Origin of the sequence: Ensifer adhaerens (assembly GCF_002007205.1) — a bacterium.
Lineage (GTDB): Bacteria > Pseudomonadota > Alphaproteobacteria > Rhizobiales > Rhizobiaceae > Ensifer > Ensifer adhaerens_D.
This window is the reverse complement of the sequence record NZ_LAZS01000005.1, coordinates 778,356-892,046: the sequence shown is the minus strand read 5'-3', so window position 1 is coordinate 892,046 and position 113,691 is coordinate 778,356. Positions and strand designations below refer to the sequence as shown.

The following is a 113,691-nucleotide window of genomic DNA, read 5'->3' as shown; positions in this document are numbered from 1 at the left end:
AGCCGCTGATTCGTCAATTCCGGACCGGCGACTGGATATCAGTCACTTCAATGGCAAGTAGATCTCGCTCAGGAGCTCCGTCGGCGGGACTTCGCGGGGATTGTTGAGATATTTCTCGAACATCAGGCTGTCGCGGATCTCGCGACCCGACTGCGGCAGCCAGGTGCCGTAGAGCCATTGATACGCCTTCGGCATATCCGCGTAGGGGCCCTTGTGGCGCAGCACCGCGTAACGGCCGCCGTGGAGGTGCTGCGACGTCAAAGGAGTGTCCGCTGGCACCGGTTCGCGCGCGCTGACGCAGGCAAAGGAGCGCAGCTTGTCGGCCGGCACCAGTTCCGGGTCGTCGAGGTAGATGCCGATCATCTCCATCTCCGGCCGGAACAATTGCCGTGAAAACAACGTGCCGTAGAGCGTCTCGAACGCCCGTCCGATTTCCATATAGGAGCCGGTGTGGGCGACGCCGACGAGATCGAAGGCTTCGACGTCCTTGAGGGTAACTTCATACATGTCTGGAATTCCTTCCGTTGAAGCGGTTGCAAAGGCGACATGGCTCCCCTCCTTGCGATAGCGCGCCGGCGGCAGCCCGTATGCGGCCTTGAAGGTGCGGTTGAAGGATTGCAGATTGGGATAGCCAGAGCGCTGCGCGATCGCTTCGACAGGAAGATCGGTCTGGGCGAGATCGGCCGCGGCCCGCTGCAGACGCAGCCGCTTCACCGTCCCGGCCAAAGTCTCGCCATGGACCGCACGGTAGATCCGGTGCCAGTGGTGCGGCGACAGACAGGCAATCTCAGAGAGGCGATCGAGATCGAGATCGCCGTCGAGATGACCGTAGATGTAGTCGCTGACCCGGTGCAGGCGCCGTTCATAGGTCGCCCAGGCTACCCGCTCTTCCATGTCCAACCTTTCGTGCTTTGCTCACGGATCGGTAAACCATAGCTCAATTTGACAAATCCTGCGGAGTTGCGAGCGCGTGCTCCGACGGAGAATTGCGACTGCGGCGCGGAGGCTCTGTTCCTGGGGGCCGGTGATCCGGGCGGGCCATGACGTGCGCGGCCCGGCTCGGTTTGCGGGACCGCGACCGTGAAGCTGCGCCTCCGCATCCGATGCAAAAAAAAGGGCGCCACCACGGACGCCCTCTTCCTATTCTGCTGTCAATGGCAATCAGCCGGCGAGTGCCACGGCTACGGCCTCGATCGCTTCGGCTGCCTTGTCGCCATCCGGGCCGCCGGCCTGGGCCATGTCGGGACGGCCGCCGCCGCCCTTGCCGCCGAGAGCGGCGGAGGCAACGCGCACCAGATCGACGGCGCTGAGCTTCGAGGTCAGGTCGTCGGTGACGGCCACGACGGCGCTGGCCTTGCCGTCGCCGGAAACGCCGACGAAGGCGACGACGCCGGAGCCGAGGCTCTTCTTGCCGTCGTCGGCAAGGCTCTTCAGATCCTTCGGCTCGACGCCCGAGACGACCTTGCCGAGGAAACGCACGCCGGCGATATCGCGGGCGGCATCGGCCGAACCCGCTTCGCCGCCACCACCGAGTGCCAGCTTCTTCTTGGCCTCAGTCAGCTCGCGTTCCAGCTTGCGGCGCTCGTCGAGCAGCGCCTCGACGCGGCCGAGCACGTCGCCCGGCTGAACCTTCAGCGTGTTGGCAAGCGTCTTCACGCGCTCGTCCTGCTCGTTGAGGTAGGCGCGCGCGGCCTCGCCGGTCAGCGCCTCGAGGCGACGAACGCCGGCGCCGACGGCGCTTTCGGAAACGACACGGACGAGGCCGATGTCACCGGTGGCAGACACATGGGTGCCACCGCAGAGTTCGACGGAGTAGGCACGGTTGGCTTTGGAGCCGTGGATGCCGCGGCCCATCGAGACAACGCGAACCTCGTCGCCGTATTTCTCACCGAAGAGCGCCATCGCACCTTCGGCGATCGCGTCGTCGACGCTCATCAGGCGCGTGGTCACCGGCGTGTTCTGCACGATGATCTCGTTGGCCATTTCCTCGACGACCTTCAGTTCCTCCGCCGTCATCGGCTTGGGATGCGAAACGTCGAAGCGCAGGCGTTCCGGCGCCACCAGCGAACCCTTCTGGGCCACATGGGTGCCGAGCACTTCGCGCAGCGCCTCATGCAGGAGGTGGGTTGCCGAGTGGTTGGCGCGAAGGCGCGAACGGCGAGCGTGGTCGACATCGAGCTGGGCGGCGTCACCGGTCTTGACCGAACCTTCGGCGACGGTCGCGAAGTGGACGAACAGTCCCTCGCCGCGCTTCTGCGTGTCGGTCACGGTGAGCTTGCCACCTTCGGTCGTGATCGTGCCGGTGTCGCCCATCTGGCCGCCCGACTCGCCGTAGAACGGCGTCTGGTTGAGCACCACCTGCACCGTGTCGCCCTTGGCGGCGGTTGCTACGACAGCGCCATCGCGCACGATCGCCTGGATCACGCCTTCGGCGGTCTCGGTGTCATAGCCGAGGAAGTCGGTGGCGCCGTGCTTTTCCTTGAGCTCGAACCAGATGGTCTCGGTCGCGGCTTCGCCGGAACCGGCCCAGTTGGCGCGGGCTTCGGCCTTCTGGCGCTCCATGGCAACCGAGAAGGCGTCGGTGTCGACGGTGATGCCCTTGGCGCGCAGCGCGTCCTGGGTCAGGTCGAGCGGAAAACCGTAGGTGTCGTAGAGCTTGAAGGCGGTCTCGCCGTTGAACTGGTCGCCTTCCGACAGACCGGCCGAGGCGTCGGACAAGAGGTTCAGGCCGCGCTCCAGCGTCTTGCGGAAACGCGTTTCTTCAAGCTTCAGCGTCTCGGAGATCAGCGCTTCGGCGCGCACCAGTTCCGGATAGGCGCGGCCCATCTGGCCGACAAGCGCCGGCAAGAGCTTCCACATCAACGGATCCTGGGCGCCGAGCAGCTGGGCGTGACGCATGGCGCGGCGCATGATGCGGCGCAGAACGTAACCGCGGCCTTCGTTCGACGGCAGCACGCCGTCGGCAATCAGGAAGGCGGACGAACGCAGGTGGTCGGCAATGACGCGATGGCTGGCGCGACGGTCACCATCGGCCTTGACGCCGGTTGCCTCTTCCGAAGCGGCGATCAGCGCGCGGAACAGGTCGATGTCGTAGTTGTCGTGTTCGCCCTGAAGCACGGCTGCCAGGCGCTCGAGGCCCATGCCGGTGTCGATCGACGGACGCGGCAGGTTGACCCGCTCTTCCTTGGTGATCTGCTCGTACTGCATGAAGACGAGGTTCCAGATCTCGATGAAGCGGTCGCCGTCTTCGTCGGCCGAGCCCGGAGGTCCGCCCCAGATGTGGTCGCCGTGGTCGTAGAAGATTTCCGAGCACGGGCCGCAGGGGCCGGTATCGCCCATGGCCCAGAAATTGTCGCTGGTCGGGATGCGGATGATACGGTCGTCGGAGAAGCCGGCGATCTTCTTCCAGAGATCGAAGGCCTCATCGTCGGTGTGGTAGACCGTCACCAGCAGGCGTTTGGCGTCGAGGCCATATTCCTTGGTGATCAGGTTCCAGGCGAGCTCGATGGCGTTCTCCTTGAAGTAATCGCCGAAGGAGAAGTTGCCGAGCATCTCGAAGAAGGTGTGGTGGCGCGCGGTGTAGCCGACATTGTCGAGGTCGTTGTGCTTGCCGCCGGCGCGAACGCATTTCTGCGCCGTCACGGCCGTCGAATAGGGACGCTGCTCCAGACCGGTGAAGACGTTCTTGAACTGCACCATGCCGGCATTGGTGAACATCAATGTCGGGTCGTTGCGCGGCACCAACGGGCTCGACGACACGACCTCGTGACCGTTCCTGCGGAAATAGTCGAGAAAGGTCGACCGGATTTCATTCACGCCGCTCATCTTGCGTCCTATTCTTAAGCACCGATTCCGGCCTGGGTCCGGCCCACGCCGCGCCACTAAGCCATTGTCCCTAAACCCTGCGGCCACCCATGGCGACCGCACCCTCCAACGCGCTGGGTCGCCGGAACCAAAGGCTTTTATCGCTCACATATCCGACTGTCCAGACGCCAGCAAAAAACCGGCCGCCCATCGGACGACCGGTTTTTGGGTAACCTTAGTGGACCGAGCGGCTTATGCTTCCGGCGGCTCGTCACCGTCGTCCGCTTCCGGGCCGCCATTCTCAAGGAACCGGTCGGCGATCAGGCCGGCGTTCTGGCGCAGCGCCGTCTCGATCTCGCGCGCCAGATCCGGATTGTCGCGCAGGAACGTCTTGGCGTTCTCGCGGCCCTGGCCGAGACGCTGGCTGTTATAGGAGAACCAGGCGCCCGACTTTTCGACGATGCCGGCCTTGACGCCAAGGTCGACCAGCTCGCCGGTCTTCGACACGCCTTCGCCATACATGATGTCGAATTCGACCTGCTTGAAGGGAGGCGCCATCTTGTTCTTGACGACCTTGACGCGGGTCTGGTTGCCCACGACCTCTTCGCGCTCCTTGACCGAACCGATGCGGCGGATGTCGAGGCGGACCGAAGCGTAGAACTTCAGCGCGTTGCCGCCGGTGGTGGTTTCCGGCGAACCGAACATGACGCCGATCTTCATGCGGATCTGGTTGATGAAGATGACCATGCAGTTCGACTTGGAGATCGAAGCGGTCAGCTTGCGCAGCGCCTGGCTCATCAGGCGGGCCTGCATGCCCGGCAGGCTGTCGCCCATTTCGCCTTCGATTTCGGCGCGCGGCACGAGCGCTGCAACGGAGTCGACGACGAGAACGTCGATCGCGCCGGAGCGCACCAGCGTGTCGGTGATTTCGAGTGCCTGCTCGCCGGTGTCGGGCTGCGAGATCAGCAGGTTTTCGAGATCAACGCCGAGCTTGCGGGCATAGACCGGATCGAGTGCGTGTTCGGCGTCGACGAAGGCGCAGATGCCGCCCTTCTTCTGTGCTTCCGCGACGGTCTGCAGCGCCAGCGTCGTCTTGCCCGAGCTTTCCGGGCCGTAAATTTCAACGATGCGGCCCTTCGGCAGGCCGCCGATGCCGAGCGCGATGTCGAGGCTGAGAGAGCCGGTCGAAACCGTCTCGATCTCGATAATGCTGTCCTTCCCACCGAGCTTCATGATCGATCCCTTGCCGAACGACCGTTCGATCTGGGAAAGTGCCGCTTCAAGTGCCTTGCTTTTATCCACCGATTTGTCCTCTACGAGCCGCAAAGAGTTTTGTGCCATTTCGTCCACCTTTAGGTTATTGAAGCTACTGAGGCAATGAAGCCGCCGCAGGAGTTTTTGTACATGTTTTGTTCCGTATTTGCAAGGGCAGGACAATGCATTGAAAAACAACAACTATCTGACTTTCGTTCGATTCTTGTTCACGGATTGAAACCATAGGTTCTCAGGCGCGGGCCTTGCCCCTTCGGACCTGCCCGGCAAGGCTCGATCGATTCGCCCGCATCGAGGACACCCGCGGCATCGGGCAGTTGGGATTCGCGCCCCGAAATGGCAGGGAGCCAACAGAAATTCGGCCGACGGGCCAAGCAGAGGAACATTCATGACGCAAGCTGAGATCGCCGTTTTCGGTGGCGCGCATATCGACAGGCGCGGCCGCATAGCGGGAACGACAGCGCCCGGGTCCAGCAATCCGGGAACCTGGTTCGAAGAGGCAGGCGGCGGAGGCTTCAACGCCGCGCGCAACCTCGCGCGCCTCGGCCACAGCGTGCGCATGATCAGCACCCGCGGGGGTGATGCGGCCGGCGAGATGGTGACGGCAGCGGCAGCGGCTGCCGGGGTCATCGACAGTCCCCTCACCTTCCTCGACCGCCAGACGCCGAGCTACACGGCCATCCTCGAAAACGACGGCAATCTGGTGATCGCGCTTGCCGACATGGAACTCTACCGGCTGTTTTCGCCGCGGCAGTTGCAACGGCGCTCGTTGCGCGAGGTCGTCGCCACGAGCAGGCTCGTGCTGACCGATGCCAATCTGCCGGAAGAAACCATCGCGGCCCTCGCGCAGTCGGCGGCAAGCCAGGGCCACCTCGTCGCCGGCATTGCCGTTTCGCCCGCCAAGGTGGTTCGCTACCGGCCGTGCCTCTCGCACCTCTCGTTCCTGTTCATGAACGAATCCGAGGCCCGGGCGCTGACCGGCAAGGAGGCAGCCGAGGCGGAAGAGTGGCCATCGCTGCTGAGAGGCCTCGGCATCAACGGCGGCGTCGTGACCCGTGGCGGCCGGGCGGTTGTCGCCTTCGAGGGCGAAAGGACCTGCATCGTCGTGCCGCCGGCCCTGCCCGCACTTGCCGACGTCACAGGCGCCGGCGACGCGCTCGCCTCCGGCTTCCTCTCGGCCCGTCTCAGTGGCCATGGCATCGACGATTGCCTGCGGCACGGCATCGCAGCCGCGGGATTAACGTTGCGCTCTCCGCTGGCGGCATCCGAAGAGATGTCCGCGGCCAATCTCGAACAGGCGCTCGCTCTTGTGCCGGCGCCGCAAATGCTGTCATGACAGTTGCCAGCAGAACTCCCAAGGAAAGACCATGACCAAACCCGCTTCCCCCTTCCTGCCGATGGAATATTCCGACGAGGTCGCAGCCGCCAAGGCGCGTGGCGCGCCGATCGTGGCGCTGGAATCGACCATCATCACCCATGGCATGCCCTATCCGGGCAACCTGAACATGGCCCGCAGCGTCGAAGCGATCATCCGCGAACAGGGTGCCGTGCCGGCGACGATCGCCGTCATCCATGGCGTGCTGCATATCGGTCTTGACGACGCCAAGCTCGAAGAGCTGGCAAAGACGCAGGGCGCAATGAAGGTCTCGCGCGCCGATCTCGCCTTCGCGATCGCCGAGCGCCGCACCGGTGCGACCACCGTTGCCGCGACGATGATTGCGGCTGCCCGCGCCGGCATTCGCGTCTTTGCGACCGGCGGTATCGGTGGCGTGCATCGCGGCGCTGAACTCAGCTTCGACATCTCGGCCGACCTCGACGAACTCGCCCGCACCGGCGTCATCGTCGTCTGCGCCGGCGCCAAGGCGATCCTCGACATTCCGAAGACGCTCGAAGTGCTCGAAACCCGCGGCGTTCCGGTCGTCACCTATGACAGCGAAATCTTCCCGGCCTTCTGGTCGCGCGACAGCGGCCTGAAGAGCCCGCTGATGCTGAACAGCCCGGCGGCCATCGCCAACTTCCAGAAGATGCGCGAACTGCTCGGCGTCGAAGGCGGCATGCTGGTCGCCAATCCGGTTCCGGAGGCTGCCGAGATCCCGCGCGAGGAAATGGAGATCTACATCGCCCGCGCGCTCGACAACGCAGAGAACGACGAGATCACAGGCAAGGCCGTGACGCCCTACCTGCTCAGCAATCTCTTCGAAATGACCGAGGGCCGCAGCCTCGAAACCAACATCGCGCTGGTCGAGAACAATGCCCACCTTGCCGGCGAGATTGCCGTCGCGCTCAACGCGAAATAACATTCGGCTCTCGCAAGAGACGCAAAAGAAAAGCCCGGAGCGCAAGCCCCGGGCTTTTTTCATTGCTGATTCCTCTGGACCGTCGCAGTGCTCGAGGTCGCCGGAATCGTCTTCGACACGTCGACCGGAACGCACGACGGGTTTAGGAATCGAGCATCTCGCGCACGGAAACCGCTAGCTGCTTCAGCGAGAACGGCTTGGGCAGGAAGCCGAACTTGGCGTCCGCCGGCAGGTTGCGCGCAAACGCGTCCTCCGCATAACCGGATACGAAGATGAACTTCAGGTCCGGGTACTTCTTCCTGAGTTCGGTCAGAAGCGTCGGCCCGTCCATCTCCGGCATCACCACGTCGGAAACGACGATATCGACCGCTCCGTTGAGCTCGTCCATGATGTCGAGCGCCTCGACGCCGGAGCCGGCCTCGTAGACGGTGTAGCCGCGCGTTTCGAGCATGCGCTTGCCGCCCCGCCGCACGGCCTCCTCGTCCTCGACGAGCAGCACGACTGCCGAATCTCCGGTGAGATCGGTCGGCTCCTCGGTCTTGACCACGGGAGCCGCTATCGTCTGCACCACCGGCGCAGCGACGGTCCCGGTGCCTGCCTGCGCGGGCTCCTCGGGCGCAACCGGCACCTCGATATGGCGCGGCAAGAGGATGCGGAAGGTCGTGCCCTTGCCCACTTCCGATTCCGGATAGATGTAGCCGCCCGACTGCTTGACGATGCCATAGACCATCGACAGGCCGAGACCGGTGCCCTTGCCGACTTCCTTGGTCGTGAAGAAAGGCTCGAAGATTTTATCGAGGATTTCGGGCGCAATACCTGTTCCCTGGTCGGAAACTTCGACCATCACGAAGTCTTCGTCCGGCAGTTCACGGCGTCCGAAGGCCGAGACCTCCGCCGCCGGCAGGTTGCGCGTGCGAAGCGTGATCGTGCCGCCGCCGGGCATTGCGTCGCGCGCGTTGACCGCAAGGTTCAGGAGAACCTGTTCGAACTGGCCGAGATCGGTCCGGACCGGCCAGAGATCGCGGCCATAATCCACTTCGACCTTGACGTTGGTTCCGGTCATGCGGTCGACCAGCATGCGCAGGTCGCCGATGACGTCGGTCATGTTGAGAACCGTCGGTCGCATCGTCTGCTTGCGCGAAAACGCGAGCAGCTGCCGCACGAGCACGGCGGCGCGGTTGGCGTTGCGCTTGATCTCCATCAGGTCGGCAAAGCTCGGATCGGCCGGCCGGGCGGACAAAAGCAGGTGATCGGAGGACAGCAGGATCGCCGTCAGTACGTTGTTGAAGTCATGCGCGATGCCGCCGGCGAGCGTGCCCACGGCGTTCATCTTCTGCGTCTGCGCCATCTGGTTTTCGAGCGCCTTCTGCTCGGTGATCTCCAGCGCGTAGATGATTGCCGCTTCCTCCGGTGCCTGATCGGTCTGGTCGATCACGGCATTGACGTAGAAGCGGAAATGGCGCTCGCCATCGGTCGGGTGCAGGGCGTCGATCGGCGCGATGTCGCCCTGCCGGTCCTTGGCGGCCGCCAGCGCCTCGTGCAGGCGGCCCTTCTCGGTCGGATTCACGACGGTCTCGATCAGCGCGCCGCGCTCGACGTCGTCCTGCGAGACGAGACCCGAGAACAGCTTGAGGAACGGCGCGTTGGTCCGCAGGATCCGGCCGTTGCCGTCGACGGAGGCGATCGCCATCGGGGTATTGTTGAAGAAGCGGGTGAAGCGCATTGTGGCGCTCGATGCCGATTGCTCGTTATCCTCGCCGCCCTCGCGCGACATGACGATCGTGCGGCTTTCGCCGGGTGCCCCGTCCCGGGCCGAGGAAACACGGTGGATCATGCGCACCGGCAGGCTCTGGCCGTTCATCTTGCGCAGATCGAGGTCGAGCATCTTGGTCTTCTTGAGACCGGGTTCGGCCTGCACCGCCTGGACGAGCGTCAGCCCCTCGCCGGCCACCAGGTCGCCGATGCTGATCGAGCCGGGCTGGAACTTGGTGAGATCGATGCCGAGCCAATCGGCGAGCGTGGCATTGATATAGAAGATCTCGCCCTTGCGGCCGGCGGAGAAGAAGCCGGCCGGCGCGTGGTCGAGATAGTCGATCGCGTTCTGCAGCTCCTTGAAGAACCGTTCCTGGTCGTCGCGTTCGGCGGTGATGTCGGCGATCTGCCAGAGATAGAGCGGGTTGCGGTCGCTGTCTTCGAGCGGCAGCACGCGCGCCTTCAGCCGGAACCAATGGGCGCCGGAGCCACTGGAGGCGCCGGTCGCCAGCGGCTTCAGCAGGCGGAATTCCTCATGCCCCTCTTTGCCCTCGTGCAGGCCGTTGGTCAGCCGGTAGATCGCCTCCGTCGCCTCGCGGTTGCGCGACAGGATGGTTTCGAGCGACTGGATCCCGGCGGCATTTCTGGCGCCCGTCAGCGCGCCATAGGCAGCATTGGCATAGATGATCCGGCCCTTGCGGTCGGTGACGATCGTTCCGTCCTCATGCGCATCGAGAAAGGCGCGCGCCAGTTCGTCCGGGCGCGACTGCGGCATCACCTCGATGAAGCCGATGACGGAGGATACCAGGAAGAAGATGCCGACCATGGCGAGAACGCCGAGGATGCCGAGCACGATCTCGTTTTCCATCTGGTTCCGGAAGATCACGAAGGCGATGGCCGATACGGTAAGCACGATCGCGAGCAGCACGATCCGCAGCACGGTCCCCGGCCTGACGCCCCGGTCAACAACCGGCATCTGGTAGTCGCCTGACTGCCGCAATTTCGTCATCGGGTCCTCTTATGCGGCCGGCGCCGCGCGCGGGCGCGGCCCAGCCCTTCCGGCCGGCATCCGCTCAATCCGCCGGGCAAATCGGTCAATGCCGACGCGCCCTCGATCATTCGGACAAGAATCATCTTTAACAATCAGAGATAACAGCAAAAAGCACCTCTGCGGAAGCATTGCAGCCAATTCACAGGGAATGTCGGCGAAGTCCTTGTCCGAGCCCGAAAAAAGCCGTCAAATACTGCCACTCGAAGTGCAGAAGGAGTTCAGCCTATGATGGAAACGATCATCGCAGACAATGGCAGCCGGTTCGTCATCGCCGCTGCGGCCGTCGCGATTGGGCTTGTCTGCCTCGTGGCTGTGCTGTGGATCATGCGCAACCGTCCGTCCTCGCCGTTCATCCGCGGCGGCAAGAACCGCCAGCCGCGCCTTGCCGTGCTCGATGCTGCCGCCGTGGACACGCGGCGCCGTCTCGTGCTCGTGCGCCGCGACGATGTCGAGCATCTGATCATGATCGGCGGACCGACGGATATTGTCATCGAGAGCCGGATCGTCGCTCCCGGTGACGAGCGCCCTGCCGTCAGCGAACGCCCTGCCGTTATCGAACGCAAAGTCGCCGAACCGGCGACCGACAGCGCGCCGGCAGTCCGCGAACCCGCCCTGCAGCCCGCTCCGTCGATCCAATCCGAGCCTGTCGCCGTCACGGCGGTCCGCCCCATCGCGCGGAGCGAGGAACAGCCGATCGCCCGCGTCGAGCCGGCAGCGCCCATGCGCGTTGCCGCGGAACAACGCCCGGCAGCCGCACCTGCCCTTTCCGCGGAGCAGCGCCCCATGGCCCGGCCGGTTGCACAGCCGGCGCCCGAGGTCATCCCGTCCGCAACCGCGGTTGCGGCCCCCCAGGTGAACCTCGATGCGGCCGTAAGCCGTCCGACGGCCATGGCCCAGCCCGTGCAGCCGCAGCCCATTCAGATGCAGCCGACCCAGCTCCAGCGCCCAGCAGCCGTCATCCAGTCTCAGCCGGTGCCGACCGCCGGCCTCTCCGATTTTGAACGCCTGCTCGACGCCGAGATCAGCGGCGACCTGCAGCGCCTGGGTCCGGCGACGCCGGTCACTCCGGAGAACCGGGCGCCGACCCTTTCCGGCCGTCAGGAGCCGACACTGGGCGCGCCCGTCGCCGAAGGCGCTCACAAGGAGCCGACGATCGAAGAGGAGATGAACCGCATGCTCGCCGACATCTCCGCAGGGCGGAAGCCCTGATCGGCCTGACGTCGATCGTCAGGCATCGCAACAGCAGCGAGGCACGTTTTCTGAGCCCGGGCGTTGAAGCGAAGAGCCGTTTCACTGAGCCGTTTCACTTCTTTCCTCGGAAGAAATTCGGGACAATGAAAAAGGCGCGGTTTAACCCGCGCCTTTTTTCAGACTGTTACGATAGCCCGAAAGCTTACTCGTCCCGGTAGACCTTTTCCCGCCGCTCGTGGCGCTCCTGCGCCTCGATTGAGAGGGTTGCGATCGGACGGGCGTCCAGTCGCTTCAGGCCGATCGGCTCGCCTGTTTCTTCACAGTAGCCGTAGGTGCCTTCGTCGAGCCGCTGCAACGCCGCGTCGATCTTGGAGATCAACTTGCGCTGCCGGTCCCGGGCTCTGAGCTCGATTGCCCGATCAGTCTCGGAAGAAGCCCTGTCTGCGAGATCCGGATGATTGGCGCTCTCCTCTGCCAAGTGATCCAGTGTCTCGCGTGCCTCACGAAGGATGTCGTTTTTCCAAGCGTTCAACTTGGCCCGGAAGTACGCCCGGTGGTTGGCATTCATGAATTCATCGTCCTCGGACAGGACGAAGGTACTAAGATCGATCTTCTCACTCAACGCGATTCTCCTGAAGAACATCTCATTGCGGCGGTGTATAGACCTATGGAAGCCTTGATTCAAGCCTCGCAACAGACACTCAACCGTATTTTAATATTGCTGGCGTTTCAGGCTAACTGACGAATATTTCATCAAAATTACACATCGGATCTTGATTTCCGACTTCCTTCCACCGAAGCCGCCGCCTCTGCTCGCTGAAAAGTGACAATGATGTGTTTGCGCCATTTTATCGTCCATTTACGACCGCGGCAAAGCGCAGCACCGGCAGTCCCCGAAAAATTACGGCGGCCAGCTTGATCTTTATGGTGCGTACGGGGAAAGGTGACGGTCTGCCGGTCGACGTGAAAACCGGCAAAATTCTACCCTGTCGCTGCAACCGGCAGGCAACGCCGGAACCATTCGATGCAAGACAGCGCACCCAAGGCCCTCCGCCTCTACCTCCTGCGGCACGCGCGTTCCGGCTGGGCGCTGCCGGGGCAGCGCGATTTCGATCGGTCGCTGGACGACGTCGGCTATGTCGATGCGGAACGGCTTGCCCAGATCGCGGCAGACCGGGGCATCCGCCCCGATCGCATCCTTTGTTCGACAGCCGTGCGCTGCCGGGAGACGGCCGAGCCATTCTTCCGCACCGTCAGCGAAGAGCTGGATATCCGCTACATCGATGCGCTCTATTCCGGCCCGACGAGCGTCTATCTCGATCTCATCGACGCGCATAGGCACGTGAACGCGCTGATGCTCGTCGGCCACAACCCGATGATCGAACAATTGCTCTGCCGCCTGGTTGGAGACGATGCCGCCCGCGAGGCGCTTCCCGACGGCTATCCGCCGGCCGGTCTCGCGATTGTGGATCTGCCTGCGGCTGGCGACGTTGCCTCCGCCCGCCTGGTATCGCTGCTGTTGCCAACCTCATAGAGGCGCGCCGAAAGAAGAAATGCCGTGTGCGCGTTGCGGCGCCGGAATTAGTGCCTATATCGCGGAGGCAGCCCGCAATCGATCCTCATTCGGCGGGCTCGATGATGCGAACGACCCCGGGAAACACGCCGCAAGAAAGACCAAGACTTGGCGCCTAACCTGACCAGCTTCAAAGACGATGCGCTGATTGCGCTCGACAACCTCACCGATCGCGCCTCCGGCCTCGTCAATCCCTCGATCCGGCTTGGCGTCACCGGCCTTTCACGCTCGGGAAAGACCGTCTTCATCTCGTCGCTTGTGCACAATCTGCTGAACGGCGGGCGCTTGCCGGTGTTCGAACCGGTGCGCTCGGGCCGGGTCTCGAAGGTCAGGCTCGAGCCGCAGCCCGACGATGCCGTGCCGCGCTTCCAGTATGAGGATCATATCGCCGCCCTGGTGCGCGATCGCATCTGGCCGGACTCGACGCGCGCCATCTCGCAGCTGCGCATCACCCTTGAATATGAAAGCGCCAGCGGCTGGAACCGGCTGTTCTCACCGGGCCGCCTCTCGCTCGACATCGTCGATTATCCCGGCGAATGGCTGCTCGACCTGCCGCTGCTCGCGCAGGATTTCCGTCAGTTCAGCAACAATTCCGTGGCGCGCGCCCGTGCGCCTGGCCGTGCGAAGTTGTCAGCCGAATGGCTGACGCTCGCCTCCTCCGCCGGATCCACGGCGACCGCCGACGAAGGCAGCGCCCGCCGGCTCGCCGAGAGCTTCACCGGCTATCTCAGGGCATGCAAGGCGGACGAGCGCTCGCCCTCGACCCTGCCACCCGGGCGCTTCCTCATGCCGGGCGACCTCGAGGGCTCGCCGGCACTCACCTTCTCGCCGCTTCCGGATCTGCCCGAGGGCCGCGCGCCGAAGGGCTCGCTCTGGGCGATGATGGAGCGGCGCTACGAAGCCTATAAGAAGCATGTCGTGAGCCCGTTCTTCCGCGAGCATTTCGCGCGCCTCGACCGGCAGATCGTGCTGATCGACGCCCTGCAGGCGATCAACAACGGGCCGGAAGCGCTGCTCGATCTCGAACAGGCGCTGGCCGACGTGCTCGCCTGCTTCCGCCCCGGGACCAACAGCTGGCTCTCCTCCTTCCTGACCCGACGGATCGACAAGGTACTGATCGCCGCAACCAAGGCGGATCACCTGCATCACGAGAGCCACGACCGGCTGGAACGCATAGCCGCGCGCCTGGTCGATCGCGCCGCCGAGAGCATCGGATTGAGTGGCGCCGGCCTGGAGGTCATGGCGCTCGCATCGGTCCGGGCGACCCGCGAGGCAACCGTCAACCACGACGGCCATGCGCTGCCGGTCATCGTCGGCACGCCGATCGCCGGCGAGAAGATCAACGGTGAAATCTTCGACGGCGAAAAGAAAACAGCGATATTTCCCGGTGACTTGCCGGAAGATCCTGAAGTGCTCTTCAAGACGATGGAAACCCGGTCCGGCGCGACGACCTATATCGAAAGCCCTCATCCGCTGCCGGAGCTCAGCTTCGTTCGCTTCCGGCCCCCGCATCTTGAGGAAACCGGTGGCGGCCTGAAGCTGTCGGTACCGCATATCCGGCTTGACCGAGCCATGCAATTTCTGTTCGGAGACCGGCTCGCATGAGTGACGACAGCAACGGTCGCAACCGCCGCCCCGGCGCCTTTTCAGTTGGTGAGGAAAAGCCCCCTGAGGCCGGTCCGCAGGTACGCACGCGACGTGCGCCTGCAAGTTTCGACGACAATGTCGTGCTGACGCCCGATACGGAAGACCCGTTCCGCGAGACCACGCTTGCGGTCGAGGCCCTCGCTTTGCCCGAGGCAAGTCCCAGAAAGCGTCGCCTGTCGGTCGGCAAGATCGCGACCGGCGCGCTCGGCATCATCCTGTCGCTGGCTGCCGGCCTTTGGGTCGACCGCCTGCTTCGTGATCTCTTCGCGCGCGCCGATTGGCTCGGCTACACCGCCCTCGCCGTCGTGGCGATCGGGCTCCTGGCACTTCTGATCCTCGTTGCCCGCGAATTTTCGGGCCTGATGCAGCTCACCGCTATCCAGAAGCTGAAATCGGAAACGGAAGCGGCGGCGGCTTCGGCCAATGCGAAACCCGCGCGCGCGGCGCAGACGAAGCTCGTCCACCTCTTGGCCGGCAATCCGCGGACGGCGCGCGGACGCACGCGGCTGAAGGAGAGCGAAGGCGAGATCATCGACGGACCGCACGTGATCGAACTCACCGAACGCGAATTGCTGAGCCCGCTCGATCGCGAGGCGCGCCGCCTCATTCTCGCAGCCTCCAAGCGCGTGTCGATCGTCACGGCGGTCAGTCCGCGCGCGCTCGTCGACCTCGGCTATGTACTCTATGAATCCGCCCGCCTGATCCGCGCCATGGCCGAGCTTTACGGTGGGCGCCCCGGCACCCTCGGCCTCCTGCGGCTGATGCGCGACGTCATCGCTCATCTTGCCGTCACCGGCTCGATCGCTGCCGGCGACAGCCTGATCCAGCAGGTGCTTGGCCACGGGCTTGCTTCGAAACTCTCGGCCCGCCTGGGCGAAGGGGTCATCAACGGCCTGATGACGGCGCGCATCGGCATTGCCGCGATGGATCTCTGCCGCCCCATGCCGTTCCGCGCGCTGAAACGTCCCGGTATCGGCGACTTTCTCTCCGACCTCAGCCCCGGTGCCGGACGCGTCACCGGTGACAGCGGCGAGAAGTAGCGCGCTCGCACGGCACTAGAGCGCCGTGCGTTCATACGAACGCACAAAGGACGCTGTAGCACTCTGATTCTAGAGCATCTTTCCGCCCGCAAGTGATTCCACTTGAAGGCAGGATGCTCTAGATCCCCGCATACCAGTCGTAGCCGAGATCTTCCCAGTAACCACCGCCGCCACGCCCGAAGGGCGCGAGATCGGCAGTGATTTCGATCGCGCGGATGTATTTCGCCATCTTGTAACCCAGCTGGCGTTCGACCCGGACCCGCAGCGGTGCGCCGTTGGCAACCGGCAAAACTTCATCGTTCAAGCCGTAGGCGAGGATCGTCTGCGGATGGCGCGCATCGACCATGTCGATCGATTCGTAGTAGGCAACCGAACCGGCAAGCCCGAGCGGCATGCTGTCGAAGCAGTGGAAGACGACATAGAGCGCCTCGGGCTTCACCCGGGCTTCATCGAGGACACGAGAAAGGGCAACGCCGCTCCACTTGGCAATGCAGCTCCAGCCTTCGACGCAGTCATGCCGGGTGATCTGGGTGCGCGACGGCATGTTGCGAAGCTCTTCGAGTGTCAGGTGCAGCGGTCGCTCGACCAGGCCGGAAACATGAAGCCGATAACCGGCGAAATCGTCCTGCTTCAGCGCGAGATAGGTCGCATCACCCGGGTCGGTGGAGCCGTTCGGTCGTTGCGCCTGCCGGATCTCGCTCTCGGCAAATTCCGGCGCCAGCCGATCAGCCGGGACCAGCAGCCGCTGTGCTCGGTAAGTAAGGCTGTTGGCGGATGCGAGAAGGCGGCGCACAGGACTGTCGTTGACAATGAGGCCGTCGAGCGCGTCGCACCCGGCAAGCGGCAACGACGAGACCGTTGCCCCCGCCGCCGTCAGGAAGCGCCTGCGACTGAGGAGGAACGCGCTCATGTTCGTCCTCCCCGGTCCACCGAACGCCTGATGCTATAACGTCCTGTTATCATCGACCGCATCTCGTTGATCGGACCGGCGGCAAACACCATGGCGATGTGCACTGCGAAGAAGCCGAGGAGCAGAAGCATTACGACGAAGTGGATCGTGCGAGCCGTCTGCCTGCCGCCAAAGAGTTGAACCAGCCAGGGCCAGCCGGCGTCCATGCTCGGCGACATCGTCAGCCCGGTCATGATCATGAGCGGGAAAAAGACCAGAAGAACAATGGCGTAGGAGAGTTTCTGCAAGCTGTTGTAACGCCCGTCATGTTCGAAGCGAAACCGCAGATGCGCGACGAAGGCCGCGGGCAAGGCGCGGATATCGGCCAAACCGGGAAGAATGTCCCGCCGTAGGTGACCGTTGATCGCGCTCCCGACCAGCCAGACGGCGTAGACGGTCGCAAGGATCCAGGCGAAGAAGAAATGCACGACGCGGCCGGTGGCGAGGTCCTGGTAGGAGGGCACGGTCAACCAGGCCGGAAAGGCCCGATAGGCTCTCTCTTTTTCCGGCCCGCTGACGCCAAGGACACCGGTGGTGTCAAAGCTCAGCCCCAATACGGTCGTCAGGCCGCGAACCTCACCGCCTCTCTCGCGAACAGGGCTTATCGACAGGACGCTGTTATCGTAGGCAAAGCCCGATTGCTGCCCGACATAGAGCACCGGATGCGCGTTGAAGATCTGCAGGCCGCTGAGGAACAGAAAGAACAATGCACCGGCCCATCCCCAATGGGTAAGCCGCGTGGTCAACCGGTGCCGCGATATCACCGGGCTTGGCTGCGCCTCCGACGCCGTCGATTCGGAATCATGTGCCGTTGTCATGGGAAATCTCCCGTTTCCCATGGCTATACGTAGCGCGATTGGGGCAAGTTTCATGTCCCCGCACAATGCCTGCCGAAATCCGCCAACCCCCTGTATTTCCAAAGCCAAGAATGCTGTGGTCAATGCGATTTTCGGCCACAAAGAAGCCGCAACGCACACCGCGCAGAAACCGTCCATTAACCATTTGCGCGCAAATGTGGCTTTCAGTTTCGGACGTTGACCCATCAAGGATCGTTTATGTTCTCGCGCCCTTCTTTGATCGCTCGCGGCGCTGCCGCCTTCGCGCTTGCAGCCACCGTCGGCCTTGCGACACCGGCTTTCTCCGGCGCCAAGGACAAGGCCTTCTTCGAGAGGGTCTCAGGCCAGTGGAAGGGCCCGGGCGAGATCGTCGCGGGCAAGTACAAGGGCACCAAGTTCACCTGCGATCTCTCAGGTGAACCGGTCGCCGGCGACGATACCGGCATCAAGCTCGACGGCTTCTGCCGCGTCGGCGTGTTCAAGCAGCCGATGTCGGCACTGATCACCCAGAAGGGCAACACCTATACCGGCAAATTCCTCGACGGCGCCGACGGCAAGGGCCTCGATATCGTTTCCGGCAACGTCGCCAAGGACAAGGTGGTCGTCGGCATCAACCGCAAGAAGTTGAACGGCGCCATGATCGCGCGTCTCCAGGACGACCAGACGATGAACATCACCATCTCTGTCAAGGTCGAAGAGACGATGGTCCCCGTCATCGGCGTCAGCCTCAACCGCCAGATCGACACGATCGCCGTCGGTTCGATCAAGTAACGTCAAACGCCCGATCAAACGACAAAGCCCCGGCATCGACCGGGGCTTTGTCGTTTCGAGTACATTGCGAACATGAGGGGCTCGCTCAGCCTTTCGAGCGCCACCAGCCGGCATCCTCGTCGGCCACCTCAATTCCCGCGACATCCGCGTCACGCAACCAGGCTCCGACCGGACGCCCGCGTACCGTCATCCCCGACGCAAAGTCGGCAAGCGGCATCAGCACGAAGCCACGATCCGTCATTCTGGGATGCGGCACTTCCAGCCTTGTTTCCGCCTGCGCCACCCCTTCATAGGTCAGAACGTCGATATCGAGCGTGCGCGGTCCCCAGCGCTCGTCGCGCACCCGTTTCATCGAACGCTCTATGTCGAGGCAGGCGTCGAGCAGAGCCTCCGGCTTCAAGGTCGTCCTGACTTGAGCGCACGCGTTGAAGAACCATGCCTGGTCCGTCTTTCCCCACGGTGGCGTTCGATAGAGCCGCGACACGGCCTCGACAACGCAGTCTTTGCGCGCATCGAGCGCCTGGAGGGCTTCGCTCATCGCCTTGCGAGGATCGCCTAGATTGCCACCGAGGCCGAGCGTGGCGACGCGCCAGTCAGCCTCAGACGACATGCTCGACCGTCACTTCGACATAGTCGAGCACGCCCGGCACGGGCGCATTCGGCTTGCGGATGGAAACCTTGGCGCGCTTGATCTGCGGAAAGCGGACACAGAGGGTCTTTGCCACTTCCAGCGCCAGCGCCTCGATCAGATAGCGGCGCCGCCCGGTAACGATGCGCTCGATCTCCTGGAAGGCGATGCCGTAGTGCACGGTGTCTTCGATCGAGTCGTCGACCAGCGCCGTTCCCTGCTCCACCTCCAGTTCGGCGTCGACGAAGAAGCGCTGCCCGAGCAGTTCCTCCTCGTCGAAGACGCCATGACGGGCGAAGAAGGCACAGTTCTTGAGAGTGATGATGTAGGTCGGGCTCATGCTTCTCCGTCCCGTCGATTGTTTCTGGATCGCGATGATTTTTCGTCCGATCGACCCAAATCATGACCGTGATCATTTTTGTTGGAGCGGACTGCGGGCAAAACGGTGCGCACCTTGCTCACCCCGCTCTGGCACTGAGCATAGCATCCGCCACTGCCAGCGCATCCTTGCTGTTTGCGACATCGTGTACGCGGAAAATCGCAGCACCGGCAACGCGCAGCAGCGCCGTCGTCGCGGCCGTCGCCACATCCCGGTCGGCAGCCTCGCGGCCACTGATCGCCCCGACGAAGCGCTTGCGCGATGTTCCGACGAGGAACGGCAACTCGAAGCGGTGCAACTCGCCGAACCGCGCCATCAGCTCCAGGTTTTCGTCGGTATCCTTGGCAAAACCGAAGCCCGGGTCGAGCACGATGCGATCCCGCTCCACGCCGGCCGCCCGGGCGATCTCCAGCGAACGCTCAAGGAAATGAAACTGATCGGCGACCACGTCGGGCAGTTTGTCCCGATCCCGGCCGGTATGCATGATGCACAACCCGGCCCCGGTGGCTGCGGCCACAGCGGCGATGTCCGGTTCGCGCTGCAGGCCATGCACGTCATTGACGATATGCGCGCCGGCCTCCACTGCCATGCGGGCGGTTGATGCTCTGTATGTGTCGACCGAGATCACTGCATCGGTATCGCGCGAAAGCGCCGAGATCACCGGCAGGATGCGCGCCTGTTCTTCCTCGGCGCTGACGGGGGCTGCGTCCGGTCGCGTGGATTCCCCACCGATGTCGAGGATCAAAGCGCCTTCCTCCAGACAACGCACGCCCTGTGCTGCCGCGGCAACGGCGTCGATGAAACGGCCGCCATCGGAAAAAGAATCCGGGGTAACATTGACGATCGCCATCAAAACGCCACGCGGGCCGAGTTCGAGGCTGCGCCCATGCGCAAGCTTCCAGCTAAATTTCTGAAATGGATTGTAAGTCATTTTCCCTCACGATCCGCATACGGCCGGGAGCTATCGTTTTGCTGTTGCACCGGCGCTGGCTATGCCCCAAGCTTGATTGAAGTTCAACCGAAGAGAACCACGCATTGATGTCCCGAGTACGCGTCCCGTTCAAAGTCGTCCTTCTGACCCTCCTGGTTGCCACCCCGCTCGGTGCAGCCTCGGGTGAAACCGTCGTCAACAAAAGTTTTTCGTATTTTTCGATCGGTGGCAGAACGGCTGAAGAACTGGACAAGGCATTGTCGGCAAGCGGACCGCTGATGAAGTCGACTGGCGCCCGCCACCCGGGTGCCACCCGCATCAAGTTCGGCGGCTCGATCACCTATGTCAGCCGCAACGGACGCTGCGCCGTCGGCTCGGCGCGCGTCACCCTCAACACGCGCATCATTCTGCCGCGCTGGAAGTACCGCCGCCAGGCCGGCCGCGACCTGGCTCTCGTCTGGGACACGCTGTCGAGCGACATCAAGCGCCACGAGGAGCGCCACGCGGAAATCGCCCGCAATCACGCCCGCCGCATGGAAAAGATGTTCCTCGCGCTGAAGCCGCAGGACACTTGTGAAGAGATGCAGGCAAGCGTCGCCCGCGTAAGCGCGACCGCAATCGAGGCCCATGACAAGGATCAGGCCCGCTTCGACCGCACCGAGGCCGCCAACTTCGACAAGCGCATGATCCGGCTGCTGCAATACCGCTTGGAAACGCTCAAGAAAGCGCAACAGTAGGTAGCAACGCCGACGCCCTGAAGAAGAGCCTGACTATAGTCCTGGCCCGGCATATTTCGGCGGCAATACCCACAGTATTTTATTGGTGAAATATAACGATGGCTGCCGGCCAGCGACTCATCTATATTCAAACCATGGAAAGAGGGGCCGGGACAAAGACTAGCCCCACGAAGAGAATAGATTAAGCGCGACGCGGTCGCGGCGCGATAAGCTTAGATGTTGCCTTTACTTTGAATTGCGCAACGTTGTTCACTTGAAAAGAAAAAGAAGAAATCGAACAGCGGAGCCGGAATGGGTTCTCCTGGCGTGTCTTGGTGCAGCAGATGTTCCCTCCCTCATCTGTATGCGATGCGCCCTCCTCGCCTCGCTTGTCCAACGACCGGCGAGGCGCTTTTTTTGCGGGGATCTCAGAAGCAAGGCGTATGAGGCAGGCGCGGCGTTAGGCCTGACGCTCCGGCACGTGGACGACGAGACCGTCGAGTGCATCGCTCATCTTGATCTGACAGGAAAGCCGCGACGTCGGCCGCACGTCGTAGGCAAAGTCCAGCATGTCTTCTTCCATGGCTTCCGGGGCGCCGACGGTCGCCGCCCAGGCATCGTCGACATAGACATGACAGGTGGCACAGGCGCAGGCCCCGCCGCATTCGGCTTCAATACCGGGAACCGAATTGCGCACGGCGTTTTCCATGACCGTCGAGCCGTTCTCGACATTAAGTTCATGGCGCGCGCCATCAAAGGCAACGATGTTAAGTTTTGTCATGTCTCTTTCCGGAATGAACTGTTGGATTGGCCGGGCGCAAGGCCTTTTGAGAAGGAACGCCGCGGGCGCAAATTCAGGGAAAGTTCTTCCAACAAATCGGCCGGCCAGTCAACAACGGCCATCATTCCGTGCATCGCTGCGGCCGCGACCACCGTGGGCGCGATGCCTTGCTGTAGGAAGCGGGGATCGATCGGCGGATCGGGGCCGGCATGGCCCCCATCCATCCTTGAGCCTTAGCGGCAGAGCTTCAGAATGAAGAGTTCGGCTTCGAGTACGGCGTCTGCGAGCCTGTCGCAGAACGAGGCTTCGGCCGGATTGTGTTCGATCGCACCGGCGACGCTCGCGACATCCACTGCACCAACCGCGAGGGCTGCGCCCTTCAGCCGGTGGGCGGCCTGGGCGCGCACGATGCCCTCGCCCTCGACGATCTCCTTCAAGACCTGGCGCGCCTGGCGCGCAAAGAGTTGCAGCACTTCGATTTCGAGCGCCTTGTCACCCATCGTCTGAACGGCGAGATGCGCAAAGTCGATCGGCTTTTTGCCTGACGCAGAAGAGTTTCCCGGACTATCCGGGGCTTCAAAGGCAATCCTGAGGGCCGCCATGAGCCAATTTCCCTATTGTTTGTTTGATGTTGGTCTGTTTCCGGCATCGCTTCACAAGGAGCGATGCCGCCGCCCGCACTATCAAGACTTCCATCTTCGGCGGGCCGCGGCACCTATTGGCTTAAAACCGGGCGCAATATAGGCAGGATTCTGGGGAAATGGTTAACGTCCGTTAAACTCCCTGATTTCCTTATCTTTTCGGGCTTTTAGGCCCCTATCCCATTAAGATTTCATTAGGATTTTAATCAACCCCGAGCGCTCTTAATTGTAAGAACCCAGCTAATGTGTCACTACGATACGCTTAGGAACGGCCCCGCGTACGAAAATGGCAACCGTTCCGGTGGATAAGCTCGACGCGTGGTCCCTTTCGGCCACAAATGCGACTATCCGTCGAGGCAATGCAGTGGGTGATCAGTAGGGTATTGCGTAGATCCGATGCGCGTATCTTGCCGTCACCGCCCATGAGGAAGACGCCCTGCCCGGTTCGGGCCAAAGGCTGGTTTCCCATTCTGGGCAAAAGGTAATGAGGCGTATCCCTATGGCGACGAAAAAGAGCAATGAGTCGATCGACGAAAAGGCGTTCCAGGCTCTGGAAGCGGCCCTGAAGATTGATTTCGACGAGCTTGCATCGAGCCCGAATGACAAGACTTCCTTGGATGATCCGGAGGAAAATGTGTCTCAGCCCACCAATCAGGCGGCGACGCCCGATCAGAACAAGAAAGCACGGCCTCAGCCGGAACAGTCCCGCGGGGCACGTGCTGCAGAAGCGGCCAAGACGCTCGCTCCGGAACCTGCGCCCAAGTCCCCGTCCCTTTCCGCCGCCAACGACGATGGCCGCCGTTCGCCGGCTGCGATGCTGCGCGCGCTCGACGTGCGCTCCAATCGCGCCGCGATCCGCGTTGCTGCGCTGGTGTCGGTCGTCTGGGCAGTCGCCGGCCTTGGCGTCGCCAACCTTCTTTACGGGCCGCAGATCTGGCAGATCCGCTCGCTGAGCGACCTCGCCGCCACCCCTGGCGCCGTCGGCGTCGCGATCGGCATCGTGCTGCCGATCATGCTGTTCTTCTCCTTCGCCATCATGATCGCCCGCGCGCAGGAACTGCGCAACGCCGCGCGCTCGATGGCGGAAGTCGCACTCCGCCTTGCCGAGCCGGAAACGGCTGCTGCCGATCGCGTCATGACCGTTGGTCAGGCTGTCCGCCGCGAAGTTTCGGCGATGAACGAAGGCATCGAGCGCACCATTGCCCGCGCCACCGAACTCGAAACGCTCGTGCATTCCGAGGTCAACGCCCTTGAACGCAGCTACAGCGAGAACGAGCTGCGCGTGCGCACGCTGGTGCAGGAACTCGGCCTTGAGCGCGAAGCCATCATTGGCCATTCCGAGCGCATCCGCTCGGCAATTTCAGGTGCCCATGGCAAGCTGAAGGACGATCTGGAACAGGCGAGCGAAGACATCGCCTCGCGCATCGCGATCTCGGGCGAAGCCTTTGCCTCGCTGATCGACACCCGCGCCGCCGCCCTCAGCGAGAAGTCCGACGGCGCGCTGCAGTCGATCGGCACGATGCTGACGACCCGCACCGATGCGCTGCTCTCAGGCCTCACCGCAGCCGGCCTTGGCCTCAGCACCGAATTCGACACCCGGCTCGACCAACTGAGCGACACGCTGACGAAGCGCGGCGAGGATCTGCTCAGCCAGTTCGAAACGCGCGCCTCCTCGCTCGATGCCAGCACCGAGAAGCTGAATGCGGCGCTCAACGAACGTGCGCGCCAGCTTAACGAAACGCTGATCGCCCGCACCCGCGACCTCAACGAGAGCCTCAGCGTCGGCCAGCAGGCGATCACCGGTGGCCTCGACCACGTGCTCGCTTCCCTCAACGCCACGCTCGACGAAAAGGGCGCGAGCTTCCGCCAGAGCCTGCGCTCCAGCGCCGACGACGCGATCATGGACCTCGACCTGCGCGGCGGCTTCTTCGAAGAAAAGCTGCAGACGACGGTCGGTCATCTGGCAACGGCCTTCGATGAGCGCTTCCACGAGTTTGCCTCCGCCTTCGACAAGCGCGCGAGCCTGCTCGACACCAAGCTCATGGAAAGCCTGCACCGGATCAACGAGACCGTCTCGGGCGGCTCGGAAGCGATCGGCGGCGCGCTCGACAGCAGCATCGAGAAGATCGGCTCTGCGCTCTCCGATCAGTCGCTGACGCTTGCGACCACGCTCGGCGCGACCCAGGACTTTATCGAGGAAACGATCGCGAGCCGCACCACCGAGCTCGGCACCATGATCGGCGATGCGCACAGCCGCATCGACGCTGTGCTCTCGGAAAAGACCAGCGGCCTCATGGGCGCCCTCACCCAGGCTCAGGACCGCATCGAGAACGGCTTCGGCCAGCGTGCGGACGCACTTTCGACCGCACTGACGACGAGCGAACAGCGCCTGACCGAAGGTCTCGACAGCCGCACCGCCGCCTTCGTCGACGGATTGCAGGCCGCGCATGCCCGCATCGAGCAGACGCTCAGCGGTTCGACTGACGAGATCACCAGCGCGATCGCCGCCAGCCAGCACCGTCTCGACAACACCCTGTCGGAACGCACGCTCGCGCTTTCGACCATCCTCTCCATGGGCGCGGATTCGATCGACAACGCCGTCAGCGGCACGGCCGACCGGCTGGAGCGCGTACTTTCCGAACGCGGCGAAGCGATCTCCGATGCGCTCACCAGCCAGACGTCGGCGCTTGACGGCGTGCTCGCCGAGCGCGCCGCCGCGATCACCTCGACTATGTCGTCGCGCGCCAACGAGATGGCCAACACGCTGAGCCGTCACGCCGAAGACGTGGCCGACAGCCTGACCTTCCGGGCAACCGCCGTGGCCGAAACCATGACCGATCGCGTCGGCGACATTGAGCAGAAGCTGTCCGAGAGCGTCAACACGATTGCCGAAAACCTCGGCGGCCGCGTCAGCCTGATTTCGGACACCCTTACCCAGACGAGCGCCCGCATTGCCGAGGACCTGAGCGGCCGTGTCAGCAAGATATCCGACACGCTGACCGAGACCAGCGCGCACATCGCCGATGCTCTGACGGCACGCACCACCGAAGCGACCGCGTCGCTCGCCGGCAAGGCCGCTGAAATCGAGGAGACGCTGAGCGGCCGGGCCGAACACCTGCGCGACACCCTGTCGTCGACGCACGAACAGATCCGCGTCACGCTCGACGACCGCATCAACGCCATCAACCTTGCCGTCGGCCAGGGCCGCGACCAGCTCGAAGGCATGCTTGCCGATCAGTCGACGGCGATCGCCACGACGCTCGCCACCAGCGCCAGCATGCTGGAAATGTCGCTCGAAGAGCGCCAGTCGGCACTCGCCGGCGTCATCGACCGCAGCGGCGAAGCGCTCGACAGCCGCATGCGCTCGACCACGGGCCATATTGCCGAGCGTCTGGCCGAAACCGCCACCCAGATCAGCCTGGCGGCCGACAGCCTCACCAACCGCGTCGACATGTCGATCAACGGCATCAACGACCGGCTCGATGATACCGGCCTGCGTGTCGAGACGAGCCTTGGCGCTCTTGAAGAACGCATGCGCGAAAGCGCCGGCAACATCGGCTCGATCGTCGATGAAACGGGCATGCATATTGAAACCCGCGTCGGCGTGCTGGAAGACCGCATTCGTGGCACCGTCGGCAATGTCGGCGCAGTGGTCGACGACACCGGCGCACGGATCGAAAGCAACCTCGGCGCGCTCGAAAACCGCATTCGCGGCAGCGTCACCAATGTCGGCTCCGTCGTCGACGACGCGGCAGCCCGCGTCGAAGGTGGCCTCAACGCGCTTGAAGACCGGATCCGCGGCAGTGTCAGCAGCGTCGGCTCGATCGTCGGCGAAACCGGCACGCTCATCGAAAACAGCCTCGGCGTCCTTCAGGACCGCATTCGCGGCAGCGTCAGCGACGTCAACACGCTGGTCGATGATACCGGCCTGCGTCTGGAAGTCAGCCTCAGCTCGCTCGAAGACCGGGTTCGCGACAGCGTCGGCAGCGTCAGTGACATCGTCAATGGCGCCGGACAGCGCATCGCCGACAGCCTCGGCGAACGGGCTGGCGACATCGATCGCATGAGCGAAATGGCGGCGACCCGGATCTCCGGCGCCATCGAGTCTGGTGCGGAACGCATCGCCGAGCGTCTCGGCACGATGGATCGTGCCCTCAACATCGGCCTCGACAACGTCAATCGCACCATCGAGGGCAAGGCGGCCGTTCTGGTCAGCAGCCTGCGTGGCGCTGTCAGCGAAGCAACGCAGGATCTGGACGCCGAGGCCGCCCGCCTCGAAGGCAAGACGTCCGATATCGTCGGTCACCTGCGCAGCGCGTTTGGCGGCGTGGCGGAAGAGTTCGGCTCGGAAGCCGTGCGCATCGAGGACAAGGCTGCGGGCCTCGTCAACACGCTTCGCAACGCCGTTGGCGATGTCGCGCAGGAATTCGACGCTGAAGCCGTGCGCATCGAAGACAAGGCCGCTGGCCTCGTGAGCAGCCTTCGTGGCGCAATCAACGATGCCGCCCAGGATATCGACGCGGAAGCCGTCCGCTCGGCTGGGCTTCTGTCGAAGGCCGGCGACGACTTCGCCTCCGCACTTGCCGCTCGCCAGGCGGATTTCGCCAACACGATCGACCAGACGGCAGCCGCCACGGCCACCCGTCACGCCGAGCTTGCCAACTCGATCGAGCAGAAGGCGGCAGCCACCGCAGCCCGTCACGCCGAACTCGCCCGCTCGATCGCCGATGCGGCGGATACGGCGTCCGCCCGGCTGGCCGCGACGCACAGCCAGATCGCCAACCATGCCGACAGCATCCACCAGGGCCTCACCAATACCGAGAAGGCACTGGAAGCCCGTGGCGACGCGATCCGCAACACGCTCGACGAGCGCACCCGCGAACTCAACTCGATGCTCGCCGGCCGTTCGATGGAGCTGTCGCGCCTGATCGACGAGCAGGCACGCCCGGTCATCGACCAGTATGCCGCGACCGGCCGCGAGGCAGCCGAACGCATCGCCGCCGTGACCCAGGAAAGCGCCGACCGCCTGCGTGCGGAAAACGCCGCTCTGGTCAACGCTATCGCCGAGCGCACGGGCGAGACGCTGAACGCGATCTCCTACCGCGCCGAAGAGACGGCAAAGGCGATGAAGATGGTCGAAAACCGTCTGCAGTCGACCGCCATGGGCCTGATCGACCAGCTCGCCAATAACAATGCGGCCATCGCCACGGTCATCGACCAGGCGAGCAGCAACCTCGGCGAAATGGACCAGCGTCTGGAATCGACGATTGCCCGCGTATCGGAATCGACCCGCCAGGCCTCCGACATGCTGTCGACTTCCACCCGCCTCATCGAAGGCAAGGTCGACAAGCTCTCGGATATCTCGGCCTCGACGCTGTCGCAGATCGGCGGCATCGTCGGCCGCTTCGAGGACCACTCGCGGGTGCTCGGCCAGGCCTCGGACCTGCTCGGCGCCGCCCAGTCGAACCTCGTCAGCACGCTCGAGGAGCGCCAGGATGCCCTTCGCACCCTGTCGGTCGGCCTCGTGCAGCGCTCGGAAGAAATCGAACGCACGATGCGTGCGCTCGAGGGCTTCGTCGACGGCGCCTTCCAACGCGCCGAAGAGCGTTCGGGTCTCGTTGCCGGCAACCTGCGCAGCGGCATCCAGCAGTCCTTCTCGGATGTCGGTCGTCTTCTGACCAGCGCCGAACAGCGCGCGGCAGAAGCGGCAGAAGCGATGCGCAACACGCTGGCCCAGGCCGGTGACGAAGCCGGTGCCTCGGTGGAGCAGGTCTTCAGCCGCGCCGAGGAGCGTTCGCGCCAGATCGCCAATACGCTTCGTTCCGGTGTCGAGACCTCGTTTGCGGACGTGAACAAGACACTCTCCTCGGTCGAAGGCCGTGCGCTCGGCGCATCGGAAGCCCTTCGCCAGGCGATCGCCAAGGTCGGCGAAGACGCCGGCGCGTCGATCGAGGGCGCCTTTGCCAATGCCGAGGAGCGCTCCAAGGAAGTCGCCTCGCGTCTGCGCGGCAGCGTTGCGGCCTCCGTGTCCGACATCGAGCGCATGCTTGCCGAGAGCGGCAAGAAGTCCGATGGCGTTGCAGACCAGCTTCGTGACGCCGTTCGCGTGGCGATCGACGAGGCGATCGGCCGCTTCAGCGGTGCTACCGACGAGATCCGTCGCTCGGCCGGCGAGATCCGCAAGGAACTCGACATGACCCGCGAAGAGCTGAAGCGCGGCGCCTTCGACCTGCCGGAAGAAGCCAAGGAAAATGCGGCTGTCATGCGCCGCGCCGTCGGCGAGCAGATCAAGGCGCTGCAGGAACTGTCCGACATCATCGGCAAGTCCTCGACGCAGCTCGAAGTGGCCCAGCCGCTGCGCCAGCAGCCGGCCGCCGCTCCGGTCGCCCGTCCGGTGCAGCAGCAACAGCCAGCGCCGCAGCCGCAGCCGGCCGCCCAGGTGACGCAGCAGCCCCTCGTCCAGCAGCCCGTCGCCCAGCAGCCCGTCGTCGAGCAGCCACGCCGCCAGGAGCCGGCTCCGGCGCTGCGCGGCAGCCTCGGCATCGAACAGCCTGCCGTTCGCCAACCGGCGCCGTCGCAGGCGGTCAGCAACGAGGTCGCCGAAGGCGGCGGCTGGATGCGGGATCTGCTGCGTGCGGCCTCGCGCGAGGAAGCACCCTCGCCGGCACCCCAGCGCCCGGCCGAGGCCCAGCCGACGGCCCGCACCGGCGACAGCCGCAACCCGCGCCACGTGGTTGAATCGCTGAACTCGCTTTCGGTCGATATCGCCCGCGCCATCGATCACGATGCCTCGGTCGAGCTGTGGCGCCGCTACCAGCGCGGCGAGCGCGACGTGTTCACCCGTCGCCTCTACACGCTGAAGGGCCAGCAGACCTTCGACGAGATCAAGCGCAAGTACGACCGCGAACCGGAATTCCGCACCGCCGTCGACCGCTACATCGCCGATTTCGAGAAGCTGCTTGCCGACGTTGCCCGCAACGACCCGGACAAGCGCATCACTCAGACCTACCTGACGTCGGATACCGGCAAGGTCTACACGATGCTCGCCCACGCCGCCGGCCGCTTCAGCTAACCGGCTTCGAAGAAGCAAAAAGAAAACGGCCCCGTCTTGCGATGGGGCCGTTTTCGTTTGCGGGATATCAGGGAAGAAAAGCGACCGATCGCTTCCGATCCGCACAGCGACGCGATCGAACCGCCAGCAGGTACGGCGAAGGTGCGCCGAAATTGTCGGGGCGATCTACCGCGCGACGCCTAGCCGGCGGCCCACGCTGTCTTCACTTCAAAGGCCCAGCGGAAGCTGTAGTGCTTCGAACTTCACAATGCTTTCCGGTTCCGGCCGCCTACGGTTCCGGGAATCGCGCGGCAGGCCGAGCCGGTTCAGCGCAGCGGCGAGCAACCGCCCACGTGAGCGGCCTTGACGCGACCGGCCTGAAGATCCTTCAAATAGGGCTTGTCCGGGTCCGGCCCGCCGAGCATGCCGTCATAGGTCGCACGGTCGATCTTGAGCATTCGGCCGCTTGAGGTGAAGCTCACCATCTCCTTCTTGCTGACGTAGGCCGAGGCGACATTCATCCGGCAGAAGAACTTCTTCTCGCCGTTGCCAACGACCCAACCCCAGGCGCCGGATTTGCCTCTGGAAAGCTTGCCGGTGGCATAGCCCTGGTTGGTGAGCGTGGAATAACTTTCCGCCTGGGCAATGCCCGGAACGAAGGCAAGACCAATCGCTGCGGCCGTCGCCAGCCGCCTGAATAAAATAGACATCGGATATCAATCCCCTGAATGTACTAGTGACGCGCCCTTTTACGCGTGCGCGCGCCAAGCACAACTTTAATATGAAAAATTGCTTAACACGCGCGAGCGCTTTTCGAACGGCCCGCCCTGTGGCTGCCATCCACAAAGCGCTGGCGTCGGGAACAGGACCGGCCGCGACTGTTGCGCAGCGACTGGCCATGGCAAGCTTCTCCGAGAATCAGTGACTGGCGGAGACAGGTGGTGAACGTATCCGACATCATGCGAACACTTGTTCCGGCACGGATACACACGGCAGTAAGACTGTGCTTTGCGCATTGCGAGAGCATTTCCGCCTTCGATGACCTCTTCGGCGCTTACCTGGCCGAAATCGTGGGTCTTGGGGATCGGCGCGAATTTGATCTGGCGACCATGCGATTGGTAGCAGCACTGCGCAATGGACACACCGCGTTTGATGACGAATGGCTGTGGCGCAGCCACGGAGCATGTCTCGGCATTGCAGTCCACGACCTCTCTGAGGGCTGGACAGTTCTCCGCTCCGCTCAGCCCTCGGTACCGATTGGGACAAGGATCGTCGAGATCGACGATCAGCCTGTAGAAGATTTCGTGGCCGCGAAGCAGCCGTATCTTTCTGCGTCCAGTGGCCGCGCCGCGCGCGCAAACCTGTTTCGGCGCCCCTACCTGTTCCCGGACAGTGTCTCGCTTCAGTTATCGGACGGAAAACGGGCCAGTATCCGAAAGGGCGAGTTCGTCTTGCCGCAGAGCACTCCAGCGACGGCGCTGAAGCTGGTTACCGGCATTCCGGTCCTGAAAATTCCGAGTTTCGAGGCCGACGAGCTCGAAGCAACTGCCGTCCACTTTGTCGATCAGGTGCAGCACCGGCCGGCGCTCATCGTCGATCTCCGCGGGAACGGCGGCGGAAACACACCGTTCAAGCTCTTGGCGCGACTGATGGACAGACCTTATCGCACCTGGAAGGCGACCACGCCAAGACACACTGGGCTCGAAATCGCCAGGGGCATGGCGAGCACCCAGATCACCGTTCCCTCGGAGACGATCGAGCCAATTCGTGACCACTACACGGGCCGCATCGTTCTGTTGGCGGATCGCGACACGGGATCGGCCGCAGAAGATTTCCTGATGCCGTTTAAGGACAACGGACGCGGGATGATCGTTGGCGAGACGACAATGGGATCGAGCGGCCAACCGTTTTTTCAGGACCTCGGAGCCGGCATGCGTCTCTGGGTCGGTGCCAAACGGCAGTACTTTCCGGATGGGACCGAATTCGAAGGCGTAGGCATTGTCCCTGACGTGCCGATGGCGATGACGACGCACGACATCGAATCCGGCCGCGACCGTTTCCTGGAAAAGGCCATCGCACTCGCCTCCGGATGACGGCCGTTTCATACAGAACGTCAACCTGCGACGACTGGTCCGCTATCCTGAAACGACAAAGGCCCCGGACGAACCGGGGCCTTCGTTTTGGTATTGATCAGCGCCGGCTCAAGCCGACCGGCGATCAATGTTCCTTGTTGGCGTAGACCGACTTCTTCGTGAGGTAGATCAGGCCGGTGAAGATCAGCAGGAACACCATGACCATGAAGCCGGTGCGCTTGCGATCTTCGAGGTGCGGCTCGGCTGCCCACATCAGGAAGGCCGAAACGTCCTTGGCGTACTGGTCGACGGTCTGCGGCGTGCCATCGTCATAGGTGACCTGGTCGGCGGAGATCGGCTGGGCCATCGCCAGAGCGGCGGCGTTCGCGAAGTACGGGTTGTAGTGCGTGCCTTCGGCGACTTCCACGCCCTGCGGCGGGTCCTGGTAGCCGGTCAGCAGCGCGTGGATGTAGTCCGGGCCACCTTCCTGGTAGGGCCAGAACATGTCGAAGATGAACTGCGGGAAACCGCGCTCGATGCCGCGCGCCTTGGCGATCAGCGAGAAGTCCGGCGGAGCTGCACCGTTGTTCGATGCGGCAGCGGCTTCCTTGTTGGCGTAAGGCGACGGGAAGTGATCCGAGGCAACGGCCTTGCGGGTGAACATCTCGCCGTCGGCGTTCGGGCCGTCCTGGACTTCGTAGTTCGCCGCGAAGGCCTTCACCTGCGCGTCCGAGTAGCCGAGGCCCTCGAGCGTGCGGAAGGCCACCAGTTCCATCGAGTGGCAGGCCGAACAGACTTCGGTGTAGACCTTCAGGCCGCGCTGCAGCTGGCCCTTGTCGTAGTGACCGAAGGGACCGGCAAAGCTCCAGCCCTGCTGTTCCGGCTTGTGGATCGGGTAGTGGGGCGTACCGCCGCCATGCTCCTCGCCGCCTGCAGCCTCTTCGGCAACAGCCGCACCGAGACCGAGACCAGCGACGACAGCGAGTGACAGAATGCCTGTAACAAGCTTTTTCATTGTTGTGGGTTCCTTATCAATCGCTGTTCTGATCAGGCGCGTACGGCAGCCGGCTGCGCCTTGCCATTCTTCTTTTCCAAGACCGCTTCGGTGATGGAATTCGGAATGCGCTTCGGCGTTTCGATCAGGCCGAGAACCGGCATGATGACGAGGAAGAAGCCGAAGTAGTACAGCGTACCGATCTGCGACATCACGACGTACAGGCCTTCCGCCGGACGCGAGCCGAGCCAGCCGAGCAGGATGGAGTTGGCGACGAAGATCCAGAAGAACAGCTTGTACCACGGACGGTAGACGGCCGAGCGAACCTTGGACGTATCGAGCCAGGGCAGGAAGAACAGGATGATGATCGAGCCGAACATCACCAGAACGCCGCCGAGCTTGGAGTCGATCGGGCCGATGTTGAAGGTGATGGCGCGCAGCATCGCGTAGAACGGCAGGTAGTACCATTCCGGAACGATGTGAGCAGGCGTCTTCAGGGCGTCAGCCGGAATGTAGTTGTCCGGATGGCCGAGGAAGTTCGGCTGATAGAAGACGAACCAGGCATAGATGATCAGGAAGACGGAAACGCCGAGCGCATCCTTCAGCGTCGCATAGGGCGTGAAGGGAACGGTGTCGGTCTTGGACTTCACTTCAACGCCGGTCGGGTTGGTCTGGCCGGTGACATGCAGGGCCCAGACGTGCAGGACGACGACGCCCGCGATCATGAAGGGCAGCAGGTAGTGCAGCGAGAAGAAGCGGTTCAGCGTCGGCTGGTCGACGGCGAAGCCACCGAGCAGGAACTGCTGGATCCACTCACCCACCAACGGGAAGGCGGTGAAGAAGCCGGTGATAACGGTCGCGCCCCAGAAGGACATCTGACCCCAGGGCAGAACGTAGCCCATGAAGCCGGTCGCCATCATCAGGAGATAGATGACCACGCCGAGGATCCAGAGGATTTCGCGCGGAGCCTTGTAGGAGCCGTAGTAGAGACCACGGGCGATGTGCAGGTAGACCGCGATGAAGAAGAAGGATGCGCCGTTGGCGTGCATGTAGCGCAGCAGCCAGCCGTGGTTGACGTCGCGCATGATCTTTTCGACCGAGTTGAAGGCGACGGACGTTTCAGCGGCGTAGTGCATCGCAAGCACGATACCGGTCAGGATCTGCACGACCAGCATGACCGAAAGCATCGCACCGAAGGTGTAGGCGTAGTTCAGGTTCCGGGGAACCGGATAGCTGATGAAGCTATCGTGAACGAGACGCGGCAACGGCAGACGGGAATCAACCCATTTCTCAATGCCAGTCGTCGGCGTGTAGGTTGAATGTTCAGCACTCATTATCAGTAGTCCCCTCAACCGATCTTGATAACTGTGTCGGATACGAACGAGAAGGTCGGCACGTGAAGGTTCTCCGGCGCCGGACCCTTACGGATGCGGCCGGCCGTATCGTAGTGCGAACCGTGGCAGGGACAGAACCAGCCACCGAAATCACCGGCCTGGCCAAGCGGCACGCAGCCGAGATGGGTGCAGGAACCGATCATGACGATCCAGTTCTCCTTGCCTTCGCCGGCGGAGCGATCGAGGTCGCTCGCGCTCGCGTCGGCCGGAAGGTTGGCGTTGCGCGCAACCTGGTCCTTCAGCTCGTCGAGCTTGACGGCCTTTGCCTCCTCGACTTCCTTCTCTGTACGGTTGCGGATGAAGATCGGCTTGCCGCGCCATTTCGCCGTCAGCGACATGCCGGGCTGCAGGCTCGAAACGTCAACCTCGATCGAGGCGAGCGCGAGCGTGGACGCATCCGGACGCATCTGATCGATGAAGGGCCAGGCGACGGCACCAGCGCCGACGACGCCTGCCATGCCGGTGGCCAGATAAAGGAAATCGCGGCGTGTGGGCTCGCCCAAGGCCTCGCTTGAAGTGTCGTGTTCGCTCACGGCTAAACCATCCTCTCACGCAATATTGCGGAAACCGCATCCGCCCCCGGCGAAATTCCTGCCCCTTGCGACTTGATACAGGTCAAGGAACCACGCCCTATTCATAGTGCTGATGCTCCGTCGCCCCGCAGTTGCAAAGCGACACCGGCACCAGAATCCGGAAAAACTCTGCGAGCACACGGCCCGCAGAATCCCCGTCAATCCGGCGCGTTCTATGCTTGATCGCAAATTATGTCCAGCCTTGACAAGGGGATGTGGGCAGATTGTCGCGGGGAAAAGCGCGGCCAATTGGCACAAGGACTTGACGGCCATCAGTTAGGCGAAATTTGTGCCCGCCGGGCGGGCGCGAAGGTGCCCTTGAAGCGCCCTACTCCGCCGCCTCTTCCCGCGCCAGAAAACCGCCGGACTGGCGGGACCAGAGCCCGGCGTAAAGACCGCCGCGGGCAACGAGTTCGGTGTGCGTGCCCTCTTCGACGATCCGGCCCTTGTCCATGACGACAAGCCGGTCGAGCGCCGCGATCGTCGACAGACGGTGTGCAATCGCGAGCACCGTCTTGCCCTGCATCAGCCGGTCGAGATTGGACTGGATCGCCGCTTCCACTTCGGAGTCGAGCGCCGAGGTCGCCTCGTCGAGCACGAGAATCGGCGCATCCTTCAGCATCACCCGGGCAATGGCAATGCGCTGCCGCTGGCCACCCGAAAGCTTGACGCCGCGCTCGCCGACATGGGCGTCGAGCCCCTTGCGGCCGCGCTGGTCCTCAAGGTCGACGATGAAGTCATAGGCTTCGGCTTTCCGTGCGGCGGCAATCAGTTGCTCCTCGTCTGCGTCCGGTCGGCCGAAGAGGATGTTGTCGCGGATCGAGCGGTGCAGGAGCGAGGTATCCTGGCTGACCATGCCGACCTGCGCACGCAGCGATTCCTGCCTGACGGTAGCAATGTCCTGGCCGTCGATCAGGATGCGCCCGCTTTCAAGATCGTAGAAGCGCAGCAAGAGGTTGACGAGCGTCGACTTGCCGGCGCCGGAGCGGCCGACGATTCCCACCTTCTCGCCCGGGCGCACCACGAGCGAGAAATCGTCGATGACGCTCTCCCCCGTGCCGTAGTGGAAGCGCACATGTTCGAAGCGGATTTCCGGCTTGCTCACGGCAAGTTCCGTCGCATCGGGCCGGTCCACGAGGCCGATCGGTTGCGAAACCAGTTCGGCCGAATTCTGGATCGTGCCGATGTTGCGCATGATCGAGTTGAACTGCGTCATCATGCGGCCGAGCAGCATGTTGAGCCTGAGCACCAGCGCCAGCGTAAAGGCGACGGCACCGGAACTGATCGAGCCCGCGAGCCAGAGGTGGATGGCATAGACGGCGATCGCCGTGATCATCAGGCCCGAAAGCAGTGCCAGCGAAGCGCGCACCGCCGTCAGCAGCCGCGTGAACGGGATTACTGCGCGCTGGAACCTGTCAAAGCCGGAGCGGATGTAGCGGTCGTTCTCCTCGTCGCGTCCGAAGAGCTTCAAGGTCTGGATGTTGGAATAGGCATCGACCATGCGGCCGTTCAGCATCGAGGCCATTTCGGCCGTGTCGCGCGCGTGCTTGCGGATGCGCGGGACGAAATAGCGCGCCAGCGACAGGAAGACGACGATCCAGAATCCGACCATCGCCGCCAGACGCCAATCGAGCTGCGCCACCAGCGCCATGGTCGAGGCCGTGTAGATGACGATGAACCACACGACCTGCAGCAGCGAAACGATGAGGTCGCTCGTCGCCTGCGCCCCGGACCAGACCTTGGTGACGATCCGCCCGGAAAAGTCGTTCTGGAAGAAGGTCAGGGACTGGCGCGCGACGTGCACATAGGACTGCCAGCGCACCAGGTTGAGAAACCCTGTCGTGATCGATTGCTCCTCGACAAGGGCTGCCAGCGACACCGCCACGAAGCGGAATACCAGCACGGTCAGGAGCATGAAGAGCAGCTCCGGCCCGTTGACCGCGATCAGGCCGTTCCAGCCGGCCTCGGGCTTCACGGTGTCGAGCACATCGACAAGCCTGCCGACGAAGTAGAAGAGCCCCGCCTCCAGCATGGCGACGAGCCCGCCGAGCACGGCCATCGCAATGAACGGCCCCTTGGCCTGGCTCGCATAGAACCAGGCGAAGCCTGAGAGCGATTGCGGCGGCTGCAGGCGCTCGCGCGGCGCGAAAGGCTTGATCCAGTTCTCGAAGAGGCTGACGATGGCGCTGAGCATGGTTCCGATATAGGCGGTTCGGCGGGAACAGCAATCGGTTTCGACACAATTGCAGATTACAAATGCGTAACGTCTAACAAAGAGGCCCGCCGCTCTTTCGAACGGCGGGCCTTTGGTTGCTTACTCCGCGGCGTCTTCCTTCTCGACGTCGTCGGCGATGAAACCACCCGACTGGCGCGACCAGAGGTCGGCGTAAAGCCCGCCATGGGCAACGAGTTCGGCATGCGAGCCCGTTTCCACGATGCGGCCCGCTTCGAGGATCACCAGCCGGTCCATCTCCGTCAGCGTCGACAGGCGGTGGGCGATGGCGATCACCGTCTTGCCCGCCATCAGCGCGAACAGGTTTTCCTGGATCGCCTGTTCGACTTCGGAGTCGAGCGCCGAGGTCGCCTCGTCGAGGATCAGGATCGGCGCGTCCTTCAGAAACACACGCGCGATCGCGATACGCTGACGCTGGCCACCGGACAGCTTGACGCCGCGTTCGCCGACCTGGGCATCCAGGCCCTTGCGACCCTGGTTGTCTTCGAGCCCCTGGACGAAGTCCCAGGCGTTCGCCTTCTTGGCCGCGGCGATGATCGCCTCGTCGTCCGCTTCCGGATGGCCATAGGCGATGTTGTCGCGAATGGAGCGGTGAAGCAGCGAGGTATCCTGCGTCACGACGCCGATCTGCGAGCGCAGGCTGTCCTGGGTGACGGTGGAAATATCCTTGCCGTCGATGCGGATCGCGCCGTCCTCCAGGTCGTAGAAGCGCAGCAGCAGGTTCATCAGCGTCGTCTTGCCCGCACCCGACCGGCCGACGAGGCCGATCTTCTCGCCCGGCTTGATGTCAAGCGACAGGTGATCGATGACGCCCTTGGCCTTGCCGTAGTGGAAGCGGATGTTGTCGAAGGCGATTGCCCCCTTGTCCGCTGTCAGCGCCTTGGCATCCGGCTCGTCGACGATGTCGTGCGCCTTGGTCATCATGCCGATGCCGTCATAGACCGTGCCGATGTTTTCAAACAGCGCAGAGACTTCCCACATGATCCATTGCGACATGCCGTTGATGCGCATTGCGAGACCAACGGCGATCGCAATCGCGCCGACCGAGATCGCGCTCGTCAGCCAGAGGTGAATGCCAAGTGCGGCAATGGCAAAGAGCGCGATGGAGTTGTTGGCATAGACCAGGATATGGAACAGCGTCACCTTGCGCATCTGCCGATGCACGGTGTTCAGGAAGCCGTCCATGCCGTCGCGTGCATAGCCTTCCTCGCGGCCGGCATGCGAGAACAGTTTGACCGTGCCGATATTGGTGTAGCTGTCGACGATCCGGCCGGTCATCATCGAACGCGCGTCCGCCTGCTCCTTGGAGATCTTCTGCAGCCGCGGCACAAAGTAGCTGACGATGCAGATATAGATCGCCAGCCAGATGGCAAGCGGGATGACGAGCCGCCAGTCGGCGGTGGCGACGACGGCAAGCATGGTGACGAAATAGCTGACGACGTAGACGAAGACATCGAGGATCTTCATCACCGTTTCGCGCACCGCAAGCGAGGTCTGCATCACCTTCGTCGCCACGCGTCCGGCGAATTCGTTGGCAAAGAAGGTCATGCTCTGGCGCAGCAGGTAGCGGTGCATCTGCCAGCGGGCGATCATCGGGTAATTGCCGAGCAGCACCTGGTGCATGATCAGCGAATCGATCGCCACAAGACCTGGCAGGCCGATAAGGACGAGCGCGCCCATCCAGAACAACCGGCCGCCTTCGGCCGCGAGGAACGTATTGCGGTTGGCACTCGACAGCCAGTCGACCATGTTGCCGAGGAACTGGAACAGCGCCACTTCGCCGATGGCGATCAGCGCCGTGCAGACGGACATGATGACGAGCCACGGCGCAGCCGGCTTGGAATAGTGCCAGCAGAAGCCGAACAGGGTCTTCGGAGGGACCGTCGGCTCCTCCGCGGGATAGGGATTGAGGCGGGATTCAAACCAGCCAAACATTGCATTGCTCCTTCAGAGTATTTTGAAGGAAAGCGGGATTTCGCCCCGCATTCTTATGATGAAAAGGTCAGTCCGGAAATGCAGCCCGAAAGAGGGCTTCGTCTTCCGGAGTCCCGGAAGCGCGTCGATCTCGGTTAAAAGATAGGTCGCGGAACCGGTCAGGCCAAACGGTGGCCCACTACTCCTGGAAGGCGTGTCAACATCAATACAGTCATGTTTGCCTCCGTCGGTTCGCGTTGAAGAGGCTCGATCTCTACCCTTATTCGCGCCGCCATGCCAGATTGTCGCAGGCTGTTTCATGCACATTTTTTCATCGTTCGCGCATCTGTTGCCGTTTCGGCACAGATTAGCACCAGCAAAATCAGCGACCGCAATTCCAGGAAACGTCCAGCCTTTCCCAGTGGAGAACACGTATGAATGTTTCATCGGATACGCCTCCTGACCTTCACGGTATCGGCTTCGTCCTTCGGCGTCCCCGCGACGGTGATGCCGAATCGCGCCTGAGGCTCGGCCGCCATCCGGAAATCTACCGGATGTTCGGTGCGGGCAGGTCGCTTCCCGGTCTCTTCAGTCACGGCGAGGCAACCTCCTGGGTTGCCCGCATCGCCGGACATCCGGCGGCCTGGATCATCGACCAGGGCGGTCTCATCGGCGAAGTCAGGCTCGACAGTATCAATCATCAGGACCGCCGCGCGAGCTTCGCCATCGGCATCTTCGATCCGCAGCTCCTCGGCAAGGGGCTTGGCACGGCGGTCACCAAGCGGGTATTGGCCTATGCCTTCGATGAGCTTGCCCTCCACCGGGTCTCCTTGAGGGTGCTCGCCTTCAACGAGCGGGCGATCGCCGCCTACCGCAAGTCCGGCTTCTCCATCGAGGGGCGCGAACGCGAGTCGGCCCTGATCGACGGCGAGTGGCATGACGACATCATGATGGGCATCCTGGCCGCGGAATTCGACGCGCGCCGTGATGCCCCCGGAAACGAGTGACCTGACGTGAGCAACCTGCGCATCGCCCTCTACCAGCCCGACATTCCCGGCAACACCGGTACGATCCTGCGCATGGCCGCCTGCCTCGGACTTGGCGTCGACGTGATCGAGCCGGCCGGCTTCGACCTTTCCGACCGCAACCTGAAGCGCGCCGGCATGGACTACATCGCTTCGGTGGCGCTCACCCGCCACGTCAACTGGGAGCGCTTCGAAGAATGGCGTGCGGAAAGCGGCCGGCGCCTGGTGCTCGCCTCCACCAGGGCCGCCCTGCCCTATACCCGTTTTGACTTCCGTCCCGACGACATCCTGCTCTTCGGACGGGAGAGCGCCGGCGTGCCCGATCACGTGCACGAACACGCCGACGGCCGCATCCTCATTCCGATGGCCGAGGGCCAGCGCTCGCTCAACATCGCGATCTCCGCCGCGATGATCGCCGGCGAAGCGATCCGGCAGGTTTCGCCGGTCTGATGCTGTCTCCATAGCCGTCTCCTTGGCGGCAGGCCGAGCGTCGGAATGTCCGACGACGGCCCTCGTGCCCGACGTCACGCCGCAACTTCGTTGTATGGCCTGCTCTTGCGCGCCTGCTTCAGCACGCGCGCCCACCAGGTCAGCCGATCCATCATCAGGAACAGCGGCGCGCGCAGTTCCTCGGGCTTGTAGAGGTTGCCGGCAGCGTCGAACTTCGACCATGCCTTCGGGAAGGTCACCCCGTCGCGCAGCGTCACGGTGTGCAGCTCTCCAAAGACCTGGCGCAATTGCTCGACGGCGCGAATGCCGCCCGAGGCGCCGCCATAGGAGACGAAGGCAACGGGCTTGGCATGCCAGGGCTCGTAGACCGAATCGATCAGTTCCTTCAGCGCCGCCGGATAGCCGTGATTGTATTCGGGCGTGACGATGATGAAGGCATCGGCCTCGGCGATCTTGCGCTCCAGCCATTCGCCGGGATTGACCGCCGCGCCAAGACCGCGGGAGGTTCTGAGCCGCGCCGGATCGATGATCGTCAGGGTGAAGGTCTCGGAAGCCGAAAGCTCCCGGATCAGCCAGTTGGCGACCGTATCGCAGAAGCGACCCTGGCGCGCGCTGCCATAGATTACGGCAAGGGTCATTTTCTCAGTCATGGGGGTCAGGCTCCTGTTGTCTGGATCATGGAGCCAATGCTATAAAACCTCAACAATAGTTGAGGTCAATAGCTCCCATGACGATCGTGAAGAATACCGAACTGCGCCGTGAACTGACCGTAGGCGAAGTGGCAGAGCGCAGCGGCGTCGCCGTCTCCACCCTGCACTTCTACGAGACCAAGGGACTGATCCGCAGCAACCGCACCCGCGGCAACCAGCGCCGCTACCCGCGCGGCGTGCTCCGGCGCGTCGCGGTGATCAAGGTGGCGCAGCGCACGGGCATTCCATTGTCGGAAATCCAGGACGCTTTGTCTGTCCTGCCGGACGATCGTCCGCTGACGGTCGAGGATTGGGGCAGATTGTCCGAAAGCTGGCGCGAACAGCTGAACGAACGCATCACCAGCCTGATGGCCTTGCGCGACCACCTGACGAGTTGCATCGGCTGCGGCTGCCTGTCCTTGCGCGAATGTCCGCTGCGCAATCCGCATGACGTGCTGTCGATGGAGGGCGCCGGTCCACGACTGATGGATGAAGACAGCCGCCCTTGAGAAAGAGCCGCGACCACGCGAGCTACGACAGCGTTTCGTTCTTCGGCCTGAGCCGCGTGAGCGCGACCATGCTTGCGAGCGTCCCGAGCGAAAACAGGATCGCGATGACCAGCGCCCACCGATTGCCGGCAGAGCCAAGCACATAGGAGAAGAAGGGCGCTGCGACGGCAAAGGCCAGATTGAGCGGCAGGCCGAGCCGGGCCATGACCGAGGCATAGTCTCCGGCCGAAAAGAACACGAGGGGCATGGTCGCACGGCTAACCGACATGGCGCCGCTCGACAGCCCATAGAGAAGCAGGAAAAGGACGATCGACCATTCGCTGCCGTTGCCGGCGATCAGCGCAATCAGTGCCAGTGGCATGATGATCGCAGCGACGAGGCCCGTTGAAAGCCCGTCCCAGCGATTGCCGCCGAGGAAATCGAAGAGCCGCGCCGAAAGCTGCACGACGCCGATCGCCGATCCAAAGCCGACCGCCAGATGTTCGGGCACGGAGAAGCTGCGAAAGAGATCAATCGCCACCAATTGAAAGCCCCAGGTATTGAAGCCGTTGAGCGCGACGGCGATCGTGATCAGCACGGCAACACGTCGGGACGGTGTGGCAATCGCGCCAGTCTGATCGGCCCGCGCACTGCCCGTCGCCGTCTTGCCCTGTGATGCACGCGGCAGCGCGAGCAGATGCAACGGCGCGCAGACGAGCAGCATCGCGCAGCCATAGGCAAACAGCGTTGGGCGCCAGCCGAGCAGCGATTGCAGGAGGACCGTAACCGGCCAGGAGATGCTCGGTGCCAGAGCCATCGCCAGCATCTGCGCTCCGATTGCCCGCCGTGCGCCGGCGCCAGCGATCTCGCTCAGAAAGATATGCGCCGATGTCGTCAGCGTCGCCGCCCCTGCGACGCCGAGGATTGCCCAAGCAGGAAAGTATGTGATCGCCCCCGTGGAGATGGAAAGAAGCCAAAGTCCCGGTGCGGCCAATGTCGAGCCCGCCGTCAGTATCAACCGTGCGCCGTAACGCCCGTAGAGCGGCGCCAGGAGCGGCGACGCCAGCGCCATCGCGACCAGCATGACGGTCGGGCCGAGATAGACGGTCGAGGGGCTGAGCGCGAGATCGCGCGCCATATGCGCGGCCGTCACCGAGACAGCCATGAACATTACGCCCCAGGCGATGATCTGGGTGACAGAGAGAACGGCAACGGAGCGAAGGACGGGCATGAAAGGGCCGAAGGGAAAGAGGGACGCGGCGCCCCTCCTTCTAGCTCTGCGGTTGTGACACTGTTGCGACCGCAGGTCGACAGATCGGGGGATTTGCAAGGACGTTAGGCTGCTGCACCGTCACCACCAGGGCGCCTGTGGTCAATCCGCGCTCGGCAGGCGGCGCATGGTAAACTCGATCTCGTCGCCGTCGAGCTGCCGCCAGCTTTCCACTTCGGTCCAGTAGGCGGCCTTGGGCCAGGTGTCGAACCATTCCCGGGCTTTCGCGCGGGCGGCACTGCGATCGAGCCGAAAGGTTTCCCGCACGAAAAGGCCGTCGCCTCGTGTCGGATTGTCCCGGCGGTGCCGGGCGATCTGCCGTCGCAATCCATCCAGCGGCGGGCCTGCAGGTATTCTTGCCATGGGCTATACCTCTGGCTTGTAAGATAGGGGCGCAACCTCGCCTTTGCCAGAGCTTTGTGCGGTTTGGTCGGGACCGAAGCGCCAGCCGCGACAGAGTGGCCAAGGCGCTGGACCGCCGTTGCCATCAGCGCCAAAGTGTGAACTGTGGCGACTTCAATCGAATCGGCGGCATTTCATCGGGAAATCCCGCCAACAGGACGCAATTTTCATGGAACGACCGCAGCTACCCCAGGGGCTCCCCGCAGACATCGAAGACAAGAAGGCGGAGGCGCGCGCCTGGTTCGAGGGGCTGCGCGACACCATCTGCGCGGCCTTCGAAGCGGTGGAGGACGAACTGACCGGGCCGCTTTCCGACCGGGCCCCCGGCCGCTTCGTTGCCAAGGACTGGAGCCGTGAGGATGGCAAGGGCGGCGGTGGCCGCATGTCGATGATGGAAGGCCGCGTCTTCGAAAAGGTCGGCGTCCATACCTCGACCGTCTATGGCGAGTTTTCGCCCGAATTCCGCAGCCAGATTCCGGGTGCGGCCGAAGATCCGCGCTTCTGGGCGTCCGGCATTTCGCTGATCGGTCACCCGGTGAACCCCAACGTTCCGGCCGTGCACATGAACACGCGCATGGTGGTGACGACCAGCAACTGGTTCGGCGGCGGCGCCGATCTCACCCCGGTTCTCGATCGCCGCCGCGTCATGACGGATCCGGACACGCAGCTCTTCCACCGGGCGATGGAGATCACCTGCGGCCGCCATGCGGTCGCCGACCATGCCAAGTTCAAGAAGTGGTGCGACGACTACTTCTTCCTGCCCCATCGCAACGAACCGCGCGGGACCGGCGGCATCTTCTACGACTGGCTGCATTCACCGGAAGAGCAAGGCGGCTGGGACGCCGATTTCGCCTTCACCCGCGACGTCGGCAAGGCTTTCGCCATCGTCTATCCGAAGATCGTGCGCACCAATTTCAATACGCCCTGGACCGAGGACGACCGCGACGAACAGCTCGTGCGCCGCGGGCGCTATGTCGAGTTCAACCTGCTCTACGATCGCGGCACCATCTTCGGCCTGAAGACCGGCGGCAATGTCGAGTCCATCCTGTCGTCCCTGCCCCCGGTGGTGCGCTGGCCGTAGCGGCGTTTCAGGATATACCGGTCAGATCCGGCCACGTGATCATGCTGTCGGCAGATTGGAAGCCGGCAGCTGACGAACGCCGCATGTGACCGATCGCGGCAAACGAGCCCGCGTCGACAACGCTGGCAGCCGGTTTGCAGGACCGACCTTCACCGCACCTCTGGTTGCCGCAAGCATCTTTCGCGCTCACGTCTCGAAAATTCTCTGCAACCTATTGTACTTTTCCAGCCCCATAAACATCTACAGGACGTACTGTCGGTAAACCCTGGCGCGAGCGAGAAGGACGAATGCATGTCGAAGGAGAACGCTGCGCCGGAAAACAACCAAAGCCGGGGTCGTTCCAGGCGATGGCTCAAGGTATCCGCAATCGTCCTTGCGTCGTTGCTCGTCCTTACTGTTGGAGCCCTTGCCTTCCTGCTGCTTTATCCGGAGCTGAAATCCTACCCCGAACCTCCTGCGAAGCCGGCCGTTTCGCAGCTCGAGCAAAACATGCAGGACCTTGAACATTTGCGGCATTTCGTCGATTTCGAACGAAGCTTCACGCCGCAAACCGAGGACGAGTTCAAACGGGCGCTGAGTGCAATGGAGCAGCGCGCGGGCGATATGGACCGGGCCGATCTCGCCATGGGCGCCGCAAAGGCAGTGGCGCTGGTAGACAACGGCCATACCAACGTGCTCGGACTTGTCGGTGACCGCGGTTTCAACGCCGTGCCCATTCGTCTAGGCTGGTTTGCCGACGGGCTGTTCGTGATAGCCGCTGCCGAAGACCAGGCTCACCTGCTTGCAGCACAAGTGCTCGGCGCAAACGGCAAGGCGACGGACGCCCTGCTTGCGGCCCTGCGGCCATATGTCGGCGGGCCTGCCAACCTTGCCAAGGAGCTGGCGCCGAACTTTCTCATTTCGCCGGAGCTTCTCCATGCGGCCGGCCTCGCCGAAACGGCAGGAAGCAGCCGCTACGACATGCGCCTTGCCGATGGCAGTGCCCTTGCGGTCGAGCTCGCAGCACGTCCCGGCACGCAGGGGCCGCTGAAACACACCTTCTGGCCCGCCCGTGACCTGAGCCCGATTGCTAGGGCTGACCAGCCAGCGGGTTGGCGACATGTGCTTGATGGCGTGGCGCCACCGGCCTATCTCGCCCAGCCCGATCGCAACTATTGGCATTCCTATCCCAGGCCAGACCTGCTCTATGTTCAGATCAACCGCGTCAGGGACCAGGCACCGATTGCTCTATCGCAATACCTTGCCGACGTGCTCGCTGAAGCGGCTGAAAAGCGCGTTCGCGACGCCGTCGTCGACCTCAGGTTCAACAACGGTGGCAACTACCTGCTTTCCGCGGATTTCGCCCGACGTTTGCCGGAGCTTCTGCCATCGACGGGGCGGTTGTTCGTCCTGACCACCGCCAACACATTCTCCGCGGGCATCAGCACCGCCGCGTGGCTGAAGTATTATGGCGGTGCACGGGTGACAATCGTCGGCGAGAACATCGGCGATCGCATGCAATTCTGGGCCGAAGGCGGCGCTGCCATCCTCCCGAATTCCAAGCTTGCGGTCCAATACACCACCGGATTTCACGACTGGGAACATGGCTGCAGCCTGTCGCAGATCAAAACGTGCTTTATCCTGAATTACCTCTATGACGTGCCGGCCGGCAGCCTCGAACCTGATGTTGTTGCCCAGCCGACCTTTGCCGACTACCTGGCGGGCAAGGACCGGGTGATGTCGATCGTCCTGGACGCGCTCGCGACCGATGGCCCCTCCGGCTGAAGTCGCTCAGCATCCCGTGGATTGGAGCGTTACCGGGACGCTCGTGAGAACGACGCCCGGAGACCGAAGACCGGGAGACCGAAGACCCGCAGGCCTCAATTGCAGACGCGCACCTTCCTGATCACGACCCTGCCGAAGGCGCCGTAAGTCTTCCCGGTCTTGACGATGCAACTCGGCTTGCAGCCGTAACTGTAGTTTGCGGCCTTTGCCGGCATAGCGAAGGCAAGTGCTGATGTCATCGCCAGAGCCATGGCGAGGCAAGAACGGCGCATTTTTGTGTATCCCCGTGTGATCCAAGTGCGACGCAGAACCCGTCGCCTGAAACGAGCCATCGCACGGATCGGTCACATCCTGCTGTTTCGAATGAAACAGGCGAACAAAGCGCGCTATCAGGCGTTTCACCATCGTCGAGCGAGGTGAATGCGATGATCTTCAAGAAACGGACATTCTACGGCGACGAGCCGGAGCGGCAGGCCGCGGAGCACCCGGCGGAGCTGGAGCGCCGCGTCGCCCATCTCCTGGCGGTAACGCCCGGCCTCGATGCGGCCGATGTCACAGTGACCGGCAAGGGCAACACCATGGTGCTTGCCGGCTTCGTGGCGACCGCTGCCGAAGCCTCGCGCGCCGAAGAGGCGGCAAGGAACGTTCAAGGCGTCGCGGAAGTGATCAACCGGATCGAGACGATCGTCGCGAAATAAGGCGCGTCGTCAGATCGAGCCGAGCGTCCAGCTGACGATTTCAGCGGAAACATTGGCAAAGGCCTGGTCCATCGCCTTGATGAAGGCCGGGTTGCCCGTGCCCTTCACGCCGGCCGTCGCGCGAAATGCCCGTTGCGCGCCCACCGTGCCGTTGCGGTCGTTGAGGATCTTGGCGAAGATTTCGACGACGGCCGTATCGGCGCCTTCCGTCGAGATCTCGAAGGCGCGGATTTCGGTGATGATCTGATAGTCGATCGCGAGCCCCTGGCCCGGCTTGCCGACGCCTCCGATCTTGCCCGTATCCTCGAAAGCCTGGACGAGCTTCGCCTGCACCAGCTTCGGCAGCCGGTCGCTCCATTGCGCCTTGGAGAGATATTGCAGTTCCGCCGCGGACAGGCGGATCACGACCTGATCGCTGTCGAGCGCCTTCAGGGCAGTCGGCTCCGGCACGAGGATCTGCTTGCCGGTGGATGCGCGACCTTCGACCGTCGGCCTTGCCGAAAGACTGTATGTGTCATTGACCGCTTTGGTGCCGCAGCCAGCAAGTCCCGCTGCCAGCATGAAAATCAGGGCGGAGCGCCACGCTCCCGTCACTCGCACGCCCACCAGCCCTGGAAAACTCATACTGCCGTTACCCTTGTCCCACACAACCTGAGCGCATTCCTGATCGAAACACACCGCCCGGCCCCACGCCGGCTGTGCCCACCGACTCAGCGTCGGGTGCGGCCATCATATTGCTTTACTGTCTCGCCGCCAAAGAGAAGACGTTGCGGATCCTTGTCGAACGTCGAGATCGTGTTCTCCAGGCTCTGCACCGTGCGGCGCGTATCGGTGACGAGCGCCTCGACGTCGCGCAGCCCCGAATTCGAGAAACGCTTGAGGTTCTCCGCAATCGGGCCGATCTGGGCGTTCAGATTGTCAGCCATCTTGCGGAACGAGGCGAGCGTCGCGCGGGCGTCGGCCGAAAGCGACGGTGCGTCCGCATCGCCGAGGAAACCGTCGACCTTGACGAGAATGCTGTCGACCCGGTTGGCCGAAGCGTTCAGCTTGCTCGCCAGCTGCGTAACGTCGGTAATCGTGCGGTCGATGTCCTGCTGGCGCGCCGTGATCTTGGCGGCGAACTGCGAAATGTCGGCCACGGTCCTGCGCGCGTCGGCAGTCGCCGCGGTGATGTCGTTGACGGCGAGCTCGACCTTCTGCTTGTCGACCGCGGCCACCAGCGTCTCGACCCGCTCCAGTGTCTTCTGGGCGTTCTTGCCGAACTGCTCGTAGGTTTCGACCGTCCGCCGGAAGGCGGCGATGGTTTCGGAAACGCCGCCCGAGGCCGCCTTCAGGTCGTTGCTGATTTGCGCGACGTTCGAGACGATCTGATCGATCTTCTTCGGATCCACCGACTTCACCAGGGTCTCGGCGGACTCAAGGGTCGAATCGAGCTTCTTCGACGCCGCGCTGACCGAGCCGGAAAGTTCCGTGACGCTCTTCAGGAAATCGTCGATCGCGCCGGAATTGTTCGCAAGCGCGTTGGAAAACGTCTCGGCATTGCCGATGGTCTTCGTCAGCGGACCGCGCACGTCTGTCACGAAACCCTGGATGTCCGTAATGGCGCTGTTGGCGCGGTCCATGATCTGGTCGGCCGTTGCAAGCAGGCTGGTGACGCTCGACTGATCCGCAAGGATGCGCGCCTGCGTGCCCTTCTCGATCGCGGTCTTCAGTATGTTCTCGTCGCCCTTGTGGCCGCCGCTGAGCTCGATATAGGCGGCACCCGTCAGGCCCTGCACCTCCAGCGTCGCCTTGGTCGACTTCAGCACCGGCGCATCCACCGAAACCTCGGTCAGCGCGATCGAATAGCGCGGATCGTTGGCATCGATCGCAAGGTTGCGGACCGTGCCGACGGGGATGCCGTTGAAGCGCACCGGCGAACCGACGGAAAGTCCGTTGGCTGAGCCCGGAATATTGACCACCAGCTCGATCATCTCGCCGCTTCGGCCATACTGCGACATCCAGTAGACGAAGCCGAATGCGGCCGCGACCACGAACACCGTGAAGAAACCGACAATGGCGTAGTTCGCTTTCGTTTCCATTCGTACCGACTACCTTCGTGGCCGCTTCACCGGCTCTTCCTCCGATCTCGACGCCTGGGCATCAAGATCGCATTCTCAAAACTCATTGATCGTTCCGCACGATCGAACGTGCCCGCTTGCCACGGAAGTAGGACTGCACCCAGGGATCGTCGCAGGCCAGCATGTCTTCTACCGTCCCCTCGACCAGAACCTTCTTCTTGCCGAGAACCGCGATGCGGTCGCAGACGGAAAAGAGGCTGTCGAGGTCGTGAGTCACCATATACACGGTCAATCCCAGCGTGTCGCGCAGCTTGGCGATCAACTCGTCGAACTCCGCAGCCCCGATCGGATCGAGCCCCGACGTCGGTTCGTCCAAGAAAACGAGGTCCGGATCGAGCGCCAGCGCGCGGGCGAGTGCGGCGCGCTTGATCATGCCGCCCGAGAGCTCCGACGGGTACTTTTCCGCCGCCTCCGGCGCCAGGCCGACCAGTTCGATCTTCACCCGCGCCAGCTCGTCCATCAGGCTCTGCGGAAGGTCCAGATACTCGCGCATAGGCACCTGGATGTTCTCGCGCACCGTCAGCGCCGAAAACAGCGCCCCGTGCTGGAAGAGAACACCAAGACGCATGTCGAGAGCAATGCGTTCGCCCTCGGTGATTTTATCGTAATCCGCGCCAAGAATCTCGATCTTGCCGGAGCGTTTTGCAAGCAGCCTGAGCACGGTGCGCATCAGCACCGACTTGCCGGTGCCCGACGCCCCGACGAAGCCGAGGATTTCGCCGCGGTAGATCTCGAGGTTCAGTTTGTCGAGCACGATGTTGGACCCGAAACCGACCGTCAGGTCGCGAACGGAAAGCACCGATTCGCGTCCGTTCGCCTCGGTCGCCTGGTATTCCTCGTGCCTCTTTTCGACTGGGTTCACGCTGTTCTCCGCATCAGAAATCAATGGCCGCGTAGAACATGGCGAAGAGGCCGTCGATGAGGATCACGACGAAGATCGACTTGACCACGGAGGACGTCACGTGGCGGCCGAGCGACTCCGCGCTGCCGCCGACCTTCAGCCCCTCGACGGCCGCCACGACGCCGATGATCAGCGCCATGAACGGCGCCTTGATCATGCCGGCGGCCACCGACGAAAAATCGACGGCCTCCTGCAGCCGGGCAAGGAATGTCGGGATCGTGATGCCCGAATAGCCCCAGGCGACGAGAGCTGCGCCGGCGAGGGCCGCGAAGTTCGCGATGATCGTCAAAAGCGGCAGCGCGATGGTCAGCGCCACGAGGCGCGGGAATACGAGAACGCCGACCGGGCTCAGCCCCATCACCTTCAGCGCATCCACCTCTTCGCGCATCTTCATCGAGCCGATTTCGGCGGTAATCGCGCTGCCGGAGCGGCCGGCAATCATGATCGCCGTCAGGAGCACGCCGATTTCGCGCAGTTGCAGGATGCCGACGAGATCGACGACGAAGACCTCGGCACCGAAATAACGCAGCTGGAACGCGCCCTGCTGCGCGATGATGGCGCCGATCAGGAACGACATCAGCGTGATGATCGGAACCGCCATCACGCCCATGCGGTCGATCTGGTGCACGATCGCCGCAGGCGAGACGCCGCTGTGCCGCCCGAGCTTGAGCTGGGCACCGCGAACTGCGGAGCCCAGAATGTACATGGCAGCGACGATATCTTCCCACGTCACAGCCATCACTTCGCCGACCGGGGCGAAGATGCGCTGGAACAGCGGCAGCCGCTCGCCGTTTTTTTCCGGCGAACGCAGCTCCGCCGGCAGGGCGTCGATCAGTTCGACATAGCGCTGCCCGCCCTCGGCAAAATGAACGTCGTCGCGCGACGCACCGGCGACGCGGGTCATGAAGCGGCGGATGATCCAGGCGCCTGCGGTATCCATCGCCGTCACGCCGGACAGATCGAACCGGGCGACACCGTCGCCCTTGCGCGCAAGGGCGTCGAGCTTTGCGGCCATGGCCTCGGCCGTCTCGTGCCGCCACGCGCCGGTGAAGACATAGCTTCGTCCGCTGCCACTTTCGGCCAGCGCGACATCGGCGGTCATCTTGCGGGCGGCTTGCGGCACGTGTCTTCCGTTATCCTAATTGCCTCTGCACAACGCCTCCAATCTCGCTGGAATTGAGGACAAAATTATGCAGCAGACCTAAAGTGTTATCGCGACCATTGCAGGCCCGACCGGACGCAACGACGGTGTAAAGATTCGTAAATCCTTACACCGTCATAACGGCTCGCACCTTTGCTGTCACCCGAACGTTGCGGCGCGATGACGCCGGGCCACCAGATTACCTGCCGGAGACACTTTCATGTCACTTTCCCTCGACGCCGCAGTGGAGCACTTCCCGATTGCAGGCACCTTTACGATCTCGCGCGGCTCCAAGACGACGGCAAGCGTCGTCACCTGCCGCATCGGCGACGGCGTCCACCTGGGCTCCGGCGAATGCGTTCCCTACGGCCGCTACGGCGAGACGATCGAGATGGTGCTCGCCGAAATCGCCGCCATCCGCCCGCGCATCGAGGCTGGCCTCAGCCGCGCCGACCTTCAGCATCAAATGAAGCCCGGCGCGGCCCGCAACGCCGTCGATTGCGCCCTTTGGGACCTGGAAGCAAAGCAGAAAAGCAAGCCCGTTCATGCGCTTGCGGGCATAGCCTCACCCGGCGCATTGACGACGGCCTATACGCTCTCGCTTGCAGAACCCGACGCGATGCGCGCGCAGGCCGCCAGATACGCTCACCGCGCGTTGCTCAAGGTCAAGGTCGGAACGGCGGATGATGCCGCCCGCATCCGCGCCGTCAGGGCCGGCGCACCGGACAGCCGCATCATCCTCGACGCCAACGAGGGCTGGACACCGGAGACGCTTGCCTACCATTTTTCGATCTGCGCCGAGGCCCTGATCGACCTGATCGAGCAGCCGCTGCCGGCCGGGCGCGACGAGGCTCTGGCGACGATCGCCCGCCCCGTCCCCATTTGTGCGGATGAAAGCGTACACGCGACCAAGGACCTCGCCTCTCTCGTCGGCCGCTATGATGCGGTCAACATCAAGCTCGACAAGACCGGCGGCCTCACCGAGGCGCTGCGCATGCGCGACGAGGCCGTATCCCTCGGGCTGAAGGTCATGGTCGGGTGCATGGTCGGCAGTTCGCTGGCGATGGCGCCGGCGATCCTGGTTGCCCAAGGGGCGGATTTCGTCGATCTCGACGGGCCGTTGCTGCTGGCGCAGGATCGCGAGCCTGGCCTGCGCTACGAAGCCTCGCTGGTCTTTCCGCCGGAACCGCGCCTCTGGGGCTGAAGATACCAGGCCGAAACGGCAAAGCAGCAGCCGGCGAAGGCGACGACCGACATCGAATAGAAGCCATTCACACCGTACCAGGCGTAGAAATAGCCTGACAGGAACGTGAAGATCGCAGTGAAGATGCCGGTGTAGAAGAAATAGAGCCCCTGGGCGGAGGCTTCCTGGGATTCGACCACCCGCTCGACAAGCTTGTGCTGCATGCCGGTGTGCATGATCGCATAGGTAAACGCGTGGAAGCACTGCAGGATGAAATAGCCGCCGAAGCCGAGATCCATCGGGAAGATGATCCAGCGCACGACCGCGAGAAAGCAGCCGGACAGGATCATCACCCAGACGCTGAAACGGCGGCTGATCGCCTTGGCGAAGATGAACATCGTCACCTCCGCTGCAACCCCTGCGCTCCAGAGCAGGCCGATCTCGGTGCCTCTGTAGCCGATCTGCTGCCAATAAATCGCCGAGAACGCAAAGAGCATCGCGTGGCTGGCATTGACCAGCGTCACGCCGATCAGAAGCAGTTGCAGGTCGAGCTGCCGGAGCGACTTCGGCGGCGGCTCGGTGAGCGCGGTGATCGGCGACGGCCGCCGCGGCTTGCCGACGCGCGGCGCGCCATAGGCCATGGCGATGGTCAGGCCAAAGCCGACCGCCATCGCCGGCAGCACCATGTCGCTGCCGAAAATGCCGACCATCCAGCCGCCGAGCATGGTCGCGCCGATGAAGGCGACGGAACCCCAAAGCCGCATATGGGCATAGTCGAAGCCCCAGCGCCGCACGCCCGAAAGCGCAATCGCCTCGACGATCGGCACATAGGGCGAATAGACCGCCGACTGCAGCGTATAGATGACCAGCACCGGCCAGAAATCGCGGAAGTAAAACAGCACGAGCGCGGTGCCAAGCGACAGGAACCCGGACCAGATCAGGACGATCGCCCGCTCGCCGAGCCGATCGGCGATCACGCCGGCGATCGGCGCGGTGATGACGCGCACGAACATCGGCAGAGCCAGCACCACGCCGATCTCGAAGTCGCTCATCGACAGCGTGTGCAGCCACATCGGAAAATACGGCATCGCGAAGCCGTTGACGATCAGCGGCGCACAGAAGAGCAAGGCAATGCGAAGCGCAAAATGGCGCGGCGGAGGGCCCACATAGGCGGGCGCTTGGGAGGGAATCATCGTCTGACCTGATGGCTGTGCCCAACCTCTAGCACGAGCCGGGCGCCTCTCGCCATAACCTAGATTTCGCGACAGGCTTTCCGTGCGGCGCGAACGTCAGGCCGCGCGCTGGGTCAGGAGTTGGGCGAGCAGCTTGTCGGCTTCGCCGGAAGCTTCGCCTTCGCTGGCGCCGCCACGCATCTGGTGCCAGGTGATGAGCTCCATCGTGCCGTCGTGGTGCTCGGCGATCGCCGTGCAGCTTTCCACCCAGTCACCGGTGTTGATGTAGCGGATGTCGCCGATCTCCTCGATCACGGCATGGTGGATGTGACCGCAGATCACGCCCTGGGCATCGTGGCGGCGCGCCTCCTCGGCGACCACCTTCTGGAACTCGCCGATGAAGTTGACGGCATGCTTGACCTGGAGCTTCGCCCAGGACGAGAACGACCAGTAGGGCATGCCGAGACGCCGGCGGACGGCGGCGAGGCCGATATTGATGGCGATCGCCGTGTCATAGGCCCAGTCGCCGAGGTAGGCGAGCACGCGGGCATTGCGCACGACGACGTCGAATTCGTCGCCATGCAGCACGAGATACTTACGGCCGTCGGCTCCCTCGTGCATGTAGCGCTGCGCCACTTCGATGCCGCCGAAATGCACGCCGGGAAAGTCGCGCAGGAACTCGTCGTGATTGCCCGGGATATAGACGATGCGGGTACCCTTGCGCGCCTTGCGCAGGAGCTTCTGCACGACGTCGTTGCAGTTCTGCGGCCAGTACCAGCTGCGCTTCAGCCGCCATCCGTCGACGATGTCGCCGACGAGCACGATCGTCTCCGCTTCATGATGCCGCAGGAAATCGAGCAGATAGTCGGTCTTGGCGGCCTTCGAGCCGAGATGGACGTCGGAGAGGAACAACGTCCTGAGCTTTCGTACGGAGTTGTCTTGCTGTGCCGCCATCATGCCAGCCTCGTCCTAAGGTTACGCTTTCTGCCCTCGTGAAAACCAGACTCGTGTTTCAGGAAGATGACATCAGCATTGCGTCACTGGTCCGCCCGCTGAATTCAGCACTGCAAACTGTACCTTGCTCCGAATTCATGCCAAAAGGCACGACCACGAATGAGGAATGTGAGAGCATGAATACGGGCGACAAGACGAAACCCCATACCGGTCCGGCTAGCGGCGACATCGACCAGCAGGCCCTTTTCTTCCACCGTTATCCCCGCCCGGGAAAGCTCGAAATCCAGCCCACCAAGCCGCTCGGCAACCAGCGTGACCTGGCACTGGCCTATTCGCCTGGTGTTGCCGCCCCTTGCATCGCCATCCGCGACAACCCGGAAACGGCCGCCGATTTTACCGCCCGCGCCAACCTGGTTGCGGTCATTTCCAACGGCACGGCCGTGCTCGGTCTCGGCAATATCGGCCCGCTGGCATCGAAGCCTGTGATGGAAGGCAAGGCGGTCCTCTTCAAGAAATTCGCCGGCATCGACGTCTTCGACATCGAGATCGATGCGTCCAGCATCGAACGCATGGTCGACGTAATCTCGGCGCTCGAGCCGACCTTCGGCGGCATCAACCTTGAAGACATCAAGGCGCCCGAATGCTTCGAGGTCGAGCGCCAGCTGCGCGAGAAGATGAAGATCCCGGTCTTCCACGACGACCAGCATGGAACCGCCATCATCGTCGCCGCCGCGATCCTCAACGGCCTCGAACTCGCCGGCAAGGACATCGCCAAGGCGAAGATCGTCACGTCGGGCGCGGGTGCGGCCGCCCTTGCCTGCCTCAACCTGCTGGTGACGCTCGGCGCCAAGCGCGAGAACATCTGGGTCCACGACCTCGAAGGCCTGGTCTACAAGGGCCGCGAGGTGCTGATGGACGAGTGGAAGTCCATCTACGCGCAGGATAGCAGCAACCGCGTTCTCGCCGACAGCATCGGCGGCGCCGACGTCTTCCTCGGCCTTTCCGCAGCCGGCGTGCTGAAGCCCGAATTGCTGGTCCAGATGGCGGAAAAGCCGCTGATCATGGCGCTTGCCAACCCGACGCCGGAAATCATGCCGGAGGCAGCCCGCGCCGCCCGTCCGGACGCCATGATCTGCACCGGCCGCTCGGACTTCCCCAACCAGGTCAACAACGTGCTTTGCTTCCCGCATATCTTCCGCGGCGCGCTCGACTGCGGCGCAAGCACGATCAACGAAGAAATGAAGATGGCCGCCGTGCGCGCCATTGCCGGCCTTGCCCGCGAGGAGCCGTCTGACGTCGCCGCCCGCGCCTATTCCGGCGAGACCCCGGTCTTCGGCCCCGACTACCTGATCCCCTCGCCCTTCGATCAGCGCCTGATCCTCAGGATCGCGCCGGCGGTTGCCAAGGCCGCCGAGGAAAGCGGCGTCGCCACCCGTCCGATCCAGGACTACGACGCCTATCTCGACAAGCTGAACCGTTTTGTCTTCCGCTCGGGCTTCATCATGAAGCCGGTTTTCGCCGCGGCCAAGAACGCCCAGAAGAACCGCGTGATCTTTGCCGAAGGCGAAGATGAGCGCGTGCTGCGCGCAGCCCAGGTGCTGCTCGAAGAAGGCACGGCCCAGCCGATCCTGATCGGCCGTCCGCAGATCATCGAGACGCGCCTGCGCCGCTATGGCCTGCGCATCCGCCCGGATACCGATTTCGAGGTGGTGAACCCCGAAGGCGATCCGCGCTACCGCGACTATGTCGAGGATTACTTCGCTCTCGTCGGCCGCCTCGGTGTCATCCCGGAAGCCGCCCGCACCATCGTTCGCACCAACACGACCGTCATCGGCGCGCTGGCCGTCAAGCGCGGCGAAGCGGATGCGCTGATCTGCGGCGTCGAAGGCCGCTACAGCAAGCACCTGCGCGACGTGTCGCAGATCATCGGCAAGCGTGACGGCGTGCTCGATTTCTCGGCCTTGAGCCTGCTGATCTCGCAGCGCGGCGCCACCTTCTTTACCGACACCTATGTGAGCTACTGCCCGAGCGCCGAAGAGATCGCGCAGACGACTGTCATGGCGGCGCAGGAAATCCGCCGGTTCGGCATCACGCCGCGCGCAGCCCTCGTGTCGCATTCGAACTTCGGTTCGCGTGATTCGGAAAGCGCCACCAAGATGCGCAAGGCGTTGCAACTCGTGCGCGAACTTGCGCCCGACCTCGAGGTCGATGGTGAAATGCACGGCGATGCGGCGATCTCGGAAGCGCTGCGTCAGCGCGTCATGCCGGACAGCAGCCTGACGGGCGAAGCCAACCTGCTGGTCTTCCCGAATCTCGATGCCGCCAACGTCACGCTCGGCGTCGTCAAGACCATGACCGACAGCCTGCATGTCGGCCCGATCCTGCTCGGCTCGGCGCTTCCGGCGCATATCCTGTCGCCGTCGGTGACCTCGCGCGGCGTTGTCAACATGGCGGCTCTTGCGGTCGTCGAAGCCAGCCATCCGGGTTGAGATGGCAGCGCGGAGATCGCCACCGGTCTTCGCTGCATTCGGGCGCCATGCCGGCGCCGGCAAAACCGTATCCGGACGCCGCGCCTGCTTCGGGCGCGGCATCGCTGATTTTGCGGATCACCCGCCAATCAGCCCCCGTCACGCGGCCGATTGCAGGCCGCAATCAAGGCGTGCACAATTGGTATTACACACCAATCCGGAAAGTTTGCGCTGGACAAAAGGTGAACCTCTAACCATGCTGGGACCTCGCGCGAGATTCGGTGTTGTGGCATGACTGAGCAGCAGGCTGTCCTCGACATGCTGGAAATCCTGGAATGCGGCGGCTGCGTCGAGCCCGCTCATTTCTTCACACTGATGCGCCGGACCTTCCGCATCGCCCATCTCCTTTACCTCGAGGCCGAGCCCTACGCCGACGAACTCAAGGTCTGCCGGCTGCATCACACGTTCGGTGCCTATGCCGCCGAGATCTACCGCTCGCGCGGCCTTCACCGAATCGATCCGATCCTGAAGCTGGCCCTTGGCGGCGTGCGCCCGGTGGAATGGACGATGGCGCGGCATCGCTTCCCCGAATGCGAACCGCTGTTCCAGGCGGCCCAGGAGATCGGCATTTCCACCGAGGGCGTCGCCCTGCCGTTGCCCTCGCCCGCCGGGCGCATGGCGCTTCTGGCGATCAACGTCAACATGTCGGCGAGCGAGTGGTCCACCTATCGCCGGCATCACCTGCGCGATTTCCAGCTCGCCGCCAATCTCTTCCATGCCGCCATGCTGGAGCACGGCGCCATGGCCGGCAGCATCACGACCCGCGACATGCGCTTGACCGGCCGCGAAACCGAGGTTCTGACCTGGGCTGCCGCCGGCAAGAGCTATTGGGAAATCGCCACGATCCTCGGCATTTCCGAGCGCACGGTGCGTTTCTTCATGACCAATGCGCGACGCAAGCTGAACGTTGTTTCCAACACCCAGGCCGTAGCGCAGGCCGTGCGGCACGCGCTGATCCCCACCGTTTGACACCGACAAGACGCCTCCACCGAAACCCCTCGAAATCTAGTGGCAAATACGGCGCATTTGAACTGTCGCTACTGACAGTTACGCAACCGCCGCGAGCCTGACAGCATCGCCCCATCCCCAAACTCGGATGGAGAAAACGATGATCAGGATCCTGAACGGAAAGACCCGCGGACAACACCCTGAGGCCGTCGACGACATGTTCCGGCTGCGCAAGCGCGTCTTCCACGACTTCCTGAAATGGGACGTCAAGACGGAGGGCGAATGGGAGATCGACAATTACGATCAGGCCAACCCGCTCTACGTCCTGTCCTATGCGCCCGACACCGGCCGGCTGCGTGGCGCGCTACGGCTCCTGCCGACGCTTGGCCCCAACATGCTGGACGATACCTTCCCGATCCTGCTCGGCGACAATCCGGAAATCCGCAGCGCTTCGGTCTGGGAGTCCAGCCGCTTCTGCATCGAGCCGGAGATTTCGCAGGACCGCGCCTCCAACCAGGTGACGGTCGCGGCTGCCGAACTGATGTGCGGCGTCGGCGAGCTGGGCCTTGCTTCCGGCATCAGTCACATCGTCACGGTGACGGACGTGTTCCTCGAGCGCATGTTCCGCCGCATGGGATGCCCCGGCGAACGCATCGCCGAACCGCATCGCATCGGCTCGGTCTTTGCCGTCGCCGTTGCCTGGGAAGTAACCCCGGACCTGCTTTCGCGGATGAAGGCGGTCGCCGCCATCGAAGGCACGGTGCTTGATCGTCCGATGTCGCTTGAAACCGCCCGCGCCGCCTGAGTGCGTCAGTCGATCGGCGCTGTTAACGCAAACCGTCGCTTGTCGTTGCACGATCACCGACAAGTTCTATGATGGGGGCGAAACAGGAATGCCGCTGGCAGCCACCCGCAGAAGTTGGCGCCGACCTGGCAACAGGAAGAGACTTTCGCCCCGTGTTCACGCGCCTGAAACACGTCGCAGCGGCCCTTGTGCCTTTGGTTCTGATCGGTGCCAGTCCGTCACTGGCATCGACGGTCTGCGACCGCCTGAACGCCCGGCTTGCGCACCTGCCTGATTACGTCGCCAGCAATGCCGATGCGCGAGACTATGCGAGCGCCATCTCGCGGCAGAACATCGAACTGCGGCGAGCGAAGAACGACCGCCGCCGCGCCGGTTGCGGTGGCGGCAACGCCCTCGTCATCGATAGCGGCGACCCCGACACCTGCAGCGGGCTCAACGGCCTCATCGCCGAGATGGAAGACAATCTGCGCATGCTGAAGTCCGAGCGCGAGCAGATCGTCGCCGGCGGCAGCGATGACAGCCGTCGCCGCATTCTTGCCGCGCTCGAGATCAACGGCTGCTATGGCGACCGCGAGGAGTTCGCGAGCGTCGAACCGGACGTACCGGAAACCCACCGCAACATCATTGCCGACCTGCCGCCTGAAGACGCCTATGGGCCGATGCTCGGGCATGGCGAAGACGGTTACGCGCCGCAGGATCGCTACTACGGCGGCACGCTCAGAACCATGTGCGTGCGCACCTGCGACGGCGCCTTCTTCCCGATCTCGTCCGACGCGACACCGGCGGATTTCCCGCGCGACGAACAGGCCTGCCGGGCGCGCTGCCCGGGTGCCGAGACCGAGCTCTATTTCCATGACCTCAACACGGAAGAGAGCGACAAGATGATCTCGGCCGTGACCGGGCGCCCCTATGCCGACATGCCCAATGCCTTTGCCTATCGCACCCGCGCGGTCGGCAAGCCCGGCCAGTGCGGCTGCCAGATACCGCAGACGGCCGCGACCTCGCCGAAGGCATCAGGAACGAAGATCGGAGACGACCAGTCGTCCATCATCGTCATCGAGACGAAGAAACCCGCCGATACCCCGACGGCCGCAGCGCCCGCCGAAGAACGTCCCTACGATCCCGCGAAGGACAACGTGCGTGTCGTCGGCCCGACCTACCTGCCGCAGGAAGAAACCTCGATCGACCTCAAGCACCCGAAAGGACCGGCCTATCAGCCGGTCCAGAACTGATCGCGCCGCCGCCTCACGCCTTTTCGCAGCGCCCCCAGCCTTCCGTAAACACCAGCTCTTCCAGCGGCAGACGCTGGCGCCAGCCCTTCACCGCCAGTTCCGGCTGCTGATAGAGGCGATCGACATAACCGAGGCAGAGCCAGGCAACGATCTCGATATGGTCGGGTATGCCGAGGATTGTCTTGATCTCGGCCTCGTGGAAGATGCTGACCCAGCCGACGCCCACCCCTTCGGCCCGCGCCGCAAGCCAGAGATTCTGCACGGCGCAGACGGTGGAATAGACGTCCATCTGCGGATTATGGGTGCGCCCGAGCACGACGGAGCCGCCGCGGGTCCGGTCGCAGGTGACGCAGATGCTGAGCGGCGCCTTGCGAATGCCTTCGAGCTTCAGCGCGCGGTACTTGGCCTGCTGCTCCGCTTCGAACATCAGGGCTGCTTCGTCATTGGCGCGGCGAAACGCCTGCCAGACGCGCTCCCGCGTCTCCTCCGCCCGCACCAGCACGAAGTTCCAGGGCTGCATGAAGCCCACCGACGGCGCGCTGTGCGCAGCAGTCAGCAGGCGCCTGATCAGATCATCCGGCAACGGTTCGGGCAGGAATTCATCACGCACGTCGCGACGTGTTTCGATGGCACGGTAGACGGCCTCCCGCTCTTGCTGCGAAAAGGCACCGGCAGCCGCAAGGCCACCCTTCGGTTCAGTCAGCATCGTTCGATCCCCAACAATGCGAAAACCTCCCGCCGTCCACGCGGGGTTCGGTCTATCTCGCCAGGCCGGTCTTCTGACTCCGGTTCAACCGGCCGCCCCGCCTTCCCAGATCGATTGAAGATCCAGTGGCAAAACCTTGAATCAATTCAAGGCACTTGGAGGCGACCGTCCCCGTCACAGCGTTGGGCACGTTCCGGAATGTTGACCGGATTCCCGATTCTCCCGCTCGCGCGGGCACCTGACGGCGCCATAAGGGCACAGCGCCGGCGGAAAGACAAGCGCAGCTCAGAGCGGCGCCACCGGGTGCGGCGAACCGTCATAGCCACCCCAGACGGACTGGTCGAAGCAGATCACCGATCCGGTCATCAGCCCGGACTCGGCCGACGACAGGTAGGCGCAGGCGCGAGCCACCTCCGCCGGATCGACGAGCCGACCGAACGGCTGGCTGGCGGCCGCCTTTTCGAGCCAGTCGGGGGCCGCACCGTGAAACTCGCGCTGGATCCGGTCCTCGCCTTCGGACGCCATCCAGCCGATATTGAGCCCGTTGACGCGGATGCGGTTGCGCAGGAGCGCATAAGCCGTGTTCTTGGTGAGCGTTTCGAGCGCCCCCTTCGAGGAACAATAGGCAGCGATGAACGGCTGGCCGGCCATCGCCGACATCGAGCCGATATTGACGATCGTGCCTTCCGTCTTCTCGCGCCGCATCACCTTCACCGCCTCCTGCATCAGGAAGAACGGCGCCCGCACATTGATCGCGAACATGCGGTCGAACAGTTCCGGTGTCGTGTCGAGGATCGTGCCGCGGTCGGTGATGGCGGCGGCATTCACCAGCGCATCGACCCGGCCGAATTCTTTATCGCAGGCGGCGACCACCTTGCGGGCGTCCTCCACTTTTTCCAGATCGGCCTCGACATAGACAACCTTCGCGCCGCTCGCCTTGCCGATCTGCTCAGCCTTGGCGCGCCCCTTGGCGGCGTTGCGTCCGCAAATGACGATGCCTTCAGCACCGCGTTCGGCAAAGAGGCCGGCAATCGCCCCGCCCAGCCCCTGCGTACCCCCGGTGACGATGGCGATCTTGCCTTGCAATTGTCCGCTCATCGAATTCCTCCCTTGGAAATGATCGTTGGAAACAGCTGCGGCTCCCGGTCGAAGCACGCCGGGAGCCGGTCGAATGCGAGGCTGAACCATCAGCTCAGCTTGCGTTTGGCCTGCGCCTCGAGCGCCGCGCGAAAGTCCGCCTCATCCGTTCCGGCCGCCAGTGCCTCGCGCATCAATTGCGCCTGCGTCTTCGGCGCCAGCCCGCCGAGCGGCGGATCGCGATCGAGATTGGTCGGGAAGGAATAGCCTTCGGCACAGGAGGCGATCGCATTGGCCGCTTCACCCTCGCTCAACCTGCCCTCCGACAGCAAGGTTTTCAGCGCCGGATAGAGCGTCGCACTCATCGTCAGTCTATCGACCGTCTCCATCGCCCGGCCAAAGGCCGAGGACACCTGCAGCAGGTTGGCCACCCGGCGGATGCCGGCGGACCGGTTGGTGCCGGCGGCATGGAAGAGCGCCGGATTGAAGAAGACCACATCGCCTTTTTCGAGCGGAAGCTGCACGTGATGTTCGTCGAAATAGGCGCGGAATTCCGGCCGGTTGAGCGCCAGGTAGCCCGGCACATAGGTCTGGCTATAGGGCAGGAACAGCGTCGGCCCGCTTTCGAGCGGCATGTCGCAATGGGCAACTGCCCCCTGCAGCGTCAGCACCGGCGGAAGCTTGTGCACGTGAGCTGGATACTGTTCGATCACGGCCGCCGTCTGGAAGCCGAGATGGTAGTCCCGATGCGCCGATTGCGCCGCGCCGCCCGGATTGACGCGGTTCACCTGCGCCGTCATCTGGTAGTTCGGCCCGAGCCAGGCTTCGCTGACGAGCGCGGTGATGGCATTGCCGTAATAGGCGGCGAAATTCTCCGGCGCCTTCAGGCAGTGTTTTTCCAGCGAGTTCCAGATGCGGTCATTGGCGCCGGGTTTGGCGAAATGATCGCCACCGCCGCTGTTGCTGCGGTGCTGCTCCTCGATGATCGCGTCGAAGACGGCACTTGCGACATCGATCGGCGCCGTATCGGCAAAGGCGCGCTTGAAGACCGCGACGCCCGGCCCCGTTGCCAGCACCTCGCAGATTTCCGCCAGCACCGCCCGCCGCGTTTCGGCATCGTGGCAGGCCGCAATCAGTTCGGCGCTGTCATAGATGAGGACGTTCTTTTCGCAGCCTGACGCATGGGGATAGTCGGCCAGGCTGGTACTGCGTTCGACTTCAGCCCGGAACGCTTCGAGGTCGCAGGCCTCTTCGGTGAGCCAGACGCGTTCGATCCGCTGGCGCGCCCTGTTGTCGGTCTTCATCCCGTTTCCTCCTCTGGAACCTTCCGATGAACACGACTATAGGCGGCGGCAAAACATGATATAGAGCAAGAATCCATCAAAAATCCATCAGCAGAGCGAGGCGATGGCGCATCCGTTTCTGGTCAAGGACATCGCCTTTCAGGCCGGTCTCAGCACCGCGACGGTCGATCGCGTGCTCAACGAGCGCCCGGGCGTGCGTCGGCAGACGATCGCCAGGGTTCGCGCGGCGATCGAGGAGCTGGAAAAGCAGCAGGCCGGCCTCGACATCCCGGGCCGCAAGTTCGCGATCGATATCGTCATGGAGGCGCCGGAACGCTTCACCGACGCGGTGCGCCGTGCGTTCGAGAGCGAGGCGCTGACCTTCGCGCCCACCGTCTTTCGCTGCCGGTTCCATTTCGCCGAGACGATGCGCCCGCAGGACACCGTGCAACTGCTCGACCGCATCAGGCTGAGAGGGACCGACGGCCTGGTGCTGAAGGCGCCCGATGTACCGGAGATCGTCGCCGCCGTCGCCCGCTTCGAGACAGGCGGCATTCCCGTCGTCACGCTGGTGACCGACCTGCCCCACTCGCAGCGAACCGCCTATGCCGGCGCGGACAACCGGGCGGCAGGAGAAACGGCCGCCTATCTGATCGGCGAACGCTTCGCGGGCGCGCCGGCGACCGTGCTGGTGACCCTCTCGAGTGGCCGTTTCCGCGGCGAGGAGGAGCGAGAGATCGGCTTTCGCCGCGTATTGCGCGAGCGCTACCCGGCGATCCGCATCGTCGAGATCAGCGAGGGGCACGGGCGGGATATCGAGACCGGCACCCTTGCGCATGTGGCGCTCGCGGCCAATCCCGATATCAATGCGGCCTATTCGATCGGTGGTGGCAACCGCTCGGTGCTGGCGGCCTTCGAACGCCTCGGCCGCCACTGCACGCTCTACATCGCCCATGACCTCGACGAGGACAATCTGGCGCTGCTGCGCGATCGGCGAATTCACTTCGTGCTGCATCATGACCTCAGGACAGATGCCCGCACTGCCTTTCGAACGATGATGCGCCGGCCGGGTACACAAGCGCCGGCGATCGGTCGGCAGCTTTCCGCCGTCGTGGTCATCACGCCCTACAATGTTCCGGAGTAACGCTCCCGCCGGCCAGCGGCGTTCAGGCGGCCGACTGATCGCCGTCCTTCTCCGCCGGCAGCACCATGTCATCTGCCGTTTCGAAGCGATTGCGGCCGCGCCGCTTGGCGAGATAGAGCGCCTCGTCCGCAGCCAGCAGCAACTGGCGCGCCGTCAGCCCGTGCCGTGGCGCAAAGGCGATGCCGGCGCTGCCGCCGACGACCAGCATCTGGCCCTCGAAGGCGACCGGCGTCTGCGCATCGGCGATCAGGCCGGCGGTCAGGCTGCGGGCGTCAGCCTCGCTGCAATCGCCGAGAATGACCGCGAACTCGTCGCCCCCGAGCCGAGCGACCGTGCCCTTCGGCCCCGCGCGGTTGCGAAAGCGCTCGGCCATGGCGACCAGGACGGCGTCGCCGGCGGCGTGACCGTAGCGGTCGTTGACCGCCTTGAATTCGTCGAGGTCGGCATAGACGAGCGTGAACGGATGCGTCGTTGCCCGCAGCAGGGCCGCTGCCAGCATGTCGTCGAAGCCGCTGCGGTTCATCAGCCCGGTCAGGCGATCATGCTTGGCGAGGTGCCGGTTCAGCGCTTCGCTCTGCTGCAGGGCGGCAAAGAGCGTCGAGAAGCGCAGCGCCACGAAGGCCATCAGCAGCGCTGCGACGATCGCCATGATGATGACGCTCGGCAACAGCTCGGCGCGCACGAACCCTCCGGGTGATTTCGGCATCCAGGCCGCCACGAGACAGGACGAATCCGAGCAGCGCCCGACCGACGCATAGGCGCTGCCTGCCGGGCGCTCGTTGAGGGGAACGAAGGTCAATCCTCGAATGCCCAGTCGTGCGGCGATCTCGCGCGTCATCTTCGGCGTAACCGGCCGGATGGAAACCATCAGCACCGGGACGCGGCGGTTCGTCGGAACGACCAGCGTCTCGGGGATCACCGCCTGCACGACCACCACGCTCATGCGCCCGTCGATCTCACGCAGGTCTACCGCATGGATTCCCGGTACGGCCGGCATCACGGACTGCGGATCCGGTGTCATGACATCCAGCTGAAAGCTGCCATGGTTGTTTCTGAGCGCATTGTCATAGCGGCGCCTGGCCTCGTCGATGAGATCGTCGACCCCTTCGAGGGGCACCCGCGCGGCCTCCGTAGACAAAGCCACGCCGTCCTTCAGAACGGTGGAAACATTACGTTCCGGATCCGTGAAGATGAGCCAGGAGAAACCGTAGTCTTCCCAAAGCCAGCCCGACAGCTCGTCAATCACAAAGCTGTCGCTGACCTGGCCCGCCGCCAATTCGTTGTAGGTTTTGTCCCAGAAGGAGATTTGGGCTTGGAACTGAACGACTGCATCCATCTGGTGGCGCAATTCGTTGGCGACCAACCGTCGCTCGGCGGATAGCCCGAAGCGATCGGCCTCCGTGACCGATCGGTCGAGGACATAGATGAGGCTCGCGATGATCAGGACCGCGACCAGAGTACAGGCGGCATGGATCGCCCAGACCGTCTTGTCCCGTTTTGCCTGCCGCAACGCCTTTTCCACCACGCCAGTCCCCCTCGTCCGTACCGGCCATGCCGGGCATTCTAGCACTTGTGGAGTGCGATGCGCGACGACGGCAGCCGGTACTGCCGCACCCTAGCGGTCAAAATCGAAGTTTGGCTTAAATAAGCTGGTGTTGAAATACTTAACGATTTCAACCGGCTGATTCTGCCGACAATCAGCGGTCGCAGGGGGTGGAAGAGAGCGCGGGCCAACGTCCGTGCCCTCCTCCTGGCATCGTTATTCTCGAGCCGCCCTTGAAGCGCGCAGCAAGGCGATGATCTCCTCATTGCCTCGTTCCTGGGCGAGCTCGCTGATCGACGGGCCGGCAGCGCCATCGCGCAAGCGCGCATTCGCTCCCCTGTCGAGAAGCAGCCGCACCGCATCCGCCTGCCCGTTGATGACGGCAAAGGCGAGCGGCGTCATCCAGTCGTGCTGCGGCTCCGGCCTCCCATGCCCCCGGAAAGAGCCGAACGGCGTCTCGATCAGTGGCGGCTGCCGGTCGAGGATCTCCGCCAGCCGCCCGGTCACGCCAAAGGATGCGGCGGCAAAGACATCGAGCGGCTGCTCCTTGAGGAAGCGCACCATCTCCGCCTTGCCGTTATATTGCGCCCAGCCGATCGGCGGCGCGTGGTGGTAAGGGTCACGGGCCATGGCATCGGCGCCGTGATCGAGCAGGCGCCTTGCCATTTCGATATGCCCATGCAGCGCCGCCTCGTGCAACGGCGTGCGCGACGTCATGCGGTTGACGTCGAAGCCAAGCGACAGCATCAGCGCGACCGCACGATGCCGATCCTCGCCCGCCGCCTCGTGCAGCATGGCCGGATGCGCGGCTTCAGTCCGGGCGACAAGCGTCGGATCCGCGTCCACGAGCGCCTTCGCCTCGTCATCCTTCACTTCGGCAATGGCACGGGCCAGCCGGTCGGCATCATCGAGGGGCGCCGCTGTCGCACCGCGCGAAACGAGGTACTGTGCCAGCGCCGGATCGCCGCCGAGCTCCGCCCATTGATAGGGCGTGCGGCCCTTGATGGCACGGTTGACGTCGGCGCCGTGCTCGACGAGCAGCCGCACCCGATCGGCCATGCGCTTTTCCAAGGCCCACGCAAGTTGATAGTCGAAGACGCGCTCGCCGTTTTCGACCAGTTGGCCATCGTTGCGCACCAGCCAGTTGTTGCGGTCGTCGGCATTGAGGCCGTGAGCGAGCAGCAGCTCGAGGCAGGTGTTGTCGGCTTCGAACATCCGGTTGTAGAGCGCCTGGCTGTCATTGGCCCGGGCACCGGCAGATAGCAGCAGCCGCGCAAAGGCGACGCAATCTGGATGCGGCGGCTGCCGTTCAGGCCCGGCTTCGCCCTCGCCGAAGACGCCGGTCAACGCCGTGAAACGATACTGGCCGTCGTCGAGCCAGTAAGCGTTCGGGTCGGCGCCCCGTGCGATCAGCCGTGCCCCGGCGGAAAATGAGGAATGGCTGGGGACACGGGCATAGGCGGCGTAGAGCAGAGGTTCCCAGTCGTGCGGACCGCCGCGCTTGTTTACGAGCTTGGGGTCGCGGTCGAGCCAATGGTCAATCGCCTCGGCGTCGCCGAGAGCTGCTGCCACATGAATGCTGTCGTCGGCGATCCCAGGGTGTTCGTCCAGCAGGGCAAGCGCCTGAGAAAACCGTTCAGGATCCGCCGCTATGTCACTGAAATAAGAGACCGATGCGAGACCGAGAAAACGATTGGCAAGCTGCTCCGTCGCCGGCTGTGCGGCGCCTGCCGTTTCAAAGTGCCGCTTCAGCCGCGTCCAGCTCGCAAAGCCGAATTCGCGGGCAAGCACGAGTTGCGCATCCTGGAGACCCATTGCGGCGGGATCGGAGAAATAGAGAAACGCCCTCTGGCGGGCACCGGCATCGCCGGCCTTTACGGCTTTCAGAAAAGCCTTGGCCTGCTTGCGGATCGTATCGAGGGTAAGGTTCGCGGAAAGATCGCGCGTGATCATGAAAGACCTCCTTTCATTCACGTCCGGTATCCGCGCCCACAGACTGAAAAGAGGTGTGGCAACCAAGTTCAGTGAGACAGGTGGGCCGTGCCCTTCCCGCGGATCGGATGCGCCCTGCGAACGAACGAAGCGCTAGCACGCCGGCGGTATTCTTGTCCAGCTTTCTCAGCTTTCCGGTTCGTAGCGCACGAAGGCGAAGCGGTCGCCCGTCGGCGACCAGTTGGGAACGTTGATCGTTCCCTGCCCGCCGAAAAGCTCGAACAGCACCCGCGCATTGCCGCCGTCCATGTCCATCAGCCTCAGCCGGACGTCGAGGTCCCTTGGATGATCGAAGACATCGCCGTCATAGGAAAGCACCAGCAGATGCTTGCCGTCAGGCGACGGATGCGGAAACCAGTCGCCATAGGGGCTGTCGGTGATCCGCGTGACGTCGCTGCCATCAGGGCGCACGCGCCAGATCTGCATCCGGCCGGTGCGGCTGGAGTTGAAATAGATCCATTCTCCATCCGCCGACCAGTCGGGCCCGTCATTGCGCCCTTCGCCATGGGTCAGGCGCGTCTCCTCGCCGCCATCGACCGAGATCGTGTAGATGTCGAAGACCTGGTCGCGGATGCCGCAATAGGTGAGCGTCCGCCCGTCCGGCGACCAGCCATGCCAATAGGACGGCAGGTTGCGGGTGACGAGCCGCGGCCTGCCGCCTTCCGCCGGCAGCAGATAGATTGCCGATTTTCCGAACTCGACCTTGTCGCTGATCGCAATCGTGCGGCCATCCGGCGAGATGCCGTGGTCGTTGTTGCAGAGCGTGGCAAAGTCCGTGTCGATCTCCACGGGGCCGGCACCGTCCAGGCCGAGCCGATACAGGCGGCCGTCGCCATTGATCACCAGATGCGAACCGTCCCGCGACCAGTTCGGCGCCTCGACGAGCCTGTCCGTCTGCCAGACGATCTGCGTTTCACCGGTCACGATGTCATGGATTTCGACGGAACTGCGCATTTTCATCTCCCGCCGCCGCAAGGACGGCTACTTGCGTTCTTCACCAGACGACAGTGTTGCCAGAACCTTGGCGCAGACCGATTGCATCAGGACGGAATCGCGCCGCTCGCGCCACGTCGAGGCCAGGCCCCAGGCGAGCAGCAGCAGGATGCAGACGAAGGCAACGCCGAGCATGGTCAGGCTGCCGGTCGCAAGGCCATAGGTCCCGAAGACGGCCGGCGTCGCGAAATAGGCAATCTGCGCCGAAAGCTGCCTGCCGGCGGAGATGTCGCTGACCGACCATAGTCGCATGAGCCGGATTTCCTCGTCCGTGAACGCTGGACGGCCTTGCCGGCCGTCCGTCTCTTCGGAGGGGGCCTCCATCGACTAGCCCCGATCGCGGAAGCGGTTGGTGATCGGGTAGCGGCGGTCGCGGCCGAAGTTCTTCTTGGTGATCTTGACGCCCGGCGCCGACTGCCGGCGCTTGTATTCGGCGATGTAGAGCAGGTGCTCGACCCGGTGAACCGTCGCTTCGTCATGGCCGCGGGCGACGATCTCGTCGGTTCCCATTTCCTTTTCCACCAGGCATTCGAGAATGTCGTCGAGCACCGGATAGGGTGGCAGCGAATCCTGGTCCGTCTGGTTGGGACGAAGCTCGGCCGAAGGCGCCTTGTCGATGATGTTCTGCGGAATGACGATGCCGGAAGAACCGAGCGCGCCCGGAGGCACCGTGGTGTTGCGCCAGCGCGAGATCGCATAGACCTGCATCTTGTAGAGGTCCTTGATCGGGTTGAAGCCGCCGTTCATGTCGCCGTAGAGCGTGGCGTAGCCGACCGACATCTCGGACTTGTTGCCCGTGGTCACCACCATCGAGCCGAACTTGTTGGAGATCGCCATCAGGATCGTGCCGCGCGCGCGGCTCTGCAGGTTCTCCTCGGTGATCCCGGATTCGGTGCCTTCGAACGTATCGGAGAGCGCGCTAAGGAACCCTTCGACCGGCTCCGAGATCGGCACGATGTCGTAGCGGCAGCCAAGCGCTGCAGCGCACTCCTTGGCGTCCTTCAGCGATTCCTGCGAGGTGTAACGGTAAGGCAGCATGACGGTGCGCACCCGTTCCTCGCCGAGCGCATCGACCGCCAGCGCCGCGCAGATGGCGGAATCGATGCCGCCGGAAAGGCCGAGCACCACGTTCTTGAAGCCGTTCTTGTTGACGTAGTCACGGAAGCCGAGCATGCAGGCTCGGTAGTCCGCCTCCTCCCGCTCCGGCAGCCGCGACTTCAGCCCGGCCTCGCAGTGCCAACCGCTCTCGCCCTTCTTCCATTCGACGATCGAGATCGCCTCTTCGAACTGGCTCATCTGGAAGGCGAGCGACTTGTCCGTATTGAAGGCGAAGCTTGCGCCGTCGAACACCAGTTCGTCCTGGCCGCCCAGCTGGTTGGCGTAGATCATCGGCAGGCCGGTCTCGATCACCTGCTTCAGGACCACCTGATGGCGCACGTCGACCTTGCCACGATAATAGGGCGAACCGTTCGGCGACAGCAGGATTTCAGCGCCGCTTTCAGCCAAAGTCTCGCAGACGCCGAGATCGCCCCAGATATCCTCGCAGATCGGAATGCCGATGCGCACGCCGCGGAAATTGACCGGTCCCGGCATCTCGCCCGGATCGAAGACGCGCTTCTCGTCGAACTCGCCATAATTCGGCAGATCGACCTTGTCGCGGATCGCGATCACCTTGCCGTCGTCGAGCACTGCCACCGCGTTGTGGCGCCCGGTCTTGGCAAGCCGCGGGAAGCCGATGATGACGCCCGGCCCGCCATCGACCGTTTCCGCCGCCAGCTTTTCGACCGCCTGGTAGCAGGCCTTGAGGAATGCCGGCTTCAGCACGAGATCTTCCGGCGGATAGCCGGAAATGAACAGTTCCGTCAAAAGCAGGAGATCGGCGCCCTGTCGCGCCGCGTCGGCGCGCGCCTCGCGCGCTTTGGCCAGGTTTCCGGCGATGTCGCCCACGGTCGGATTGAGCTGGGCAACGGCGATGCGAAGGAGCGAGGGGGCGTTTTTATGGGCGGTCATGAGCGGGCCTGTCGGTCTGTTCTGAACGATTGCATCTGACTTTCGCAATGTTCTTTAGCGCAATCTGCGGGAAAATACCCACAGGCAATCGCCGCCACGCGAAAAAATCCGAAAAATTCTGTTTTTCCCGGTCCTTATACCCGGCTGTTCGCGCGCCTTTACGCCACGAAAAGCCACCCTCGATCCCGGTTAAGAAACCATTCATCCCCTGTTCAAAATGACGGGCGTATGACAGTTACACGACGCATTTATGAAATTGGAGAATATGTTGGCCAGTATCGATTCCGCTGTCGCGAGAGGCTCACGTGTCTATGTCGACCGACCCGGCTTCACCGCGCGGCACGCCAAGACGCTCGCTTCCACGCGCAGCGCACTGTTCTCCCTGTTCGTTGCAGCTAGCCTTGTCTTCGTCGTTGAACTCATCGTCCGCCAGTCGCTGACCGATACCGTCGCCTATGTCCTCGACCCCACGCGCCCGGCGCTGACGACCATCGGCATATTCTTTCTCATTCTGCTCGCTGTCGACGGCCTTTTCGGCCGCGAGCACAAGTCCGCCGTGGTGATCGCGCCGCTCGCGCTCCTGCCGGCCGTCATCTGCCAGCAGAAACAGGTCTTCCTGTCCGACCCGCTCTACCCGACCGACTTCCTGTTCGGCCGCCAGATCATGGAACTGATGCCCGTTCTGGTGAAGGATCGCCCGTGGACGGCCGTCGGCATCGCGGTCGGCCTCGTCGTCACCGTCGCCGCAATTGCGCTCCTCCTGCGCTTCGCCTGGCGCACCTTTCCGAAACTTTCGAAGCGCGAGCGCGTCGCCCGCCTCGCCTTCGCTCTGCCGATGCTCGTCGCCTTCTGGAACATCATGGACTACAACCAGTTCTCCTGGATCCGTGATCGCCTGAAGGTCATCCCGATCATGTGGGATCAGACCGAGAACTATAAGCACAACGGCTTTGCGCTTGCCTTTGCCATCAACTTGCCGATGGCCAATGTCAGTGCGCCCGCCGGCTACATGGTCGACGCGATCGACCGCATTCCGGTCAAGCCGCTTCCGGCCGGCACCTCCCATCGCGGCAAGCCCGACGTTATCGTGCTGATGAGCGAATCCTTCTGGGATCCGACGCGCCTGCCGAACGTCAAGCTGTCGCCCGACCCGATGCCGACCATCCGCGAAATGCAGTCGGGCAATGTCTTCTCGCCGGAATTCGGCGGCATGACCGCCAATGTCGAATTCGAGGCGCTGACCGGCTTCTCCAACGCGTTCCTGCCCTATGGCAGCATTCCCTACCAGCAGTACATCCGCAACCCGATCCCGTCGCTCGCCACCTTCTTCCGCGGCGAAGGCTATGTCTCGCGCGCCATCCACCCCTTCCAGAGCTGGTTCTGGAACCGCACCGCCGTCTACAAGGCCTTCGGCTTCGACATGTTCAAGTCGGAGGAGAACATGCCGGCGATGCAGAAACGCGGCATCTTCGCCTCGGATGAATCGCTGACGAAGGAGATTATCCATCAGGCCGACGCGATGGACGATCCGTTCTTCTTCTTCGCCGTCACGCTCCAGGGCCACGGCCCCTATGAGGCGAACCGCTACGCCAAGAACACCATCAAGGTCGAAGGCGACCTGCCGGAGGCGGACCGTCAGGTGCTCGCCACCTATGCGCAAGGCATCAAGGAGGCCGACGACAGCCTGAAGATGCTGATGGACTGGGCGAAGAAGCGCGATCGCGAAACGATCATCGTGCTTTTCGGTGATCACCTGCCGCCGCTCAACACGGTCTATACCAGCACCGGTTTCATGAAGGGTGTGACGGCGGAACGCAAAGGTTCGAAGGAGCAGATGAAGGCGCAGCATGAAACGCCGCTGGTGGTCTGGTCGAACAAGACCGGCCCGAAGAAAAACGTCGGCACCATCAGCCCGGCCTTCCTCTCCTACCAGATCCTCAAGCAGTCCGGCTACGAGCACCCCTATTACACCGGCTTCCTCGGCAAGGTTTTCGACCAGTACCGCGTCGTCGACCGCTACATGCTGATCCGCAAGAACGGCAAGGAAGTCGCCGAGTGGTCGCGCCAGCCGAAGGTGCCCGCACTGCTGCGCGACTATCGCTTCCTGCAGCACGACATGATGTTCGGCGAACGGTTCTCGACCGATCGGTTCTTCAAGTCGCATGCGGATCTCTACGCAAGCGCGGCTGAAACCCACTGACGCGAGAAGCCGGACCGGTCGCAACGGTCCGGCTTCGGCTTTCCGCGATGTTTCGCACACCGGCATCGCAAAACCCCTGCGGATTTTTGCGCGGCATGCCCTAGATTTCTTCCGGCCAACACCGGAGATCGCCATGCCGCATTTCAACGACATCTCGAAACAGCTTTTCGGCAAGCCGCTCAGCGAGCTCGGCGAGATCGAAGCCCGCATCCTCGCCCACGCGCGCGACCGCCGCACCCTTTCCACGGATTCTCACGCAGCGTTTACGGCCGGGCTCTCCTTCGGCGACAGGCTCGCCGACAACATCGCCCGCGTCGGCGGGTCCTGGAGCTTCATCATCGGCTTCTGCGGTTTTCTCGTTTTCTGGGTTCTGTTGAATTCGGTGCTGCTCCTCACCGGCGCCTTCGATCCCTACCCCTACATCTTCCTCAACCTGGTGCTTTCGATGCTTGCAGCGCTCCAGGCGCCGGTCATCATGATGTCGCAGAACCGCCAGGCCGAGCGTGATCGCTTCGCTGCCTCGAAGGACTACGAGGTCAATCTCAAATCGGAAGTCGAACTTATCGCGCTGCACCACAAGGTGGACGACGTGCTGCTCCGCGAGATCTCTGAGCTGCGCGCGGACCTGTCGGCGCTCAACCGTCAGCTCGAACGTCACCGCTCGCCCCCCGCACAGGAGTGACCGGGCACCGACAGAGACCGGCCGGCGCGCAGGTGAAAGGGGGTAGCTCTGCGCGCATTTCAGCGCCACGGACAGGGCGCGCGCAGCCCGCGCGACAGGGCGAGAACTGGCTCACTTTCATAAACCCTAATTCAACCATGGCTACACATTTTGCAACAAGTGCGAAAATCACGCTGTTTCAACAACTTATCGGAGTATGAAAAAATTAATATTTGAGGATCAGGTTATGGGTGCAGGGACATTCGAAAAATACAGCAACGTGGGTACGCGGAGATGCTGCAATGTCCAACTTCAAGCGCCTGTTAGGTGGCCGAGACGGGGCCGCCGCGATCGAGTTTGCAATCATTGCACCGCTGTTCTTCATGTGCGTGCTGACCTTGATCGCCTACGGCATCTACCTCAGTGCCGCCCATTCCATCCAGCAGATCGCGGCCGATGCCGCCCGCACCGCAATCGCCGGCCTTTCCGAAACCGAGCGTGAACGGCTCGCGACCGACTATATCCGTCGCACGACGATGGATCAGACCTTTATCACGCCGTCACGCATGACCGTCACCGTCAAGGATGACGCCAACAACACGAACCAGTTCACCGTCCGCATCAAGTACGACGCCGGCGACCTGCCGATCTTCAACCTGTTCACGTTCGCCATGCCGAGCGAACAGATCGAGCGCTTCGCAACGATACGCATCGGGGGGGTCTGATATGCTGTGGAAACCCATGCGGGCCCTTTCCCGAGAGCATAGCGGCAATATCGGGATCTCGGCCGCCCTCGCCATGCCCTTGGTCATTACCTCGATGGCCCTTGCGATCGACTACGGCTATCTCACGGTCCAGAAGCGTGAAATGCAGTCGACGGCCGATCTTGCTGCCATTGCGGCGGCCGCCAACGTCACCACCGCCGAGAAGGCGGTGCTCAATCACTTCGCCAACAATGGCCTGAACTACGGCGTGATGACGCCGAGCGGATTGATGACCGTCGACGGCAAGGTCTTGGCGCCTGGCGACGTCAACATCGCCAAGGTTGACGGCGTTGCAACCGTTGCGCGCGGGCGATACGTCCCCGATCCGTCGGTCGATGCCGGTCAGCGCTTCGTCAAGGATGCAACGCCGACCGACGCCGTGCAGGTGCTGCTCGAAAGGAAGGGCGATATCTTCCTCGCCTCGATCTTCACCACCGCGCCGGACCTGGCCGTCTACGGTACGGCGGCGAGTTCGAAGATCGCAGCGTTCTCCGTCGGCTCGCGCCTTGCCAGCCTGAACGAGGGGCTGCTCAACTCCATCCTCGGGCAGATGCTCGGCACGACGATTTCGCTGAAGGTCATGGACTACCGGGCGCTGATCGATGCCGACATCGATATTCAGCCGTTCCTGAAGATCATTGCGACCCGTCTCAGCCTCACAACTGCGTCCTATGAGGACGTGCTCAAGGCCAAGCTGACGATGCCGCAGTTGCTCGCCTCCATGCGGCTCGTTCAGGGGCTGTCCGGAACCGTGACGGCGGCCCTCAGGAGCATCGAGCTTTCCACCGCAAGCGACAAGCGCACCTTCACCCTGGCGCAGATCCTCAACCTCGATCCGAAGAAGAGCCTGCAGATCGACGCCGGTTCCAATTGGGCAATGCGGGTGAGCGCGCTGCAGATCGTGTCTGCGGCTGCGGCGATCGCCAATGGCCAAAACCAGATCGCGCTCAACGCCGTGGCCGGCCTTCCCGGCATTGCGTCTGCCAAGGTCAAGCTCGCGATCGGCGAACCACCCGTAGAAACGCCCAGCCACCGCCTCGGCACGCCGGGCGCGGCGGTTCGCACCGCCCAGACGCGCCTTGCCGTCGAGGTCAACGTCGATGGACTTGCAGCACTTGCGGGCATTCGCATTCGCCTGCCGATCTATGTCGAGCTCGCCTATGCGGAAGCCAAGCTCGCCGATATCAGATGCTATGGCGGCACGCCGGAGAATGCGTCGGTCAGCGTCGATGCGGTGCCTGGCGTCGCTGAGATCGCGATCGGCGACGTCGATCCGGCGGTTCTGTCCAACTTCTCGTCCGACGCGCGCGTGCAAAGAGCCAAGCTCGTCGACGCCCTGGTGGTCAAGATCGATGCCCTCGCCCATGTCGAGGCACAGAACCTCAAGCCAACGCGCCTGAGTTTCAGTCCGTCCGAGGTCGCCGCCCGGTCGATCAAGACCGTTTCGACCAAGGACATCCTGACGTCGACGACGCAGACGCTGCTCAACAATCTCGACCTGAACATCCAGGTCCTGTTCCTGACGCTCGGCAGCCCGACGATCGTGCAGCAGGCGCTGGCCCAGACACTCGGAGCCGTCACCAAGCCGGTCGACGATCTGCTCTACAACCTGCTGCTTCTGGTGGGCGTCCGGGTCGGAGAGGCCGATGTCCGCGTCACCGGCGTCAAGTGCCAGCCACCCGTGCTTGTTCAGTAAGCAACAGCGAACGCGTGATCGGGCGTCCCACGGCAGACCGTCGGGAGCCCCGATGAACAATTTCGTGAGTTGACACGTTATGCGCAAGGTAGCCCTGTTAGGACGGGCGGAGCTGAGTGGCGATCTGTGACCGGGCACCTTGTATCGGGCATTGGAAAAGCCGCGCGAGCATTGGGGGTATGCGCAGCAGATGCATGTGATGGCAGAGCAGGAAGGCGCAGCGCGGGATGGCTCGCTCGCCTTCACCGCAGAAGGCTTTCTTCGTCATCCGGAGTTGCGTAGCGTGCTGCAGGCGAGCGCGCGCGATCTCATGGCCGCCTACGACATGTTCCCCCGCATCGCTCGCCTTGTCGCCTCCCATCAGAAATGGACGCTCAGCCAGGCCGTCTACGCCCTGCACCTCGAGCGTGAGCCCGGCAATCCCGAAACGGGGATCACGACCGCGCGCCTCCTGAAGTTCATCCACGAGACCGGCGGCGCCAGCCGCAACACGGCTGCGGCCTTTATCGCCGAGCTCGTCACCTACAAGCTCCTGCGCGACGCGGAAGGCGGACGCGCACGCAAGAAGATCCGCCCGCTTGAACCGACGGAGGTCAGCGAAGGCGCGATGCTGCGCTGGTTCATGAGCCAGATGGGAACGCTCGATCGCTTCGACGGCGATTGCCGTGTCGCTCGCGTCGAAGCCGACCGTACGGTTTTCGAGCGGGCGCAGCCGATCGCCGCGCGCCTGCTGCTTTCGGATCGCCGGTGGACGGATCCGCCGGAAGGTGTCGCGGCTTTCGTCTGGACAGAGTGTGGCGGTCTGCTGCTCGACGACCTGATGGCGCGGCCGAAAAGCCTGGAGCCCGTGGACGGCAAGGTCTGGCTGGAGGCGAACCTCTCGGATCTCGCCACGCATTACATGATTTCGAACACCCATATCCGGCGCATCTTCACGCGGGCGCAGGACCTCGGCTTCCTTGGGAGGGCCGACCAGGGTCAGCGCGGCCTGTTCTGGCTGAGCGCGCGGCTGATCGACGAATATTGCCACTGGCAGGCCGTCAAGCTGGCGGGCCTCGCCAATGGCATCGAGCAGGCCGAACGGCAGGCGGCAAGCCCGCCGGCGTGAGGCTCAAAGCTGTCGCATGAAAGAGCCATCACCCGCCGGGTTCTAAGCTCTTGTTTTTATGCATGCCGTTGCCGCAAACCGCTGCACGCTTTTCTGCGGCATGTATCAGACGCGCCCGGCCGCAAATTTCGGCAGGCCGTCCTTGATCTCGTAGAAATCGCCCTGATCTTCGCAGAAGATGTGATAGCCCGCCTTCAGCTCGGTCGGCTTCTCGAAGGCGCCCGCAAGGATCGAGGTGTAGTCCGAGCCATCCGCCTTCCAGAACAGCGCCGACCCGCATTGCCGGCAAAAGCCCCGGCTGGCGCTATCACTGGCCCTGTACCAGGTTACGTTCTCCGCCCCCTCGATCTCGAAGTCCTGGTCCTGAACGTTGGTTGCGGCGTAATACAGCCCGGTCTGCTTCCGGCATTGGCTGCAGTGGCAGAAGATCAGTTCGCGCAGCTCGCCGCGCGCTTTGAAGCGAATGCCGCCACAAAGGCAGCCCCCGTGATGAATGTCCTGCATTGCCCCTCCCCAAGTTCATGACCCCTCGATCGTGCCATGGAGCGTGCCGACGCAAGCGACAGCCCGCGCCGCGCCCTGCTCCAGACACGAAAATGCCGGGCTAGCTTCCAGAGCCGGCCCGGCATTGTCAAATTCAAAGCATCCAAGCGACGTTCAGAAAACCTGAACAATGCCAGAGATTTAGATCAGCCGTTGACGACCATCCTCTTCTCGTCGCGGCCGCCCTTCATGCGTTCGGCGAGCAGGAAGGCGAGTTCCAGCGCCTGGTCCGCGTTGAGGCGCGGGTCGCAATGGGTGTGGTAGCGGTCGGCGAGATCGTCGCCGGAAAGCGCGCGGGCGCCGCCGGTGCATTCTGTCACGTCGTTGCCGGTCATCTCGATGTGGATACCGCCCGGATGCGAGCCTTCGGCACGGTGGATCTGGAAGAAGCTCTCGACTTCCGACAGGATCCGCTCGAACGGACGGGTCTTGTAGTTGTTGAGCGTGATCGTGTTGCCGTGCATCGGGTCGCAGGACCAGACGACCTTCTTGCCTTCGCGCTCGACCGCACGGATGAGGCGCGGCAGATGCTCGGCCACCTTGTCGTGGCCGAAGCGGCAAATCAGCGTCAGACGGCCAGCTTCGTTGGCCGGGTTGAGCAGATCGATCAGCTCCAAGAGACCGTCGGCCGTCAGCGACGGACCACACTTCAGGCCGAGCGGGTTCTTGATGCCGCGGCAGTATTCGATATGCGCATGGTCGGGCTGGCGGGTACGGTCGCCGATCCAGATCATGTGGCCGGACGTGGCGTACCAATCGCCCGAGGTCGAATCGACACGCGTCAGCGCCTGCTCGTAGCCGAGCAGCAGCGCCTCGTGGCTGGTGAAGAAATCGGTCTCGCGCAGGCTCGGATGGTTTTCCGAGGTGATGCCGATTGCCTTCATGAAGTCCATGGTTTCGGAGATGCGGTCGGCGAGCTTGCGGTAGCGCTCGGCCTGCGGGCTGTCCTTGACGAAGCCGAGCATCCACTGGTGCACGTTGTCGAGGTTGGCATAGCCACCCATCGCGAAGGCGCGCAGAAGGTTCAGCGTCGCGGCCGACTGGCGGTAAGCCATGATCTGGCGTTCCGGGTTCGGAATGCGCGCTTCCTCGGTGAACTCGATGCCGTTGATGATGTCGCCGCGGTAGGATGGCAGCGTCACGTCGCCCTGCTTCTCGATGCCCGACGAACGGGGCTTGGCGAACTGGCCGGCAATACGGCCGACCTTCACCACCGGCTGCTGTGCGCCGAAAGTCAGGACGACGGCCATCTGCAGGAAGGCGCGGAAGAAGTCGCGGATCGTATCGGCGCCGTGTTCGGCGAAGCTTTCGGCGCAGTCGCCGCCCTGCAGCAGGAAGCCGCGGCCTTCGGCGACATTGGCAAGGGCGCTCTTCAGGCGGCGTGCTTCACCCGCAAACACCAGCGGCGGATACTTCGCGAGGCGTGCTTCGGTCGCCTCAAGCGCTGCCAGGTCCGGATAGTCCGGCACCTGCTGGATGGGTTTCTGCCGCCAGCTGTTTGGAGTCCAAGTCTGTGCCATTTCGATCACCTGTTGTCTGCCGCGGAACCAACCGCGCGGGTCGCGCCCGGCGGCCAACGCGGCCGCCCGGTATTCGGAAATTTCACTCAACATCCGCAGGCCCTGCCCCGGTCACTCGGCCAAGCCTCGTGCCCGCCCAGCCGAAAACGCCGCGGAATGCGGGCTTATAGACGTTAAGGAAACGCTTGGAAAGCCATCCTATCAGAATTCATTGCTTTGCAGGACGCCCGGAGCGCAAGGATATGTCCGCAGGGCGCACGATCCCGAAAGCACGACCATGTATATCGAAAGAACTGTGCGCGGTTTCAATAGGATAGTGGCGTCCGCGCGCTGCCGCGGCAGCTGCGCGGCAACGCGGCCGAGATAGGCAACGGTGCGTTCATCGATGGTGCCCGACGGCCTGCGGCCCGCAACGGCTGGCCCTCCCGTCCTTGTGCGCCCTGGCGGGCGTCGCAGTGGCGCGTGTCGGGCGAGCGTCCGGCCTGCGCCGACCAAACAGGAAAGAGATGAACGGCAGCACCCAGTGCAGGCCGCGCCACTCCGGCGCGTCCAGCGGATCATCCAGGCCGCTGCGCTGCCCGCGGCGGCTTTCGCGTTGCAGAACCGTCCACATGACTGCCCAATGTTCAAGCATGGTCTTGCCTCCTTTGCCTTGAGACAATCGGAGACCTAATGTCTTTGCCGGCAGCGTTGTAGGCGCACTGCTGAAAGACGTCTTTCATCCGCGAACGGAAGCCAAGGCGGGCGACCCGCGTTAGTACGAGACGAAGACCGCCATGGAGTGCTTATGGCCGAGGCAGCCTGGGACGATTTGAAACTGTTCTATCACGTCGCGACCGAGGGCGGCTTGAGCGGTGCTGCCATGCGGACAGGCTTGAGCGCGCCGACCATCGGCCGCCGCATGCTCGCGCTCGAGCGAGCGACCGGCAGGGCACTCTTCATCCGCAGCCAGCAAGGCTATCGCCTCGCCCACGATGGCCAGATCCTCCTCGAACATGTCCGTGCCATGCGGAATGCCGCCGCGAACATCTCCGACTGGCACCGCGACGCTTTCGCGCTGCCGGTCGTCTCGGTCGCAAGCGACGCCTGGGTCTCAGGCTTCGTCGCCGATCACTCAACCGACATCCGCGCCGCCGGCGACGGTTTTCGCTTCTGCTGCAAGCACGCGCATCGCGGCCTCGACCTGACCTTCAGAGAGGCCGATGTCGCCGTGCTGCACGAAAAGCCGCACTCGGGCAACGTGGCGGTACGCCGCTCGGTGAACATCGCCTATGCCGTCTATCGTCCCGCCAACATGCCGGAGCGCGACGACTTTCCCTGGATATCGATCGGTACCGAAGTCGCCGGTTCGCCGGCCGAGAGATGGGTCTTTGAAAACCGCGAGCAGCAGATCCACACGTGGACCGACAGTCCCGCCCTTCTCGTGCGGCTGATCCGCAACGGCGCCGGACGCGGCGTCCTGCCCGCCTTCGTCGGCGACGGTGATCCGCTCCTCAGGCGCGAAGGCGGGTTGATTGAGGGCCTGACGCATCCGTTGTGGATTGCGGCCAACGACGACGACCGTCGCCGCCCGGAAGTCCGGACGGTCATCGATCGACTCGCCGATCTTTTCAAGCGTGAGGAAGCACGGTTTGCGGGCGCGACCGCCTGAAGCGGGTCAGACCCGCTCGCCCTTGCGGATGCGGTAGGAGGGCGAATACATCGTCACCAATTCTTCCGCCGCCGTCGGGTGCACCGCCATCGTCCGGTCGAAATCGTCCTTGGTGCAGCCGGCCTTCAGCGAAATGCCCAGCAGCTGCGCCATTTCGCCGGCGTCGTGACCGAGGATATGGGCGCCGAGCACCTTGCGGTCGGCGGCATTGACGATCAGCTTCATGATCATCTTTTCCTTGCGGCCCGAAAGCGTCGCCTTCATCGGCCGGAACTCGGCGCGGTAGACTTCGAGTTCGTCGAACCGGCGCGCCGCTTCCTCTTCCGTCAGACCGACGGTACCGATTTCCGGCTGCGAGAAGACGGCGGTCGCGATCAGGTCGTGGTCCGGCGACACCGGATTGTTCCTGTACTCGGTCTCGATGAAGCACATCGCCTCGTGGATTGCGACCGGCGTCAGCTGCACGCGGTCGGTGACGTCACCGAGCGCGTAGATACCGGGTGCGCTGGTGCGCGAGAAGGCGTCGACGACGATGGCGCCACGCTCGTCGGTCTTCACACCTGCAGCTTCGAGGCCAAGTCCCTTCGTGTTCGGCACGCGACCGAGCGCCAGCATCACCTGGTCGACGGCGATATCGCCATGCTTCATCGTGTGCGCGACGCGCTTGCCGTCGGCATCGAGCGTGACCGACTGGATGATGTCTTCGCAAAGGATGCGGATGCCCTTCTCTTCCATCGCCGCATGCAGCCCGCGACGCAGGTCCTGGTCGAAGCGCGAGAGAATTTCCTTGCCGCGATAGATCAGCGTCGTTTCGACGCCGAGGCCGTGGAAGACGTTGGCGAATTCGACGGCGATGTAGCCGCCGCCGGCGATCAGGATCGACTTCGGCAGTTCGGCGAGGTCGAACGCCTCGTTGGAGGAGATGCAATGCTCGTGGCCCGGCAGCGCGTCATGCGGCGTCGGATGGCCGCCGACGGCAATCACGATGCGCTCGGCCGTCACGGTCTTGCCGCTAAACGCCAGACGAACCGTGTTCGGGCCGACAAGCTCGGCGCGCGTATGCAGGATTTCGGCGCCGGCATTGTTCAAGCCCTTCTGGTAGAGCCCTTCGAGCCGGGTGATTTCCTGTTCCTTGGCGGCGACCAGCTTCTTCCAGTCGAACCGGCTTTCGCCGACCGTCCAGCCGAAGCCGGCCGCATCCTCGAAGTGCTCCGAATATTGCGACGCGTAGACATAGAGCTTCTTCGGCACGCAGCCGCGAATGACGCAGGTGCCGCCGTAACGAAATTCTTCGGCGATCGCGACCTTCTTGCCGAGGCTTGCGGCCAGGCGCCCGCTTCTGACGCCACCCGAACCGCCGCCGATTACGAAAAGGTCATAGTCGAAAGCGGGCATGGGCAGTCTCCTGAAAGCAAGCGGGCCGAATTGGCGATCTGAAAAGCGCGCCGGCCGATCTTGGCGGCGACACGCAACCGGGCGCAGCGAAGGGCCGCGCCGCAGGCACATATAGTGGAGCCCCCGGGCAAAAGAAAAGCCCGGATCGCTCCGGGCTCCTCGAAACGTGATGAAGGCGCTCGGCGCCGCAGCTTATTGTGCCGGTGCCTGAACTGCGCCTTCGGCTGCAGCCGGCTGGGTGCTGCCGACCTTTTCGTCGAGCGACTTGGTCGCTTCCTGGGTCAGATCGCGCGAAACGCCGGACGCCCAGATGTCGGCGGCCTTGAGGAGCTCGCGCGAGGCGATCGGACCGTCGTTCAACAGCTTCTTGCCGGCGGCAGAGTTGTAGAACTCGGTGATGGCGTTCAGCTCTTCGAGCGAAAAGGTCTTGGCGTAGATCGTCGCTGCTTCGTTTTCGAGATCGGCGCGGCGGGCGGCGAGGGTCAGCGCCTTCTCGTCGACGGTCGCGGTGATCAGTTCCTGATGGTTCGGCGACGCCTGGATCAGCGTGTTCTTCAGGCGCTCGGCAAGGTTCGGCAGAATGTTGTCGAAGCTGTTGGTCACGCCGAGAGCGGCGATCGTCGCGCGCGCCGCCTTGATCTGGTCTTCGGAGACATCCTGGGCCTTGACCGCCGGAACGGACGCGGACAGCAGAACCGCGGTGGCAGCGAAAGTGCGGACAAGACCTGCGAGTTTGTTCATTTTTACCCTTGCTCCTGTGTTTGTCGCATGCTGCCCGGGCGATTGCCGCCGCAAGGCCCGCATGTATGGAAACCTGTTGTCTTCACCGCCCCTGCCCCTCAAGGGACAACGAGGCCGGCTCAGGACGCCGTCAGCGTGCGTGCCCCTTGCGGCCCGGCAATGATTGCCAGCGAAGCGATACCGATGAAAAGCCCGTGCTCGACGACACCGGGAATGGCATTCAGCTCCCCCGCGAGCGCATCTGCATCAGGAATACGGCCAAAAGATGCATCGAGAATGAGGTGCCCGCCGTCCGTCAGGAAGGCGCCGTCATGGGACTGGCGGACAGTGATATCGCCGGAAAGGCCGAGGCGCGAGGCGACCTTTTCGATCGCGATCCGGGTTGCCACCTGACCGAAAGGATTGACCTCGATCGGCAGTTTGAAAGCGCCGAGAACATCGACGACCTTCGTCTCGTCGGCAATCACGATCATCCGGTTGGAGGCGGCCGCGACGATCTTTTCGCGCAGCAGCGCACCGCCGCCGCCCTTGATCAGCCGCAATCGGCCATCGACCTCGTCGGCTCCGTCGATCGTCAGATCGAGCTCCGGCAGTTCATCGAGCGATTTCAGCGGAACGCCCAGTTCGAGGCAGAGACGCGCGGTGCGCTCCGAGGTGGGAACGCCTTCGATGCGAAAGCCGGCGGCGACCTTCTCGGCCAAGAGCCGGACAAACTCCTCGGCCGTCGAGCCCGTACCGATGCCGAGACGCATGCCGTCCTCGACATATTCCAGCGCCGCGGCCGCGGCTTTGATTTTCATTTCGCGGGCGTCCATGCGCCGGTCGCTCCCTTGTGATTCGCACGGGCAGCAGGCCGCAATCAGCGAACGGCCGCCCGTTTTCCGCTGTGACACTTACACGCCCGACGACGCAAACAAAAGTCAAAATGAAACCGGCGTTCAGGATTCCGCATGGCTGGCCGCGCCGGCTTGCCATTGCAATCGCCGATGAGTTCGCCTACCCGATCAGCAACGGTTTTCAGCACCAAGAGGTTTTCTCCTTGTCTTCTCCCATTGTCGTCTTCGATCTCGACGGAACGCTCGTCGACACGGCGCCGGACCTGGTCGCCAGCCTCAACCATGCGGTCACCCAGGCCGGCGTCGAGCCGGTTACCTATGGCGACCTCACGCATCTTGTCGGCCATGGCGCGCGCGCCATGATCGAGCGCACCTTTGCGCTCAGGCAGAAACCGCTCGCCGAAGACATGCTGGAATGGCAGCTGAAGGAGTTCGTCGATTTCTACCACGGCTCGATGCCGGGCGAATCGCTGCCCTATCCGGGCCTGATCGACGCGCTCGACCGCCTCTCGGGCGCCGGCTTCAAGCTTGCCGTGTGCACCAACAAGCCGGAAAAGCTCGCCACCCGCCTGCTCGAGCGCCTCGGCCTGATCGAGCGCTTCGCGGCGATCTCGGGCGGCGATACCTTTGAAGTGCGCAAGCCCAATGCCGAGCACCTCCTGCGGACGGTCAGCAATGCCGGCGGCCTGGCGACCCGCACCGTGATGGTTGGCGACAGCCTCAACGACTTCCTCGTCGCCCGCAATGCTCAGGTGCCCTCGATCGCCGTTCCCTTCGGCTATTCCGATGTACCGGTCGAAAGCCTCGACCCCACCGTTGTCATCAGCCACTTCGACGAGCTGACCCCGGATCTGGTCTCGGGCCTGTTTTCCAAATAGCAGACAAGAAAAAGGCCGCTCGAAGCGGCCTTTTTCTTGCTTATCCTTCCGCCCGGCGCGCGCCGCGCGTCGCATCGAAGGCCCGGTTCATGTACATGTCGCGCTCATAGACGTCGTTGAAGTACTCGACGACGCCGTCCTTGTTCGGCCAAGCCGTGAAGTAGGCGACGTAGACCGGAACCTTCACCGGAACCTGCAGCGCCTTGTTGCGGCCGCCGGCGATCTCCTTGCCGACATCGTCGACACTCGTGCCGAGCACGGCCGCCGCCATCAGGCGCGGATCGGCAAGCCGCACGCAGCCATGGCTGAGCGCGCGGTTGTCACGCTTGAAGAAGCTCTTCGACGGCGTGTCGTGCATGTAGATCGCGTGGCTGTTGGGGAACAGGATCTTCAACTCGCCGAGCGCATTGTCGCTGCTCGGCGGCTGGCGCACCGCGACCGAAGCGGTCGAGCCGTTCCAGTTCACCGATGCCGACGGCACCGGTCGGCCGCCAACCTCGACCTGGTAGCCCATGCGGTCGAGATAGTTCGGATCGCTCCTGAGCTTCGGCAGCATCTCGTTGACGATGATCGACTGCGGCACGCCCCAATAGGGATTGACCTCGACCGTCTGGATCTCGTCCTGGAAGAAGTAGGTCTGGTTCGCCTTCGAGCCGACGACGACGCGCATGGAGAACTGCTCCGCGCCCTTGTCGGCATAGGTGGCGGTAAAGGCCGGCTGGTTGATGAAAACATAGCGGTCGCCAAGGCCATCGGGCAGCCAGCGCGCCTGCTCCATGGCGATTTCGAGCTTGTTGATCTTGGAGGCAATCGTGTCGCCGCCGGTCAGGATGCGAAGCGACGCCTGGCCGACGACGCCGTCGGCCTTGAGCCCGTGCTCCTGCTGGAAGGCCTCGACCACGGCAACCAGCTCCGGCGTGTATTCCGGCGTGCCCTGGTAGGCGGCAAGAACCGTGGCATGATCGGTCTTCAGCTTTTCCGAGCCTTTGAGCCGGATACCCGCGATGATATTCGCGAGTTCAGGATTGCTCTGGCCCGGCTTCAGCAGCGTGCCGGGCGCGATTTCGACGCGTTGCTCGACGCTCTGCTCGGAGCGCAGCTTCACCAGTTCGGCGGAGAGAGCGGCAAATTGCGCGCTCTTCGGGTTCTGCTCATTGAGAAGCGCGGTCATGTCGCTGCTCGTCGACATCTTGTCGAGAAGCGGCAACAGCTCGACCGTCTTGCGCTTGAAGTCGTGGTAGCCGGAGATTTTGTTCGGATCGATGCGGCCGCGCACGGTATCCTGCACGTAGCTGAGCGCTGCTGCCGAAAGCGCGATCTCGAACTGTACCAGCTCCTTTTCGCGGGCGATCATGTCGCCGCGATCGAACGTATCGGAGGGCACGTTGACGGCGTAGTCCTGCGGGTCGAGACCGACCTTGGCCGCGTCGGCAAGAACGGCGACCGCCGCCTTCGCCTTGGCGTTGACGCCTTCGGCGCCGATCCAGATGTAGTCCATGCGGGCGCCGTAATGGGCTTCGACCGCTTTTGCGACATCGCCCGAGGTCCGCACGTTGATCCCGGGAAGGAACTGCCGCGCGTCGGCAAGCGGCGTGCGCAGCATCGGCGGCAGCGCATCGTTGCGCACGGAACCGGTAACGACAGGATCGAGCAGCTTGTCGGTTGAAATCCGGCGCAGCGGTTCGGCCTTGTAGGTATAGTATTTCGGGCCGGTGATCTTCGGCAGCGGCCTGGCCGCCTGCTGCGGGTCAGCCATCGTGCCGACACCGGGGAGCGGCTGGGTCGGCTGCACCTGCGCCTCGGGCTTCTTTCTGCCCGCCCGAATGAAATCGCCGAACGTGAAGGCCGAAGCCGGCCGCGCGTCCATGGTCGCGATCGCACAGCCGCTCATGAGCGCTACGATCGCTGCCGTCTTAAGAACTCTCATATGAAACTACGTCCCCGTATCGCGTTGTCGCCGAATTCGGCTGAAGCCAGATTCTCGCCACGCCCTCGTGCGCTAAAAGTTATAGAAAAGGATGGTGAATGAAAAGGAAACGCGCCGAAACCGATCGTCCTTAAACCTCGCTGCGAAATCTCCTGAACGCCTCATTTGCAAGACGTTCGGGCGGTCATAAAAATTTGATCCCAATGGATTTTATTTCAGCGGACGCGTTCATGCCGGCAGTGGCCGACGACAGGCGCGGGAAAAGAAGATCGCGTCTGTGACTGAAACATCACAACGGCCCGACGAGCCCGGCAGAGGCCGAATCACCATGGCTGCGCGCGCATCCCGACGCGCCATGGGGTTTCAAACGATTGTAGCATAGCCAGCCATGGCGCGCCCCTTTACAAGCTCCGGCCGTCGGGGCAGAGAGAGGCCCGGCACCCTGGAGAGATCAGCCAAACGGCCCCTCGCCCAGGCTTCATGAACCGCATGATCAAGGCAGGTATCACGATGACATCGACGCGCACGGAAACAGATACGTTCGGCCCCATCGAAGTGGCTAACGACCGCTATTGGGGCGCCCAGGCCCAGCGTTCGCTCGGCAACTTCAAGATCGGCTGGGAAAAACAGCCGGCCTCGATCGTCCGGGCGCTCGGCATCGTCAAGCAGGCCGCCGCCCGCACCAACCAGGCGCTCGGCCGCCTGGATTCGGGTGTCGCCGATGCCATCGTCAAGGCTTCCCAGGAAGTCATCGACGGCAAGCTCAACGACCACTTCCCGCTCGTCGTCTGGCAGACCGGCTCCGGCACCCAGTCGAACATGAACGCCAACGAGGTGATCTCGAACCGCGCCATCGAACTCCTGGGCGGCGTCATGGGCTCGAAGAAGCCGGTGCATCCGAACGACCACGTCAACATGAGCCAGTCGTCGAACGACACCTATCCGACGGCCATGCACATCGCCTGCGCCGAGCGCGTCATCCATGACCTGCTGCCGGCGCTGAAGCACCTGCACAAGGCGCTGGAAGCCAAGGTCAAGGCCTTCGACCACATCATCAAGATCGGCCGTACCCACACCCAGGATGCAACGCCGCTGACGCTCGGCCAGGAATTCTCCGGCTACGCCGCCCAGGTCGCCTCCTCGATCAAGCGCATCGAAATGACGCTGCCGGGCCTTTGCGAACTCGCCCAGGGCGGCACGGCCGTCGGTACCGGCCTCAACGCTCCAGTCGGCTTTGCCGAGAAGGTTGCCGAAGAGATCGCCAAGATCACCGGCATTGCCTTCACCTCGGCGCCGAACAAGTTCGAAGCGCTCGCCGCCCATGATTCCATGGTCTTCAGCCACGGCGCGATCAACGCGACGGCCGCCGCCCTCTTCAAGATCGCCAACGACATCCGTTTCCTCGGCTCCGGCCCGCGCTCGGGCCTTGGCGAACTGTCGCTGCCGGAAAACGAGCCTGGCTCATCGATCATGCCCGGCAAGGTCAACCCGACCCAGTGCGAAGCGCTCACCCAGGTCTGCGTCCAGGTGTTCGGCAACCACGCCGCACTCACCTTCGCCGGCAGCCAGGGCCATTTCGAGCTCAACGTCTTCAACCCGCTGATGGCCTACAACTTCCTGCAGTCGGTGCAGCTGCTCGCCGATGCCGCCGTCTCCTTCACCGACAACTGCGTCGTCGGCATCGAGGCACGCGAAGACAACATCAAGGCGGCGCTCGACCGCTCGCTGATGCTGGTAACGGCCCTTGCCCCGAAGATCGGCTACGACAACGCCGCCAAGATCGCCAAGACCGCCCACAAGAACGGCACGACGCTGCGCGAAGAAGCCGTCGGCGGCGGCTATGTGACGAACGAAGAGTTCGACGCGGTCGTTCGTCCCGAAACGATGATCAGCCCGGCCTGATCCATTTTGATACACCACGGCGCCGGCCTGGCGCCGTGGCTTCATGTCGCGAACGCGCGCAATCGAGCGGCCGAACGGCTGCGATCGAGCCACTGGCGACGTCGCGGTGGCGGCAAATATTAAGACTTCGCAAATCATTTGCCCCTAAAAATAACAACCGGTAAGCAGCGATTCACATTAGGGGGTTTGCAGATGCAAACGGCAAACTCGGGCAAGGCACAGACGCCCGATATCGCAGCGCAGGTAACCCATGCGATGCGCATGATGGGTGTGGCACCCATCCCCCGCAACTACGAGCTCTATTACGAAGCCTATCTCGGCTCCAATCCGCAATTGTCGAAGGAGCTCGCGGCGCTCGGCAGCCGCGCGACCCAGGAAGAGCTGGACGCGATCGGCGCCCAGTACTTCAGCCATATTCACCGATCGCACGGTATCGAACGCGCCCATACCACGCTTGCGGCCAAGCTTGCCGAACTCGTGACCCTGTTGCGCGACGAGCAGTATGCGCTCGAGACCTACAATAAGGTTCTCGACGAGGCCTATGTCAACATCGTCAGCAAGAGCGCATCGAGCGCCGATCTCCTGCGCCACGCGATCGGCATTCTGACCGAAGCGACGGCAGAAACGATGAGCCAGGGCAAGGAACGCGTCGAGACCGTCGTGCAGAAGTCCTTCGAGATGGAGGTCATCCGGCAGGAACTCGATGAATACAAGCGCATCGCCAATACCGATTCGCTGACGCGCCTCGCCAACCGCCGTGCCTTCGATGACAATCTGGCCGCCGTCTACAACAACGAGCACCTGAGGAACTTCACCGGCCTGCTCGTTGCCGATATCGACCATTTCAAGAAGGTCAACGACACCTTCGGCCATCCGGTCGGCGACAAGATCCTGGCGACCGTCGGCGGCGTGCTTCGCGCCAATCTGCGCCGCGAGGCCTTCGTCGCCCGCACCGGCGGCGAAGAATTCGCCATCATCCTTGGCGACAGCAGCCAGGAAGAATGCCTGCAGATCGCCGATCGGATCCGCACCGTGCTCGCGGCCACGCCCTTTCGCAATTCCAAGACCGGCGTCAACTACGGCCCGATCACGCTTTCCGTCGGCGTCTGCATGGCGACGGCGGCCGAAGATCCGGTCGATCTCTACAACAAGGCGGATATCGCGCTCTATTCGGCCAAGAATGGTGGGCGCAACAAGACCATTCTCTTCGAAGATGGCATGCGCAAGGAATCCGGCCGCAACTGGCTGATCTACCGGCGCTGAGAAAGCGTCTTCCCCCGGCGATGCGACCCATGATTGGCGCCCTTCACGGGCGCCTCTTGCGCTTTGATGCCTCCACGTTGAACCGTCGCATCCGCGCCGGCCGCCCGCGCGATTGCAATCATCTCCGGCCGATATTCGAAGTGCATCGTGTCGAAGTGATACCAGCGGCCACCCCAGATGAAGCCGTGTTTCTCGAAGATCTCGACAATCTCAAGGGGATAGCGGTTGCGATAGCGCGTGCCGCCCTTCCCGGCCCAGCGCCAGTAATCGGCAAAGCGCGTGTTGAGATCGATGGCCGCACCGAAACTGTGAACCGAAAGCGTCGAAGCACCGGCAATCGGTCGCCAGTTGAAAGTACCGGCGCTTGGGCTCAGATAGGGCCTGAGTTCGGGACGAGCGGAAAGATCGGCGGCCACCGCTTTCAGCGCCCGCGCCGCGCCATGCCTTTTCGTCACCCGCAGCCGTTCGCCAAACCAGTCAACCGAAACGAGATCCCGCCGGACAGCCGCAGCGCTGCCGCCATAAAGTCGCTTCAGCAGCGCTTCGCTGCGAATGCGCCCCGGATCGAAATCGACGGCCGGTGATCCGGCACAGGCGCCGGGCGGATAGATCTGCGACAGGCTGTCCTCGACATCGGCCTTGGCCAGCTTCTCGGCATGCGTCTTCGCCTTGCCGTCATCGATGACGATCGGCGGTCCGCCATCGCCGAGGACCAGTGCATTGACGTCGATGCGCTCTATGGCATCCGGATAGGCATCAGCCAGCAGCCGCAGCTTCTCCGATAGCGTTGGTTCGACGGCCGACGCGTTGCCGGCCAGAAGACCCAAAAGGACCGCACCTGTCGGAACTCGCCGCCACACCCTCGCCTCCACCCATGCACCACGCTGAGCTGGGCGACCGTACGGGGTCGGCCCGATGGCAGCCTACCACATGGTCTTGGCGGCGCGCTCCGGCCATTCGCGATCGTAGGTCTCGCGGTCAAAATCCGCCTTGGCGGCTTTGAGCAGCGTGCCCGGCGTCGGCAGAGACGCCGGATCGAGGAAACGATCGGGGTTCCAGAGCTGCGCCCGCATGACGGCGCGGGCGCACTGGAAATAGACCTCGCCGATCGTCACGACGATGACGCTGCGCGGGTGCTTGCCATCGACCTCGAAGCTGCCGGTAAGCTCCGGATCGATGCTGAGGACCGCCGTGCCGTTGATGCGCATCGTCGTGTTCGAGCCGGGGATCAGGAACATCAGTGCCACGCGCGGGTCGCGCACGATATTGGCGAGCGAATCGACGCGGTTGTTGCCGCGCCAGTCGGGAAGCAGCACCGTCCTGTCGTCGGCGATCCTGACGACACAGTCGTCGTCGCCGCGCGGCGAACAATCCAAGCCTTCCGGGCCGACCGTTGCAAGCGCGCAGAAGGGAGAAGCCTCGATCATCAGTCGGTACTCGGCCGTCAGCGTCTTGGTGACCTTGGCCACCGACGCTTCGCTGACGCCGCCATAGAGCGTGTTGAGTTCCTCGACCGAGGTGATGACCGACATGCCGTCCTCCAATGCTGCCAAAGTCCCGGGGAACGATGAGGGCGCGAAGTTGCGCAGAGAATCCCGGGCGAGCGACCCTTCGGCCGATAGCATGACAGTCTGATGACGAGGTCAACGAAAAATGGTCAGGCGGCGGCTTTTTGATCTTCCGCGTGTATGAACGCATTGACCCGCTCGATCACCGGGGCGGCTGAGACGATGCGGCGATGGCCAAGGCCGTTAGCCCAGTGCATCTCGACATTTGGCCCGGCCGCCGCATAGCGGCGCGCGTGGTCGGCCGAGACTTCCTTGTCGTCCTCGGCATGAATGACGAGCGTCTGCGTGCCCAGCGTGCCCACGACCTTCGCCGCGTCGAAATCCTCCAGACGACGCCCGGCGAGCCGCTCCACGACGCCTTCGAAGGCAGCCTGCGTCTTCGGTGCGAGGCGAAGAATTTTTCCGAAGCCTTTGAAAAGCCAGGTCATCTCGCTCGGTGCGCCGATCAGCACCATCTTTCTCGCCACATGATTGCGCACGTCGCACACGATGCCGCCGGCCGCGCAAGCCAAGCTACCGCCGCCGAAGGAATGGCCGACGCAGACGTCGAAATCGCCGAAATGCCGCCAGGCGGCATCGATCGACCTCACGGCGGCAGGCATCGTCAACGTACGCCCCGGCGAGCCGCCATGTCCCGGCCAGTCGAGCGTCACCACCTCGGAGCCGCCCTTGACCAGTCCGTCGATCATCGCGGCCAGATAGTCACTGCGCGACCCCCAGCCGTGCACGAGGAGGATGCGTTTGGTGTTCGCAGCCCTGCGTGCCGGAAAGAACTGGCGCGCCAGTACCCAGCCTCCGGCGTAGGAAAGGGTCACCGGATGCCCCTTGGCAATCAGCGGCGCTGCAGCGGCGAGCGCCGCCTTCTCCTTGGCGTTCTTGGGCTTTCGGCCGGGCGTGAGGGTGAACAGCCTGAAGGCGAGCCGACCGGCTGCATCGGGAGAGAACGCGGCGACGCCTTTTAGCGCCTGACGGATGACCTTGATCGCAAAGGGTGCCATAGTGGGAATCTCTAGATATGTTCAATGCTGAACATAATTGTACAACGATGAACAAAAATCAAGTGACGAGCGAACATCATTTTCCCTGGGACCACCCCCGCTTCCGCAGCTGGATCGCAGTTGCCCGTGCCTGCCAGTTGATGCAGCAGACGGTGACCCGCGAGATCGCCCATCTCGACATCAAGCCCCCGCACCTCGATATCCTGATCAATCTCTATCGCTTCGAGGGCATTTCGCAGCAGGAACTGGCGCGCAAGCTTCTGGTCGGCCGTTCCAACATGAGCATGCTTCTGCCGCACCTGGAAAAGCGCGGCCTGATCCTGCGCCGCGGCGACGAGAAGGACAAACGGGTGCTCAGGCTATCGCTGACCCCGGAGGGCCGGACGCTGACCGAGGCCGCGATGGAGATCCACACTGCACTGATCGAAAAATTGCTCGACGACGAGCCGATAGGTGACTGCCTGGTCGTCACCCGGTCCATGGAACGGCTGATCGGCCTGCTCTTGAAGGAAGAACGCGAACTGGCCTGAGGCGCGCGACACGCGGCCGTTGCGCGTCTGGAAACATGCGCGACGTCGTCGTCAGCGCGGCTTTTCCGCCTTGTCGCGCGACATGCCCTTCTCCGCCAGTTCCTGCTCATAGCCGCCAAACAGCTCCGCGCCCTTTTCGCCGAGTTCGCGCAGGTAGCTCCAGGTAAAGATGCCCGTGTCGTGGAAATCGTCGAAGCCGATGCGCACCGCATAGTTGCCGGTCGGCTGAACCGAGATGATCTGCACATTGCGCTTGCCGGGCACGGTTACCCGCTGGCCGGGGCCATGACCCTGCACTTCGGCCGAGGGCGAAAGCACGCGCAGCATCTCGGCAGACAGATCGAACGACCCGCCATCGTTGAAGGTGACGACAAGCCGGTGGCGGTCCTTGGATACCCTGAGTTCCGTCGGCCAGATTTCGCTCATATCGTCTGCTCCCTTCGCACACGGCAAACTCGATGCCGTTCCTTCGCCGTGATCTGCGTCTATCGCGACGGATATCCACTAGCCTAGAGCATCCTGAATTCAAGTGGAATCACTTTGAGGCAGAAAGATGCTCTGGAATCAAAGTGCTAGAGTGCCTTTGTGCGTTCGCACGATCGCACGGCGCTCTGGAAATCGGCCTTCGGGAATTACCCGTCTCTTCCGATCAACACTTTGCGACAGTATGCGCCTTGACGCGAGCAGGTTCGACGACGACATTGAAAGGGCTGGGAGAAAGACGTTTGAACACAGCGACGATAGACAGGTTCGGCGCCAGGCCGCTCGAGCAGAAAACCGCTCCGATGATCGACCCCTTCGGTCGGGCGATCACCTATCTGCGCGTGTCCGTCACCGACCGCTGCGATTTCCGCTGTACCTATTGCATGGCCGAGCACATGACCTTCCTGCCGAAGAAGGATCTGCTGACGCTTGAAGAATTGCAGCGTCTCTGTTCCGCCTTCATCGAAAAGGGCGTGCGCAAGCTGAGGCTGACCGGCGGCGAGCCGCTGGTGCGCAAGAACATCATGTTCCTGGTGCGTGAACTCGGCAGGGAGATCGAAGCCGGCCGGCTCGACGAATTGACGCTGACGACCAACGGCTCGCAGCTTTCGAAATATGCCTCGGAGCTCGTCGACTGCGGCGTCAAGCGCATCAATGTTTCGCTCGATACACTCGATCCGGCAAAGTTCCATCAGATCACCCGCTGGGGCGATCTCTCGAAGGTCATGGAAGGCATCGATGCGGCCCAGGCCGCCGGCCTCAAGATCAAGATCAACGCAGTGGCGCTGAAGGGTTTCAACGACGTCGAGATCCCCGATCTCATGCGCTGGGCCCACGGCCGCGGCATGGACCTGACGCTGATCGAAACCATGCCGATGGGCGAGATCGAGGAAGACCGCACCGACCACTACATGCCGCTGTCGGAAATGCGCCGGCAACTGGAAGAGCAGTTCACCTTCTCGGACATTCCCTATCGCACCGGCGGCCCGGCCCGTTACCTCGAAGTGGCGGAAACCGGCGGACGCCTCGGCCTGATCACGCCGATGACCCATAATTTCTGCGAGAGCTGCAACCGCGTCCGCCTCACCTGCACCGGCACGCTCTACATGTGCCTCGGCCAGAACGATGCCGCCGACCTCAGGACCGCGTTGCGCGCCTCCGAGGACGATGCCTATCTCAGCCAGGTGATTGACGAGGCGATCGGCCGCAAGCCGAAGGGCCACGACTTCATCATCGACCGAGAGCACAACCGCCCTGCCGTCGCCCGCCACATGAGCGTTACCGGCGGCTGACCAAATGATACCGTTCTGAAAAAACAACCGGCAGGCGGCCCCTCAACCGCCTGCCGGCACCTTCTCCCCGCCTGCGGGGAGAAGGGAATGTGGGGCACACGCTCGTGTCCCCACGTACTCCGCATCGATGTGTGATCGTTTTACAGAGGCCAGCATTCAGATGGCTTGCCATCGGGCACGTCCCCTCGCCCCGCCTGCGGGGAGAGGGTTAGTCCTCGGGTTAAACCCGAGGAGAGGGGCAAGCTCTTCGGCGCAGGCGCGTTGGAGGTCATCGTCTTGGACGTTGCGCTAAGTTCAAGCCGCGTAGCCGCGACGTCCCTGCGCATGCGCACCAACACCCTCCGTACCCGTCCGGAAGCGCTCGATCTTGTCGTTGAGCGCTTCCACCTGCCGGCGCAGGCCGTGGATCTCGGCGGTGTTCTCCTCGACCATGGCGGCATTCTGCTGGGTGATCAGCTCGACCTCGTGGACCGCCGAATTCACCTCGTTGAGGCCGGTGTACTGGTCGGCCGCCGAAGCTTCGATGTTGCTCACGAGGTCATGGATCGTTCCGATGTGGTTGTTGATGACGGTGAGCGCATCGCCGGTTTCCTGGACGAGAGCGACGCCGCTTCTGACCTGCGCCGAGCTTTCCGAGATCAGCCCCTTGATCTCGCGGGCAGCACCGGCGCAACGCTGGGCGAGCTCGCGCACCTCCTGCGCCACCACGGCAAAGCCGCGACCCGCCTCGCCTGCCCGCGCCGCCTCGACCCCGGCATTCAGTGCCAAGAGGTTGGTCTGGAAGGCGATCTCGTCGATGACGCCGATGATCGTGCTGATCTTCTCCGAGGACCGGTTGATCTCGGCCATGGCGTCGATCGCCTTGGCGACCACTTGGCCGGAATGCCTGGCATAGGAATTGGTTTCGCCGACCGAAACCGTCGTCTTGCGGGCGCTTTCGGCCGTCGCGCGAACGATGTCGGTCAACTGCCGCAGCGCCCGCGAGCTTTCCTCCAGTGCTGCTGCCTGCTGCTCGGTACGGCGCGCGAGATCGTCCGCCGACGAGGCGAGATTGCCGGTACCGCCGGTGATTTCACCGGTGACGACACGCACGTCAGCAAGTGTCGCCCGCAATGCCTCGACGGCGTTGTTGTAGGTGCGGGCCATGATCACGTAGTCGGCCGGCAGGTCTTCGGCCATGCCTTCTTCGAGATTGCCGTCGGCAAGCGCCGCAAGCACGTCGGAGAGCGCATTCAGCGCCTGCATCTGCTCGGCTTCGACGCGCGCCCGTTCCGCAGCGCGTCGTGCTTCCTCCTCGGCCGAAAGCGCACGTGCCGCTTCCGCCTCGCGCCCAAGCCTTACGTTCTCGACGGCATTGTCGCGGAAGACAGCAACCGAGCGCACCATGTCGCCGATCTCGTCGCCGCGGTTGCGGCCCTCGATCGCGACCTCCAGATCGCCGCTCGCAAGCCGCGTCATCGTTTCGGTCACGCGCTTCAACGGCCCGCGCAGCGTCTCGACCAGCATCAGGCCGCCGATGATGGCGAGCAACGTGCCGGCGATCATGGCGACGATCGAGACATCGGCCGAACGCTGGCTATCGACCTTGCCGGCTTCCTGCGCGCTGCTGACGAAGCTTTCGAGCGTGGTGCTCGCGGTCGCGACAAGGGCTGCAGCCTCTGCCTTCGCTGTCTGCCAGCGGCCGCCGACGTCGATCAGCGCCGCAGTGCCCTTGTCGATATTGTCGAGCGAGGGGCCGAGCTTGCCCGGTAGATCGCGGAGAGCCGCGTTCTTGCCGCCGAGTTCGCCGAGCTTGCCCGCGGTTTCGCGAACCGTCTTGATGTCGGCCATGACCGGCTCTCGGCCGGCCGCATCGAGCTTGCGATGCAGTTCGCTGATATGCAGCCGCGTGCTGTCGAGCCCCTTGAAGGTGTCGCCCATCAGCGCGATCAGGGTCTTCAGCTGCGAGATCTCGGCATCCATGCCGACAAAGCGCTTGGCGGCCGTGTCGGAATTCTTCGCGGCCTCCTTGGCAAAGTCCGCCTCATATTTCGAGAACTTGCTGAGGATCGGAACGAGCGCGTTCTTCTTCGCCTCGTTGGCGTCGCTACCGGCAAGGATCGCCTGCACCTTGAGCGCCTGATCTTTCACTTCAGCGATCGGCGCCTGCACCTTTTCCGAGGCGATCTTTTCCGCCTCTTCGATCTGCTTCAGGAGATGGGGCAAAAGCTTGCCCGCCTGGTCGACCTTCGCATCCGGATTGACGGCCATCGTCACCGGCAGGCGGAACTTCTTGATGCGTTCGGCAAGGCCCTGATAGGCGGCGGCATCGAAGAGCAACGCCTTGGCGAACGCTTCCTTCTCGCCGGATTCCTTGCGGATGATGTCGATCTGCTTATAGGCGCCGTTGCCCTGTTCGGTCATGTCGGCGAGCGCCTTGTCGAGCGACGCCGTCACCTGGTCGCGTTCGAGCTTGGTTGCCCAGAGCTTGTCCGTCTGGCTACGCATGGCTTGACCGAGCGCTAGCACCGAGGCGATTTCCGCCTTGTCTTCGGCGCGCGTCAACAGGCCGTCGAGCGCCTTCACGCCGCTTTCCTGCTGGTCGACCTGGTTCGACAACGCCGTGCGCGTCTCCTCGCTCGGCGCGTCGGCAAAAGCCTGCAGCGCGCCGCGCAGCGCCTGGAAATCCGAGAGATTGTTGATGGTTTCCCGCGTCACGGTCATATGGCCGTTGAGCGTGCGGGCGGTGAAGAAGCCGATGAGACCAATGCCGGCGATGAGCGCCACAAGCGGAACCACGAAAAGCAGAACCTTGGTGACGATACGCAGCCGCTGCAGCAAGCGATCGATGAAAGACATTGCGCACCCCTGATTATTCTTATGGGAAGCAGGCCCGCGCGGCGGTTTTTCTTGGTTGAAACACCGATGGGACGCCGACCAAAGCTCTCCCAAGCCTTAGGCATCGTCCCTGGAATGGCCACCCTGCAAGGTTTACTGCGGCGCCACCCCGCCGATCGCGTCATGCGAATGGATGCGGAATTGTCGCGACGATAGGCAGCGAAACTTAAGATTCCGCGAATAAGCTTACGTTCGTTCGCGCCGTTTTACCGGCATGCGACAGTCTTTCCCGCGAAGGATCCGTCTTGGAAGCACGCCTTCTACTTGTCGGACAAGAAAAGTCGCTGCGTCATGCGATCCCGTTTGCACATGGCGTCAGCCAATGCTTAAACATTGGGCGATCCCATCCCGTGGATTCGCCTCCCATCCGCCGGCAGCGCAGCCCGCTTGTCCGGCGCCGCAGGACAGCCAGCATGCAAGCCTCCACGAATTTCCGCGGCATTCTTTTCATGTGCCTGGCGATGGTCACGTTCTCTTGCAACGACGCGCTCGTCAAATCCGTCACCGGCGCGATGAATGTCGGCCAGATCATCTTCGTGCGCGGATTGCTGACGACGCTGATGGTGGTCATCGCCGCCTGGCACTTCCGCGCCTTTCGCCCGCTCGGAACGCTGCTGCGCCCGGCGATCCTGCTGCGCATCGCCATGGAGGCACTGGCCTCGGTCACCTATATCTCGGCGCTTGGCCAGATCCCGCTCGCCAACGCCTCGGCGATCATGCAGGCGCTACCGCTTGCAGTCACACTCGGTGCTGCCCTGTTCCTCGGCGAACCGGTCGGCTGGCGGCGCTGGACGGCGATCATCGCCGGCTTCATCGGCGTGCTGATCGTGCTGCGCCCCGGCCCCGAAGGCTTCACGCCGGCGGCCCTCACGGTGGTTGCCTGCGTCTTCGTCACCGCCACCCGCGATCTCTGCACCCGCCGCATCGGCCACGACGTGCCGTCGCTTTACATCACCGTGTCGACCTCGCTCGTCACCACCATCGTCGGCGCTCTCCTCATCCAGCCCATGGGCGGCTGGCAGCCGATGTCGGCAACAACGTTCAGTCACATCGCCGCTGCAAGCGTTCTCCTGATGCTCGGCTACCAGACGATCGTGCTGGCGATGCGCGCCGGCGACATCTCGGTGATCGCACCATTCCGCTACACCAGCCTGATCTGGTCGATCGCCATCGGCATCTTCTTCTTTGCCGAAGTGCCGGATCACTGGATGCTGGTCGGTGTCGCGGTCATCATCGGTTCGGGCCTCTACACCTTCTATCGCGAGACGCTGCGCGGCCGGAAAGCCGTCGCCCAGCGTTCGCTGACCGGCCCGTTGGAATAGGAGCTGCCGATGCCTGAAAGCAGTCCCTCGCCTCTGACCAGCGCGATCTTGCCGGCCGTCGTCCTTGCCGGCGGATTGTCGCGCCGCATGGGAAGCCCGAAGTTCGGCCTTCAACTCGGCGGCCAGACGATGCTGTCGCGCATCATCGCCCGGTTGCAGCCGCAGGTCGGAAACATCGCCATCAACCTCAACGCCGAGCCAGCGGTCGGCATCGACAGAAGCCTGCCCATCATCGCCGACACGGTTCCGGGCTTTCTCGGGCCGCTGGCCGGCGTGCTGACGGCCACGCGCCACGTCGCGGCGACCAATCCGGACGCAAGCCATGTCGTCGTCGTTCCGACCGATACGCCGTTTTTTCCGGACAATCTCGTCACCCGAATGGCCGGCGCAATGACCGAGCATCAGCAGATTGCCGTTGCGGCATCCGACGGGCAGATGCATCCGTTGTTCGGGCTCTGGCCGGTCGCCCTTGCGGATGAGCTGGAGACCTTTCTGACCAGCGACCCGAAACGCCGCGTCCGTGCCTTTATCGAAGACCACCCTTCGGTAACGGTTGATTTTCCGCTCATCGCGACGGCAAAAGGCGCATTCGATCCGTTCTTCAACGTCAACACGCCCGAGGATCTCACCGACGCGGAGCAATGGTTGCGTTTCTTCGAGGATGACAAGGCATGAGCCCCATGAAGATCTTCGGCATTGCCGGCTGGAAGAATTCCGGCAAGACCGGGTTGATGGTCCGGCTCGTCAGCGAGCTGACGCGGCGCGGCTACGTGGTCTCCACCGTCAAGCACGCCCACCACGACTTCGATATCGACAAGGTCGGCGCGGACAGCTACCGCCACCGCGAGGCCGGTGCCCATGAGGTGACGATCGTCTCCGGCACCCGCTTTGCCATCATGCACGAATTGCGCGGCGCACCGGAGCCTTCCTTCGAGGATATCCTGGCACGGCTTGCGCCCTGCGATCTCGTGCTCGTCGAGGGCTACAAGCGCGAACCGATCCCCAAGGTCGAAGCCCGGCGCCTGGAGTCAGCGAACCGCGAACCGCTGGCCCCCACCGATCCCCACATCTGCGCGATCGCCGCCGATCATCCGATAGAAGGCTCCGATCTGCCGGTGTTCGAGCTCGACGACACGATGGCGATTGCCGATTTCGTCGAGAAGGTCGCAGGCCTGCAGCGCAAGGACGCCCTTTCCTGACCAAAAGCACGGGTTAAGGGTCACTGCTTCTGGGCGTCGCGAACCTCTTTCGGCAGCCCGTCAAACAGCTGCTGCGCCTTCTGCACCCCTCGCGCGGCCGCCTTGGCATACCATTTCGCGGCCGCCGAAAGATCCTGATCCACCCCGGCGCCTCTCGCATAGGCGATGCCGAGATTGAACTGAGCGTCGGCGTTTCCCTGATCGGCGGCCTTGCGAAACCATCTGGCGGCAGCCGCTGCGTCGAGTTCGGCGCCAATGCCATGGAGATAGGCCATTCCTAGATGGTACTGCGCCAGGGCATAGCCCTGCTCGGCCGAAAGCTTGTAGAGCCGCGCCGCTTCCTTCACGTTCTTCTCGAGCCCCTGGCCATTGGCGTACATGACCGCCAGATTGAATTGCCCTGCGGGATCGCCGCGATCAGCAAGCGTCAGGAACCAGTGGTGCGCCTCCCCGTAGTTTTCGGCGACGCCAGCACCCTTCAGGTACATGACGCCGACATTCATCTGGGCCTGGGCATTCCCCTGTCTTGCTGCCTTCAGGAACAGTTCGAACGCGGCAGCCTCGTCCTTTTCGACGCCGCGTCCCAGCATGTAGAAGATCCCCAGGTCCACCTGCGCCGAGACCATGCCCTGGTTGGCCGCCTTGCGGCACCAGATCACCGCCTCGCGATCGTCGCGCCCGACGCCGAAGGCGCGCACGTAAACGCTACAGAGCAGGTTTTGCGCGTCCCTGTGGCCGGCGTCCGCTGCGGGGCGGAGCCAGCGAACACCTTCCTTGGCGTTGATCCGCCCGGCCTCATCGTTGAAATAGAGCCGGCCGGCATTCGCTTGCCCATCGATGTTTCCCTGTTCGGCCGCGCGGAGATACCAGCGCAGCGCTTCGGCCACATCGCGTTCCACGCCAGCCCCCTTCTCGTACATGAACCCGAGATTGTACTGAGCACGAGCCTCCCCGGCGATCGCTGCGCGCGACGTCCACCGGTAGGCCTCCGCGTCGTCCTTCAGCGTACCGTTGCCCTGGAAATAGGCGATGGAGAGATTGTGCATGGCCGCGACGAGTCCCTGCTCCGCCGCCTTGCGGTACCATTTCAGGGCCGCGGTCCCGTCCCGCGTACTACCTCGACCTTGCTGGATAAGGTTTGCGAGATTGTATTGCGCCGCGGCATAGCCCTGTTCAGCGGCCAGCCGGTAGTGGGCGACGGCCTGCGCCTCGTCCCTGGCAACGCCCAAGCCCTTTTCGTAGAGAACACCGAGATTGTATTGAGCGGCCGGCACCTTTTGCTCGGCCGAGAGCCGAAACCAGCGTAGCGCCTCGGCATAGTTCTGCTTCACGCCTTCGGCGCCGTTGAAATAGATGGTGCCGAGATAGAATTGCGCCTTCGCGTTGCCCTTCTCGGCGGCCTTGCCGTACCAGCCAATGGCCTTCATGACGTCGCGTGCAACACTCTCGCCGGTCTGGTAGCGCATGCCGAGATCGATCTCAGCCTCGGCATCGCCGGCTTCGGCGCGCTCCAGCACCTCTTCGAACGGTGCCAGTGCCGCGCCTGCGCCATCCGCGCGCGCAGGCGACGAGAGCACCGGCGACAACAGTGCGACAACGAGCCCGAAGACGACACGTTTCATCCATTTCCTCCAGAGGCAGTCGCATAGCGCAACAAGCCTATGGAGAACCGCCGGCAAGGGAAAACGGATTTCGACGGACCGCTACTCTGCGTCGAGCAATGGCCTCAGGCCGAAAAGACGCGAACGGCCTTCGTCAGTGGCAAGCGTTTCAGAGCCCGCTCGCGGCTTGCGCCGGGTGCCTGCGGCACCTCCGGCATCTTTTGAAGCTCCGGACATTTTCCCGAATTCGACCGCCTGCGCCCGTCAGTTCGTCGCCCCGACCGCCATTTCGTCCGGAATGTCGTTGAGGCGGACGAAGCTGTAGCCCTTCGCCTTGAGGCCGAGGATGCCGCGGGCAACGCCCGCGCCGGCCGAATGGGTCGGCTGGTTGATATGGGCGATGATGACATCGCCATCCTTGGCCGCGCGAATGCGCTTTTCGGCCATGCCTGCACCCAGCAGCGAGCCGCCGTCACCGTTCACCGAGTAGCCGGCGATGCGGTAACCCATGGCGCGGATCTGGCTCATCGACGAATGGGTGTATTTGGCGGTCGCGCCGCGGAACCATTTCGGCGCCGGAAGGCCGTGCGATTTGATCGCGACAGCGCCGCCATCGACTTCGGCTGCCACCGCAGCCTCCGAGCCTGCCGCCGCGATACCATAAACCGAGATCTTCACGTCGATCGGCGGTACGTGCATGGCGCCGTGGTCTTCGATCTCGAAGAGATCCGGATGCGCTTTCATCACCTCGACGACGAGGCCGTTGCGCTTCAGCCAGCGCGCGGTGACGAAGATCGTCGCCGGGATCCGGTTTTCGATCAGGGTTCCAAGAATGCGCATGTCGGTCGCACCGCTGCAGGCGTCGAGCGTCAACGCGACGCGCGGAGCCCCGCTCTTTCCCTCAGGATTGGCCGGCATGCGCAGATCCGGCTCGACCAGACCGGGCGCGGCAATAGCCGCTTGAGCGAAGGCGGCGGCGGCAACAAACGCGAAAACAAGGGGTTTCATGGCAATCCGGGGAAAAGAGAAGGCTTAGAGATTCTCTGAAACGACAGAAACCCGCCTTTTGCGAGGCGGGTTTCCTGGTCTTATCCGGGCAGTCCTGCCCGGAGCTTGATCCGCGCAGCGCCAATCATTTTGGCGCTGTGCGAAGCCTTGTTAGCGCTGCGCGACCGGGCGCACCAGAGGCGTGACGCGGCGGATGGTGACGCGGCGGTTCTGCTGTTCGGCATCCTCTGTGCGCACCTTGAGGAAGCGCTCGCCATAGCCCTGGGTCACCAGGTTTTCCGGCGGAATGCCATAGACCTCTGTCAGCAGCGAGGCCACCGATTCGGCGCGCTTGTCGGAAAGCACGAGGTTGGAGCGGTCCGAGCCGACGGCATCGGTGTGGCCCTCGATGAAGAAGGTTTCACCCGGATCCTTGGCAAGCACCTTCTCCATCGCGGCTGCGACCTTGCGCATGGTCTTTGCCTGCGACATCGACACTTCGGCGCTGCCCGTCGGGAAGGTGATCGTGTCGAGATCGACGCGGCGAACCTTGTCGCGCAGGCGCGCGGAGTGACGGACTTCATCCATCGTGTAGACGCGCTCGACGCGCTCCACCGGCGGCTCGGACAGGAACTCGTAGTAGTCGCGGTCCGGATCATCGGAAACGTCGGCGATGTAGTCACGCACCGGGATGCGCAGGCGCATCGGCGGCAGTTCGTAACCGACGTCGATGATCGCCGGACGCGGACCTTCGTCACGCTCGGGTGCGTAGATCATCAGGTATTCGTTGCCGTCGCGGTCGACGCGCGAGCGCTGCAGGATGTCGCCGTAACGATTGTAGACGGTGACGATCCGGTAGCCGCCGGGGCGCACAATGGTTTCGCGGGTACGGCCACGCGGCAGCTGGTCGTAGAAAGTCTCTTCGGCGTCGTATCGCAGGCGCGGACGATCGTCGCCACGCACGAAGATCTGGTCGCCGACGCCGAGGATCACGCGGTTGTCGACCTGCTCGACGATCTTCACCTCGGTGATGTTGTTGGTGATGTTGTTGACCGTCGTGTTGTTGTTGATCACCGTGTTGTTGATGATGGTGTTGTTGACGATGTTGGTCGTCTCCGGAACCACGAAGACCGGCGCCTCGTCGACGCGCGTACCCTTTTCATTGAGGTTCGCCTCGATCTTCTGCGGCAGGTCGGCCTGGATTTCGGCGGCGATCGCGGCCTGGGCGGCGGCATCGTCTACCGGCGGCGGCGCATCCTCTTCCTTGGCGCGCAGTTCTTCGCGCAGCTTCTGGCGCTCTTCGCGCGCCTGGTTGCCGCCGGCATTATCGGCGTCCTTGTCGCTGTCGAGCACGGCCGCACCGTTTTCGACCGGCAGCACCACGGTCTCGTCGGTCGCCGCCGGATCGTCGGCGATCTTCACCTTCTCTTCTTCCGTGCGGGTGTCGACCACCTCGGGAACCGGCTGCTGCACCTGCGGCTGCTCGGCTGTTACCGGCTGCTCCGCGCCGGGTACCGGCTGGCCTTCGCCGGTCTGCGGCTGTTCGGCGCCCGGTACCGGCTGACCCTCACCGGTCTGCGGCTGTTCGGCGCCCGGTACCGGTTGGCCTTCGCCGGTCTGCGGCTGTTCGGTGCCCGGTACCGGCTGCCCCTCACCGGTCTGCGGCTGTTCGGTGCCGGGGACAGGCTGTCCCTCGCCGGTCTGCGGTTGCGGTTCGACGGCGGGCGCGGTTTCTCCACTGGCCTTCTGCTCATCGGTGGTGGCCGGCTGTTCACCAGCTTTCTGCTCTTCAGCAGCCCTCTGCTCGTCGGCAGCCTTTTGCTCTTCAGCAGCCTTGCGGGCCGCTTCTTCTTCGGCAGCCTTCTGTTCGTCAGCGGCCTTCTGTTCGTCAGCAGCCTTCTGTTCGTCAGCGGCCTTCTGCTCTTCAGCGGCCTTCTGCTCTTCAGCAGCCTTCTGCTCTTCAGCAGCCTTCTGTTCTTCAGCAGCCTTGCGGGCGGCCTCTTCTTCGGCAGCCTTCTGCTGTTCCGCAGCCTGGCGCGCAGCTTCTTCTTCGGCGGCCTTCTGCTGTTCTGCAGCCTGGCGAGCGGCCTCCTCTTCGGCGGCCTTCTGCTGCTCTGCGGCCTGGCGCGCAGCCTCTTCCTCAGCAGCCTTCTGCTGTTCTGCAGCCTGGCGAGCGGCCTCCTCTTCAGCGGCCTTCTGCTGCTCTGCGGCCTGGCGGGCAGCTTCTTCCTCGGCTGCACGCTGCTGCTCGGCGGCCTGGCGCGCGGCTTCTTCTTCGGCCTGGCGCTGCTTCAACAACAGCTGCTCTTCCTCAGACTGGCCGCCGCCCTCCTGTGCAACCTCGAATGGCTTCATCAGGTTGTCGGCGATAGCGGGCGGAACCGCCACGGACACCGACAACACCGGCAGCGCGACGGTCGCGAAAAGTTTGGATCGAATCGACACTTTGTCTTCCTTCCTCTTCCTGGGAGGTCCTGGCCCGCATCCCTTTTCCAATCCATGGCATATGGAAGAATCGAATGCGAACGTGAATTCTTACGGGGCCTTGACCCAAGGTTCCGGCTTTTTTGTGTTGCCCGCGCAACGCCCGGTCCAACGCAACGCCCGAACCGCGAACCGGTTCCTCCACTAGGGCTAGCGAAGCCAAGATTAACCGCCGCTGAACGCGCCGTTCATGTTCATTGCGTCGCCTTCGACGCAATCTCCGGTCGAAATCCTTTTCCCGGTGAGGACCTTCGCTTTCCTGTTGATTTTTACTGGAAAAGAGTACGAATATCGCCACAACCGGCGGCAGACGCCCCGGCTGAAATTGGCATCCGCGAAAAACAACAATGCCGGATGTCGACCAACAGAGAGGACTATCATGCGTATTTCCAAGCGGCTGGCAGCCGCCGCATCGGCTGCCGTTTTCGTGCTCATGGCAGGCTCGGCCATGGCCGACGGCGAAAAGGTCGTGATCGGCACGGAAGGCGCCTACCCGCCCTTCAACAACCTGGAAGCGGACGGCACGCTGACGGGCTTCGACATCGACATCGCCAAGGCGCTGTGCGTGGAAATGAAGGCCGAGTGCACCTTTGTGACGCAGGACTGGGACGGCATCATTCCGGCGCTCATCGCCAAGAAGTTCGACGCCATCATCGCGTCCATGTCGATCACCGCCGAGCGCAAGGAAAAGGTCGACTTCACCAACAAGTACTACAACACCCCGCCGGCAATCGTCGTGCCGAAGGATTCGCCGATCACCGAGGCAACGGCCGCCGCCCTTCAGGGCAAGGCACTCGGCGCTCAAGGCTCGACCACCCATTCCAACTATGCCGAAGCGCATATGAAGGGTGCCGAAATCAAGCTCTATCCCACGGCTGACGAGTACAAGCTCGACATTGCCAACGGCCGTATCGATGCGGTCATAGACGACGTCGTCGTGCTCTCCGAATGGCTGAAGACGACTGACGGCGCCTGCTGCAAGCTGCTCGGTACCCTGCCGATCGACCCGGTTATCAACGGCGACGGCGCCGGCATTGCCGTTCGCAAGGGCGACGATGCGCTGCGCGAAAAGTTCAACAAGGCGATCGAAGCGATCCGCGCCAACGGCAAGTACAAGGAAATCAACGAAAAGTACTTCCCATTCGACGTTTATGGCAGCTGATTGACGGTTTCCGGTGCGATTTCCTAGTGAATCATGCCGGAAAAACGTCGGTTGATGCGAAAATTGCAACGGCGGAAGGCTTGCCCTTCCGCCGTTTTTGTTTGACAAGAGCCTAAAACAAAGCGCGATCGATACGCATAAGAACAGCGCAAAGGGGAAATCTCTGACATGAGCGGGTTGTTTGCCGGCTTCTACTCCATCCTCTCCTGGATCGGATCGATCGTCGATCCATTCTGCGGCCCGGTCGGGGTCTTTACCTGGTTCGCACCAGGCACGCTGCTGGCCTGCGGCGACACCGGTTGGGGCGACGATATCGCCTACGGCTTCGTCGTTACCGCGAGCCTCGCCATCGCCACGCTGCCTGTGGGCCTGCTGATCGGCTTCTTCATCGCTCTCGGAAAGCAGTCCGAAGAGCGCACCGTGCGAACGGCCGCCAACATCTATACGACGATCTTCCGCGGCCTGCCCGAACTGCTGACGCTGTTCATCGTGTATTACGGCCTGCAGATCCTCGTTCAGCAACTGCTGGCGTCGCTCGGCTATGAAGGCCCGGTGGAGATCAATGCCTTCTTCGCCGGCATGATCGCCCTCGGTGTCGTCTTCTCCGCCTATTGCTCCGAGGTCCTGCTCTCGGCCTTCAAGGCCATTCCGCACGGACAGTATGAGGCCGGCGATGCCCTTGGTTTGCACCGCGGCAGAACCATGCGCCTCATCATCCTGCCGCAGCTCGTGCGCATCGCGCTTCCCGGCCTCGGCAATCTCTGGATGGCGCTGCTCAAGGACACCGCCCTCGTCTCGGTCGTGGGCCTGACGGACATCCTGCGCCAGACCGGCATTGCCGCCCGTGTGACCAAGCAGGCCTTCGAGTTCTATGGTGTCGCCTGCGTGCTCTTCCTGATCCTCGCGATGATCTCGTCGATCGTCTTCTCTTACCTCGAACGGCGAACCAAGCGTGCGGAGATGGGCCGATGAGTGTCGTTGCAACGATGATCCCGCCGCAGGCTCCGCCGCCGGTTCCGCCGAAGCCCTATACACTCAGCCGCTTCGTCGGCAGCGTCGCGCTCGGCATCTGGCTGGCGCTCGGCGTCGGTATCTTCCTGACCGTGGTTGGCGGCTGGGATCCGGAGAAGTTCGCCAGATACGGCCCCCGCTTCCTGAACGGTCTCGGCGTGACGCTGATGCTCGTCGGTCTTTCGATCGTCATGGGCGCCATCCTGTCCCTGCCGATTGCCTTTGCCCGCATGTCGAAGAACAGGTTCCTGTCCTGGTTCGCCTACGGCTACGTCTACTTCTTCCGCGGCACGCCGCTGCTCGCGCAGCTCTTCCTGATCTATTACGGCCTCGGCAGTTTCCGCCCGCAGCTCGAAGCGGTCGGTCTGTGGTGGTTCTTCCGCGACGCCTGGAATTGCGCGATCTTCGCCTTTACGCTCAACACCGCAGCTTACCAGGCGGAGATCCTGCGCGGGGCGATCGAGAGCGTGCCGCGCGGCCAGCGCGAAGGGGCAGACGCCCTCGGCCTGCCCCAGCGCGTCGCCTTCTGGAAGATCATCCTGCCGCAGGCGATGATCGTGGCGCTTCGCCCCTACGGCAACGAGATCATCCTGATGATCAAGGGCTCGGCGATCGTCGCGATCGTCACGGTCTTCGATCTCATGGGCGAAACCCGCTACGCCTTCTCCCGCACCTTCGACTTCCAGATGTATATCTGGGCGGCCATTCTCTACCTCATCATGGTGGAGATCCTGCGCAACATCTGGAGCCTGCTGGAAGCGCGGCTGACGCGCCACCTGAAGCGATAAGCATTCGCCGGTCACGTCAAAGAAGCTTGGCAGCACTCCCTGCGAGATGCTGCCAAGCTTTTGTTATTTCACGCGAAAGTTTCACTTCGAGACAAATATTAGCCCTTGATTAACAAATCAGGCGTTTCATCATAGGGACCAACCTTTGCGAGAAGTGAGGTCCACATGACGAACGAGATGGAACTTCAGCTCAAGGGCTACGGACTGACGACGGCGCAGATCCTCTACCACCTGCCCGACCATCCGGCCTTCCTGCAAACCTATATCTGGCAGCACTACGACATCGCTCCGGACTTCCCGGAAATGCGCAGCTTCCTGAAATTCTGGGAAGAGAAACTGGACGGGCCGCTGCATTCGGTGCGCTACGTGCACCGCAAGCTGATCTCGGCAACGGAATGGCGAGCGCTGAAAGGCGAGCTCATTCTGCATTGAGGCGGTTGGAGCAGAGACGGATCAAGCACGACCGGAAGGTCTGCGATCGAGCCAAGCCGGCACGGCCGTTGAACATCTTGGGCACATACGGCAGCCAGCGGCGAGCCGCAGGGGACATCTTGGACATGCGCCTCAGACATGCACCTCCCCGTGCGCCAGTTCACCTTCGCGCGGCTCTTTGTGCAGCGAGCCGTAGAGTACCAGCCCGTAAAACAGCACGACAGCGATGACTACCGGCCAGCCGGGTACCGGACCGAGCGCCGCGTTCTGGGCAACATCGGCCCAAGAGCGCACGTGACCGAAGGGTTCGCCGTTGGTGGAGATCTTCGGCGAGGAAATCTTCAGCGCCCAGGCAAGCAGCAGGATTAGGTACATCCAGCAATAATTGCGCTGCAGCCGCCGGCAAAGCGCCTCGCGGTAGCTCATCAGGAAAGCGGGCTTGCGCAGGCTCTTGGCGATCGCTGCCGCCCAGTTGAGGTTCGGTGCCCCATCAGGGGCGAGGATCTGGGCGAAGTATCCCCGTTCCAACTGGCGCACGCGGGCGCGGTAGACGTCGAAGAAGCGGTAGCGCCGCGCCTCGATGAGGAGCAGCAGCGTGATCAGCAACATGGCGAAGAGCAGCACGCCGTGGTGTGACGACGGTGTCGACAGCGATACGGAAAGCAGTGCCGCAACGACGGTGATCGCCCAGTTCGAAGTGCGGTCGATGCGGTCGCGCCAGCCGGCCATGCGTCCCATTTCACCGCGATAATAGTGCACGACCGCGTTGATCTGCTCTTGCGACGTCTGCGGCAAAGGCGGGCCCTTCGGCTCCTTGATCTCAGTGCTCAAGATCAGCGGCCCAAGCTCGGCGGACATCGGCATTCCTCCCGTCTTTTCTTATGCTTATGATCATGACTCCTTTCCTGCCGCCGATAAATCCCGACAGCGCCGAACGACGCCGTTTTTCGGCGTCGGAACTGCGTTTTGCGGCCGGCTTTCGCAATGGGCGGGCACGGACGGCGATTGCCAAAACCGGTCTGCGGACGTAAGAAGCGCCCATGACCCAAAAGAGCACGAAAATCGACGAGGAAGCGCTGGCGGAAGCCTATAACCGCGCCCTCTCCCTGGAAAAGTCCGGCAAGTTCGATGCCGCCGCTGAAGCCTATGCCGAAGTGCTGGCGCTCGATCCGGAAGATCACGGCGGCGCTGCGGTGCGGCTGGCCTCGATGGGACGCGGCGAGACGCCGGTGAAGGCGCCGGACGCCTATGTCGCCACCCTCTTCGATCAGCATGCCGAAGTCTTCGACAACGTGCTCGTCGACCAGCTCGGCTACTGCGTGCCGCTTCTCGTACGCCAGCGCCTCCAGGCGCTCGAACTCGGCCCCTTCGATCGGGTGCTCGATCTCGGCTGCGGCACGGGGCTTACCGGCGGCGCGCTGCGGGACATGGCCGAAGACATCACCGGTGTCGATCTTTCGGAAAACATGGTCGAGATCGCCCATGAAAAGGATCTCTACGAGACGCTCTATGTCGCCGAAGCGGTCGACTTTCTCGACGACAATGACGACGAGCCGTTCGATCTGATCGTCGCCACCGATGTGCTGCCCTATATGGGTGCGCTCGAAGCGCTGTTCTTCGGTGCCGTCGACAATCTGGTGCCGGGCGGCCTGCTGATCTTCTCCAGCGAGACCCTGCCGGCAGAAACCTTCGCCGGACGCAATTTCATGGTTGGCCCGCATCAGCGCTTTGCCCACGCGGAGAGCTACCTGCGCGACCGGCTTGCGGCCACCGGCTTCGAGATCATCGAGGTCGGCGACATCACGGTGCGGCTGGAAGAAGGCGAACCGATCCCCGGACATCTGGTGGTCGCGCGCTTCAAGCCGTGATCTGAGGCCGCTCCGATCCGGGGACAGGTTCGCGGCGCTGTTAGAGCCATCAAGCGAAGGGCGCATCGCAGGATGCGCCCTTCGCACGTTTCGGGTGTTGTGCCGCAAATGCCGCGGCCTACGTCCGACCCGAAGCGGACCAGCCGCTCCGGGCGGCCACAGGGGCGAGAGGCGATGCAGCTACTGGTGCGCCAGCGCCGGCTTGCCCGCTGGAAACTGCCTTTCGTAGAAGATTCGGACGGACAGCACCACGCCTGCAATCAGGATTGCCACCCCTGCAACTTCCATCGCGGTCGGCCAGCGGGCGTGGACGACAAGACCGCCGATGACGCCAAACGCGGTCTCCGAGACGATCAGCTGCGCGGCCAGCGCAACGGGCAAGCTTCTTGAGGCGATATTCCACGCCCATACGCCGCAGACCGTCGCCAGAAGCGCGAACGCAGTGCCCCAGAGATAGAGCGATCCGGCGGCATGCCACCCGAAACCCAGTTTTGGCAGCTGGAAGAGGCCCATCGCGGCACCCGCGGGGTAGAAGGCCAGCATCAGGATACCGCCGCCCACGAGTATCAGCGCAGACCACACGCCGGAGGGCATTTCCGGCCGGGCCGACAATGCCGCCTGGTTGGCAATCGCGAACCAGACCCACAACGCCACTGCGGCTAGCGCCAGCGGAACGCCGATCCAGAATGAACGGACAGATTCCAGCCCCTCGGCGGTGAACGCCGTGCCGTTGACAAAAACGAGACCGGCCAGCACCAGCGTAAGAGGTACCATCAGGGCTTGCCATGAGACTGATCCCTGACGCTTGTTGCCGATCACCATCAGAGCGATAGGCACCAGGCCGAGGAAGGCGGGCGCGATCACCGGCCCGGCAAAAATGGCGGCTCCCGTTACCGTCAGGAAGTAGCCGACATAACCGATAAAGGCGAGCCAGAGCGCGGAAAGCCCGTTTCGCAGCGTCAGGTGTCGGATCACTCCCTTCGTTGAAAACAGGATGCAGAGGCCGACCAGAGCCGAGACCACATGGCGGACCAGCGCAAAGTCAAAGGTGGAATAGTCACCGATGATGAACGGCACGACGAAGTTGAGCGAAAAGGCAAAGGCCGCAAAGAGCGCAGCAAGGACGCCAATGTAGAAACCCTGGTTCATGATCCTGCCTCGTTGATCTTCAGACGCTAGAGCTTCCCTTCCCGGCCCGCCATGCATGCGTTTTGACAAACACCTTTTCCAATCTGGAAGTCGGCGCGTTGGGACTGAGCATGTACACGAAGCGTGCCTCGATGGGCGCGTTGGGCCTTAACTTCGAAGCCAACGTTGTTCGGATTAGAGCGGGTGGGTGTATCCCGCGTGTGTTTGGCGGCCGCCGATCTGTATCGCAATGTACAGGGCGTGAGCGTTCTTCCGCGTGAAGCGTCTGCCAATGCTCCCGGCGCGCAGCCACAACCATCTCCATTGCCGACTACCGGTTGCCTTCGCCCCGCAACGACGCTCTTTTCCGCACCCGCTCCATCGGCTACACCAAGGCGAAAGCAATGGGAGTCTTCGGAAAATGGCAAAGGTCGCATTCATCGGTCTCGGCGTCATGGGTTATCCCATGGCCGGCCACCTCAAGGTCCGCGGCGGACACGAGCTGACGGTCTATAACCGCACCTTCGCCAAGGCCGAGAAATGGGCGGCCGAGTTCGGCGGCCGCGCCGCACGCACACCGGCAGAAGCCGCCGATGGGGCCGACTTCGTCTTCTCATGCGTCGGCAACGACGACGACCTGCGTTCGGTCACAATCGGCAAGGACGGCGCCTTCGAGACGCTGGGCGCCGATGCGGTCTTCATCGACAACACCACCGCTTCGGCCGAAGTCGCCCGCGAACTCTACCAAGCTGCGAAGGCGTGCAACGCCCACTTCGTCGATGCCCCGGTTTCCGGTGGCCAGGCGGGTGCCGAAAACGGCGTGCTGACGGTCATGTGCGGCGGCGACGAAGCCGCCTTCGATCGCGCCAAGCCGGTCATCGAGGCCTTTGCCCGCATGGTCGGCCTGATGGGTCCGGCCGGTGCCGGCCAGATCACCAAGATGATCAACCAGATCTGCATCGCCGGCCTCGTGCAGGGTCTTGCCGAAGGCATCCACTTCGGCAAGAAGGCAGGCCTCGACATCGAGAAGGTGGTCGACGTCATCTCCAAGGGCGCCGCCGGCTCCTGGCAGATGGAAAACCGCCACAAGACGATGAATGCCGGCAAGTACGACTTCGGCTTCGCCGTCGACTGGATGCGCAAGGATCTCGACATCGTGCTGGCGGAAGCCCGCCGCAACGGCGCCAAGCTGCCGGTAACAGCCCTGGTCGACCAGTTCTATGGCGATGTGCAGGAGATGGGCGGTAATCGCTGGGATACGTCGTCGCTGCTCGCCCGCCTCGAAAAATGAGCCTTGGCCCCTCCTCGACCGCAGACGAGATCATCGCTCACCTGCGGTCTCTCGGGTCTGAAGCCGATCTCGCCGGAATGGCCCGCTTCGGCATCGTCACCGATGCCGCCATCGGGCTTTCCAATGTCGAGTTGCATAAGGTGACCCGGCTGGTGAAGGCCGATCACCGCCGGGCACATGATCTCTGGCAATCCGGCATTCGCGAGGCGCGCATCCTCGCCGCCTTCACGGCCGATCCAAAAGCTCTGACGCTGGATGAGGCAAGACGCTGGTCGGACGACTGCAATTCCTGGGAGGTCGTCGATACCGTTGCCGATCTTTTCGTCACCGCCCGCGTCGAGCGCGAACTGATCCCGGAATTTGCGGCCGACGAACGCGAATTCGTCCGCCGCATCGCCTTTGCGATGATCGCGACGGCGGCTGTCCACCTGAAGAAGGAACCGGATTCCACGCTTATCGCCTGGCTGCCGCTGATCGAGCAGCATTCGGCGGATGGGCGCAACTTCGTCAAGAAGGCGGTCAACTGGGCGCTCAGGCAGATCGGCAAGCGCAATGCCGCCTGCCACGGCCCTGCGCTGGCGCTAGCCGAGCGCCTTGCGGAAAGTTCCGACCGCGCCGCCCGCTGGACGGGCAAGGACGCGGTTCGTGAACTGAAGAGCGACAAGGTGCTGGCGCGGCTTGGGCTTGCCTGAGGCAGTCGCCGATATCAGTCCTCGGACGACTTTGCCTGGTCGATGATCATGTAGTCGAGCGGCAGCTCGGTCGTGTATTTGATCTGCTCCATGGCGAAGGCCGAGGACACGTCGCGGATCTCGATCTTGGCGATCATGCGCTTGTAGAACGCGTCATAGGCGGCAATGTCAGGCACGACCACGCGCAGCAGATAGTCGACGTCGCCGCTCATGCGGTAGAATTCGACCACTTCCGGAAACTCCGAAACGACCTCCGAGAACCGACGGAGCCACTCGATCGAGTGGGAATTCGTACGGATCGACACGAACACCGTGACCTTGGTGTTGATCTTCACCGGATCGAGAAGCGCGACGCGGCGGCGGATGACGCCATCCTCTTCCATCTTCTGGATGCGCCGCCAGCACGGCGTGGTCGAAAGTCCCACCTTCTTGGCAAGGTCGGCAACGGCCAGCGTGGAATCCTCCTGCAGCAGGCGCAGGATTTTGCGGTCTAGGCGATCCATGAAAGTCCCTCTCGAATTATTTTTCCCTCTATAGCGCGAAATTGATGAAGATAAAGAAAATTGTTTCAGTTCGTTAGAACAAACACACGCTCGCGCAGGAACGGCAGCACGTCCGCCTCGAACCAGGGATTGCGTTTGAGCCAACCGGTGTTGCGCCAACTCGGATGCGGCAGCGGCAGGATGGCGCGCACGGCATTGCGCATCGCGTAGCGCCGCCAGTCCCGCACCGTTTCGGTCATCGATTTCGGACAGTCCGGGCCGATATGCCAGCGTTGCGCATAGTGGCCGATCGCCAGCACCAG

98 protein-coding genes and 1 riboswitch (1 of these 99 cut by a window edge) are annotated in these 113,691 nt (G+C 63.3%); of the genes, 43 read left to right on the top strand and 55 right to left on the bottom strand.

What is annotated here, in order from left to right:
• Positions 1-42: 42 nt before the first annotated feature.
• The 3 genes from XB14_RS08125 to recA all read right to left on the bottom strand — a co-directional run bounded on the left by XB14_RS08125 (position 43) and on the right by recA (position 5,145).
• On the bottom strand, positions 43-894 hold the full coding sequence (locus tag XB14_RS08125) for an AraC family transcriptional regulator (RefSeq protein WP_077961119.1): 852 nt from the start codon (positions 892-894) through the stop codon (positions 43-45).
• Positions 895-1,161: 267 nt separating this feature from the next.
• On the bottom strand, positions 1,162-3,825 hold the full coding sequence (gene alaS / locus XB14_RS08120; protein ID WP_077961118.1) for an alanine--tRNA ligase: 2,664 nt from the start codon (positions 3,823-3,825) through the stop codon (positions 1,162-1,164).
• A gap of 231 nt (positions 3,826-4,056) precedes the next feature.
• Positions 4,057-5,145, bottom strand: coding sequence for a recombinase RecA (gene recA / locus XB14_RS08115; protein WP_043614579.1), 1,089 nt, complete (start codon positions 5,143-5,145; stop codon positions 4,057-4,059).
• A 319-nt stretch (positions 5,146-5,464) separates the two neighbouring features.
• On the opposite strand from recA, the gene XB14_RS08110 reads away from it, so the two are divergent.
• Positions 5,465-6,412 carry a carbohydrate kinase family protein gene (locus XB14_RS08110; protein WP_077961117.1) on the top strand — a complete coding sequence of 316 codons (948 nt, stop codon included), beginning with the start codon at positions 5,465-5,467 and terminating at the stop codon, positions 6,410-6,412.
• A gap of 31 nt (positions 6,413-6,443) precedes the next feature.
• Positions 6,444-7,373 carry a pseudouridine-5'-phosphate glycosidase gene (locus tag XB14_RS08105; RefSeq protein ID WP_077961116.1) on the top strand — a complete coding sequence of 310 codons (930 nt, stop codon included), beginning with the start codon at positions 6,444-6,446 and terminating at the stop codon, positions 7,371-7,373.
• A gap of 142 nt (positions 7,374-7,515) precedes the next feature.
• Here XB14_RS08105 and cckA read toward each other — a convergent pair whose 3' ends face one another.
• The gene (cckA, locus tag XB14_RS08100; protein WP_077961115.1) at positions 7,516-10,134 is read right to left on the bottom strand and encodes a cell cycle histidine kinase CckA; all 2,619 of its coding nucleotides are present in this window, start codon (positions 10,132-10,134) and stop codon (positions 7,516-7,518) included.
• Positions 10,135-10,401: 267 nt separating this feature from the next.
• Between cckA and XB14_RS08095 the strand changes: the two genes are divergently transcribed.
• Positions 10,402-11,385, top strand: a complete 984-nt coding sequence (locus XB14_RS08095; protein ID WP_077961114.1) for a flagellar biosynthetic protein FliO — start codon at positions 10,402-10,404, stop codon at positions 11,383-11,385.
• A gap of 184 nt (positions 11,386-11,569) precedes the next feature.
• On the opposite strand, the gene dksA is transcribed toward XB14_RS08095, so the two are convergent.
• Complete coding sequence (gene dksA / locus XB14_RS08090) at positions 11,570-11,989, bottom strand: RNA polymerase-binding protein DksA (RefSeq protein ID WP_034794589.1); 420 nt, start codon at positions 11,987-11,989, stop codon at positions 11,570-11,572.
• 402 nt (positions 11,990-12,391) lie between these two features.
• On the opposite strand from dksA, the gene XB14_RS08085 reads away from it, so the two are divergent.
• The 3 genes from XB14_RS08085 (at position 12,392) to XB14_RS08075 (ending at position 15,627) form a co-directional block, all read left to right on the top strand.
• The gene (locus XB14_RS08085) at positions 12,392-12,901 is read left to right on the top strand and encodes a SixA phosphatase family protein (RefSeq protein ID WP_077961113.1); all 510 of its coding nucleotides are present in this window, start codon (positions 12,392-12,394) and stop codon (positions 12,899-12,901) included.
• Between the two features lie 147 nt (positions 12,902-13,048).
• Positions 13,049-14,545 (top strand): YcjX family protein, encoded by a 1,497-nt coding sequence (locus XB14_RS08080; RefSeq protein ID WP_077961112.1) that lies wholly within the window; start codon positions 13,049-13,051, stop codon positions 14,543-14,545.
• Positions 14,542-15,627 carry a YcjF family protein gene (locus tag XB14_RS08075; protein WP_077961111.1) on the top strand — a complete coding sequence of 362 codons (1,086 nt, stop codon included), beginning with the start codon at positions 14,542-14,544 and terminating at the stop codon, positions 15,625-15,627. Before XB14_RS08080 ends, XB14_RS08075 begins: the two co-directional genes overlap by 4 nt.
• 118 nt (positions 15,628-15,745) lie before the next feature.
• On the opposite strand, the gene XB14_RS08070 is transcribed toward XB14_RS08075, so the two are convergent.
• Together XB14_RS08070 and XB14_RS08065 are read right to left on the bottom strand one after the other, a co-directional pair.
• The gene (locus tag XB14_RS08070) at positions 15,746-16,537 is read right to left on the bottom strand and encodes a molybdopterin-binding protein (protein WP_077961110.1); all 792 of its coding nucleotides are present in this window, start codon (positions 16,535-16,537) and stop codon (positions 15,746-15,748) included.
• On the bottom strand, positions 16,534-17,394 hold the full coding sequence (locus tag XB14_RS08065; RefSeq protein ID WP_077961109.1) for a cytochrome b/b6 domain-containing protein: 861 nt from the start codon (positions 17,392-17,394) through the stop codon (positions 16,534-16,536). Before XB14_RS08065 ends, XB14_RS08070 begins: the two co-directional genes overlap by 4 nt.
• A 237-nt stretch (positions 17,395-17,631) precedes the next feature.
• Between XB14_RS08065 and XB14_RS08060 the strand changes: the two genes are divergently transcribed.
• Positions 17,632-18,183, top strand: a complete 552-nt coding sequence (locus XB14_RS08060) for a hypothetical protein (RefSeq protein WP_077961108.1) — start codon at positions 17,632-17,634, stop codon at positions 18,181-18,183.
• Positions 18,184-18,268: 85 nt separating this feature from the next.
• Here XB14_RS08060 and folK read toward each other — a convergent pair whose 3' ends face one another.
• The 3 genes from folK to folP all read right to left on the bottom strand — a co-directional run bounded on the left by folK (position 18,269) and on the right by folP (position 20,121).
• Complete coding sequence (folK, locus tag XB14_RS08055; RefSeq protein WP_077961107.1) at positions 18,269-18,793, bottom strand: 2-amino-4-hydroxy-6-hydroxymethyldihydropteridine diphosphokinase; 525 nt, start codon at positions 18,791-18,793, stop codon at positions 18,269-18,271.
• Positions 18,783-19,151, bottom strand: a complete 369-nt coding sequence (gene folB / locus XB14_RS08050) for a dihydroneopterin aldolase (protein WP_077961106.1) — start codon at positions 19,149-19,151, stop codon at positions 18,783-18,785. Before folB ends, folK begins: the two co-directional genes overlap by 11 nt.
• 118 nt (positions 19,152-19,269) lie before the next feature.
• A complete protein-coding gene (folP, locus tag XB14_RS08045) occupies positions 19,270-20,121 on the bottom strand; it encodes a dihydropteroate synthase (protein WP_077961105.1) in 852 nt (283 codons plus the stop codon).
• A 107-nt stretch (positions 20,122-20,228) separates the two neighbouring features.
• Here folP and XB14_RS08040 point away from each other — a divergent pair, with 107 nt between their 5' ends.
• On the top strand, positions 20,229-20,858 hold the full coding sequence (locus XB14_RS08040; RefSeq protein WP_077961104.1) for a DUF922 domain-containing Zn-dependent protease: 630 nt from the start codon (positions 20,229-20,231) through the stop codon (positions 20,856-20,858).
• A 439-nt stretch (positions 20,859-21,297) separates the two neighbouring features.
• On the opposite strand, the gene XB14_RS08035 is transcribed toward XB14_RS08040, so the two are convergent.
• Both XB14_RS08035 and XB14_RS08025 read right to left on the bottom strand, forming a co-directional pair.
• Positions 21,298-21,618: a 2Fe-2S iron-sulfur cluster-binding protein gene (locus tag XB14_RS08035; RefSeq protein WP_065774922.1), complete on the bottom strand. Its 321-nt coding sequence runs from the start codon at positions 21,616-21,618 to the stop codon at positions 21,298-21,300.
• Positions 21,619-21,851: 233 nt separating this feature from the next.
• Complete coding sequence (locus tag XB14_RS08025; protein ID WP_077961102.1) at positions 21,852-22,220, bottom strand: Hpt domain-containing protein; 369 nt, start codon at positions 22,218-22,220, stop codon at positions 21,852-21,854.
• Between the two features lie 538 nt (positions 22,221-22,758).
• Here XB14_RS08025 and XB14_RS08020 point away from each other — a divergent pair.
• On the top strand, positions 22,759-29,331 hold the full coding sequence (locus tag XB14_RS08020; protein ID WP_077961101.1) for a kinesin: 6,573 nt from the start codon (positions 22,759-22,761) through the stop codon (positions 29,329-29,331).
• A 305-nt stretch (positions 29,332-29,636) separates the two neighbouring features.
• Here the strand turns inward: XB14_RS08020 and XB14_RS08015 are convergent, their stop codons facing one another.
• Positions 29,637-30,020 (bottom strand): hypothetical protein, encoded by a 384-nt coding sequence (locus XB14_RS08015; RefSeq protein WP_077961100.1) that lies wholly within the window; start codon positions 30,018-30,020, stop codon positions 29,637-29,639.
• A 231-nt stretch (positions 30,021-30,251) separates the two neighbouring features.
• Between XB14_RS08015 and XB14_RS08010 the strand changes: the two genes are divergently transcribed.
• The gene (locus XB14_RS08010) at positions 30,252-31,403 is read left to right on the top strand and encodes a S41 family peptidase (RefSeq protein ID WP_077961099.1); all 1,152 of its coding nucleotides are present in this window, start codon (positions 30,252-30,254) and stop codon (positions 31,401-31,403) included.
• Positions 31,404-31,527: 124 nt separating this feature from the next.
• On the opposite strand, the gene XB14_RS08005 is transcribed toward XB14_RS08010, so the two are convergent.
• The 5 genes from XB14_RS08005 to XB14_RS07985 form a co-directional block, all read right to left on the bottom strand.
• Positions 31,528-32,397 (bottom strand): cytochrome c1, encoded by an 870-nt coding sequence (locus tag XB14_RS08005; RefSeq protein WP_077961098.1) that lies wholly within the window; start codon positions 32,395-32,397, stop codon positions 31,528-31,530.
• A gap of 32 nt (positions 32,398-32,429) precedes the next feature.
• Positions 32,430-33,710: a cytochrome b gene (locus XB14_RS08000; protein WP_077961097.1), complete on the bottom strand. Its 1,281-nt coding sequence runs from the start codon at positions 33,708-33,710 to the stop codon at positions 32,430-32,432.
• 14 nt (positions 33,711-33,724) lie between these two features.
• Positions 33,725-34,303: a ubiquinol-cytochrome c reductase iron-sulfur subunit gene (petA, locus tag XB14_RS07995; RefSeq protein WP_034794992.1), complete on the bottom strand. Its 579-nt coding sequence runs from the start codon at positions 34,301-34,303 to the stop codon at positions 33,725-33,727.
• Between the two features lie 367 nt (positions 34,304-34,670).
• The gene (locus XB14_RS07990) at positions 34,671-36,536 is read right to left on the bottom strand and encodes an ABC transporter ATP-binding protein (protein ID WP_077961096.1); all 1,866 of its coding nucleotides are present in this window, start codon (positions 36,534-36,536) and stop codon (positions 34,671-34,673) included.
• A 120-nt stretch (positions 36,537-36,656) separates the two neighbouring features.
• The gene (locus XB14_RS07985; RefSeq protein ID WP_077961095.1) at positions 36,657-38,510 is read right to left on the bottom strand and encodes an ABC transporter ATP-binding protein; all 1,854 of its coding nucleotides are present in this window, start codon (positions 38,508-38,510) and stop codon (positions 36,657-36,659) included.
• 413 nt (positions 38,511-38,923) lie between these two features.
• On the opposite strand from XB14_RS07985, the gene XB14_RS07980 reads away from it, so the two are divergent.
• Positions 38,924-39,496: a GNAT family N-acetyltransferase gene (locus XB14_RS07980; protein ID WP_077961094.1), complete on the top strand. Its 573-nt coding sequence runs from the start codon at positions 38,924-38,926 to the stop codon at positions 39,494-39,496.
• A gap of 6 nt (positions 39,497-39,502) precedes the next feature.
• Positions 39,503-39,964 (top strand): tRNA (cytidine(34)-2'-O)-methyltransferase, encoded by a 462-nt coding sequence (locus tag XB14_RS07975; RefSeq protein ID WP_077961093.1) that lies wholly within the window; start codon positions 39,503-39,505, stop codon positions 39,962-39,964.
• A gap of 74 nt (positions 39,965-40,038) precedes the next feature.
• Here the strand turns inward: XB14_RS07975 and XB14_RS07970 are convergent, their stop codons facing one another.
• Complete coding sequence (locus XB14_RS07970) at positions 40,039-40,614, bottom strand: NADPH-dependent FMN reductase (protein ID WP_077961092.1); 576 nt, start codon at positions 40,612-40,614, stop codon at positions 40,039-40,041.
• Between the two features lie 77 nt (positions 40,615-40,691).
• On the opposite strand from XB14_RS07970, the gene soxR reads away from it, so the two are divergent.
• Entirely contained in the window at positions 40,692-41,162 is a 471-nt protein-coding gene (gene soxR / locus XB14_RS07965; RefSeq protein WP_077961091.1) for a redox-sensitive transcriptional activator SoxR, read from the top strand.
• A gap of 22 nt (positions 41,163-41,184) precedes the next feature.
• On the opposite strand, the gene XB14_RS07960 is transcribed toward soxR, so the two are convergent.
• Both XB14_RS07960 and XB14_RS07955 read right to left on the bottom strand, forming a co-directional pair.
• Complete coding sequence (locus XB14_RS07960) at positions 41,185-42,372, bottom strand: MFS transporter (RefSeq protein WP_077961090.1); 1,188 nt, start codon at positions 42,370-42,372, stop codon at positions 41,185-41,187.
• Between the two features lie 141 nt (positions 42,373-42,513).
• Positions 42,514-42,774 (bottom strand): hypothetical protein, encoded by a 261-nt coding sequence (locus XB14_RS07955; RefSeq protein ID WP_077961089.1) that lies wholly within the window; start codon positions 42,772-42,774, stop codon positions 42,514-42,516.
• A 208-nt stretch (positions 42,775-42,982) separates the two neighbouring features.
• Between XB14_RS07955 and hemF the strand changes: the two genes are divergently transcribed.
• Together hemF and XB14_RS07945 are read left to right on the top strand one after the other, a co-directional pair.
• On the top strand, positions 42,983-43,894 hold the full coding sequence (hemF, locus tag XB14_RS07950) for an oxygen-dependent coproporphyrinogen oxidase (RefSeq protein WP_077961088.1): 912 nt from the start codon (positions 42,983-42,985) through the stop codon (positions 43,892-43,894).
• Between the two features lie 291 nt (positions 43,895-44,185).
• Positions 44,186-45,658, top strand: a complete 1,473-nt coding sequence (locus tag XB14_RS07945) for a hypothetical protein (protein ID WP_077961087.1) — start codon at positions 44,186-44,188, stop codon at positions 45,656-45,658.
• A 95-nt stretch (positions 45,659-45,753) separates the two neighbouring features.
• Here XB14_RS07945 and XB14_RS33130 read toward each other — a convergent pair whose 3' ends face one another.
• Positions 45,754-45,930, bottom strand: a complete 177-nt coding sequence (locus XB14_RS33130) for a hypothetical protein (protein WP_179119558.1) — start codon at positions 45,928-45,930, stop codon at positions 45,754-45,756.
• Positions 45,931-46,083: 153 nt separating this feature from the next.
• On the opposite strand from XB14_RS33130, the gene XB14_RS07940 reads away from it, so the two are divergent.
• Positions 46,084-46,356 (top strand): BON domain-containing protein, encoded by a 273-nt coding sequence (locus XB14_RS07940; RefSeq protein ID WP_077961086.1) that lies wholly within the window; start codon positions 46,084-46,086, stop codon positions 46,354-46,356.
• A 9-nt stretch (positions 46,357-46,365) separates the two neighbouring features.
• Here the strand turns inward: XB14_RS07940 and XB14_RS07935 are convergent, their stop codons facing one another.
• From XB14_RS07935 to XB14_RS07920, 4 genes are all read right to left on the bottom strand, one after another.
• The gene (locus XB14_RS07935) at positions 46,366-46,980 is read right to left on the bottom strand and encodes an ABC-type transport auxiliary lipoprotein family protein (protein WP_077961085.1); all 615 of its coding nucleotides are present in this window, start codon (positions 46,978-46,980) and stop codon (positions 46,366-46,368) included.
• 86 nt (positions 46,981-47,066) lie between these two features.
• The gene (locus tag XB14_RS07930) at positions 47,067-48,437 is read right to left on the bottom strand and encodes an MlaD family protein (protein ID WP_077961084.1); all 1,371 of its coding nucleotides are present in this window, start codon (positions 48,435-48,437) and stop codon (positions 47,067-47,069) included.
• An 82-nt stretch (positions 48,438-48,519) separates the two neighbouring features.
• A complete protein-coding gene (locus XB14_RS07925) occupies positions 48,520-49,338 on the bottom strand; it encodes an ABC transporter ATP-binding protein (RefSeq protein WP_077961083.1) in 819 nt (272 codons plus the stop codon).
• A gap of 13 nt (positions 49,339-49,351) precedes the next feature.
• Positions 49,352-50,479, bottom strand: a complete 1,128-nt coding sequence (locus tag XB14_RS07920; RefSeq protein WP_143348356.1) for an ABC transporter permease — start codon at positions 50,477-50,479, stop codon at positions 49,352-49,354.
• Positions 50,480-50,738: 259 nt separating this feature from the next.
• On the opposite strand from XB14_RS07920, the gene dgcA reads away from it, so the two are divergent.
• On the top strand, positions 50,739-51,722 hold the full coding sequence (gene dgcA, locus XB14_RS07915; RefSeq protein ID WP_077961081.1) for an N-acetyl-D-Glu racemase DgcA: 984 nt from the start codon (positions 50,739-50,741) through the stop codon (positions 51,720-51,722).
• On the opposite strand, the gene XB14_RS07910 is transcribed toward dgcA, so the two are convergent.
• On the bottom strand, positions 51,674-52,894 hold the full coding sequence (locus XB14_RS07910; protein WP_077961080.1) for an MFS transporter: 1,221 nt from the start codon (positions 52,892-52,894) through the stop codon (positions 51,674-51,676). The two genes, dgcA and XB14_RS07910, sit on opposite strands and share 49 nt — an antisense overlap.
• Before the next feature lie 96 nt (positions 52,895-52,990).
• A complete protein-coding gene (locus XB14_RS07905; RefSeq protein WP_077961079.1) occupies positions 52,991-53,830 on the bottom strand; it encodes a UDP-2,3-diacylglucosamine diphosphatase in 840 nt (279 codons plus the stop codon).
• A gap of 173 nt (positions 53,831-54,003) precedes the next feature.
• Between XB14_RS07905 and XB14_RS07900 the strand changes: the two genes are divergently transcribed.
• The 4 genes from XB14_RS07900 (at position 54,004) to XB14_RS07885 (ending at position 59,340) form a co-directional block, all read left to right on the top strand.
• Positions 54,004-56,316, top strand: a complete 2,313-nt coding sequence (locus XB14_RS07900; RefSeq protein WP_077961078.1) for an NADP-dependent malic enzyme — start codon at positions 54,004-54,006, stop codon at positions 56,314-56,316.
• Positions 56,317-56,586: 270 nt separating this feature from the next.
• Complete coding sequence (locus XB14_RS07895; protein ID WP_077961077.1) at positions 56,587-57,324, top strand: helix-turn-helix transcriptional regulator; 738 nt, start codon at positions 56,587-56,589, stop codon at positions 57,322-57,324.
• A 139-nt stretch (positions 57,325-57,463) separates the two neighbouring features.
• Positions 57,464-58,108: an acyl-homoserine-lactone synthase gene (locus tag XB14_RS07890; RefSeq protein ID WP_077961076.1), complete on the top strand. Its 645-nt coding sequence runs from the start codon at positions 57,464-57,466 to the stop codon at positions 58,106-58,108.
• 152 nt (positions 58,109-58,260) lie between these two features.
• Positions 58,261-59,340, top strand: a complete 1,080-nt coding sequence (locus XB14_RS07885) for a DUF2865 domain-containing protein (protein ID WP_234804006.1) — start codon at positions 58,261-58,263, stop codon at positions 59,338-59,340.
• Between the two features lie 13 nt (positions 59,341-59,353).
• Here XB14_RS07885 and bluB read toward each other — a convergent pair whose 3' ends face one another.
• The 3 genes from bluB to XB14_RS07870 form a co-directional block, all read right to left on the bottom strand.
• Positions 59,354-60,046, bottom strand: coding sequence for a 5,6-dimethylbenzimidazole synthase (gene bluB / locus XB14_RS07880; RefSeq protein WP_077961075.1), 693 nt, complete (start codon positions 60,044-60,046; stop codon positions 59,354-59,356).
• A gap of 45 nt (positions 60,047-60,091) precedes the next feature.
• A riboswitch (cobalamin riboswitch) is annotated at positions 60,092-60,303 on the bottom strand.
• Positions 60,304-60,331: 28 nt separating this feature from the next.
• A complete protein-coding gene (locus XB14_RS07875) occupies positions 60,332-61,144 on the bottom strand; it encodes an SDR family oxidoreductase (protein WP_077961074.1) in 813 nt (270 codons plus the stop codon).
• Positions 61,145-61,233: 89 nt separating this feature from the next.
• Positions 61,234-62,427, bottom strand: coding sequence for a phytanoyl-CoA dioxygenase family protein (locus XB14_RS07870; protein WP_077961073.1), 1,194 nt, complete (start codon positions 62,425-62,427; stop codon positions 61,234-61,236).
• A 103-nt stretch (positions 62,428-62,530) separates the two neighbouring features.
• Between XB14_RS07870 and XB14_RS07865 the strand changes: the two genes are divergently transcribed.
• Complete coding sequence (locus tag XB14_RS07865; RefSeq protein WP_077961072.1) at positions 62,531-63,550, top strand: LacI family DNA-binding transcriptional regulator; 1,020 nt, start codon at positions 62,531-62,533, stop codon at positions 63,548-63,550.
• Between the two features lie 22 nt (positions 63,551-63,572).
• Here XB14_RS07865 and XB14_RS07860 read toward each other — a convergent pair whose 3' ends face one another.
• The 5 genes from XB14_RS07860 to XB14_RS07840 all read right to left on the bottom strand — a co-directional run bounded on the left by XB14_RS07860 (position 63,573) and on the right by XB14_RS07840 (position 70,088).
• Entirely contained in the window at positions 63,573-65,075 is a 1,503-nt protein-coding gene (locus tag XB14_RS07860; protein WP_143348287.1) for a GGDEF domain-containing protein, read from the bottom strand.
• 234 nt (positions 65,076-65,309) lie between these two features.
• The gene (locus tag XB14_RS07855) at positions 65,310-67,046 is read right to left on the bottom strand and encodes an ankyrin repeat domain-containing protein (RefSeq protein ID WP_077961070.1); all 1,737 of its coding nucleotides are present in this window, start codon (positions 67,044-67,046) and stop codon (positions 65,310-65,312) included.
• Between the two features lie 165 nt (positions 67,047-67,211).
• The gene (locus tag XB14_RS07850) at positions 67,212-68,039 is read right to left on the bottom strand and encodes a TolB family protein (RefSeq protein ID WP_077961069.1); all 828 of its coding nucleotides are present in this window, start codon (positions 68,037-68,039) and stop codon (positions 67,212-67,214) included.
• 27 nt (positions 68,040-68,066) lie between these two features.
• The gene (locus XB14_RS07845; protein ID WP_143348286.1) at positions 68,067-68,330 is read right to left on the bottom strand and encodes a hypothetical protein; all 264 of its coding nucleotides are present in this window, start codon (positions 68,328-68,330) and stop codon (positions 68,067-68,069) included.
• Positions 68,331-68,405: 75 nt separating this feature from the next.
• Positions 68,406-70,088 (bottom strand): NAD+ synthase, encoded by a 1,683-nt coding sequence (locus XB14_RS07840; RefSeq protein ID WP_077961067.1) that lies wholly within the window; start codon positions 70,086-70,088, stop codon positions 68,406-68,408.
• 268 nt (positions 70,089-70,356) lie between these two features.
• On the opposite strand from XB14_RS07840, the gene XB14_RS07835 reads away from it, so the two are divergent.
• From XB14_RS07835 to XB14_RS07815, 5 genes are all read left to right on the top strand, one after another.
• A complete protein-coding gene (locus tag XB14_RS07835; RefSeq protein WP_077961922.1) occupies positions 70,357-72,288 on the top strand; it encodes an LTA synthase family protein in 1,932 nt (643 codons plus the stop codon).
• 133 nt (positions 72,289-72,421) lie between these two features.
• Positions 72,422-72,970: a DUF1003 domain-containing protein gene (locus XB14_RS07830; protein WP_077961066.1), complete on the top strand. Its 549-nt coding sequence runs from the start codon at positions 72,422-72,424 to the stop codon at positions 72,968-72,970.
• 281 nt (positions 72,971-73,251) lie between these two features.
• Positions 73,252-73,674: a TadE/TadG family type IV pilus assembly protein gene (locus XB14_RS07825; RefSeq protein ID WP_077961065.1), complete on the top strand. Its 423-nt coding sequence runs from the start codon at positions 73,252-73,254 to the stop codon at positions 73,672-73,674.
• A gap of 1 nt (position 73,675) precedes the next feature.
• Positions 73,676-75,409 (top strand): pilus assembly protein TadG-related protein, encoded by a 1,734-nt coding sequence (locus XB14_RS07820; RefSeq protein ID WP_143348284.1) that lies wholly within the window; start codon positions 73,676-73,678, stop codon positions 75,407-75,409.
• Between the two features lie 190 nt (positions 75,410-75,599).
• Positions 75,600-76,517: a hypothetical protein gene (locus XB14_RS07815; protein ID WP_077961063.1), complete on the top strand. Its 918-nt coding sequence runs from the start codon at positions 75,600-75,602 to the stop codon at positions 76,515-76,517.
• Between the two features lie 105 nt (positions 76,518-76,622).
• On the opposite strand, the gene XB14_RS07810 is transcribed toward XB14_RS07815, so the two are convergent.
• From XB14_RS07810 to XB14_RS07800, 3 genes are all read right to left on the bottom strand, one after another.
• A complete protein-coding gene (locus XB14_RS07810) occupies positions 76,623-77,021 on the bottom strand; it encodes a GFA family protein (RefSeq protein WP_077961062.1) in 399 nt (132 codons plus the stop codon).
• Between the two features lie 185 nt (positions 77,022-77,206).
• On the bottom strand, positions 77,207-78,580 hold the full coding sequence (locus XB14_RS07805) for a class II 3-deoxy-7-phosphoheptulonate synthase (RefSeq protein WP_077961921.1): 1,374 nt from the start codon (positions 78,578-78,580) through the stop codon (positions 77,207-77,209).
• A gap of 379 nt (positions 78,581-78,959) precedes the next feature.
• Positions 78,960-79,214, bottom strand: a complete 255-nt coding sequence (locus XB14_RS07800) for a hypothetical protein (RefSeq protein ID WP_077961061.1) — start codon at positions 79,212-79,214, stop codon at positions 78,960-78,962.
• 153 nt (positions 79,215-79,367) lie between these two features.
• Between XB14_RS07800 and XB14_RS07795 the strand changes: the two genes are divergently transcribed.
• The gene (locus XB14_RS07795) at positions 79,368-80,231 is read left to right on the top strand and encodes a LysR family transcriptional regulator (RefSeq protein WP_077961060.1); all 864 of its coding nucleotides are present in this window, start codon (positions 79,368-79,370) and stop codon (positions 80,229-80,231) included.
• A 6-nt stretch (positions 80,232-80,237) separates the two neighbouring features.
• Here the strand turns inward: XB14_RS07795 and gor are convergent, their stop codons facing one another.
• The 3 genes from gor to rpiA all read right to left on the bottom strand — a co-directional run bounded on the left by gor (position 80,238) and on the right by rpiA (position 83,182).
• Positions 80,238-81,626, bottom strand: a complete 1,389-nt coding sequence (gene gor / locus XB14_RS07790) for a glutathione-disulfide reductase (RefSeq protein ID WP_077961059.1) — start codon at positions 81,624-81,626, stop codon at positions 80,238-80,240.
• 192 nt (positions 81,627-81,818) lie between these two features.
• Positions 81,819-82,367 carry a DUF2059 domain-containing protein gene (locus XB14_RS07785; protein ID WP_077961058.1) on the bottom strand — a complete coding sequence of 183 codons (549 nt, stop codon included), beginning with the start codon at positions 82,365-82,367 and terminating at the stop codon, positions 81,819-81,821.
• 119 nt (positions 82,368-82,486) lie between these two features.
• Positions 82,487-83,182, bottom strand: coding sequence for a ribose-5-phosphate isomerase RpiA (gene rpiA / locus XB14_RS07780; RefSeq protein WP_077961057.1), 696 nt, complete (start codon positions 83,180-83,182; stop codon positions 82,487-82,489).
• Between the two features lie 224 nt (positions 83,183-83,406).
• Between rpiA and XB14_RS07775 the strand changes: the two genes are divergently transcribed.
• Positions 83,407-84,081, top strand: a complete 675-nt coding sequence (locus tag XB14_RS07775; RefSeq protein WP_077961920.1) for an HAD family hydrolase — start codon at positions 83,407-83,409, stop codon at positions 84,079-84,081.
• Between the two features lie 40 nt (positions 84,082-84,121).
• On the opposite strand, the gene XB14_RS07770 is transcribed toward XB14_RS07775, so the two are convergent.
• Complete coding sequence (locus tag XB14_RS07770; protein ID WP_077961056.1) at positions 84,122-86,008, bottom strand: L,D-transpeptidase family protein; 1,887 nt, start codon at positions 86,006-86,008, stop codon at positions 84,122-84,124.
• A gap of 510 nt (positions 86,009-86,518) precedes the next feature.
• Here XB14_RS07770 and fumC point away from each other — a divergent pair.
• On the top strand, positions 86,519-87,910 hold the full coding sequence (fumC, locus tag XB14_RS07765; protein WP_077961919.1) for a class II fumarate hydratase: 1,392 nt from the start codon (positions 86,519-86,521) through the stop codon (positions 87,908-87,910).
• 192 nt (positions 87,911-88,102) lie between these two features.
• On the top strand, positions 88,103-89,173 hold the full coding sequence (locus tag XB14_RS07760) for a GGDEF domain-containing protein (protein WP_077961055.1): 1,071 nt from the start codon (positions 88,103-88,105) through the stop codon (positions 89,171-89,173).
• Here the strand turns inward: XB14_RS07760 and XB14_RS07755 are convergent.
• The 3 genes from XB14_RS07755 to XB14_RS07745 all read right to left on the bottom strand — a co-directional run bounded on the left by XB14_RS07755 (position 89,161) and on the right by XB14_RS07745 (position 91,739).
• Positions 89,161-90,033: a M15 family metallopeptidase gene (locus XB14_RS07755; RefSeq protein ID WP_077961054.1), complete on the bottom strand. Its 873-nt coding sequence runs from the start codon at positions 90,031-90,033 to the stop codon at positions 89,161-89,163. The genes XB14_RS07760 and XB14_RS07755 overlap by 13 nt on opposite strands.
• A 63-nt stretch (positions 90,034-90,096) precedes the next feature.
• Positions 90,097-90,705, bottom strand: coding sequence for a pyridoxamine 5'-phosphate oxidase family protein (locus tag XB14_RS07750; protein WP_077961053.1), 609 nt, complete (start codon positions 90,703-90,705; stop codon positions 90,097-90,099).
• 125 nt (positions 90,706-90,830) lie between these two features.
• Complete coding sequence (locus tag XB14_RS07745) at positions 90,831-91,739, bottom strand: alpha/beta fold hydrolase (protein ID WP_077961052.1); 909 nt, start codon at positions 91,737-91,739, stop codon at positions 90,831-90,833.
• Between the two features lie 47 nt (positions 91,740-91,786).
• On the opposite strand from XB14_RS07745, the gene XB14_RS07740 reads away from it, so the two are divergent.
• Entirely contained in the window at positions 91,787-92,269 is a 483-nt protein-coding gene (locus XB14_RS07740; RefSeq protein WP_077961051.1) for a MarR family winged helix-turn-helix transcriptional regulator, read from the top strand.
• Between the two features lie 51 nt (positions 92,270-92,320).
• Here the strand turns inward: XB14_RS07740 and XB14_RS07735 are convergent, their stop codons facing one another.
• Positions 92,321-92,695, bottom strand: a complete 375-nt coding sequence (locus tag XB14_RS07735; protein ID WP_077961050.1) for a gamma-butyrobetaine hydroxylase-like domain-containing protein — start codon at positions 92,693-92,695, stop codon at positions 92,321-92,323.
• Between the two features lie 299 nt (positions 92,696-92,994).
• Between XB14_RS07735 and moaA the strand changes: the two genes are divergently transcribed.
• A complete protein-coding gene (moaA, locus tag XB14_RS07730; RefSeq protein ID WP_077961049.1) occupies positions 92,995-94,044 on the top strand; it encodes a GTP 3',8-cyclase MoaA in 1,050 nt (349 codons plus the stop codon).
• A 294-nt stretch (positions 94,045-94,338) separates the two neighbouring features.
• Here the strand turns inward: moaA and XB14_RS07725 are convergent, their stop codons facing one another.
• The gene (locus XB14_RS07725; RefSeq protein ID WP_077961048.1) at positions 94,339-96,882 is read right to left on the bottom strand and encodes a methyl-accepting chemotaxis protein; all 2,544 of its coding nucleotides are present in this window, start codon (positions 96,880-96,882) and stop codon (positions 94,339-94,341) included.
• Between the two features lie 452 nt (positions 96,883-97,334).
• Here XB14_RS07725 and XB14_RS07720 point away from each other — a divergent pair, with 452 nt between their 5' ends.
• The 3 genes from XB14_RS07720 to mobB are packed head-to-tail and all read left to right on the top strand — an operon-like array spanning position 97,335 to position 99,442.
• Positions 97,335-98,243: a DMT family transporter gene (locus XB14_RS07720; RefSeq protein WP_077961047.1), complete on the top strand. Its 909-nt coding sequence runs from the start codon at positions 97,335-97,337 to the stop codon at positions 98,241-98,243.
• A gap of 9 nt (positions 98,244-98,252) precedes the next feature.
• Positions 98,253-98,918 (top strand): molybdenum cofactor guanylyltransferase MobA, encoded by a 666-nt coding sequence (gene mobA, locus XB14_RS07715; RefSeq protein WP_077961046.1) that lies wholly within the window; start codon positions 98,253-98,255, stop codon positions 98,916-98,918.
• Positions 98,915-99,442, top strand: coding sequence for a molybdopterin-guanine dinucleotide biosynthesis protein B (gene mobB, locus XB14_RS07710; RefSeq protein ID WP_077961045.1), 528 nt, complete (start codon positions 98,915-98,917; stop codon positions 99,440-99,442). Before mobA ends, mobB begins: the two co-directional genes overlap by 4 nt.
• 20 nt (positions 99,443-99,462) lie before the next feature.
• Here mobB and XB14_RS07705 read toward each other — a convergent pair whose 3' ends face one another.
• The 3 genes from XB14_RS07705 to XB14_RS07695 all read right to left on the bottom strand — a co-directional run bounded on the left by XB14_RS07705 (position 99,463) and on the right by XB14_RS07695 (position 104,475).
• Positions 99,463-101,064 carry a tetratricopeptide repeat protein gene (locus XB14_RS07705; protein WP_077961044.1) on the bottom strand — a complete coding sequence of 534 codons (1,602 nt, stop codon included), beginning with the start codon at positions 101,062-101,064 and terminating at the stop codon, positions 99,463-99,465.
• 243 nt (positions 101,065-101,307) lie between these two features.
• Positions 101,308-102,051, bottom strand: a complete 744-nt coding sequence (locus tag XB14_RS07700) for a polysaccharide deacetylase family protein (RefSeq protein WP_077961043.1) — start codon at positions 102,049-102,051, stop codon at positions 101,308-101,310.
• A gap of 150 nt (positions 102,052-102,201) precedes the next feature.
• Entirely contained in the window at positions 102,202-104,475 is a 2,274-nt protein-coding gene (locus XB14_RS07695) for an OmpA family protein (protein ID WP_077961042.1), read from the bottom strand.
• A 418-nt stretch (positions 104,476-104,893) separates the two neighbouring features.
• On the opposite strand from XB14_RS07695, the gene XB14_RS07685 reads away from it, so the two are divergent.
• The 4 genes from XB14_RS07685 (at position 104,894) to XB14_RS07670 (ending at position 107,907) form a co-directional block, all read left to right on the top strand.
• A complete protein-coding gene (locus XB14_RS07685) occupies positions 104,894-105,676 on the top strand; it encodes an ABC transporter substrate-binding protein (protein WP_077961040.1) in 783 nt (260 codons plus the stop codon).
• A 168-nt stretch (positions 105,677-105,844) separates the two neighbouring features.
• Complete coding sequence (locus tag XB14_RS07680) at positions 105,845-106,648, top strand: ABC transporter permease (protein WP_077961039.1); 804 nt, start codon at positions 105,845-105,847, stop codon at positions 106,646-106,648.
• Positions 106,645-107,475 carry an ABC transporter permease gene (locus XB14_RS07675; protein ID WP_077961038.1) on the top strand — a complete coding sequence of 277 codons (831 nt, stop codon included), beginning with the start codon at positions 106,645-106,647 and terminating at the stop codon, positions 107,473-107,475. Before XB14_RS07680 ends, XB14_RS07675 begins: the two co-directional genes overlap by 4 nt.
• Positions 107,476-107,640: 165 nt before the next feature.
• A complete protein-coding gene (locus tag XB14_RS07670; RefSeq protein ID WP_034795148.1) occupies positions 107,641-107,907 on the top strand; it encodes an usg protein in 267 nt (88 codons plus the stop codon).
• A 132-nt stretch (positions 107,908-108,039) separates the two neighbouring features.
• Here XB14_RS07670 and XB14_RS07665 read toward each other — a convergent pair whose 3' ends face one another.
• Positions 108,040-108,765: a DUF2270 domain-containing protein gene (locus XB14_RS07665; RefSeq protein ID WP_077961037.1), complete on the bottom strand. Its 726-nt coding sequence runs from the start codon at positions 108,763-108,765 to the stop codon at positions 108,040-108,042.
• A gap of 182 nt (positions 108,766-108,947) precedes the next feature.
• On the opposite strand from XB14_RS07665, the gene XB14_RS07660 reads away from it, so the two are divergent.
• Positions 108,948-109,775: a class I SAM-dependent DNA methyltransferase gene (locus XB14_RS07660; protein WP_077961036.1), complete on the top strand. Its 828-nt coding sequence runs from the start codon at positions 108,948-108,950 to the stop codon at positions 109,773-109,775.
• 180 nt (positions 109,776-109,955) lie between these two features.
• Here the strand turns inward: XB14_RS07660 and XB14_RS07655 are convergent, their stop codons facing one another.
• Complete coding sequence (locus XB14_RS07655; protein WP_077961035.1) at positions 109,956-110,924, bottom strand: DMT family transporter; 969 nt, start codon at positions 110,922-110,924, stop codon at positions 109,956-109,958.
• 400 nt (positions 110,925-111,324) lie between these two features.
• On the opposite strand from XB14_RS07655, the gene XB14_RS07650 reads away from it, so the two are divergent.
• A complete protein-coding gene (locus XB14_RS07650; protein ID WP_077961034.1) occupies positions 111,325-112,194 on the top strand; it encodes an NAD(P)-dependent oxidoreductase in 870 nt (289 codons plus the stop codon).
• Positions 112,191-112,886: a DNA alkylation repair protein gene (locus XB14_RS07645; protein WP_077961033.1), complete on the top strand. Its 696-nt coding sequence runs from the start codon at positions 112,191-112,193 to the stop codon at positions 112,884-112,886. The genes XB14_RS07650 and XB14_RS07645 overlap by 4 nt, the downstream gene beginning before the upstream one ends.
• A 14-nt stretch (positions 112,887-112,900) precedes the next feature.
• Here the strand turns inward: XB14_RS07645 and XB14_RS07640 are convergent, their stop codons facing one another.
• On the bottom strand, positions 112,901-113,389 hold the full coding sequence (locus XB14_RS07640) for an Lrp/AsnC family transcriptional regulator (protein ID WP_077961032.1): 489 nt from the start codon (positions 113,387-113,389) through the stop codon (positions 112,901-112,903).
• A 65-nt stretch (positions 113,390-113,454) separates the two neighbouring features.
• A protein-coding gene (locus XB14_RS07635; protein ID WP_077961031.1) for a uracil-DNA glycosylase family protein crosses the window boundary here: on the bottom strand, positions 113,455-113,691 show its 3' end. It continues 402 nt past the right edge of the window; 237 of the gene's 639 nt are visible here — the last part of the coding sequence; the start codon falls outside the window, past its right edge; the stop codon is at positions 113,455-113,457.

What these genes read in the sequence shown, in the direction of transcription:
- XB14_RS08125 (WP_077961119.1), bottom strand. Translation starts at nt 894, where the DNA reads ATGGAAGAGCGGGTAGCCTGGGCGACCTATGAACGGCGCCTGCACCGG.
- alaS (WP_077961118.1), bottom strand. Translation starts at nt 3,825, where the DNA reads ATGAGCGGCGTGAATGAAATCCGGTCGACCTTTCTCGACTATTTCCGC.
- recA (WP_043614579.1), bottom strand. Translation starts at nt 5,145, where the DNA reads ATGGCACAAAACTCTTTGCGGCTCGTAGAGGACAAATCGGTGGATAAA.
- XB14_RS08110 (WP_077961117.1), top strand. Translation starts at nt 5,465, where the DNA reads ATGACGCAAGCTGAGATCGCCGTTTTCGGTGGCGCGCATATCGACAGG.
- XB14_RS08105 (WP_077961116.1), top strand. Translation starts at nt 6,444, where the DNA reads ATGACCAAACCCGCTTCCCCCTTCCTGCCGATGGAATATTCCGACGAG.
- cckA (WP_077961115.1), bottom strand. Translation starts at nt 10,134, where the DNA reads ATGACGAAATTGCGGCAGTCAGGCGACTACCAGATGCCGGTTGTTGAC.
- XB14_RS08095 (WP_077961114.1), top strand. Translation starts at nt 10,402, where the DNA reads ATGATGGAAACGATCATCGCAGACAATGGCAGCCGGTTCGTCATCGCC.
- XB14_RS08085 (WP_077961113.1), top strand. Translation starts at nt 12,392, where the DNA reads ATGCAAGACAGCGCACCCAAGGCCCTCCGCCTCTACCTCCTGCGGCAC.
- XB14_RS08075 (WP_077961111.1), top strand. Translation starts at nt 14,542, where the DNA reads ATGAGTGACGACAGCAACGGTCGCAACCGCCGCCCCGGCGCCTTTTCA.
- XB14_RS08070 (WP_077961110.1), bottom strand. Translation starts at nt 16,537, where the DNA reads ATGAGCGCGTTCCTCCTCAGTCGCAGGCGCTTCCTGACGGCGGCGGGG.
- XB14_RS08065 (WP_077961109.1), bottom strand. Translation starts at nt 17,394, where the DNA reads ATGACAACGGCACATGATTCCGAATCGACGGCGTCGGAGGCGCAGCCA.
- XB14_RS08060 (WP_077961108.1), top strand. Translation starts at nt 17,632, where the DNA reads ATGTTCTCGCGCCCTTCTTTGATCGCTCGCGGCGCTGCCGCCTTCGCG.
- folK (WP_077961107.1), bottom strand. Translation starts at nt 18,793, where the DNA reads ATGTCGTCTGAGGCTGACTGGCGCGTCGCCACGCTCGGCCTCGGTGGC.
- folB (WP_077961106.1), bottom strand. Translation starts at nt 19,151, where the DNA reads ATGAGCCCGACCTACATCATCACTCTCAAGAACTGTGCCTTCTTCGCC.
- folP (WP_077961105.1), bottom strand. Translation starts at nt 20,121, where the DNA reads ATGACTTACAATCCATTTCAGAAATTTAGCTGGAAGCTTGCGCATGGG.
- XB14_RS08040 (WP_077961104.1), top strand. Translation starts at nt 20,229, where the DNA reads ATGTCCCGAGTACGCGTCCCGTTCAAAGTCGTCCTTCTGACCCTCCTG.
- XB14_RS08035 (WP_065774922.1), bottom strand. Translation starts at nt 21,618, where the DNA reads ATGACAAAACTTAACATCGTTGCCTTTGATGGCGCGCGCCATGAACTT.
- XB14_RS08025 (WP_077961102.1), bottom strand. Translation starts at nt 22,220, where the DNA reads ATGGCGGCCCTCAGGATTGCCTTTGAAGCCCCGGATAGTCCGGGAAAC.
- XB14_RS08020 (WP_077961101.1), top strand. Translation starts at nt 22,759, where the DNA reads ATGGCGACGAAAAAGAGCAATGAGTCGATCGACGAAAAGGCGTTCCAG.
- XB14_RS08015 (WP_077961100.1), bottom strand. Translation starts at nt 30,020, where the DNA reads ATGTCTATTTTATTCAGGCGGCTGGCGACGGCCGCAGCGATTGGTCTT.
- XB14_RS08005 (WP_077961098.1), bottom strand. Translation starts at nt 32,397, where the DNA reads ATGAAAAAGCTTGTTACAGGCATTCTGTCACTCGCTGTCGTCGCTGGT.
- XB14_RS08000 (WP_077961097.1), bottom strand. Translation starts at nt 33,710, where the DNA reads ATGAGTGCTGAACATTCAACCTACACGCCGACGACTGGCATTGAGAAA.
- XB14_RS07990 (WP_077961096.1), bottom strand. Translation starts at nt 36,536, where the DNA reads ATGCTCAGCGCCATCGTCAGCCTCTTCGAGAACTGGATCAAGCCTTTC.
- XB14_RS07985 (WP_077961095.1), bottom strand. Translation starts at nt 38,510, where the DNA reads ATGTTTGGCTGGTTTGAATCCCGCCTCAATCCCTATCCCGCGGAGGAG.
- XB14_RS07980 (WP_077961094.1), top strand. Translation starts at nt 38,924, where the DNA reads ATGAATGTTTCATCGGATACGCCTCCTGACCTTCACGGTATCGGCTTC.
- XB14_RS07970 (WP_077961092.1), bottom strand. Translation starts at nt 40,614, where the DNA reads ATGACTGAGAAAATGACCCTTGCCGTAATCTATGGCAGCGCGCGCCAG.
- soxR (WP_077961091.1), top strand. Translation starts at nt 40,692, where the DNA reads ATGACGATCGTGAAGAATACCGAACTGCGCCGTGAACTGACCGTAGGC.
- XB14_RS07960 (WP_077961090.1), bottom strand. Translation starts at nt 42,372, where the DNA reads ATGCCCGTCCTTCGCTCCGTTGCCGTTCTCTCTGTCACCCAGATCATC.
- XB14_RS07955 (WP_077961089.1), bottom strand. Translation starts at nt 42,774, where the DNA reads ATGGCAAGAATACCTGCAGGCCCGCCGCTGGATGGATTGCGACGGCAG.
- hemF (WP_077961088.1), top strand. Translation starts at nt 42,983, where the DNA reads ATGGAACGACCGCAGCTACCCCAGGGGCTCCCCGCAGACATCGAAGAC.
- XB14_RS07945 (WP_077961087.1), top strand. Translation starts at nt 44,186, where the DNA reads ATGTCGAAGGAGAACGCTGCGCCGGAAAACAACCAAAGCCGGGGTCGT.
- XB14_RS33130 (WP_179119558.1), bottom strand. Translation starts at nt 45,930, where the DNA reads ATGCGCCGTTCTTGCCTCGCCATGGCTCTGGCGATGACATCAGCACTT.
- XB14_RS07940 (WP_077961086.1), top strand. Translation starts at nt 46,084, where the DNA reads ATGATCTTCAAGAAACGGACATTCTACGGCGACGAGCCGGAGCGGCAG.
- XB14_RS07935 (WP_077961085.1), bottom strand. Translation starts at nt 46,980, where the DNA reads ATGAGTTTTCCAGGGCTGGTGGGCGTGCGAGTGACGGGAGCGTGGCGC.
- XB14_RS07930 (WP_077961084.1), bottom strand. Translation starts at nt 48,437, where the DNA reads ATGGAAACGAAAGCGAACTACGCCATTGTCGGTTTCTTCACGGTGTTC.
- XB14_RS07920 (WP_143348356.1), bottom strand. Translation starts at nt 50,479, where the DNA reads ATGACCGCCGATGTCGCGCTGGCCGAAAGTGGCAGCGGACGAAGCTAT.
- dgcA (WP_077961081.1), top strand. Translation starts at nt 50,739, where the DNA reads ATGTCACTTTCCCTCGACGCCGCAGTGGAGCACTTCCCGATTGCAGGC.
- XB14_RS07910 (WP_077961080.1), bottom strand. Translation starts at nt 52,894, where the DNA reads ATGATTCCCTCCCAAGCGCCCGCCTATGTGGGCCCTCCGCCGCGCCAT.
- XB14_RS07905 (WP_077961079.1), bottom strand. Translation starts at nt 53,830, where the DNA reads ATGATGGCGGCACAGCAAGACAACTCCGTACGAAAGCTCAGGACGTTG.
- XB14_RS07900 (WP_077961078.1), top strand. Translation starts at nt 54,004, where the DNA reads ATGAATACGGGCGACAAGACGAAACCCCATACCGGTCCGGCTAGCGGC.
- XB14_RS07895 (WP_077961077.1), top strand. Translation starts at nt 56,587, where the DNA reads ATGACTGAGCAGCAGGCTGTCCTCGACATGCTGGAAATCCTGGAATGC.
- XB14_RS07890 (WP_077961076.1), top strand. Translation starts at nt 57,464, where the DNA reads ATGATCAGGATCCTGAACGGAAAGACCCGCGGACAACACCCTGAGGCC.
- bluB (WP_077961075.1), bottom strand. Translation starts at nt 60,046, where the DNA reads ATGCTGACTGAACCGAAGGGTGGCCTTGCGGCTGCCGGTGCCTTTTCG.
- XB14_RS07875 (WP_077961074.1), bottom strand. Translation starts at nt 61,144, where the DNA reads ATGAGCGGACAATTGCAAGGCAAGATCGCCATCGTCACCGGGGGTACG.
- XB14_RS07870 (WP_077961073.1), bottom strand. Translation starts at nt 62,427, where the DNA reads ATGAAGACCGACAACAGGGCGCGCCAGCGGATCGAACGCGTCTGGCTC.
- XB14_RS07865 (WP_077961072.1), top strand. Translation starts at nt 62,531, where the DNA reads ATGGCGCATCCGTTTCTGGTCAAGGACATCGCCTTTCAGGCCGGTCTC.
- XB14_RS07855 (WP_077961070.1), bottom strand. Translation starts at nt 67,046, where the DNA reads ATGATCACGCGCGATCTTTCCGCGAACCTTACCCTCGATACGATCCGC.
- XB14_RS07850 (WP_077961069.1), bottom strand. Translation starts at nt 68,039, where the DNA reads ATGCGCAGTTCCGTCGAAATCCATGACATCGTGACCGGTGAAACGCAG.
- XB14_RS07845 (WP_143348286.1), bottom strand. Translation starts at nt 68,330, where the DNA reads ATGCGACTATGGTCGGTCAGCGACATCTCCGCCGGCAGGCAGCTTTCG.
- XB14_RS07840 (WP_077961067.1), bottom strand. Translation starts at nt 70,088, where the DNA reads ATGACCGCCCATAAAAACGCCCCCTCGCTCCTTCGCATCGCCGTTGCC.
- XB14_RS07830 (WP_077961066.1), top strand. Translation starts at nt 72,422, where the DNA reads ATGCCGCATTTCAACGACATCTCGAAACAGCTTTTCGGCAAGCCGCTC.
- XB14_RS07825 (WP_077961065.1), top strand. Translation starts at nt 73,252, where the DNA reads ATGTCCAACTTCAAGCGCCTGTTAGGTGGCCGAGACGGGGCCGCCGCG.
- XB14_RS07820 (WP_143348284.1), top strand. Translation starts at nt 73,676, where the DNA reads ATGCTGTGGAAACCCATGCGGGCCCTTTCCCGAGAGCATAGCGGCAAT.
- XB14_RS07815 (WP_077961063.1), top strand. Translation starts at nt 75,600, where the DNA reads ATGCATGTGATGGCAGAGCAGGAAGGCGCAGCGCGGGATGGCTCGCTC.
- XB14_RS07810 (WP_077961062.1), bottom strand. Translation starts at nt 77,021, where the DNA reads ATGCAGGACATTCATCACGGGGGCTGCCTTTGTGGCGGCATTCGCTTC.
- XB14_RS07805 (WP_077961921.1), bottom strand. Translation starts at nt 78,580, where the DNA reads ATGGCACAGACTTGGACTCCAAACAGCTGGCGGCAGAAACCCATCCAG.
- XB14_RS07800 (WP_077961061.1), bottom strand. Translation starts at nt 79,214, where the DNA reads ATGCTTGAACATTGGGCAGTCATGTGGACGGTTCTGCAACGCGAAAGC.
- XB14_RS07795 (WP_077961060.1), top strand. Translation starts at nt 79,368, where the DNA reads ATGGCCGAGGCAGCCTGGGACGATTTGAAACTGTTCTATCACGTCGCG.
- gor (WP_077961059.1), bottom strand. Translation starts at nt 81,626, where the DNA reads ATGCCCGCTTTCGACTATGACCTTTTCGTAATCGGCGGCGGTTCGGGT.
- XB14_RS07785 (WP_077961058.1), bottom strand. Translation starts at nt 82,367, where the DNA reads ATGAACAAACTCGCAGGTCTTGTCCGCACTTTCGCTGCCACCGCGGTT.
- rpiA (WP_077961057.1), bottom strand. Translation starts at nt 83,182, where the DNA reads ATGGACGCCCGCGAAATGAAAATCAAAGCCGCGGCCGCGGCGCTGGAA.
- XB14_RS07770 (WP_077961056.1), bottom strand. Translation starts at nt 86,008, where the DNA reads ATGAGAGTTCTTAAGACGGCAGCGATCGTAGCGCTCATGAGCGGCTGT.
- fumC (WP_077961919.1), top strand. Translation starts at nt 86,519, where the DNA reads ATGACATCGACGCGCACGGAAACAGATACGTTCGGCCCCATCGAAGTG.
- XB14_RS07760 (WP_077961055.1), top strand. Translation starts at nt 88,103, where the DNA reads ATGCAAACGGCAAACTCGGGCAAGGCACAGACGCCCGATATCGCAGCG.
- XB14_RS07750 (WP_077961053.1), bottom strand. Translation starts at nt 90,705, where the DNA reads ATGTCGGTCATCACCTCGGTCGAGGAACTCAACACGCTCTATGGCGGC.
- XB14_RS07745 (WP_077961052.1), bottom strand. Translation starts at nt 91,739, where the DNA reads ATGGCACCCTTTGCGATCAAGGTCATCCGTCAGGCGCTAAAAGGCGTC.
- XB14_RS07740 (WP_077961051.1), top strand. Translation starts at nt 91,787, where the DNA reads ATGAACAAAAATCAAGTGACGAGCGAACATCATTTTCCCTGGGACCAC.
- XB14_RS07735 (WP_077961050.1), bottom strand. Translation starts at nt 92,695, where the DNA reads ATGAGCGAAATCTGGCCGACGGAACTCAGGGTATCCAAGGACCGCCAC.
- XB14_RS07725 (WP_077961048.1), bottom strand. Translation starts at nt 96,882, where the DNA reads ATGTCTTTCATCGATCGCTTGCTGCAGCGGCTGCGTATCGTCACCAAG.
- XB14_RS07720 (WP_077961047.1), top strand. Translation starts at nt 97,335, where the DNA reads ATGCAAGCCTCCACGAATTTCCGCGGCATTCTTTTCATGTGCCTGGCG.
- mobA (WP_077961046.1), top strand. Translation starts at nt 98,253, where the DNA reads ATGCCTGAAAGCAGTCCCTCGCCTCTGACCAGCGCGATCTTGCCGGCC.
- mobB (WP_077961045.1), top strand. Translation starts at nt 98,915, where the DNA reads ATGAGCCCCATGAAGATCTTCGGCATTGCCGGCTGGAAGAATTCCGGC.
- XB14_RS07705 (WP_077961044.1), bottom strand. Translation starts at nt 101,064, where the DNA reads ATGAAACGTGTCGTCTTCGGGCTCGTTGTCGCACTGTTGTCGCCGGTG.
- XB14_RS07700 (WP_077961043.1), bottom strand. Translation starts at nt 102,051, where the DNA reads ATGAAACCCCTTGTTTTCGCGTTTGTTGCCGCCGCCGCCTTCGCTCAA.
- XB14_RS07685 (WP_077961040.1), top strand. Translation starts at nt 104,894, where the DNA reads ATGCGTATTTCCAAGCGGCTGGCAGCCGCCGCATCGGCTGCCGTTTTC.
- XB14_RS07680 (WP_077961039.1), top strand. Translation starts at nt 105,845, where the DNA reads ATGAGCGGGTTGTTTGCCGGCTTCTACTCCATCCTCTCCTGGATCGGA.
- XB14_RS07675 (WP_077961038.1), top strand. Translation starts at nt 106,645, where the DNA reads ATGAGTGTCGTTGCAACGATGATCCCGCCGCAGGCTCCGCCGCCGGTT.
- XB14_RS07670 (WP_034795148.1), top strand. Translation starts at nt 107,641, where the DNA reads ATGACGAACGAGATGGAACTTCAGCTCAAGGGCTACGGACTGACGACG.
- XB14_RS07665 (WP_077961037.1), bottom strand. Translation starts at nt 108,765, where the DNA reads ATGTCCGCCGAGCTTGGGCCGCTGATCTTGAGCACTGAGATCAAGGAG.
- XB14_RS07660 (WP_077961036.1), top strand. Translation starts at nt 108,948, where the DNA reads ATGACCCAAAAGAGCACGAAAATCGACGAGGAAGCGCTGGCGGAAGCC.
- XB14_RS07655 (WP_077961035.1), bottom strand. Translation starts at nt 110,924, where the DNA reads ATGAACCAGGGTTTCTACATTGGCGTCCTTGCTGCGCTCTTTGCGGCC.
- XB14_RS07650 (WP_077961034.1), top strand. Translation starts at nt 111,325, where the DNA reads ATGGCAAAGGTCGCATTCATCGGTCTCGGCGTCATGGGTTATCCCATG.
- XB14_RS07645 (WP_077961033.1), top strand. Translation starts at nt 112,191, where the DNA reads ATGAGCCTTGGCCCCTCCTCGACCGCAGACGAGATCATCGCTCACCTG.
- XB14_RS07640 (WP_077961032.1), bottom strand. Translation starts at nt 113,389, where the DNA reads ATGGATCGCCTAGACCGCAAAATCCTGCGCCTGCTGCAGGAGGATTCC.